The organism is Pseudomonas sp. 10-1B (assembly GCF_000935045.1).
GTDB lineage: Bacteria > Pseudomonadota > Gammaproteobacteria > Pseudomonadales > Pseudomonadaceae > Aquipseudomonas.
On record NZ_JYKS01000027.1, the window covers coordinates 1 to 113,960 of the forward strand.

The 113,960-nt window shown below is 63.7% G+C and carries 97 protein-coding genes, 1 tRNA gene and 1 pseudogene (1 of these 99 running past the window's edge); 51 read left to right on the plus strand and 48 right to left on the minus strand.

The genetic code is table 11. The features are described 5' to 3' along the window. Positions 1–199: 199 nt before the first annotated feature. Positions 200–760, minus strand: a complete 561-nt coding sequence (locus tag TZ03_RS16115) for a WYL domain-containing protein (RefSeq protein WP_051098997.1) — start codon at positions 758–760, stop codon at positions 200–202. Between the two features lie 207 nt (positions 761–967). On the opposite strand from TZ03_RS16115, the gene TZ03_RS16120 reads away from it, so the two are divergent. The 8 genes from TZ03_RS16120 (at position 968) to TZ03_RS16155 (ending at position 8,000) form a co-directional block, all read left to right on the plus strand. Further along, complete coding sequence (locus TZ03_RS16120; RefSeq protein WP_051098999.1) at positions 968–1,762, plus strand: tetratricopeptide repeat protein; 795 nt, start codon at positions 968–970, stop codon at positions 1,760–1,762. 245 nt (positions 1,763–2,007) lie between these two features. Continuing rightward, the gene (locus TZ03_RS16125; protein WP_051099006.1) at positions 2,008–2,460 is read left to right on the plus strand and encodes a MarR family winged helix-turn-helix transcriptional regulator; all 453 of its coding nucleotides are present in this window, start codon (positions 2,008–2,010) and stop codon (positions 2,458–2,460) included. Continuing rightward, positions 2,457–4,544: an FUSC family protein gene (locus TZ03_RS16130; protein WP_051099008.1), complete on the plus strand. Its 2,088-nt coding sequence runs from the start codon at positions 2,457–2,459 to the stop codon at positions 4,542–4,544. Before TZ03_RS16125 ends, TZ03_RS16130 begins: the two co-directional genes overlap by 4 nt. Beyond that, positions 4,541–4,753: a DUF1656 domain-containing protein gene (locus TZ03_RS16135; RefSeq protein WP_003255905.1), complete on the plus strand. Its 213-nt coding sequence runs from the start codon at positions 4,541–4,543 to the stop codon at positions 4,751–4,753. Before TZ03_RS16130 ends, TZ03_RS16135 begins: the two co-directional genes overlap by 4 nt. Continuing rightward, complete coding sequence (locus tag TZ03_RS16140) at positions 4,750–5,625, plus strand: HlyD family secretion protein (protein WP_013970373.1); 876 nt, start codon at positions 4,750–4,752, stop codon at positions 5,623–5,625. The genes TZ03_RS16135 and TZ03_RS16140 overlap by 4 nt, the downstream gene beginning before the upstream one ends. Then, positions 5,622–7,040, plus strand: coding sequence for an efflux transporter outer membrane subunit (locus tag TZ03_RS16145; protein WP_051099010.1), 1,419 nt, complete (start codon positions 5,622–5,624; stop codon positions 7,038–7,040). Before TZ03_RS16140 ends, TZ03_RS16145 begins: the two co-directional genes overlap by 4 nt. A gap of 436 nt (positions 7,041–7,476) precedes the next feature. Further along, positions 7,477–7,752: a hypothetical protein gene (locus TZ03_RS16150; protein WP_051099012.1), complete on the plus strand. Its 276-nt coding sequence runs from the start codon at positions 7,477–7,479 to the stop codon at positions 7,750–7,752. Further along, entirely contained in the window at positions 7,749–8,000 is a 252-nt protein-coding gene (locus tag TZ03_RS16155) for a DUF3077 domain-containing protein (protein WP_051099014.1), read from the plus strand. The genes TZ03_RS16150 and TZ03_RS16155 overlap by 4 nt, the downstream gene beginning before the upstream one ends. A gap of 318 nt (positions 8,001–8,318) precedes the next feature. On the opposite strand, the pseudogene TZ03_RS28875 reads toward TZ03_RS16155, so the two are convergent. Continuing rightward, positions 8,319–8,503 (minus strand): annotated as a pseudogene (locus TZ03_RS28875) (transposase); the annotation flags it as partial. 77 nt (positions 8,504–8,580) lie between these two features. On the opposite strand from TZ03_RS28875, the gene TZ03_RS16160 reads away from it, so the two are divergent. Next, positions 8,581–10,524 carry a cytochrome c/FTR1 family iron permease gene (locus TZ03_RS16160; protein ID WP_051099016.1) on the plus strand — a complete coding sequence of 648 codons (1,944 nt, stop codon included), beginning with the start codon at positions 8,581–8,583 and terminating at the stop codon, positions 10,522–10,524. Between the two features lie 190 nt (positions 10,525–10,714). On the opposite strand, the gene TZ03_RS16165 is transcribed toward TZ03_RS16160, so the two are convergent. Together TZ03_RS16165 and TZ03_RS16170 are read right to left on the minus strand one after the other, a co-directional pair. After that, on the minus strand, positions 10,715–10,960 hold the full coding sequence (locus TZ03_RS16165) for a TIGR02647 family protein (protein ID WP_051099019.1): 246 nt from the start codon (positions 10,958–10,960) through the stop codon (positions 10,715–10,717). Positions 10,961–11,029: 69 nt separating this feature from the next. Beyond that, positions 11,030–11,332 carry a hypothetical protein gene (locus tag TZ03_RS16170; protein ID WP_010951568.1) on the minus strand — a complete coding sequence of 101 codons (303 nt, stop codon included), beginning with the start codon at positions 11,330–11,332 and terminating at the stop codon, positions 11,030–11,032. Between the two features lie 148 nt (positions 11,333–11,480). On the opposite strand from TZ03_RS16170, the gene TZ03_RS16175 reads away from it, so the two are divergent. Continuing rightward, positions 11,481–12,143, plus strand: coding sequence for a glutathione S-transferase (locus TZ03_RS16175; protein ID WP_051099021.1), 663 nt, complete (start codon positions 11,481–11,483; stop codon positions 12,141–12,143). A 133-nt stretch (positions 12,144–12,276) separates the two neighbouring features. Here TZ03_RS16175 and argH read toward each other — a convergent pair whose 3' ends face one another. Next, the gene (argH, locus tag TZ03_RS16180; RefSeq protein WP_024087971.1) at positions 12,277–13,671 is read right to left on the minus strand and encodes an argininosuccinate lyase; all 1,395 of its coding nucleotides are present in this window, start codon (positions 13,669–13,671) and stop codon (positions 12,277–12,279) included. A 296-nt stretch (positions 13,672–13,967) separates the two neighbouring features. Here argH and TZ03_RS16185 point away from each other — a divergent pair, with 296 nt between their 5' ends. The 7 genes from TZ03_RS16185 to TZ03_RS16215 all read left to right on the plus strand — a co-directional run bounded on the left by TZ03_RS16185 (position 13,968) and on the right by TZ03_RS16215 (position 20,424). Further along, positions 13,968–14,711 (plus strand): LytR/AlgR family response regulator transcription factor, encoded by a 744-nt coding sequence (locus TZ03_RS16185; RefSeq protein WP_051099028.1) that lies wholly within the window; start codon positions 13,968–13,970, stop codon positions 14,709–14,711. Positions 14,712–14,906: 195 nt separating this feature from the next. After that, on the plus strand, positions 14,907–15,848 hold the full coding sequence (gene hemC, locus TZ03_RS16190) for a hydroxymethylbilane synthase (RefSeq protein ID WP_013970383.1): 942 nt from the start codon (positions 14,907–14,909) through the stop codon (positions 15,846–15,848). Beyond that, the gene (locus TZ03_RS16195) at positions 15,845–16,612 is read left to right on the plus strand and encodes a uroporphyrinogen-III synthase (protein WP_051099030.1); all 768 of its coding nucleotides are present in this window, start codon (positions 15,845–15,847) and stop codon (positions 16,610–16,612) included. The genes hemC and TZ03_RS16195 overlap by 4 nt, the downstream gene beginning before the upstream one ends. A 45-nt stretch (positions 16,613–16,657) precedes the next feature. Next, complete coding sequence (locus TZ03_RS16200) at positions 16,658–17,758, plus strand: uroporphyrinogen-III C-methyltransferase (RefSeq protein WP_024087972.1); 1,101 nt, start codon at positions 16,658–16,660, stop codon at positions 17,756–17,758. Continuing rightward, the gene (locus TZ03_RS16205; RefSeq protein ID WP_013970386.1) at positions 17,755–18,993 is read left to right on the plus strand and encodes a heme biosynthesis protein HemY; all 1,239 of its coding nucleotides are present in this window, start codon (positions 17,755–17,757) and stop codon (positions 18,991–18,993) included. The genes TZ03_RS16200 and TZ03_RS16205 overlap by 4 nt, the downstream gene beginning before the upstream one ends. A gap of 222 nt (positions 18,994–19,215) precedes the next feature. After that, positions 19,216–19,722: a disulfide bond formation protein B gene (locus TZ03_RS16210; RefSeq protein WP_051099031.1), complete on the plus strand. Its 507-nt coding sequence runs from the start codon at positions 19,216–19,218 to the stop codon at positions 19,720–19,722. 231 nt (positions 19,723–19,953) lie between these two features. Further along, complete coding sequence (locus TZ03_RS16215) at positions 19,954–20,424, plus strand: Rsd/AlgQ family anti-sigma factor (RefSeq protein WP_051099032.1); 471 nt, start codon at positions 19,954–19,956, stop codon at positions 20,422–20,424. A gap of 9 nt (positions 20,425–20,433) precedes the next feature. Here TZ03_RS16215 and TZ03_RS16220 read toward each other — a convergent pair whose 3' ends face one another. After that, positions 20,434–21,072, minus strand: a complete 639-nt coding sequence (locus TZ03_RS16220) for an FKBP-type peptidyl-prolyl cis-trans isomerase (RefSeq protein WP_051099033.1) — start codon at positions 21,070–21,072, stop codon at positions 20,434–20,436. A gap of 325 nt (positions 21,073–21,397) precedes the next feature. On the opposite strand from TZ03_RS16220, the gene TZ03_RS31350 reads away from it, so the two are divergent. After that, on the plus strand, positions 21,398–22,471 hold the full coding sequence (locus TZ03_RS31350) for an AlgP family protein (protein WP_082056640.1): 1,074 nt from the start codon (positions 21,398–21,400) through the stop codon (positions 22,469–22,471). Here TZ03_RS31350 and TZ03_RS16235 read toward each other — a convergent pair. Beyond that, positions 22,447–22,929: a TIGR02444 family protein gene (locus TZ03_RS16235; protein WP_051099035.1), complete on the minus strand. Its 483-nt coding sequence runs from the start codon at positions 22,927–22,929 to the stop codon at positions 22,447–22,449. The genes TZ03_RS31350 and TZ03_RS16235 overlap by 25 nt on opposite strands. A 50-nt stretch (positions 22,930–22,979) precedes the next feature. Between TZ03_RS16235 and TZ03_RS16240 the strand changes: the two genes are divergently transcribed. Together TZ03_RS16240 and TZ03_RS16245 are read left to right on the plus strand one after the other, a co-directional pair. Next, complete coding sequence (locus TZ03_RS16240; RefSeq protein ID WP_051099037.1) at positions 22,980–24,890, plus strand: ATP-binding cassette domain-containing protein; 1,911 nt, start codon at positions 22,980–22,982, stop codon at positions 24,888–24,890. Between the two features lie 133 nt (positions 24,891–25,023). Then, the gene (locus tag TZ03_RS16245; RefSeq protein WP_051099039.1) at positions 25,024–25,656 is read left to right on the plus strand and encodes a LysE family transporter; all 633 of its coding nucleotides are present in this window, start codon (positions 25,024–25,026) and stop codon (positions 25,654–25,656) included. Between the two features lie 110 nt (positions 25,657–25,766). Here TZ03_RS16245 and TZ03_RS16250 read toward each other — a convergent pair whose 3' ends face one another. Together TZ03_RS16250 and TZ03_RS16255 are read right to left on the minus strand one after the other, a co-directional pair. After that, positions 25,767–26,519 (minus strand): slipin family protein, encoded by a 753-nt coding sequence (locus TZ03_RS16250; RefSeq protein ID WP_051099041.1) that lies wholly within the window; start codon positions 26,517–26,519, stop codon positions 25,767–25,769. 2 nt (positions 26,520–26,521) lie between these two features. Then, a complete protein-coding gene (locus tag TZ03_RS16255) occupies positions 26,522–27,868 on the minus strand; it encodes an NfeD family protein (protein ID WP_051099046.1) in 1,347 nt (448 codons plus the stop codon). A gap of 99 nt (positions 27,869–27,967) precedes the next feature. Here TZ03_RS16255 and TZ03_RS16260 point away from each other — a divergent pair, with 99 nt between their 5' ends. The 3 genes from TZ03_RS16260 to TZ03_RS16270 all read left to right on the plus strand — a co-directional run bounded on the left by TZ03_RS16260 (position 27,968) and on the right by TZ03_RS16270 (position 29,438). Continuing rightward, positions 27,968–28,426, plus strand: coding sequence for an aminoacyl-tRNA deacylase (locus TZ03_RS16260; protein WP_024087979.1), 459 nt, complete (start codon positions 27,968–27,970; stop codon positions 28,424–28,426). Between the two features lie 61 nt (positions 28,427–28,487). Then, entirely contained in the window at positions 28,488–28,730 is a 243-nt protein-coding gene (locus TZ03_RS16265; RefSeq protein WP_013970398.1) for a DUF2789 domain-containing protein, read from the plus strand. A 69-nt stretch (positions 28,731–28,799) separates the two neighbouring features. Beyond that, complete coding sequence (locus TZ03_RS16270; RefSeq protein ID WP_051099048.1) at positions 28,800–29,438, plus strand: hypothetical protein; 639 nt, start codon at positions 28,800–28,802, stop codon at positions 29,436–29,438. A 6-nt stretch (positions 29,439–29,444) separates the two neighbouring features. On the opposite strand, the gene TZ03_RS16275 is transcribed toward TZ03_RS16270, so the two are convergent. The 14 genes from TZ03_RS16275 to TZ03_RS16340 form a co-directional block, all read right to left on the minus strand. After that, complete coding sequence (locus TZ03_RS16275; RefSeq protein ID WP_013970400.1) at positions 29,445–29,882, minus strand: CBS domain-containing protein; 438 nt, start codon at positions 29,880–29,882, stop codon at positions 29,445–29,447. A gap of 1,171 nt (positions 29,883–31,053) precedes the next feature. Continuing rightward, on the minus strand, positions 31,054–32,355 hold the full coding sequence (locus tag TZ03_RS16280; protein WP_051099050.1) for a VWA domain-containing protein: 1,302 nt from the start codon (positions 32,353–32,355) through the stop codon (positions 31,054–31,056). Between the two features lie 8 nt (positions 32,356–32,363). Continuing rightward, positions 32,364–33,596: a hypothetical protein gene (locus TZ03_RS16285; protein WP_051099052.1), complete on the minus strand. Its 1,233-nt coding sequence runs from the start codon at positions 33,594–33,596 to the stop codon at positions 32,364–32,366. 46 nt (positions 33,597–33,642) lie between these two features. Then, on the minus strand, positions 33,643–34,146 hold the full coding sequence (locus TZ03_RS16290) for a hypothetical protein (protein ID WP_013970405.1): 504 nt from the start codon (positions 34,144–34,146) through the stop codon (positions 33,643–33,645). A 13-nt stretch (positions 34,147–34,159) separates the two neighbouring features. Continuing rightward, positions 34,160–34,894 (minus strand): hypothetical protein, encoded by a 735-nt coding sequence (locus TZ03_RS16295; RefSeq protein ID WP_051099053.1) that lies wholly within the window; start codon positions 34,892–34,894, stop codon positions 34,160–34,162. 25 nt (positions 34,895–34,919) lie between these two features. Continuing rightward, positions 34,920–36,470, minus strand: a complete 1,551-nt coding sequence (locus TZ03_RS16300; protein WP_051099058.1) for a formylglycine-generating enzyme family protein — start codon at positions 36,468–36,470, stop codon at positions 34,920–34,922. Beyond that, a complete protein-coding gene (locus tag TZ03_RS16305; protein ID WP_013970408.1) occupies positions 36,460–37,683 on the minus strand; it encodes an ABC transporter permease in 1,224 nt (407 codons plus the stop codon). The genes TZ03_RS16300 and TZ03_RS16305 overlap by 11 nt, the downstream gene beginning before the upstream one ends. Then, a complete protein-coding gene (locus TZ03_RS16310) occupies positions 37,667–38,365 on the minus strand; it encodes an ABC transporter ATP-binding protein (protein ID WP_013970409.1) in 699 nt (232 codons plus the stop codon). Before TZ03_RS16310 ends, TZ03_RS16305 begins: the two co-directional genes overlap by 17 nt. Positions 38,366–38,371: 6 nt before the next feature. After that, positions 38,372–40,321 (minus strand): vWA domain-containing protein, encoded by a 1,950-nt coding sequence (locus TZ03_RS16315; RefSeq protein ID WP_051099059.1) that lies wholly within the window; start codon positions 40,319–40,321, stop codon positions 38,372–38,374. Beyond that, a complete protein-coding gene (locus TZ03_RS16320; protein WP_051099060.1) occupies positions 40,318–41,358 on the minus strand; it encodes a hypothetical protein in 1,041 nt (346 codons plus the stop codon). The genes TZ03_RS16315 and TZ03_RS16320 overlap by 4 nt, the downstream gene beginning before the upstream one ends. 5 nt (positions 41,359–41,363) lie before the next feature. After that, positions 41,364–44,072, minus strand: a complete 2,709-nt coding sequence (locus TZ03_RS16325) for a virulence factor SrfC family protein (RefSeq protein ID WP_013970412.1) — start codon at positions 44,070–44,072, stop codon at positions 41,364–41,366. Continuing rightward, the gene (locus TZ03_RS16330) at positions 44,069–47,146 is read right to left on the minus strand and encodes a virulence factor SrfB (RefSeq protein ID WP_051099061.1); all 3,078 of its coding nucleotides are present in this window, start codon (positions 47,144–47,146) and stop codon (positions 44,069–44,071) included. Before TZ03_RS16330 ends, TZ03_RS16325 begins: the two co-directional genes overlap by 4 nt. 20 nt (positions 47,147–47,166) lie before the next feature. Beyond that, positions 47,167–48,642, minus strand: coding sequence for an SrfA family protein (locus TZ03_RS16335; RefSeq protein ID WP_051099063.1), 1,476 nt, complete (start codon positions 48,640–48,642; stop codon positions 47,167–47,169). Positions 48,643–48,814: 172 nt separating this feature from the next. After that, a tRNA-Arg gene (locus TZ03_RS16340) sits at positions 48,815–48,891 on the minus strand. A gap of 394 nt (positions 48,892–49,285) precedes the next feature. On the opposite strand from TZ03_RS16340, the gene TZ03_RS16345 reads away from it, so the two are divergent. The 8 genes from TZ03_RS16345 to TZ03_RS16380 all read left to right on the plus strand — a co-directional run bounded on the left by TZ03_RS16345 (position 49,286) and on the right by TZ03_RS16380 (position 56,548). Continuing rightward, complete coding sequence (locus TZ03_RS16345) at positions 49,286–50,035, plus strand: GntR family transcriptional regulator (RefSeq protein ID WP_051099064.1); 750 nt, start codon at positions 49,286–49,288, stop codon at positions 50,033–50,035. Further along, on the plus strand, positions 50,032–51,807 hold the full coding sequence (locus tag TZ03_RS16350) for a fumarate reductase/succinate dehydrogenase flavoprotein subunit (RefSeq protein ID WP_051099066.1): 1,776 nt from the start codon (positions 50,032–50,034) through the stop codon (positions 51,805–51,807). Before TZ03_RS16345 ends, TZ03_RS16350 begins: the two co-directional genes overlap by 4 nt. Positions 51,808–51,889: 82 nt before the next feature. Continuing rightward, positions 51,890–52,135, plus strand: a complete 246-nt coding sequence (locus TZ03_RS16355; protein ID WP_008096634.1) for a ferredoxin family protein — start codon at positions 51,890–51,892, stop codon at positions 52,133–52,135. A gap of 120 nt (positions 52,136–52,255) precedes the next feature. Next, positions 52,256–53,662 carry an ABC transporter substrate-binding protein gene (locus TZ03_RS16360; protein ID WP_051099069.1) on the plus strand — a complete coding sequence of 469 codons (1,407 nt, stop codon included), beginning with the start codon at positions 52,256–52,258 and terminating at the stop codon, positions 53,660–53,662. A gap of 15 nt (positions 53,663–53,677) precedes the next feature. Beyond that, entirely contained in the window at positions 53,678–54,460 is a 783-nt protein-coding gene (locus TZ03_RS16365; RefSeq protein WP_051099072.1) for an ABC transporter permease, read from the plus strand. Continuing rightward, complete coding sequence (locus TZ03_RS16370) at positions 54,460–55,311, plus strand: ABC transporter ATP-binding protein (RefSeq protein WP_051099074.1); 852 nt, start codon at positions 54,460–54,462, stop codon at positions 55,309–55,311. Before TZ03_RS16365 ends, TZ03_RS16370 begins: the two co-directional genes overlap by 1 nt. Continuing rightward, the gene (locus TZ03_RS16375) at positions 55,308–56,273 is read left to right on the plus strand and encodes a HEAT repeat domain-containing protein (RefSeq protein WP_051099081.1); all 966 of its coding nucleotides are present in this window, start codon (positions 55,308–55,310) and stop codon (positions 56,271–56,273) included. The genes TZ03_RS16370 and TZ03_RS16375 overlap by 4 nt, the downstream gene beginning before the upstream one ends. After that, the gene (locus TZ03_RS16380; RefSeq protein ID WP_051099083.1) at positions 56,273–56,548 is read left to right on the plus strand and encodes a DUF971 domain-containing protein; all 276 of its coding nucleotides are present in this window, start codon (positions 56,273–56,275) and stop codon (positions 56,546–56,548) included. Before TZ03_RS16375 ends, TZ03_RS16380 begins: the two co-directional genes overlap by 1 nt. Positions 56,549–56,662: 114 nt before the next feature. Here TZ03_RS16380 and TZ03_RS16385 read toward each other — a convergent pair whose 3' ends face one another. Together TZ03_RS16385 and TZ03_RS16390 are read right to left on the minus strand one after the other, a co-directional pair. Continuing rightward, positions 56,663–57,523: an ABC transporter ATP-binding protein gene (locus TZ03_RS16385; protein WP_051099085.1), complete on the minus strand. Its 861-nt coding sequence runs from the start codon at positions 57,521–57,523 to the stop codon at positions 56,663–56,665. Then, positions 57,520–59,109 carry an ABC transporter permease gene (locus TZ03_RS16390; RefSeq protein WP_269082566.1) on the minus strand — a complete coding sequence of 530 codons (1,590 nt, stop codon included), beginning with the start codon at positions 59,107–59,109 and terminating at the stop codon, positions 57,520–57,522. The genes TZ03_RS16385 and TZ03_RS16390 overlap by 4 nt, the downstream gene beginning before the upstream one ends. 298 nt (positions 59,110–59,407) lie before the next feature. On the opposite strand from TZ03_RS16390, the gene TZ03_RS16395 reads away from it, so the two are divergent. Both TZ03_RS16395 and TZ03_RS16400 read left to right on the plus strand, forming a co-directional pair. Further along, the gene (locus TZ03_RS16395) at positions 59,408–60,445 is read left to right on the plus strand and encodes an ABC transporter substrate-binding protein (RefSeq protein ID WP_051099091.1); all 1,038 of its coding nucleotides are present in this window, start codon (positions 59,408–59,410) and stop codon (positions 60,443–60,445) included. A 37-nt stretch (positions 60,446–60,482) separates the two neighbouring features. After that, complete coding sequence (locus TZ03_RS16400) at positions 60,483–61,388, plus strand: TauD/TfdA dioxygenase family protein (RefSeq protein WP_051099093.1); 906 nt, start codon at positions 60,483–60,485, stop codon at positions 61,386–61,388. A 129-nt stretch (positions 61,389–61,517) separates the two neighbouring features. Here TZ03_RS16400 and TZ03_RS16405 read toward each other — a convergent pair whose 3' ends face one another. After that, complete coding sequence (locus tag TZ03_RS16405; RefSeq protein WP_051099095.1) at positions 61,518–62,432, minus strand: LysR family transcriptional regulator; 915 nt, start codon at positions 62,430–62,432, stop codon at positions 61,518–61,520. A gap of 192 nt (positions 62,433–62,624) precedes the next feature. On the opposite strand from TZ03_RS16405, the gene TZ03_RS16410 reads away from it, so the two are divergent. The 4 genes from TZ03_RS16410 to gabT all read left to right on the plus strand — a co-directional run bounded on the left by TZ03_RS16410 (position 62,625) and on the right by gabT (position 69,898). Beyond that, positions 62,625–64,961, plus strand: a complete 2,337-nt coding sequence (locus tag TZ03_RS16410; RefSeq protein ID WP_051099097.1) for a TonB-dependent receptor — start codon at positions 62,625–62,627, stop codon at positions 64,959–64,961. A 17-nt stretch (positions 64,962–64,978) separates the two neighbouring features. Further along, the gene (locus TZ03_RS16415; protein ID WP_051099103.1) at positions 64,979–66,655 is read left to right on the plus strand and encodes an aryl-sulfate sulfotransferase; all 1,677 of its coding nucleotides are present in this window, start codon (positions 64,979–64,981) and stop codon (positions 66,653–66,655) included. Between the two features lie 339 nt (positions 66,656–66,994). Next, complete coding sequence (gabD, locus tag TZ03_RS16420; RefSeq protein WP_024087986.1) at positions 66,995–68,437, plus strand: NADP-dependent succinate-semialdehyde dehydrogenase; 1,443 nt, start codon at positions 66,995–66,997, stop codon at positions 68,435–68,437. A 183-nt stretch (positions 68,438–68,620) separates the two neighbouring features. Then, positions 68,621–69,898: a 4-aminobutyrate--2-oxoglutarate transaminase gene (gene gabT / locus TZ03_RS16425; protein WP_051099105.1), complete on the plus strand. Its 1,278-nt coding sequence runs from the start codon at positions 68,621–68,623 to the stop codon at positions 69,896–69,898. A gap of 66 nt (positions 69,899–69,964) precedes the next feature. Here the strand turns inward: gabT and TZ03_RS16430 are convergent, their stop codons facing one another. Beyond that, positions 69,965–74,725 (minus strand): dermonecrotic toxin domain-containing protein, encoded by a 4,761-nt coding sequence (locus TZ03_RS16430; protein WP_160297746.1) that lies wholly within the window; start codon positions 74,723–74,725, stop codon positions 69,965–69,967. Positions 74,726–75,058: 333 nt separating this feature from the next. Here TZ03_RS16430 and TZ03_RS16435 point away from each other — a divergent pair, with 333 nt between their 5' ends. Beyond that, complete coding sequence (locus tag TZ03_RS16435) at positions 75,059–76,291, plus strand: response regulator (protein ID WP_051099109.1); 1,233 nt, start codon at positions 75,059–75,061, stop codon at positions 76,289–76,291. A 129-nt stretch (positions 76,292–76,420) separates the two neighbouring features. On the opposite strand, the gene TZ03_RS16440 is transcribed toward TZ03_RS16435, so the two are convergent. Further along, entirely contained in the window at positions 76,421–77,449 is a 1,029-nt protein-coding gene (locus TZ03_RS16440) for a GGDEF domain-containing protein (protein WP_051099111.1), read from the minus strand. 101 nt (positions 77,450–77,550) lie between these two features. Continuing rightward, a complete protein-coding gene (gene desA / locus TZ03_RS16445) occupies positions 77,551–78,735 on the minus strand; it encodes a delta-9 fatty acid desaturase DesA (RefSeq protein ID WP_051099112.1) in 1,185 nt (394 codons plus the stop codon). Positions 78,736–78,881: 146 nt separating this feature from the next. Here desA and dibA point away from each other — a divergent pair, with 146 nt between their 5' ends. Continuing rightward, positions 78,882–80,777, plus strand: a complete 1,896-nt coding sequence (dibA, locus tag TZ03_RS16450; protein WP_051099113.1) for a phosphodiesterase DibA — start codon at positions 78,882–78,884, stop codon at positions 80,775–80,777. A gap of 128 nt (positions 80,778–80,905) precedes the next feature. Here the strand turns inward: dibA and TZ03_RS16455 are convergent, their stop codons facing one another. From TZ03_RS16455 to tcyJ, 9 genes are all read right to left on the minus strand, one after another. After that, entirely contained in the window at positions 80,906–81,550 is a 645-nt protein-coding gene (locus TZ03_RS16455) for a methionine ABC transporter permease (protein WP_051099114.1), read from the minus strand. After that, entirely contained in the window at positions 81,540–82,649 is a 1,110-nt protein-coding gene (locus TZ03_RS16460; protein WP_051099117.1) for a methionine ABC transporter ATP-binding protein, read from the minus strand. Before TZ03_RS16460 ends, TZ03_RS16455 begins: the two co-directional genes overlap by 11 nt. Position 82,650: 1 nt before the next feature. Beyond that, the gene (locus TZ03_RS16465; protein ID WP_051099119.1) at positions 82,651–83,451 is read right to left on the minus strand and encodes a MetQ/NlpA family ABC transporter substrate-binding protein; all 801 of its coding nucleotides are present in this window, start codon (positions 83,449–83,451) and stop codon (positions 82,651–82,653) included. Beyond that, complete coding sequence (locus TZ03_RS16470; protein ID WP_051099121.1) at positions 83,444–84,835, minus strand: LLM class flavin-dependent oxidoreductase; 1,392 nt, start codon at positions 84,833–84,835, stop codon at positions 83,444–83,446. Before TZ03_RS16470 ends, TZ03_RS16465 begins: the two co-directional genes overlap by 8 nt. Then, on the minus strand, positions 84,835–86,016 hold the full coding sequence (locus TZ03_RS16475) for an SfnB family sulfur acquisition oxidoreductase (protein ID WP_051099123.1): 1,182 nt from the start codon (positions 86,014–86,016) through the stop codon (positions 84,835–84,837). Before TZ03_RS16475 ends, TZ03_RS16470 begins: the two co-directional genes overlap by 1 nt. A gap of 141 nt (positions 86,017–86,157) precedes the next feature. Beyond that, positions 86,158–87,399: an SfnB family sulfur acquisition oxidoreductase gene (locus tag TZ03_RS16480; RefSeq protein ID WP_051099124.1), complete on the minus strand. Its 1,242-nt coding sequence runs from the start codon at positions 87,397–87,399 to the stop codon at positions 86,158–86,160. Positions 87,400–87,724: 325 nt separating this feature from the next. Continuing rightward, on the minus strand, positions 87,725–88,483 hold the full coding sequence (tcyN, locus tag TZ03_RS16485) for an L-cystine ABC transporter ATP-binding protein TcyN (protein WP_051099125.1): 759 nt from the start codon (positions 88,481–88,483) through the stop codon (positions 87,725–87,727). A gap of 2 nt (positions 88,484–88,485) precedes the next feature. Further along, positions 88,486–89,154 carry a cystine ABC transporter permease gene (gene tcyL / locus TZ03_RS16490; RefSeq protein WP_051099126.1) on the minus strand — a complete coding sequence of 223 codons (669 nt, stop codon included), beginning with the start codon at positions 89,152–89,154 and terminating at the stop codon, positions 88,486–88,488. Next, on the minus strand, positions 89,151–89,945 hold the full coding sequence (gene tcyJ, locus TZ03_RS16495) for a cystine ABC transporter substrate-binding protein (RefSeq protein ID WP_051099129.1): 795 nt from the start codon (positions 89,943–89,945) through the stop codon (positions 89,151–89,153). The genes tcyL and tcyJ overlap by 4 nt, the downstream gene beginning before the upstream one ends. A gap of 391 nt (positions 89,946–90,336) precedes the next feature. Here tcyJ and epsC point away from each other — a divergent pair, with 391 nt between their 5' ends. Next, positions 90,337–91,269: a serine O-acetyltransferase EpsC gene (gene epsC / locus TZ03_RS16500; protein ID WP_051099131.1), complete on the plus strand. Its 933-nt coding sequence runs from the start codon at positions 90,337–90,339 to the stop codon at positions 91,267–91,269. Between the two features lie 270 nt (positions 91,270–91,539). Then, the gene (betT, locus tag TZ03_RS16510) at positions 91,540–93,501 is read left to right on the plus strand and encodes a choline transporter BetT (RefSeq protein WP_177328477.1); all 1,962 of its coding nucleotides are present in this window, start codon (positions 91,540–91,542) and stop codon (positions 93,499–93,501) included. Between the two features lie 125 nt (positions 93,502–93,626). Here the strand turns inward: betT and tauD are convergent, their stop codons facing one another. The 4 genes from tauD to tauA are packed head-to-tail and all read right to left on the minus strand — an operon-like array spanning position 93,627 to position 97,132. Continuing rightward, the gene (gene tauD, locus TZ03_RS16515) at positions 93,627–94,460 is read right to left on the minus strand and encodes a taurine dioxygenase (RefSeq protein WP_051099137.1); all 834 of its coding nucleotides are present in this window, start codon (positions 94,458–94,460) and stop codon (positions 93,627–93,629) included. A 48-nt stretch (positions 94,461–94,508) separates the two neighbouring features. Then, on the minus strand, positions 94,509–95,348 hold the full coding sequence (gene tauC, locus TZ03_RS16520) for a taurine ABC transporter permease TauC (RefSeq protein WP_051099140.1): 840 nt from the start codon (positions 95,346–95,348) through the stop codon (positions 94,509–94,511). Further along, a complete protein-coding gene (tauB, locus tag TZ03_RS16525) occupies positions 95,345–96,133 on the minus strand; it encodes a taurine ABC transporter ATP-binding subunit (RefSeq protein ID WP_051099142.1) in 789 nt (262 codons plus the stop codon). The genes tauC and tauB overlap by 4 nt, the downstream gene beginning before the upstream one ends. Before the next feature lie 27 nt (positions 96,134–96,160). Further along, the gene (tauA, locus tag TZ03_RS16530) at positions 96,161–97,132 is read right to left on the minus strand and encodes a taurine ABC transporter substrate-binding protein (protein ID WP_051099144.1); all 972 of its coding nucleotides are present in this window, start codon (positions 97,130–97,132) and stop codon (positions 96,161–96,163) included. Positions 97,133–97,769: 637 nt separating this feature from the next. On the opposite strand from tauA, the gene TZ03_RS16535 reads away from it, so the two are divergent. The 7 genes from TZ03_RS16535 (at position 97,770) to TZ03_RS16565 (ending at position 104,405) form a co-directional block, all read left to right on the plus strand. Beyond that, entirely contained in the window at positions 97,770–99,122 is a 1,353-nt protein-coding gene (locus TZ03_RS16535; RefSeq protein ID WP_051099147.1) for an OprD family outer membrane porin, read from the plus strand. Between the two features lie 165 nt (positions 99,123–99,287). Then, complete coding sequence (locus TZ03_RS16540) at positions 99,288–99,926, plus strand: peroxiredoxin (protein WP_051099149.1); 639 nt, start codon at positions 99,288–99,290, stop codon at positions 99,924–99,926. A gap of 428 nt (positions 99,927–100,354) precedes the next feature. Beyond that, positions 100,355–101,320, plus strand: a complete 966-nt coding sequence (locus tag TZ03_RS16545) for a sulfonate ABC transporter substrate-binding protein (RefSeq protein WP_051099151.1) — start codon at positions 100,355–100,357, stop codon at positions 101,318–101,320. A gap of 59 nt (positions 101,321–101,379) precedes the next feature. Further along, entirely contained in the window at positions 101,380–102,528 is a 1,149-nt protein-coding gene (gene ssuD / locus TZ03_RS16550) for an FMNH2-dependent alkanesulfonate monooxygenase (protein WP_051099153.1), read from the plus strand. Positions 102,529–102,538: 10 nt separating this feature from the next. Beyond that, positions 102,539–103,336 (plus strand): aliphatic sulfonate ABC transporter permease SsuC, encoded by a 798-nt coding sequence (ssuC, locus tag TZ03_RS16555; RefSeq protein WP_051099156.1) that lies wholly within the window; start codon positions 102,539–102,541, stop codon positions 103,334–103,336. Next, on the plus strand, positions 103,333–104,145 hold the full coding sequence (ssuB, locus tag TZ03_RS16560) for an aliphatic sulfonates ABC transporter ATP-binding protein (protein WP_051099159.1): 813 nt from the start codon (positions 103,333–103,335) through the stop codon (positions 104,143–104,145). The genes ssuC and ssuB overlap by 4 nt, the downstream gene beginning before the upstream one ends. 44 nt (positions 104,146–104,189) lie before the next feature. Beyond that, positions 104,190–104,405 (plus strand): TOBE domain-containing protein, encoded by a 216-nt coding sequence (locus TZ03_RS16565; protein ID WP_003255829.1) that lies wholly within the window; start codon positions 104,190–104,192, stop codon positions 104,403–104,405. A 121-nt stretch (positions 104,406–104,526) separates the two neighbouring features. Here the strand turns inward: TZ03_RS16565 and TZ03_RS16570 are convergent, their stop codons facing one another. The 4 genes from TZ03_RS16570 to TZ03_RS16585 all read right to left on the minus strand — a co-directional run bounded on the left by TZ03_RS16570 (position 104,527) and on the right by TZ03_RS16585 (position 109,730). Continuing rightward, a complete protein-coding gene (locus TZ03_RS16570; protein WP_051099161.1) occupies positions 104,527–105,159 on the minus strand; it encodes a TetR/AcrR family transcriptional regulator in 633 nt (210 codons plus the stop codon). Next, positions 105,159–106,736 carry a glutamate--cysteine ligase gene (gene gshA, locus TZ03_RS16575; protein WP_177328476.1) on the minus strand — a complete coding sequence of 526 codons (1,578 nt, stop codon included), beginning with the start codon at positions 106,734–106,736 and terminating at the stop codon, positions 105,159–105,161. The genes TZ03_RS16570 and gshA overlap by 1 nt, the downstream gene beginning before the upstream one ends. A gap of 286 nt (positions 106,737–107,022) precedes the next feature. Continuing rightward, on the minus strand, positions 107,023–107,406 hold the full coding sequence (locus tag TZ03_RS16580) for a PaaI family thioesterase (RefSeq protein WP_012270050.1): 384 nt from the start codon (positions 107,404–107,406) through the stop codon (positions 107,023–107,025). Next, a complete protein-coding gene (locus TZ03_RS16585; protein WP_051099166.1) occupies positions 107,406–109,730 on the minus strand; it encodes a Tex family protein in 2,325 nt (774 codons plus the stop codon). Before TZ03_RS16585 ends, TZ03_RS16580 begins: the two co-directional genes overlap by 1 nt. Positions 109,731–109,947: 217 nt before the next feature. On the opposite strand from TZ03_RS16585, the gene ompR reads away from it, so the two are divergent. Further along, positions 109,948–110,688 (plus strand): two-component system response regulator OmpR, encoded by a 741-nt coding sequence (ompR, locus tag TZ03_RS16590; protein ID WP_016484407.1) that lies wholly within the window; start codon positions 109,948–109,950, stop codon positions 110,686–110,688. A 13-nt stretch (positions 110,689–110,701) separates the two neighbouring features. Further along, positions 110,702–112,015, plus strand: coding sequence for an ATP-binding protein (locus TZ03_RS16595; protein ID WP_051099168.1), 1,314 nt, complete (start codon positions 110,702–110,704; stop codon positions 112,013–112,015). 98 nt (positions 112,016–112,113) lie between these two features. On the opposite strand, the gene rimK is transcribed toward TZ03_RS16595, so the two are convergent. Then, the gene (gene rimK / locus TZ03_RS16600; protein WP_051099170.1) at positions 112,114–113,019 is read right to left on the minus strand and encodes a 30S ribosomal protein S6--L-glutamate ligase; all 906 of its coding nucleotides are present in this window, start codon (positions 113,017–113,019) and stop codon (positions 112,114–112,116) included. Next, on the minus strand, positions 113,016–113,498 hold the full coding sequence (locus TZ03_RS16605; protein WP_041166351.1) for an ATP-dependent zinc protease: 483 nt from the start codon (positions 113,496–113,498) through the stop codon (positions 113,016–113,018). The genes rimK and TZ03_RS16605 overlap by 4 nt, the downstream gene beginning before the upstream one ends. Positions 113,499–113,607: 109 nt before the next feature. Between TZ03_RS16605 and TZ03_RS16610 the strand changes: the two genes are divergently transcribed. After that, on the plus strand, positions 113,608–113,960 hold the 5' portion of the coding sequence (locus TZ03_RS16610) for an RNA-binding S4 domain-containing protein (RefSeq protein ID WP_013970457.1). Its footprint extends 49 nt past the window's final position; the window shows 353 of its 402 coding nt (coding positions 1–353); it begins with the start codon at positions 113,608–113,610; its stop codon lies beyond the right edge, outside the window.

The following is a 113,960-nucleotide window of genomic DNA, read 5'->3' on the forward strand; positions in this document are numbered from 1 at the left end:
TGTATTTGCCCATAGGTCCCCCAAGGGTTGGATTTTTTGTCCAACTTCTTGGGGGCAGTCCAGCCTGTGGGAGCAACTGTCTTGTATTGCCTGTACTGGCCTCATCGCCGGCAAGCCAGCTTCCACAGGATGGCAACAAGCCTGAAGGCCTGTGGTGTACCTGTGGGAGCTGGCTTGCCGGCGATAGGGCCAGTACAGGCTACAAGTTCTGGTACTGCGCCGCGGCATTGCTTAGGATCTTGCCAATCTCCTCGCGCAATCCGCCAGGCTGCTCCACCACCACCCCATCCCCATGGCTCAACAGCCACCAGCGCAACGGCCAGCCATCGCTCACCGTAGCCCGCACCCGGTGCCCATGCTCCAACGCCGTCAGCTGCATGTCGCTGCTCAACGGCGCATCCCGTAGTTGCCGGGCGAGCGCATCGCTGATTCGCGCCACTAGCTCTATCCCTCCACCTTGAGCAGGCTGCAACGCATCCCCCCGTAGATGCGTCAGCAAGTCGAAATTGCTGCGCAACTCGCCCACGGCACTGGCCGACCAGTGCCAGCCGAACGGGATGCTCTTGTCATTGCGCTGCAGCGGAAAAATCAGCGACAGCTCATTGAGGTCGCGTTCGACGGTACGTTTGCTGACAGAAAAGCCCACATCGCGCAGGCGCCACACCAGCTCGGCGCTGGTAATCCCTGGGGAGCGACTGGGCAACTGGCGTAACAGCGCCCATTGACGGCTGACGGTGGCGCGAGTGGTGGCGAACGGCAAAAGATAACGTCCTTGTCTAGGCTTGCCGCAATAGGATGGCGGCACGCGTGGGGCATGGCAATTGGCCACAGCCTGCTCAGATCAGGGAAGTCGCATTTGGTTGCCTGGTGCCGAATCGTTCGCGACAGGTTTTGACGTGACATCACGCAGAATCACGCCTCATCACAGCCGAAGGTTGGGGTTGTGTGTCGTTCAATGAGGATGAACATGTCTGCTGCCAGCAATATCCATTCGCTGCTCGCCCGTCTTCTACCCGAGCGGGTGATTGCCCCACCGGCGCCTGTCGGGAGGCGACAGCGGCTGTTTGTCGGGGTAGGGCTGCCCAATCAGCGCTCGTTGCTGGTCAACCGCCTGGACGAAGCCAGCGACGTGCAGGCGGTGTATGTCGATCTGCGCCGCCAGGCCTTGCAAGGCAACGTGGCGGCGCTGAATGACCTCGGCTGGATCTGGCTCAACGGCAAATACTGGCGTGCTGACACCGTGCTGGCGGGCCACCTGCTGCGCATGGCGGCCATGCAGGGCAATGCCGCGGCCTGGTTCAACCTCGGGCAGCAGCATTACTTCGGCAAAGGCATCGACACCTCCTACGTGCAGGCAGCAGAGTGCTACCGGCAGGCCTTCGAGCGGGGCCTGTTGCATGCCGCCGCCGCGCTGGGCGACCTGTATGAGGAGGAGGTGTGCGATGGCGACCTGCAATGGCAGGTCGACCTGGTACAGGCCTACCAGTGGTTCCTGCGCGGGGCCGAGCGGGGTGAGGCGCGCTGTCGTTTTGAAGTGGGTTATCGGTTGATGCACGGGTTGTATGTAGAGGCCGATCTCAAGGCCGCGCTGTACTGGCTGGAGTTGGCGGCAGCGGCAGGGGTGGTGCAGGCGGCCGAAGAACTGGCGGTGCATTTCAGCAGCCGTGATGCGGTGCGCTACCAGGAGTGGCGGGACCGGGCGGTGCAGATGGGCAGCACACTGGCTTTGACCATGAAGCTGGAGGACCAGATACAGCCCTGAGCTTTCTGTTGCCTGTCCGGGCCTCTTCGCGGGCACGCCCGCTCCCACAGGTTTGGCGCTGAGCTTTGGAAATGCGCGGTCCCTGTGGGAGCGGGCGAGCCCGCGAAAGGGCCGGTACAGGCAAGGCAAAACCCCCAGCATGAACAACAATTCATCCATACCCGCCGTCGCCCCCTGTTGACGACAGGGGGAGGGCCAGGCGTATATTGATAGTTAGCAAACTATGAATATTCTTGGTTCCTTTCATGTCCCTTGATCTCCTGCGCCTGCAAGTCAGCAGCGGCATGGTGGTTGCCGCTCGCCATTGGCGGCGCATCTGCCACACCGCCCTGACTGGTTACGGCATCTCCGAGGCCTGCGCCGCGCCGCTGCTGATGATCGTGCGCCTGGGCGATGGCGTGCATCAGGTGGCCGTGGCCCAGGCTGCCGGCCTGGAAAGCCCGTCGCTGGTACGCCTGCTCGACCAACTGTGCAAGGCTGGCCTGGTATGCCGCAGCGAGGACCCGCTGGACCGCCGCGCCAAGGCCCTGAGCCTGACCGCCGAAGGCCGCACCCTGGCCGAAGCCATCGAAGCCGAGCTGGTGCGTCTGCGCCGCGATGTGCTGCACGGCATCGACAAGGCCGACCTGGAAGCCGCCTTGCGCGTGCTGCGCGCCTTCGAGGCTGCCGGCCTGGGTAGCACCGGTGGCCTGGCATGAACGGTTTCTTCAGCTCGGTCCCCCCGGCCCGCGACTGGTTCTACGGCGTGCGTACCTTCGCCGCCTCCATGATCGCCCTGTACATCGCCCTGCTCATGCAGCTGCCGCGCCCCTACTGGGCCATGGCCACGGTGTATATCGTCTCTAGCCCGTTCGTCGGCCCGACCAGCTCCAAGGCCCTGTACCGCGCCGTGGGCACGCTGCTCGGTGCCGGTGGTGCGATTTTCCTGGTACCGCCGCTGGTGCAGTCGCCGTTGCTGCTGAGCATCGCCATCGCCCTGTGGACCGGCACCTTGCTGTTCCTCTCGTTGAACCTGCGCACGGCCAACAACTACGTGTTGATGCTGGCTGGCTACACCCTGCCGATGATCGCCCTGGCGGTGGTCGACAACCCGCTGGCGGTATTCGACGTGGCCTCTTCCCGGGCCCAGGAAATCTGCCTGGGGATCGTCTGCGCGGCGGTGGTCGGTGCCATCTTCTGGCCACGCCGCCTGGCTCCGGTCGTGGTCGGTGCCACCAGTAACTGGTTCACCGAGGCGATCCGTTACAGCGACACCTATCTGGCCCGCCAGGCCAGCGCGGACCAGGTCGGTGGCAGGCGTGGGGCGATGGTCACCACCTTCAACTCGCTGGAGCTGATGATTGGCCAACTCGGCCACGAAGGCGCCGGCCCGCACACCTTGAAGAACGCCCGCGAGTTGCGCGGGCGGATGATCCACCTGCTGCCGGTGATCGACGCCCTCGACGACGCCCTGGTGGCCCTCGAAGGCCGCGCTCCGGCACAGTTCGCCCAGCTGCAGCCGCTGCTGGAGGCCGCCCGCGAATGGCTCAAGGGCACTGCCGATAGCGCCTCGGTAGCGCGCTGGGCGGCCCTGCACGAGCAGATCGAGCGCTTGCAGCCCGGCGCCGCCGCCCTCGACCAACGCGCCGAATTGCTGCTGTCCAACGCCCTTTATCGCCTGACCGAATGGGCCGACCTGTGGCAGGACTGCTGCACCCTGCAACACGCCCTGCGCACCGACGACGCCAAGCCCTGGCGCGCGGTGTACCGCCACTGGCGCCTGGGCCGCCTGACAGCGTTCTTCGACCGCGGCCTGATGCTGTACTCGGTGGCCTCCACCGTCCTGGCGATCATCGTCGCCTGCGGCTTGTGGATCGGCCTGGGCTGGAACGACGGCGCCAGTGCGGTGATTCTCGCCGCCGTGGCGTGCAGCTTCTTCGCCGCCATGGACGACCCGGCGCCGCAGATCTACAAGTTCTTCTTCTGGACGCTGTTGTCGGTCATCTTCTCCAGCCTGTACCTGTTCCTGGTGTTGCCCAACCTGCACGACTTCCCGATGCTGGTGCTGGCCTTCGCCGTGCCGTTCATCTGGGTCGGTACCCTGACCGTGCAGCCGCGCTTCTACCTGGGCACCTTGCTGACCATCGTCAACACCTCGACCTTCATCAGTATCCAGGGCGCCTACGACGCCGACTTCTTCACCTTCCTCAACTCCAACCTGGCGGGGCCCGTGGGCTTGCTGTTCGCCTTCATCTGGACCCTGGTGATGCGCCCGTTCGGCGTGGAGCTGGCGGCCAAGCGCATGACCCGCTTCGCCTGGCGCGACATCGTCGAAATGACCGAACCTGCCACCTTGGCCGAGCACCGCCAGGTGGGCGTGCAGATGCTCGACCGCCTGATGCAGCACTTGCCGCGCCTGTCGCAAACCGGCCAGGACAGCGGCGTGGCGCTACGCGACCTGCGCGTGGGGCTGAACCTGCTCGACCTGCTGGCCTACATGCCCCGCGCCGGCCAGCAGGCCCGCGGGCGGCTGCACACGGTGATCGAGGAAGTCGGCGCGCACTACGCCGCCTGCTTGCGTGCCGGCGAACGCCTGCATGCCCCGGCCGCGTTGCTGCGCAACATGGAGCGTGCGCGCCTGGCGCTGAACCTGGATGAGCTGTACGAGCGCGGCGATGCCCGCACCCACCTGCTGCATGCCCTGAGCGGCCTGCGCCTGGCCCTGCTGCCGGGTGTCGAGGTGATGCTCGAGCCAGCGGAACAACCGCAACTGCCCCCCGGCCTCGACGGAGCGCCCCTGTGATTGGTGAACTGGATATCAGCGGGGTGTTCCTGCCCACGCTGCTGGTGATGATGTTTGGCACCTACCTGCTGTTCCTGGGGGTGCACGCGGTGCTGGTGCGCCTGCATTTCTACCGCCTGGTCTGGCACCGGGCGTTGTTCAACGTTGCCCTGTATGCCGTGCTGCTTGGCGCGGTGGATCACTTTTGCCGAAACCTGATGCTGCCATGAAAAAACCTTTGCTGACCCTGGGCCGTGTGGTCCTGACCTTGCTGGTAGTGACCTTCGCCGCCGTGCTCGTATGGCAGATGGTGGTGTACTACATGTTTGCCCCCTGGACCCGCGACGGTCACATTCGCGCCGACGTGATCCAGATCGCCCCGGACGTGTCCGGGCTGATCCAGAAGGTCGAGGTACGCGACAACCAGACCGTCAAGCGCGGCGACGTGCTGTTCACCATCGACCAGGACCGTTTCACCCTGGCCCTGCGCCAAGCCAAGGCCACCCTCGGCGAGCGCCAGGAAACCCTGGCCCAGGCCTCCCGCGAAGCACAGCGCAACCGCAAGCTGGGCAACCTGGTGGCTGCCGAGCAACTGGAGGAAAGCCAGTCCCGCGAGGCCCGCGCCCGCTCGGCCGTCAGCGAGGCGCAGGTGGCGGTCGATACTGCCCAGCTCAACCTCGACCGTTCGGTGGTGCGCAGCCCGGTGGACGGTTACCTCAATGATCGCGCACCGCGTAACCACGAATTCGTCACCGCCGGCCGCCCGGTGCTGTCGGTGGTCGACAGTGCCTCGTACCACGTCGATGGCTACTTCGAAGAAACCAAGCTTGGCGGCATCCACATCGGCGATGCCGTGGATATCCGCGTAATGGGCGACAACACCCGCCTGCGCGGCCATGTGCAGAGCTTTGCCGCCGGCATCGAAGACCGCGACCGCAGCAGTGGTGCCAACCTGCTGCCCAACGTCAACCCGGCGTTCAGCTGGGTACGCCTGGCCCAGCGTATTCCGGTGCGCATCGCCTTTGACGAAGTGCCAGAGGACTTCCGCATGATCGCCGGGCGTACCGCCACGGTGTCGATCATCGAGGGCCAGCACCCATGAAACAGCTGATCCTGGCTGGCCTGTGCCTGTCGCTGGGGGCCTGCATGATGGTCGGCCCCGACTATGAGGTGCCGAAGGACGCGGCGGTGCAACGCAGCGACCTCAATGGCCCGCTGCGCCAGGATGCCGACAGCGTGGCCTCGGCGCCGGTGCCCGAGGACTGGTGGCAGCTGTATCAGGATCAACGGCTGAACGAGCTGGTGCGCCAGGCCCTGAGTGCCAATACCGAGCTGCGCGTAGCCGCGGCCAACATCGCCAAGGCCCGCGCCCAGGTCGAGGTGGCCGAGTCGCAAGGTGGCTTCAACGGTGGCGTCAAACTCGGCGCCCAGCGCTTGCAGGAGTCTGGCGAAGCCTTCCTGCTTCCCGAGAAGGTGCCGGTGGCCAACATTGGCGAGGCCATCATCAGCGCCTCGTACCAGTTCGACCTGTGGGGCACCTTCAAGCGCGGCACCGAGGCCGCCAAGGCCAATGCCGACGCGGTGCAGGCCGCCGCCGACACCGCCCGCATCACCTTGGTGGCGGACGTGGTCAAGGCCTACACCCAAGTGTGCTCGGCCAACGAGGAATACCACATCGCCCGCGAGTCGCTCGACTTGCAGGAGCAAAGCGTGAAGCTCAACCAACGCTTGCGTGATGCAGGGCGTGGCGATGAAACCCAGGTCACCCGCTCGCAGACCCAGTTCAAGTCCTTGCGGGCCGAACTGCCACGCTTCAAGGCTGAGCGCGAGACTGGCATGTACACCTTGGCTGCTTTGCTGGCCAAGCCGGTGGATCAACTGCCCGCCGGCACCGCCGATTGTGCCGAGCTGCCGCACCTGAACCAGCTGGTGCCGGTTGGCGATGGCGCGGCCCTGCTCAAACGCCGCCCCGATGTACGCCAGGCCGAACGCCAACTGGCTGCCGCCACCGCGTACATCGGCGTTGCCACAGGTGCGCTGTACCCGGACATCAGCATCGGTGCGCAGGTTGGCACCATCGGTATCCTGGAGAATCTTGGCGAGCCTGCGACCAACCGCTGGGGCTTCGGCCCGCAAATCAGCTGGACCATCCCCACCAACGGCACCCGTGCCCGCATTCGCATGGCCGAAGCCTCAACGCAAGCAGCCTTGGCGAATTTCGACGGCGTGGTGTTGAACGCCATCCGCGAGACCCAGACCCGCCTGGCGCAATACAGCGCCCTACTGGACCGGCGCGATGCGCTGGCCGAGGCGGAGAAGTCGGCCAAGGAAGCAGCGGACCAGACGCATCGCTATTACCAGGCTGGGCGTGAGTCGTTCCTGGCGGATTTGCAGGCGACGCGGACCTATACCGATATGCGTGCGCAACTGGCAGCGGCTAACAGCCAGGTGGCGTTAGGGCAGATTGGCGTGTTCCTGGCGCTCGGCGGAGGCTGGAAGGGCACCGCCAAGCCTTGAGGCCCAATCGCCGGCAAGCCAGCTTCCACAGGTGAATCACAGGTCTCGATAGCAGTGGAGTACCTGTGGGAGCTGGCTTGCCGGCGATCGAGGGCAAAGCCCTCGCCTAGGTTCTAGAGCTGTAAGACATTTCTGAACCTGCTGCCAATCGCTTCAGTTCTGAATCCATGTCGAATTATCCTACAGCCGCTGTCGAAAGGTGCTGACTTGGCTGGAATATGCTCTGGGAATAAGGTCCATGGGTCGCCTCGCAAGGCGATCGGGCGTGAGACACCCGGATTTCATTCGGTAGCACCGCTTTATGGCGGTCGTGTGCGGACAGGCTTCGGCCTGGCCGGGGTTACCGTATGTCCCGTGTCTCACACCGTGCACGACTGCCACCCAACTTCGTGAGACAAGGAGGAGAGCAGTTCAATCCACCATACGGAGTTCTGCCATGAATAAGCTCGTCCCCGATCCACCTGTTACCGATCTGCTTCTGCTCGACCCTCCCGCCCTTTCGCTAATCGACCCACTCACCCCCAAAGACTGCGAAGAGCTGATCAGCGCCCTCACCCTGACCATCGACCACACCACCACAGCCCTGCTCGACAACCCTCCTGGCGACATGCGCGATGCCATGGGCATGAATATTCGTTTGCTCTGCCGCCTGATCAATGCTGTGTGTGATCACACACATGCAACCCACCGCGATCAAGGAGCAACCCGATGAGCGATGATCCGAGAGACTCTGCAACCGCAGGGGTGGAAACCTTCGACCTGTTCCGCCTGCAGCCCAATGTGCCGTTCAGCCATGCCTTTTCGCAGCTATCGGTTTTGCTCGGCTGTATCCGCCACCTGACCACCGAAGCGGAAATGGAAAATGACCGTGTTGCCGGTAGTGCTGCGCGGATACTCAGCGAAATGGCCAAGGCGCTGATCGATGATATGGAGCGAGGAATGAGCAAGTTTCTTCAATAGCCTTCAAGAACCTGGGGCCGCTGTGCGGCCCATCGCCGGCAAGCCAGCTCCCACCTCGACCGCATTCGCCTCAGGCCCTGTGCAAGCCCTGTGGGAGCCGGCTTGCCGGCGATGAGGCCAGTGCAGGCAATACAAGACAGTTGCTTCCACAGGTACTCGACTGCCTTCGAGCACAGTGATTCACCTCTGGGGGCTGGCCTCTGTGGAAGCTGGCTTGCCAGCGATGAGGGCCCGACAGGCCAGCGCCTGATGTAAGGCTAATGAGCACCCTGTGGGAGCTGGCTTGCCGGCGATGAGGCCCTGAAAGGCAGCACTCGATCAGAGCCAGATCGCATCCCAATGTGGATACTCCCCAGCCCTCGCAACCAAGCCCGCCCGCTTCGCCCTTGATACCTGTTGATCATCATGGTGCTACGAGACTTCACCCTGCGCATCAAGCGCTTCAGGCTGGCCGGCCCAAGCTCGACCAACCAGTGGAAATGCTCAGGCATCACCACCCAGGCCGCTTCATCTAATTTGTAGCAAGATTTTTCATGAAATCTGCCCGGCACCCTTGAGAGAAGCAAAGTGGGAGTGAACAATGTTCTCTTTCGCATTCCCTTCGAGATTGGCCATGAATACCCATTCCCGTCTGCTAGCCTGGTTACCGGCGTTCTTGCTCGGCCCGGTGCTAGCGCTGTGCAGCACTCTGGCGCTGGCTGAAGCCCCCGCTGAGGCCAGCAAGGCCCTGCACCTGCTGGATTACATTGGCGCCGACTACCCGCCGACCGTGCAGGACGGCAAGGTGATCGACGCTGGCGAATACCGCGAGCAGCAGGAGTTCAGTGCGGTGTTGGCCGATCTGGTCAAAGGCCTGCCTGCGCATGCCGAACAAGCGGCTTTGCAACAGGGCGTGCAGGCGCTGCGCCAGGCCATCGACCAGCGTCAGGAAGGCACGGCTGTTGCCAAGCAGGCCCGCCAGCTGGGCGCACGCCTGGCAGTGGCCTACGAGGTCAGCCAGGCCCCGGTGATCACCCCGGACCCGGTCCGCGGCGCTACGCTGTATGCGCAAAACTGCTCTATCTGCCACGGCGACAGCGGTGCTGGCGATGGCCCGGCGGGCATCGGCCTGGAGCCTGCACCCGCCAACCTGCGCGATGTCTCGCGCCTTGACCAGTTGAGCCTGTTCGACCTCTACAACACCTTGGCCCTGGGCATCGACGGCACCGAGATGCCGTCCTTTGCCGACCAGCTGGACGACCGCCAGCGTTGGGATGTGGCTGCGTACATCGCCAGTTTTACCGTCAATCCGCAGGCCGCCAAAAGCGACAAGACCTGGAACATCGCCGACCTGGCCCGTCAGACCCCGGCCGAAGTCGCCGCCAACGAAGGCACCGCGGCCGTGGAAGCATTCCGCGCCCAGCGTGCCCAGCCGCCGCAGGTCAAGCGTGGCCCGGCGCAATTGCTCGAATACACCGCCAGCACTTTGGACAAGAGCCTGGCGGCCTACCGCTCAGGTGACCACGACCAAGCCTATGACCTGTCGGTGGCGGCCTACCTGGAAGGCTTCGAACTGGTGGAAAGCTCGCTGGACAACATCGATACCCAGGCGCGCAAGGACACCGAAAAATCCCTTATGGCCTACCGCCAGTCACTGCAGGACGGCCTGCCGGTAGCCCAGGCCGAGCAACGCCTGGCCGAAGCCAAGGCCAAGCTCGAGCAAGCCGCCAAGCTGCTGGGCAGCGATGGCCTGAGCTGGTCGCTGAGCTATATCTCCGGTTTGTTGATCCTGCTGCGCGAAGGCCTCGAAGCGATTCTGGTACTGGCCGCGATCCTGGCGTTCCTGCGTAACACTGGCCAGCAATCGGCGGTACGCAGCGTCAATATCGGCTGGGCGCTGGCGCTGGTCGCAGGTTTCGCCACCTGGGCCCTGGCGGCCTATGTAATCGACGTGGGCGGTGCCCAGCGCGAACTGTTGGAAGGCTGTACGGCGTTGTTCGCCGCAGTGATGGTGCTGTGGCTCGGTGTATGGATGCACGACCGCCGCCACGCGGCCGCCTGGCAGGACTACATCAAGAGCAGCCTGGTCAGTGGCGGCGGGCGCTTCGGCTTTGCCATGCTGGCGTTCTTCTCGGTGTACCGCGAGCTGTTCGAAGTGATTCTGTTCTACGAAACCCTGTGGCTGCAGGCAGGCCCTGCCGGGCACCAGGCAGTGCTGGCAGGTGGCGCCACGGCGCTGGTGCTGCTGGTGGGGTTGGCCTGGGTGATCCTGCGGGGCTCGGCCAAGCTACCGCTGTCGCTGTTCTTCAGCATCAACGCCGCGCTGCTGTGCGCACTGTCGGTGGTATTCGCCGGGCATGGCGTGAAGGCGCTGCAAGAAGCCGGGGTGCTTGGCACGCGGCCGGTGGCGTTCTTCGAGTTCGACTGGCTGGGAATTCATGCTGACGCCTACTCGCTGTCGGCGCAGGCGATGGCCTTGCTGGCGATCGTGTTCCTCTACGGTCGTTCGCGTCTGGCGGAAAAGCGCAGGGCTACGGCCAACTGACCGGGGGCCGCGCTGCGGCCCATCGCCGCGGTTCGTCGCCACGACAAGCCAGCTCCCACACCGACCGCATCGGTTTCAAGCCATGTGCAGTACCAATGGGAGCTGGCCACATCGGTTTCAGGGCATGCGAGTACCTGTGGGAGCTGGCTTGCCGGCGATGGGCTGCATGGCAGCCCCTTGCAATCTCGGATCAGGCCGGTTGTGGCGCCTTGAGAATGTTCTGCAGCAGTTGAACACTTTCGACGGCGTCATGACCCAGGCTGGTCAGGTAGCCGCCATCAGGTTGATCCGTCAGCCCCTTTTCATGCAGGCGTTGCGCAGCAGCGATCAGGGTAGGGGAAGCGTGGCTGCTTATCTTGATGCCTTCCTGGCTGCTGTCGTGTTTGAACAGTGCGAGTACTTCCAGTTCAGCGATCAGATCGGGGGTAAAGGACATGGCGACTCCTGACTTCCAGACAAGGATGGCGGCACCGTCAGCGGTGCCTGACCTAGGAGTGTAGCCGGGTTATTCGTCGTCGCCTTGATCCATCTCAGGTGGCAACTCGGGCAGTGCACGCAGGGCGTTCTCATACCACTCGCCGTTGAACGCACGGTCTTCCACCAGCATGTTGTCAATCTCGAAGGCCAGCACATGGGCCATCAGGTTGAGAATGTCTTCACGCTCGTAACCGACCAGGGTCAGCTTGTTGAAGGTGGCCTTGGCCGCCGGTGGCTCGCCGCTTTCGATCTGGTTTTCGATGGCCTGGGTCAGCGTTGCCTCGGCGAAGGCTTCGTCGTCGTCATTGTCGATGTCGGTGGGCTCGCTCATTGGCGGTACTCCTGTGGTGGGATGCACAGTGTGCCACGCCTGTGGCGGCAATGCCCGGGCATTGACGAGGCGCATGACGCTGGTCAGGGGCAGGCGTACGGTCTATAAAAGCCGGGCCAACCCCTTACGGCCTGGAGGCTGTCACCTCATGCTCAAGCTTCATGGATTCTCGGTCAGCAACTACTACAACATGGTCAAGCTGGCCCTGCTGGAAAAAGGCCTGCCCTTCGAGGAAGTCACCTTCTATGGCGGCCAGGCGCCACAGGCGCTGGAAGTGAGCCCCCGGGGCAAGGTGCCGGTACTGCAGACCGAGCACGGCTTCCTCAGCGAAACCAGTGTGATTCTCGACTATATCGAGCAGACCCAGGGTGGCAAGGCCCTGCTGCCGACTGACCCGTTCGGGCAGGCCAAGGTGCGTGAACTGCTCAAGGAAATCGAGCTGTACATTGAGCTGCCGGCACGTACCTGCTACGCCGAGTCGTTCTTTGGCATGTCGGTGGAACCGCTGATCAAGGAGAAGGCCCGGGCCGATCTGCTGGCCGGGTTTGCCACCCTCAAGCGCAACGGGCGTTTCGCACCCTATGTTGCGGGTGAGCAACTGACGCTGGCCGACCTGATGTTCTGCTTCTCGGTCGACCTGGCCTATGCCGTGGGCAAGAAGGTGCTGAACATCGACTTCCTGGCGGATTTCCCGCAGGCCAAGGCGTTGCTGCAGCTGATGGGCGAGAACCCGCACATGGCGCGGATAGCGGCGGACAAGGAGGCGGCGATGCCGGCCTTCATGGAGATGATTCGTAGCGGTAAGCGCTAAAAGTCTGGGGCTGCTTCGCAGCCCATCGCCGGCAAGCCAGCTCCCACACCGACCGCATCGGTTTCAAACCATGTGCAGTACCTGTGGGAGCGGGCGTGCCCGCGAACGAGGGCGAAGCCCTCGCCTTGGGGGCTTAGCGAGACGCCAACAGGGCTTTGCCACGAACGACGGCAGCACGCACCTGCGCCGGCGCCGTACCACCAATGTGGTCACGCGCATTCACCGAACCTTCCAGGGTCAGCACGGCAAACACGTCCTGCTCGATCTGGTCGCTGAACTGGCGCAGTTCGTCCAGGCTCATCTCGGCCAGGTCCTTGCCCGTGTCCACACCATACTTCACCGCGTGGCCAACGATCTCGTGGCAGTCACGGAACGGCAGGCCACGGCGTACCAGGTAGTCGGCCAGGTCGGTAGCGGTGGAGAAACCACGCAGGGCCGCTTCACGCATGATGGCGTGCTTGGGCTTGATCGCCGGAATCATGTCGGCAAAGGCGCGCAGCGAATCGCGCAGGGTGTCGGCAGCGTCGAACAGCGGTTCCTTGTCTTCCTGGTTGTCCTTGTTGTAGGCCAGCGGCTGGCCTTTCATCAGGGTCAGCAGGCCGGTCAGGGCGCCGAACACACGGCCGGTCTTGCCACGTACCAGCTCTGGCACGTCGGGGTTCTTTTTCTGCGGCATGATCGAGCTGCCGGTGCAGAAGCGGTCAGGCAGGTCGATGAACTGGAACTGCGCACTGGTCCACAGCACCAGCTCTTCGGAGAAGCGCGACAGGTGCATCATCGCCACGCTGGCCGCCGCGCAGAATTCGATGGCGAAGTCACGGTCCGACACGCCGTCCAGCGAGTTGCCGGCCACGGCCTCGAAGCCCAGCAGCTTGCAGGTCAGTTCGCGGTCGATCGGGTAGGTGGTACCGGCCAGCGCGGCGCTGCCCAGGGGCATGCGGTTGGTGCGCTTGCGGCAGTCGACCAGGCGCTCGTAGTCGCGGCTGAGCATTTCGAACCAGGCCAGCAGGTGGTGGCCGAAGGTAACCGGCTGCGCCGTCTGCAAATGGGTGAAGCCGGGCATGATGGTTTCGGCTTCACGCTCGGCCTGCTCCAGCAGGCCCTGCTGCAGGCGGGTGATTTCGGCCAGGATCAGGTCGATCTCGTCGCGCAGCCACAGGCGGATATCGGTGGCCACCTGGTCGTTGCGGCTACGGCCGGTGTGCAGCTTCTTGCCGGTGATACCGATACGGTCGGTCAGGCGTGCCTCGATGTTCATGTGCACGTCTTCGAGGTCGACACGCCAGTCGAAGTTACCCGCCTCGATCTCGCCCTGGATGGTCTTCAGGCCATCGATGATGGTGTCGCGCTCGGCATCGCTGAGCACGCCGACCTGCGCCAGCATGGTGGCATGGGCGATCGAACCCATGATGTCGTGGCGGTACAGGCGCTTGTCGAAATCGACCGAGGCGGTGAAACGGGCGACGAAGGCGTCGACGGGCTCACTGAAGCGGCCGCCCCAGGACTGATTGGTCTTGTCGGTGCTCATGGATTCACTCATTGCAGGCGTGAACGAAAAAGTGGCACCGATGATAGCAGGGTTGGGCTGGCTGCCGCAGGGCGCCGGTCGAGAGAAATGCCCGGAAAACGGCAGAGAAGGATTTCAAGGAATGAACGGCAGTGTTCCACGGACCGTCTACAGTTGGACAGAGGACTGGCAGTGAATCTGCCGGCCGAGTGAATCTTTGGCCATCGCACCGGTCTAGAGCGTGACCGCAGTGTCGCTCGAACCACACCTGTCTACGCTATACCTGTGCGAGACTCATTCAGGAATCCAGCGCAATTATGAATGTCCTGATCGTTGATGACGAACCCCAAGGCCGTGACCGCCTCAGCCGGCTGCTCGGCGAACTGGAGGGTTATACCGTGCTGGAGCCTAGCGCCACCAACGGCGAGGAGGCCCTGACGCTGATCGAAAGCCTCAAGCCCGATGTGGTCCTGCTGGACATCGGCATGCCAGGCCTGGATGGCCTGCAGGTGGCCGCTCGCCTGTGCGAGCGCGAGGCACCGCCGGCGGTAGTGTTTTGCACCGGCGACGATGAATACGGTGCCGAGGCGTTCAAGGACAGCACCCTCAGCCATGTGACCAAACCCTTCCACGCCCAGGCGCTGCGCGATGCCTTGCGCAAGGCCGAAAAACCCAACCGTGCCCAGTTGGCGGCGCTCACCCGGCCGGCCAATGAAGGTGGCGGCCCACGCAGCCACATCAGTGCCCGCACGCGCAAAGGCATCGAGCTGATCCCTTTGCCCCAGGTGATTTACTTCATTGCCGACCACAAGTACGTGACCTTGCGCCACGAGGCCGGGGAAGTGCTGCTCGACGAGCCGCTCAAGGCCCTGGAAGACGAGTTTGGCGAACGCTTCGTGCGTATCCACCGCAACGCGCTGGTTGCCCGTGAACGTATCGAACGCCTGCAGCGCACCCCGCTGGGGCATTTTCAGCTGTACCTGAAGGGCCTGGACGGTGATGCCTTGACCGTTAGCCGGCGCCATGTGGCCGGTGTGCGCAAGATGATGCAGACCCTCTGAACCTGTATCGGCCCAATCGCCGGCAAGCCAGCTCCCACAGGTACAGCGCCAACCTGAACCGTGCAGGGTTCCTGTGGGAGCTGGCTTGCCGGCGATTAGGCCGGTACAGGCAAGCACAGGATCCTGATCCACATCTGCAAGCGATACCGGCGATGCTGTTATCATCGGCGGCATTTCTCTGGATCGGGGCGTTCCATGTCCACTCGCGAAATCCGCATTGCCACCCGTAAAAGTGCCTTGGCCCTGTGGCAGGCCGAATACGTCAAAGCCCGCCTCGAGCAGGCGCACCCCGGTTTGCTGGTGACCCTGGTGCCCATGGTCAGCCGTGGCGACAAGCTGCTCGACGCGCCGCTGGCGAAAATCGGCGGCAAGGGCCTGTTCGTCAAGGAACTGGAAACCGCCCTGCTGGACAATGAAGCCGACATCGCCGTGCACTCGATGAAGGACGTGCCCATGGACTTCCCCGAGGGCCTGGGCTTGTACTGTATCTGCGAACGCGAAGACCCGCGCGATGCCTTCGTGTCCAACCGCTTCGCCAGCCTCGACGCGCTGCCGGCCGGCAGTATCGTCGGCACCTCCAGCCTGCGCCGCCAGGCCCAGCTGCTGGCGCGCCGCCCGGACCTGCAAATCCGCTTCCTGCGTGGCAACGTCAACACCCGCCTGGCCAAGCTGGATGCCGGTGAGTACGACGCCATCATCCTGGCCGCCGCCGGCCTGATCCGCCTGGGCTTCGAAGACCGCATCACCTCCACCATCAGCGTCGATGACAGCCTGCCGGCTGGCGGCCAGGGTGCGGTGGGCATCGAGTGCCGCAGCGCCGATCAACAGATCCACGCACTGCTGGCGCCGCTGCACCATGCCGACACCGCCGACCGGGTGGTGGCCGAACGCGCCCTGAACAAGCGCCTGAATGGCGGCTGCCAGGTGCCGATTGCCTGCTACGCGGTACTTGAAGGTGACCAGCTGTGGCTGCGCGGCCTGGTCGGCCAGCCCAGCGGCGGTACCCTGTTGCTGGCCGATGCGCGCGCGCCCCGCGCGGCAGCGGAGACCTTGGGTGTACAGGTGGCCGAGGACCTGCTTGGCCAGGGCGCCGAGGCCATTCTCAAGGAAGTCTACGGCGAGGCCGGCCACCCGTGAGCCAATGGCGCCTGCTGCTGACCCGGCCTGCCGAGGACTGCGCGGCATTGGCGCAAAGCCTGGCGGTGGCAGGGGTGGGCAGCAGTTGCCTGCCGCTGCTGGCGATAGAGCCCGTCGCCTTGGGCGATCGGCAACGCCCATTGCTGAAGGGCCTGCCTGGCTTCCAGGCGATCATCGTGGTCAGCAAGCCAGCCGCCAGGTTGTTGCTTGAACACCTTGCCCAGGCCAGCTTGCAGCCGCCACGGCAAGGCTGGTTCACCGTTGGCGAGGCCACTGCAGCGGTGCTGCAGGGCGCGGGCCTGGAGGTGAGCTTCCCGCCGCGTGGTGATGACAGCGAAGCTTTGCTGGCGCTGCCGGCCCTGCGGCAGGCGGTTGCCGTGCCTGCGCCGCGTATCTTGATCGTGCGTGGCGTCGGAGGTCGCGAACTGCTGGCAGAGCGTCTTGCAGAGCAAGGTGCTAGTGTCGATTATCTGGAACTGTATCGACGCTGCCTGCCGGCTTACCCGGCGGGCACCCTGATGCGCCGCATCGAAGCGGAACGCCTCAATGGCCTGGTGGTCAGCAGTGGGCAGGGTTTCGAACATTTGCAGCAGATGGCCGGTGCCGATTGGCCCCTGGTGGCGCGTCTGCCGCTGTTCGTGCCCAGCCCGCGGGTCGCCGATCAGGCCCGGGCCGCCGGGGCCCAACAGGTTTTGGATTGCCGTGGCGCCAGTGCCGCGGCCTTGCTGGCAGCCGTGCAGCGCAGCGCTGCACCTGCCTCTTAAGGCGCTAAGCTGAACGCGATGCGCCCCCATGCAAAGGATGGATACGTGAGCGAGACTGTCTTGTCCAACAACGATCAACCGTCGGCACAGGCGCCGGTGGATCCCGTCACCGCCCCACCTGCCAAGCGCTCCGGCAGTGGCCTGGCAGCGCTGGCCCTGCTGTTGGGCGCGGCCGGGGTGGCAGTAGGTGGCTGGGGTGTCTGGCAGGTGCGTCAACTGCAAGGCAACGAGTTCAACCAGGGCCAGCACATCGAGGCGCTGAACCAGCGCGCCGAAGCCCTGCAGCAGCGCGAACAGCAGATCAGCGCGCAATTGGCCAGCCTGCCGGCTGCCAGCGAGCTGGAAGACCGCCGCCGCCTGGTGGCGCAGCTGCAAGGCGACCAGCAACGCCTCAGCCAGCGTCTGGAAACCGTGCTCGGCGAAAGCCGCAAGGAGTGGCGCCTGGCCGAAGCCGAGCACCTGCTGCGCCTGGCCACCCTGCGCCTGTCGGCCTTGCAGGACATCACCAGTGCCAAGGCCCTGGTCGAAGGTGCCGACGAAATCCTGCGCGAGCAGAGCGACCCGGGGGCCTTCGCTGCCCGCGAGCAACTGGCGCGCAGCCTGGCGACCCTCAGCAGCACCCAGCAACCGGACCGTACCGGCCTGTTCCTGCAACTGGCCGCGCAACGTGAGCTGGTGCAGCAGCTAAGCGCCCAGTCACCCGAATTCGACAGCAACGCCGATGCCCTTGGTGCGCTGACCGCCGACGGCGATGGCGCTAGCCGCCTGTCGCAGTGGTGGGCGGAGATCTCCAAGTACTTCCAGATCGACTTCAATGCCGATGACAACGTACGCCCCTTGCTCGCCGGGCAGCAACTGAACCAGCTGCGTCTGGCCCTGAGCCTGACCATCGAGCAGGCGCAGTGGGCGGCGCTCAATGGCGAGGCCAAGGTCTATACCCAGGCGCTGGACGATGCCCGCAGTGTGCTGTTGGCCAACTTCAACGCCGACAACCCGCAAAGCAAGGCCATGCTAGACAGCCTCAATGCCCTGGCCGAGCAGCCGGTGTCGGTGGTCACCCCCGACCTGAGCGAAAGCCTGGCAGCAGTGCAGGCCTACATCCAGCGCCGTCACCTGCCGGCCGAGGCTGAAGGGGGCAAGCCATGAAGCGTGTCTACCTGCTGGCCGTGCTGGCGATCGTGATCGCCGCGGCGCTGGGTATCGCTGTCGCCAAGCACAGTGGCTACGTGCTGATCTCCTATGGCGGCTTCCGCTACCAGTCGGGGCTGTGGGCGGCGCTGGCCGGGTTGCTGGCGATCGTCGTGCTGCTGTGGCTGTTGCGCTATCTGGTCGGCCTGATGCTGACGTCCAGCGGTGTGGTCAACCCGTGGTCGCGGCGTAACCGCAGCCGGCGTATTCGCGTGGCCATCGAGCAGGGCCAGTTGGACCTCGCCGAGGGCCGCTGGGCCAGTGCCCAGCGCCACCTGCATCGTGCCGCCGAGGCTGAGCGCCAGCCGCTGCTGTACTACCTCGGTGCCGCGCGTGCCGCCAACGAGCAAGGCCGTATTGAAGACAGCGACAACCTGCTGGAGCGTGCCCTGGAGCGCCAGCCGCAAGCGGAGCTGGCCATTGCCCTGACCCATGCCCAGTTGCAGATGGACCGTGGCGAAAGCGATGGGGCCCTGGAAACCCTGCTGGCCATGCACGAGCGCCACCCGCACAGCAGCCAGGTGCTGCGCCTGTTGCAGCGTGTGCATCTGGAGCGCGGTGACTGGTCGGCGCTGATCCGTCTGCTACCAGACCTGCGCAAGGGTAAGGTGCTGCCGGCCGCCGAGCTGGCCGCCCTGGAGCAACGTGCCTGGGGCCAGAACCTGAGCCTGGCCACGGCCCGTGGCGAGGACGCGCAAACTGCGCGTCAGGCCTTGGAGCGCGCCTGGCAGCAATTGACCGCAGCCCAGCGTCAGGAGCCTCAACTGGTGCTGGCCTATGCCGAGCAGTTGCGCCAGGTGGGTGCCCAGAGCGAAGCCGAGCAGGTACTGCGCACGGCCCTCAAGCGAGGCTACGAAAGCCACCTGGCGCGCCTGTACGGCCTGGTGCGCGGCGATGACCCGGCGCGCCAGTTGCAGGCCGCCGAAGGTTGGCTCAAGGACCACCCGCAAGACGCCAGCCTGCTGCTGACCCTGGGCCGCCTGAGCCTGCAGAACCGCCTGTGGGGCAAGGCGCGTGACTACCTGGAAAGCAGCCTGCGCATGGAACGCAACCCCGAGGCCTGTGCCGAGCTGGCTCGCCTGCTCGCCGGCCTTGGCGAGACCGAACGCAGCAACCAGCTGTTCCAGGAGGGCCTCGGTCTGCTGGACGAGCGCCTGCTGGCCCTGCCTTTGCCAGAAGGCGTACGCGCCTGACCTATCCCTGGGCCCGCGCAAAGGTGCGGGCCCAGGGGGCGGGTGACTTATCTATCGATGTAAGTTACATCTGCAGTCCATTTCTTCAGACGCTTCCTACTGCGTGGTTGGAAATTTCCTTCGCGATTCAGCGACTTGTCATTGCTGTCGCGCCTTGAAACATCCTGCGTTTTTCCTCTACCGTTTCAAGCCACTTCATCACCCCCGGGACCTTCACCGCCCATGCTGCCGGCCCGTTTGCGCACCTTTTTTCTTCCTGCCTGCCTGGCCGCACTGGCGGTATTGGTCGCGTCCTTCCACCTGGAAAACGTCCTGGGGCTGGTGCCGTGCCCATTGTGTTTCAGCCAGCGGCTGCTGCTTGGCGTGTACGCCTCGCTGTGCCTGGCGGCAGTGGTGCAGGCTCCAGGAACGCTGGGCATACGCCGTTACGAAAGGGCGATGCTGGGCTGCTCGCTGGCCGGGGCATCGTTGGCGGCGCGGCATGTCTGGTTGCAGGGGGCCGAGGGTGCTAGCCATGTATGCCCGATGCCGATCTGGCGTGTGTTCGAGCAATCCTGGGGCGAGGCCGCGCGGCAACTTTTGCTCGGCGGCCCGGATTGCAACTCGCTGACCTGGAGCTTTCTCGACCTGACGCTACCTGAATGGAGCCTGCTGGCCTTCCTGCTATTGGCGGCGCTGCCCTTGAGTTACCTGCTGGCGTATCGTTTCCGCACCCTGGCAATACCTTGACCTGACGCAAGGCTTGGCCATTAGCGCGACCAATGGCGATGTAACGGGGTATTAAACACTTGTATGAACTTTGTCCGCTGCGTACCTTGATGGTCAGCACGCGCGGGAATAATCTCCCAGCACGCATACCGAAAACACAACTGCTCGATGCCGTCCTGCTGATGTCACCTTTGTGCCGCGCGGTCGTGGTGCGAGGTGCAGCGGCATCTACCCAGAAGGGAAGAGATCGCCATGCTCGATAGTTGTCAGAACGCCCAGGAACGCTGGGGTGGGGTTCACGATCTGATCGACCGTTGGCTGAAGGAGCGCCAGGAACTGGTGCAGGCTTTCCGCGCGCTGCGCGATGTAAAGCTGGCCTTTGCCGACAAAGACACGAACGGGGATTTTTGCGGCCTGCTTGTCGACTACTGTTCGGCGTGGCATTTCGAGGTCTGCGAGCAGTTGGTCAGTGAGGCCAAGGCTTTCGATGACGAAAAAGCGCTGAAACTGGCCGAAGAGATCAACCCGCGGATCAACGACATCACCCAGATCGCGCTGGCCTTCAATGACCATTGTGCGAAAGGCGAGTGCAAGGACACCGAACGCTTCGCCGAAAAGCTGGCCAAGCTGGGTGGCCTGCTGCATGAGCGCTTCGAACTTGAAGACTGCCTGATCGAAGTGCTGCACAACGCGCACAAGGAAGAGGGCGCCGTCGAAGCCTGAGGGTTGGCGTCAGTCGCCAACCGCCAGCAGTTCGATCTCGAACACCAAGGGTGTATAGGGTGCGATCAGGTCACCCGCGCCCTCGGCGCCATAGGCTTGTGCTGACGGAATCACCAGGCGCCATTTGGCGCCGGTGTGCATCTGCGGCAAGGCCACTTGCCAACCTTCAATCACCGAATCCAGGCTGAACCACTGCGGTGTCTGGTTCTGGTCGAATACCGAGCCATCCGGCAATTTGCCCACGTAGCGCACCTGTACCTTGCCGCCGGCTTTCGGCTGCGCGCCTGTGCCTGCCTGCAGTTCGCTGTAGAGCACGCCTTCTGGTAATTCATGCACGCCATAACGCCCGCGTTCATTGGCCATGAAGCGTTTTTCTGCAGCTTGCTGCTTCTGCGCTTCGGCATCACCTTCTTGCTCCTCATGCTGCTGCAGCACGGCCTGCATGCGGGCCTTGTCCAGCTTTAGCGGTTGCCCTTGGTAGGACTGGCGCAAGCCTTCGACCAGCGCATCCAACTGCAGGCCTGGCATGTCCTGGCGCAGGCGTTCACCCAGGCTGGCGCCGAGGCTGTAGGCAAGGTCGTGTTCGTCGCTGTCGGCCAGGGCGATGGGCGCCAGCAGGCATAAACCTAAGACAAGATATCGAGGCATGGTCAGTTCCTGCGCCAATGAGCGAGGAAGTATGCCAGCGTTCAATACTTGTATTTGCCTTTTCGCGCGTGCCCTGTAGGAGCGGGTTTACCCGCGAACACGGGCAAAGCCCGTGCCATCCACCGCGGTGCCCGCTTCGCGGGTAAACCCGCTCCTACACCGATCGCGCAATGATTTATTCAGCAACTACACTTGCACGGAGCTGCAAGATAACAACTTTGCCCAGGCATGCAACGCGGCGTAAACATTACTGTCAACATGCCCTAGCGGCGGTAGCAGCAGAAGCATAGTATGAGCCGCAATCTCGTCAGCCAGGAGGTAAACCATGTCGGCCAAGAAGAAGCCAGTAAGTACGCCGTTACACCTGCTCCAGCAACTTTCGAGCAGCCTGCTCGAACACTTGGAAGAGGCCTGCTCGCAAGCGCTGGCTGATGCGGAAAAACTGTTGGCCAAGTTGGAAAAGCAGCGTGGCAAGGCTCAGGAAAAACTGCACAACGGTCGCCTGAAACTGCAAGACGCAGCCAAGGCCGGTAAAGCCAAGGCGCAAACCAAGGCGCAAAAAGCCATCGGCGAACTTGAAGAACTGCTCGATTCCCTCAAGGAACGTCAAACCCAGACGCGCGCTTATATTCAACAACTCAAGCGTGATGCCCAGGACAGCCTCAAGCTGGCCCAGGGTGTAGGCAAGGTTCGCGAAGCTGCCGTCAAGGCCCTTGATCTGCGTGCGGCCAAAACCACCAAGCCGGCTGCTGCCAGACTTGCTGCCAAGCCAGCTGCCAAAGCCACCGCAGCTGCAAAACCTGCGGCCAAGCCAGCTGCCAGAGCTACCGCTGCTGCAAAACCTGCAGTCAAGCCAGCTGCCAAAGCCACCGCAGCTGCAAAACCTGCAGCCAAGCCAGCTGCCAGAGCTACCGCTGCTGCAAAACCTGCAGCCAAGCCAGCAGCCAGAGCTACCGCTGCCGCGAAACCTGCAGCCAAGCCAGCAGCCAAAGCTACCGCTGCCGCGAAACCTGCAGCCAAGCCAGCTGCCAAAGCCACCGCAGCTGCGAAACCCGCAGCCAAGCCAGCAGCCAAAGCTACCGCTGCTGCGAAACCTGCAGCCAAGCCAGCAGCCAAAGCCACCGCTGCTGCGAAACCCGCAGCCAAGCCAGCTGCCAAAGCCCCAGCCAAAGCCGCTGCTGCCAAGCCAGCCGCGAAACCAGCTGCCGCCAAGGCGCCAGCACGTGCGACCAGAAAACCAGCTGCCAAGCCTGCAGTCAGCAAGCCAGCCGAAGCCAAACCGGCTACACCTGCTGCCAGCACCCCGGCCGCTGCGACCAACTCGGCCACCCCGGCCGCTGCGGTAGCACCATCGGCACCCGCCAGCACCCCGGCTCAGGCGCCTTCTTCGGCGTCCTGAAGCGCTGCCGCCGCGACGCGCAACTGATTCAGTGCGTCGTGGTGTCGGGCCGGGTCCGGCGCCAGCCGGGCCAGCCAGTCGTCCGTGGGCTCATGGGAGCCTGCGGGCCACTGTCGCGAACGCTCCTGCAAGCGTTCCAGCAAGGCCCTCTCGGCCTGCAGTTCCAACCCCTTCAGCTGTTCACGCAACGCCGCCAGCTGCGCATCCCCCTGCGCTGCCATACGCCACTGTTGGCGCAGGCTGCGTAACGGGCTGACCACGTCCCGCTGCCAGGGCTCGGCAACGTCTCGCAACGCCTGTGCGCGCTCGTTCAGCACCGCCACGCCACGCGCCTGCAGCCAGGTTGCGCACAGCAGCAGGCAGACGTCGCCACCTTGTGCCTGCAGGTCCAGGCAGGCCGCTTCCACACCAGGCCTGGCATACAGGGCCAGGGCGTGATTCCACAGGTCGGTGTACATGGTTCCACTCGCGCTATGGGTCGAGGAAGCTGGTAGACTCCGCGACCATCATGATCAGACTATCCAACCTCACTTTACAGCGTGGTCCGCAGCGCTTGCTAGAAGGCGCCGAGATGACCCTGCACGCCGGTCACAAGGCCGGCCTGATCGGCGCCAACGGCGCCGGAAAATCCAGCCTGTTCGCCTTGCTGCGCGGTGAGCTGTCGCCCGATGCCGGCGATTGCCAGCTGCCCGGTGACTGGCGCATCGCCCACATGCGCCAGGAGGTCGACACCCTCGACCGCCTGGCCGTGGACTATGTGCTCGATGGCGACGCGCGCCTGCGCAAGGTCCAGGCCGAACTGGCCGCGGCCGAGCAGGCTCACGACGGCACCGCCCTGGCGCGCCTGCACAGTGAGCTGGAAAGCGCCGACGGCTACACCGCCGACGCCCGTGCGCGCAAGTTGCTGGCCGGCCTGGGCTTCACCAACGAGCAGATGGACCGCCGCGTCGGCGACTTCTCCGGTGGCTGGCGGATGCGCCTGAACCTGGCCCAGGCACTGATGTGCCCGTCCGACCTGCTGCTGCTCGACGAGCCCACCAACCACTTGGACCTGGATGCGATTCTGTGGCTGGAGGACTGGCTCAAGGGCTACCCTGGCACCCTGTTGCTGATTTCCCACGACCGTGACTTCCTCGATGCCGTGGTCGACCATGTGCTGCATGTCGAGCAGCGCAAGCTGAACCTGTACAAAGGTGGCTACACCGCCTTCGAGCGCACTCGTGCCGAGCGCCTGGCGCAGCAGCAACAGGCCTACGAGAAGCAACAGGCCCAGCGCGCGCACATGGAAAAGTACATCGCCCGCTTCAAGGCCCAGGCCACCAAGGCCCGCCAGGCGCAGAGCCGGATCAAGGCCCTGGAGCGCATGGAAGAATTGTCGGCGGCGCATGTCGATTCGCCGTTCGACTTCGTCTTCCGCGAGTCGCAGAAAATCTCCAGCCCATTGCTGAACATGTCCGAAGGCCGCCTGGGGTATGGCGACAAGGCCATCCTCGACAAGGTCAAGCTGCAGCTCACCCCAGGTGCGCGTATTGGCCTGCTCGGCCCCAACGGTGCCGGCAAGTCGACCCTGATAAAGAACCTCGCCGGTGAACTGGAGCCGCTGTCGGGCCGCCTGGTGCGTGGCGAGAACCTCGCCGTAGGCTACTTCGCCCAGCACCAGCTGGATTCGCTGGACGACAAGGCCAGCCCGCTGCTGCACCTGCAGCGCATTGCCCCCACCGAACGCGAGCAGACCCTGCGCGACTTCCTTGGCGGCTTCGATTTCCATGGCGCTCGCTGCGACGAGCCGGTGGTGAACTTCTCCGGTGGCGAAAAGGCCCGCCTGGCGCTGGCGCTGATTGCCTGGGAGCGGCCGAACCTGCTGCTGCTCGACGAACCGACCAACCACCTCGATCTGGAAATGCGCCTGGCGCTGACCATGGCGTTGCAGGAGTTTGCCGGAGCCGTGGTGGTGGTGTCTCACGACCGTCACCTGCTCAAGAGCACTACCGACGACTTCCTGTTGGTGGCCGACGGCAAGGTCGATACCTTCGATGGCGACCTCGACGATTACAGCCGCTGGCTGGTCGAGTACCGCCAGCGCAGCGCGCCGGCCAGCAGTGCTCCGGTCAACCCGGACAAGACCGACAAGAAGGCCCAGCGCCAGGCGGCCGCAGCCTTGCGCCAGCAGTTGGCACCGCACAAGAAGGCCGCCGACAAGCTGGAAACCGAGCTCAACCAGGTGCACGCGCAATTGACCGAGATCGAAACCGCGCTGGGTGACGGTGGCCTCTATGACGCGGCGCGCAAGGACGAACTGCGTGACCTGCTGGCGCGCCAGAGCAAGTTCAAGCAGCGCGAAGGTGAGCTGGAAGAAGCCTGGATGGAAGCGCTGGAAACCCTCGAAAGCATGCAGGCCGAGCTTGAGGCGTTGTCGTGAGCAAGGGTTGAGATGGTGTTGGGGGAGGACATTCTCCCCAACACAACCAATTCAAAGCGCCAAAAAACACTGGTTATTTTTTCACCAACACCTTAGCTTAACGTTTTGCAACATATGTCGAGCGAGGTGTGTGATGTCGATGGAAGTGTGGTTGGGCTTCTTTGCCGCCTGTTGGGTGATCAGCCTTTCACCCGGCGCCGGGGCGATCGCCTCGATGTCCAGCGGCCTGCAATACGGCTTCTGGCGTGGTTACTGGAACGCCCTGGGCCTGCAACTGGGCCTGATCGTGCAGATCGCCATCATCGCCGCCGGTGTCGGTGCCATCCTGGCCGCCTCGGCCACGGCCTTCCAGGTCATCAAGTGGTTCGGCGTCGCCTATCTCGTCTACCTGGCCTACAAGCAGTGGCGCGCCTTGCCGATGGACATGACCGATGAATCCGGCGTGCGCCCAATTGGCAAACCGCTGAGCCTGGTGTTCCGTGGCTTCCTGGTCAACGTCAGCAACCCCAAGGCGTTGGTGTTCATGCTGGCGGTGCTGCCGCAGTTCATCAACCCGCATGCACCACTGTTGCCGCAGTACGTGGCGATCACCGTGACCATGATCACTGTCGACATGCTGGTGATGGCGGGGTACACCGGGTTGGCTGCGCGGGTATTGCGTTTGCTGCGTACGCCCAAGCAGCAGAAGCGTTTGAACCGGACCTTTGCCGGGCTGTTCATCGGCGCGGCCACGTTCCTGGCTACCTTGCGCCGGGCGCCAATCTGATAGACCGCATCTCGGCCATTCGCGGGCTTGCCCGCTCCCACAGGTGATGTGCCGCCCCTGAGACCGGCGCAGTACCTGTGGGAGCGGGCGAGCCCGCGAATGGGCCAACGCTACTTCTGCTTGTCCACCAACCCCTTGAGCAAGTCCACCGGCAGCGGAAAGACGATAGTCGAGCTCTTGTCCCCGGCAATCGTCCCCAGCGTCTGCATATAGCGCAACTGCATCGCCCCCGGCTCCTTGCTCAGCATCTGCGCCGCCTGCATCAGCTTCTCCGACGCCTGCAACTCACCCTCGGCATGGATCACCTTGGCCCGCCGTTCGCGTTCGGCCTCGGCCTGGCGAGCGATGGCGCGTACCATCGATTCGTTGAGGTCGACGTGCTTGATCTCGACATTGGCCACCTTGATGCCCCAGGCATCGGTCTGTGCATCCAGCACCTGGCGGATGTCCGAGTTCAACTGCTCGCGTTCGGCCAACAGCTCATCCAGTTCGTGCTTGCCGAGCACCGCGCGCAGCGTGGTCTGGGCCAGCTGGCTGGTCGCCACGAGGAAATCCTCGACCTGGATGATCGCCTTCTGCGGGTCGAGCACGCGGAAGTACACCACGGCATTGACCTTGACCGAGACGTTGTCGCGGGTGATCACATCCTGCGGCGGCACATCCAGCACCACCGTGCGCAGGTCGACCCGCACCATTTGCTGGATCACCGGGATCAACAGGATCAGCCCCGGCCCCTTCACCTGCCAGAAGCGTCCCAGCTGGAACACCACGGCGCGTTCATATTCGCGCAGGATGCGGAACGCCGACAGCAACAGCATCGCCAGCACCAGCAGCACGGCGCCAAAACCAAATTGCATGAACATGGTCATTCTCCTTGCGCCGCGGGCGCAGCGGCGGTCACTTCCAGCATGACGCCATGGCGCGCGGTCACCCGCACGTTCTGGCCAGCCTGCAGCGGCGTTGCGCACTGCACCTGCCATTGCTCGCCCTGGGCCAGCACAACGCCACAGAACGGGTTGCCTGCCATTACCTGGGTGACAGTGACCAGGCTGCCGACCAGGCCGGCGTCACCGCTGACCAGCGCCCGGCTGCGGGCCTTGAGGGCCATGCCCAGCACTCCTCCGATCAATAGCGCCGAGAGCAGCGCCAGGGTGCCGATCAAGGCCAGTGGGATACCGAAACCGGGGGCATCTGTGTCGATCAGGATCACCGCGCCGATCACGAAGGCGACGATGCCGCCAAAACCGATCACGCCGAAGCTGGGCACGAAGGCTTCGGCGATCATGAAGGCGATGCCGAGCAGAATCAGCGCCACACCGGCGAAACTCACCGGCAACAGTTGCAAGGCATACAGCGCCAGCAGCAGGCAGATGCCGCCGACCACGCCACCCACCGTCGAGCCGGGGTTCATGAATTCGAACAGCAGGCCGTACACGCCGATCATGATCAGGATCAGCGCCACGCTGGGGTTGGTAATCACCGCCAGCACCCGTGTGCGCCAGTCCGGCAGGTGCTCGACCAGGCTGGCATTGGCGGTCTGCAGCTGGCGGGGCTGACCGGCGACATCGAGCGTCTTGCCATCGAGCTTGCGCAACAGATCGGGCAGGTCATCGGCCACGTGGTCGATCACGTTCAGCTGCAAGGCCTCGCTGGCCGACAGGCTGACCGCTTCGCGCACGGCTTTCTCGGCCCAGTCGGCATTGCGTCCGCGCAGTTGCGCCAGGCCACGGATGTAGGCCGCAGCATCGTTGACCTGTTTGCGCGCAAGGGTGTCTTCATCGCTGCCTTTGGCCTTGTCGTCCTTGGCCGCGCCTGGCGGGCCGCCGATCTGCACGGGCGTGGCGGCGCCCAGGTTGGTCCCGGGCGCCATGGCCGCGACATGGCTGGCGTAAAGGATATAGGTGCCGGCGCTGGCGGCGCGGGCCCCGCTGGGGGCGACGTAGGTGGCAACCGGCACGGGGCTGGCGAGAATCGCCTTGATCATCTGGCGCATGGCGCTGTCCAGCCCGCCCGGGGTGTCCATGCGGATAACCACCAGCTGCGCCCCCTGCTCCTGGGCCTGGCCGAGACTGCGTACCAGGTAGTCGGCGCTGGCCGGGCCGATGGCGTCATCGATGCCCAGCACCCACACCGCGCCGGGCGCTGCTTGCCCGCCTGGCGTGATGCCAAGCAGCAACAGCAGCAATAGCCAGCGCCAGCAGCGGGTGAGCACCTGTCGTCACCTCGTTCGCCTCTATTTGCACAAGTTTAGCCCTGCCTGCCGATGGCAGGCCTAAAATTGGAGATTGGGGGGCGAAACCGGAGGTGCATCATGCGTATGGCAAAGACCCTGCAGGATCGCCTGGACAAGGCCAACTGCGATTACGACATCATTCCCCATCCACATTCGGCCACCAGCCTGGAGTCGGCCCGCACGGCCGGCGTGCCCGCCGAGCGGGTCGCCAAGTCGGTGATGCTCGATGACCGTCATGGCAACTACATCATGGCCGTGCTACCGGCCAACCGGCATCTGGACATGAGCAAGGTGCGTATGTCCGGCGCCTGGCAACTGACCCGTGAAAGCGGCCTGCCGAGCCTGTTCGGCGACTGCGAGCGCGGCGCCGTGCCAGCGCTTGGCGATGCCTACCAGATAAAAATGCTGCTCGACCCGAGCCTTACCCGCCAAGGTGATGTCTACCTTGAGGCGGGTGACCACGATCACCTGATCCACATGAGCATGGAGCAGTACATGAAACTGGTGCCGCACGCCGAAGTGCGCGAGCTTTGCTGATGTTTTCAAACCAATGCCAGGCGGGCGTCGTGGACGGCTTGCCTGGCTCTCAGGAGGAACCATGGAAGCGCCGATCCATCCCTTTGCAGACTTGTTCAAACAACTGGGGCTGGCTGACGATGCGGTGAGCATCGATCAGTTCATCGCCAGCCACTCGCCATTGAAGAACGACATCAAGCTGGTGGATGCGCCGTTCTGGACCGATGCCCAGCGTAGTTTCCTCAAGGACAGCATCATTGAAGATGCCGATTGGGCGGTGCCGTTCGATCAACTCAACGAAGCATTGCGCCGCCCTCGAAAATAAAGCGCCGAGCGGCACCTGACGAGTGATTGGCCGTTGCTATGCTCAGGAAAACAATAAGGGGATAGCGCGATGAAAGATCCCTACGCACCAGGTTTCTGGTGCTCCGTGACGATCCTGGGCACCCTGACGGCCAGTTACTTCTACGGCATCAGGCACACGCAACAGATGACTCAGGCGGTGCATTTCCTGTATGCCGCCGCGGCTGTCACTGTGGCGGCTGCGCTGGTGGCGCTGGCCTGGATCGCCTGGCAGCAGTTGCACCTGAACAAGCGCGAAGTGGTGCAGGGGCGAACGTTGCTGGCCATCTGGAACACCAAGGTCGCGCTGCGCCGCGTCGAGACGGTGTTCGACCGTTATTTCTGGGGCAGCTACTGGCATTCGGGGCGTACCTTCGAAGAGGTCATGGGTGAGCTCAGGGGCACGCCGCTGGAGCAGAGCCTGGATGCCCTGAAGCGCCAGTGCCGGTTGCTCGACCGTGAAGTTCATGACCACCATCATCACTGGCTGGCCAATGCCCGCGACCTGTCCAGCGTGGCCCAAGCCATGGCCCGCGAACGCTACCAGCTGGATTTGGGCGAGCCAAGCAGCAGCGGGCATGGCAATACCGCCGTGCTCAACCGTGACCTGGAAGTGCTGGTGTATACCTGGTCGGCGCGCCTGCGCAGCTTCGACCATCAGCTGGACGAGCTGGAGCGCGCCTACCATTGAGGCGCTTCATTCGCCGCGGATGTATTGCTCCAGTTGCAGGATCAGGCTGGCTTGTTCGGCAATGGTTTCCTTGACCAGGTCGCCGATCGACAGCAGGCCGAGCAGCTCGCCGTTGTTGACCACCGGCAGGTGGCGCAGGTGGCGGTTGGTCATCAGGTTCATGCAGTACTCGAGGTTCTGCTTCGGCTCCACGGTGACCACCGGTGCACTCATGATTTCGCGCACCGGGGTAGCGGCGGAAGAGCGGCCCTTGAGTACCAGTTTGCGCGCATAGTCCCGTTCACTGACGATACCCACCACCTGGTTGCCCTCGACCACGGGCAGCGCACCGACGTTTTTCTCCGCCAGCAGTTTCAGGGCGTCGAGTACCGAGTCATCCGGGCCGATGGTGTACACGGTCTGGTGCTGGGACTTGGTCTTGAGGATTTGTTCGACGTTCTTCATACGGGCCTCTGCGGGTGGAAAAAGCGATTCTCTGAGTAAATAAAGCATCCGGCACGGCGCTCTGCACGGCAATGCAGGAAACGGCATGGAGTCGATTGAAAAACGTCATCGGTGGTTGCCGTGCCGGGTTCGGGCGCACGCTATCCCTGTGGGAGCGGCTTTAGCCGCGAACACCGGCGCAGCCGGTGCCCTCCACCGCGCTGGATTCTTCGCGGGCAAGCCCGCTTCTACAGGTGCTGTGCAGGTTTCGGGCGCACGCCGTCCCTGTGGGAGCGGGCATGCCCGCGAACACCGGCAAAGCCGGTGCCATGCACCGCGCTGGATTCTTCGCGGGCGAGCCCGCTCCCACAGGTGCTGTGCAGGTTTCGGGCGCACGCCATCCCTGTGGGAGCAGGCATGCCCGCGAACACCGGCGCAGCCGGTGCCATGCACCGCGCTGGATGCTTCGCGGGCAAGCCCGCTTCTACAGGTGCTGTGCAGGTTTCGGGCGCACGCCGTCCCTGTGGGAGCGGGCATGCCCGCGAACACCGGCAAAGCCGGTGCCATGCACTGCGCTGGATGCTTCGCGGGCGAGCCCGCTCCCACAGGTACTGTGCAGGTTTCGGGCGCACGCCGTCCCTGTGGGAGCGGGCATGCCCGCGAACACCGGCAAAGCCGGTGCCATGCACTGCGCTGGATGCTTCGCGGGCAAGCCCGCTCCCACAGGTACTGTGCAGGTTTCGGGCGCACGCCGTCCCTGTGGGAGCGGGCATGCCCGCGAACACCGGCGCAGCCGGTGCCATGCACCGCGCTGGATGCTTCGCGGGCGAGCCCGCTCCCACAGGTACTGTGCCGGGTTCGGGCGCACGCTATCCCTGTGGGAGCGGCTTTAGCCGCGAACACCGGCACAGCCGGTGCCATGCACCGCGCTGGATGCTTCGCGGGCGAGCCCGCTCCCACAGGTACTGTGCAGGTTTCGGGCGCACGCCGTCCCTGTGGGAGCGGGCATGCCCGCGAACACCGGCGCAGCCGGTGCCATGCACCGCGCTGGATGCTTCGCGGGCGAGCCCGCTCCCACAGGTACTGTGCCGGGTTCGGGCGCACGCTATCCCTGTGGGAGCGGCTTTAGCCGCGAACACCGGCGCAGCCGGTGCCATGCACCGCGCTGGATTCTTCGCGGGCAAGCCCGTGTCTACAGGCAACCGCTCGCCGCCACCTCTTGGCTCGCTTCCTTGAGCGCTGCGGCAACGGCGGCGGCATCATTGGCGGTGTACACCCGCCCGCCGGTGTTGCTGGCTGCGCAGTTCGAGCCGGTGCTGGCGCTGATGTTGACCACATTGATCCGCAGCCGTGGCTGGCTTCTGGCTATTTGTTCCGACACGTTGCACACGCTGGTGCCGCAACTGTCCCGGCCATCCACGAACATCACGATCACCCCATCCCGGTCGCGCCCGTTCATCTTGCTGGCTGCCGCTTGCAGGCTGATGCCCAGGCCTGTCCCGCCCCGTGCATTCAGGTCGGCTACACGCTTGATGAGGTCGGCGCGCTGGCCTTGCCCGAAGACACCGTGATCGACCGGGCTGCGGCAACCATCGAAGGTGACCAGGCGCATGTCCACATCCTTGTCCAGGTCGCCGATCACCGAGGTCAGCGAGCTTTTGGCCACATCCATGCGGGTGAGCCGTTGTGGCTGGTTGTTGGCCAGCAGCTCATCGACGTAAGGAATGCGGGCCAGCAAGGCGATATACCAAGGGTCATCCTCCTTTTTCACCCTGATGCGCTGGTCCATGGAGCCGGAGGTGTCCAGCACCACTGCAAACTCCGACGCCTGGAAGGCACCGCCTGGCGTACAGATTGCAGTCTGCGGGTAGCTTTGCCAGCGCTGGTACAGTACTGGCCAGCTGCTATATAGCCAGTAGAGCAGGAGCAATAGCAGGCCAAACAGCAACCAGGGCCACAGGCGCAGGGGGCGGCGTTCGACCATCACTGCGGTTCGCGTTGCCACGGGTTTTGGCGTTGGCGCGGGCTTTGGCTTGGCCGACGCTAGCTTTGGCGGTGGCGGTGGCGGTGGCGGTGGCGGTGGCGGTGGCGGTGGCGTGACAGGTGTCGGTTGCCCCCAGCGAATCACCAGCGGTTCCCCGTTGATGCTGTACAGGTTGGCCAGATCCGGTGGCCCGACCAGCGTGCGCAAAGCCTCTGCTGCAGGCGCCTGGCCGCGCTTTTGCAGCTCGTCCGCCAGCTGGACGACAGCTGCCTGGCGCTCTTCGTAGCGTTTCAGCAGGGCCGCCTGCTGTTCTCGTCCGAGCGTGGCATACAGATGTGGTTGCCCCTCCAGCTCGGACCACCATTCCAGTATGCCGTCGCGGCCCTGCCTGGGTATTGCATACAGGTTGGCGATACCCGGTGGAAAATGCTGGCGAATCAGGGCCACCCTCTGTTCGAGGGCGTTGGCAGCATCCTGGCTGGCATCGGTGTCGCGGTTTACCCTTTGCATGGTTCTTCCTAGTCGCAATCAGCCGTGCTGGAGACTTCCTGGCTGGCATCCTTGAGGGCTGCGGCTATCTGCTCGGCGTCGTTGGCGGAATAGATTCGGCCACCCGTGTTCTCGGCGACGCAGCTGGCCAGGTTGCTGTTGCTGATGTTGATCAGGTTGACGCGCAGGCGTGGCTGCTCGCGGGCAATTCGTTGCGCCACGGCACAAACGTCCTGCTCACAACCGTCCGCGCCGTCGATGAACATCAGAATCATGCCGTCGCGGTCGCGGCCGTTCATGGTTCTGGCCGTCATGTCCAGGCTGGCTGCCAGGGCGGTTCCATCGTTGGGTACCAGTGCCTGGATACCTTCGATCAGGGCCGGGCGCTGGGCAAGCTTGAACACGCCATGGTCCAGCGGCGCACGGCAGCCATCGAAAGTCACCACACGCATGTCGACCGCCGGGTGCAGGTCGTTGATCAGGTGGGTCAGGCTGCTCTTGGCCACGTCCATGCGTATGGGGGCCTGGGTAAGTTGCGCAACACGTTGCTGATCGATGTTCGGATCATCATTGATGTGCTGGAAGAACCATTTTTCGTCTTCCGGGGTAGCGGCGACGTTGAGCAGCATCGAGCCCGAGGTATCGAGCACCACGGAAAATTCCGGCGGCTGTATCCGCGTGTCCTTCACGCAGGCGAACGGCGTTGTGTCGCGGCTGGCAAGCCAGTGCTGCAGGTGCGGCCAGCCGAACCACCAGGCCAGGGCCAGCAACAGCAGGCCAAGCAGCGGCAGCAGAAACCACGGTAGCCATATCCAGCGCCGGCGGGCCACCGGCGCAGGTGGCGGTACGGGCACCGGCGCGGGCTTGACCGGTGCCGGCTCGACCCAGCGTACGACGAGTGGTTGCCCGTTGACGCTGTACAGGTTGTCCAGGTTGGCAGGCCCGATCAGCTTGCGCAACAGGGCCGCCTCGTTGGCCTGGCCCAGGCCTTCCAGCTTGCCGACCAGTTGGCGTACTGCTTCCTGGCGTTCGTCGTACAGGCGCAGCAAGGCTGTCTGCTGCTCGGCGCCCAGGTCGTGGTAACGGTGCGGTTGACCTTGCAGGTCCGACCACCATTCGCGCAGGCCGTCCTTGCCATTGCGCGGTGTGGCAAACAGGTGGGCAATACTTGGGGGAAAGTGCCTGACGATGATCGCCATAGCCTCTTCGAGTGCCCGCAGGTCGTCCTTGGCCGGGCTGGTGTCGCGGGTAACCCGCTGCATGTGGATATCCTGAAAAGATTCGGCAGCCGAAGCTGCCGAAAAGGTTTTACTCGTAACCCAGGCTTAGCTGAAGGCGGCTGACCTGCTGTTGCAGGTCCTTGAGTTTCTGCTTGCGAGCTTCGATCTGGGCGCTGCTGGCGTTTTGCGAGGGCGCAGCCTGGTTGGCCTTGAGCTGCTGCTCCAGGGCGGCGATCTGCTTTTGCACATCGCTCTTGTTGCCATGGCGGGCCTTGAGGGTACTCAGCAGGCCATTCAACGATTTCTCCAGGCTGGCCTGCTGGCGCTGCTGGCTTTGCAGGTCCTGGCGGGTCGAGGCCTGCAGTGCACTCAACTGTGCGTAGACCTCGTTGAACTGGCGGTTCTGCTCTTGGGCACTCAGCAGGCTCTGCTCGCTGTTGCGTACGCCTTCGGCATAGCCTCCGCCATAGTCACAGTTGAGTTTGCCAATCAGGCTGGTGTCGCTGTCAGAGGCATTGCACTGCGAAGCAGTGGTCGCACACCCCGCAAGGCTGGCCAGCAGGGCCAGGCATAGGCAGTTACGCAGGAACATGGCGTGCTCTCCCTCAGCCCAAGGTGATAGCCGAACGCTGGTTGTAGAGACCGTCGACCTCTTGCTGCAGCGACGCGACCTTGGTGTTCATCTTGGCGATTTCGGCTTCCACCTTCTGCACCTCGGCTGGGCTGGCGCCGCCGTCACGTTCGAGCTTGGCCACCTGCTGGTACTCGGTAACGCGGGTTTTCATGTTGTTCAGGTCTTTGCGCATCAAGCTGATGTTCTGGTCGATGTTGGCGATGTCCTGCTGGGCCTTGGCCTTGTCTATGGTCTTGGCTTTGATGCTGTTCTGGATGCTGGCAATCTGTTCTTTGTCGTCATTGATGACGCGTTGCAGGGTGTTGGTACGCTCGGCCACCTTGGCGGTTTCACCCTGTACTTCGGTGGTCATCGCGTTCAGGCGTTCAGTGGTATCGGCATACTTGGCCCGGCGCTGGTCCAGGTAGTAGTTGGCGCCCATTGCCACGCCGCATGCCGCGACACCGGCGATGATCGAGCAAGCCGCCTTGTTACCCGAGTTGGACAGCATGCAGGCAAGGATGCCGCCGCCAGCGGCAAGGGCGCAGGCCTGGAAGCCCGAGTTGCTGAAGAACTTCGCATCATTGCCAGTGGTCAGGCGCGGGTCGGCGCTGCCGCCGCCACCGGTCAGCGAACTACCGGTGCTGGCGCACCCGGTGAAAACCAGGCACGCGGCCATCAGCAAGCTGAGCCAAGGGTTGATACGGCTGGATGGGGTGGTGTTCATGTTGCGGCTCCTGGATGTCCTTGGGTCAGTGTGCGACGGTCTTGCACTTGTTCAGCCAAGCGGTGGCGTCAATTTTCTGGGTCTTCAGGAACGACACCTGGTTGGCCCAGTGGGTTTGCAGGTACGGCGACAGTTCCTTGAGGTTCTTGTTGGCCTTGAACGAGCCGTCCAGCACCGGGACCTGGGCTTCGATCAAGTCTTTGCCGTACAGCGAGCCGGACTCCACAAGGGAGCTGGCGTAGTAACGGCTGAGTTTGTGCAAGCGTTGCTCTTGCTCTTCGAGCTTGACCTTGCGCACGCCACAGGTCGGGTCTTCTTCGCCGGCCTTGCAGTTGCTGGCGTAATTTTTCTGCAGGAAGTCCAGGTACTGGCCATCGTCGAGCATCTTGGTACACAGGAAGGCACCCAGGTTGAGACTGGCGCGGATTGCCTGGTCGCGGGCTTCCTGCTGTTGCTGGTTGCTGGCGCGCAATTGGTTTTCGACCGTTTTCAGCTGGGTCTTGAGGGCTTCGTCTTCGACATTGGAGGCAAGCTCTTCCAGCGCCTTGACGGTGCCTTTCTGTTTGCTCTCGGTGGCCGGTTGATCGCTACCCAGGTTGCTCCAGCTTTTCTCGATGCTCTTTACCCGGTCCCGAGAAGTAAGGGTGGGTGAAACCATGGCCAGGCGCAGGCCGTTGGTTTTCTTGGCCACGGCGCCTTCGGCGTTGTAATACGGCTCTTCCTGGCGCAGCGAAGTGCGCAGGTCGCCCTCACTGGTCAGGTAGTTGCCACCGCGCACCACGTAGCCACCGGCCTGGCCATGCTGGCGGTCGAGCTTGTTCAGGCGGAACGGCTCGAACATCATCTCGCTGGCATTGCCGAGCATGTCGTGCAGGCCCAGCGGGTTCGGCTTGAGCAGGCCGCTCAGCTGCAACTGGCCGTTGGCGGACTGGGCACCGGCGAACCATTCGTAGGCATTCAGGCCTTCGGGCATGGGGTAGCGGCCATCGCGGAATTCGGCTGTGCTGACTTGCAAGCCACCGCGCGCGGCGAACTCCCATTCCACCTCGGTCGGCAAGCGCAGGAACCCCTGGGCGCCATCTTCGCGGGGCAGCTTGTCTGGCGCATTGGCGCGCAACCAGCGGTTGTACTTGTCGGCGGCCTGCAGGGCATCCAGCCAGGAAACCGACACAACCGGCAGGCGTTGCTTGTTGGCGGCGGTCGGGCAGGTCTCGTCCATCAACGCCTTGTACTGCAACTGGCTCATCTCGTACTTGGCCAGCAGGTAATAACGCGACTTCTCGCCTTTGGCGCTGGTGAAGCTACCGGCAATGAAGGCGGGTCGGGTCTGCTCGACATAGCCCCATTCGGCGCTGTCCTGGCCGATGTTGATCGGGTAGTCGTCCAGCGGCCCGGCCACCGGGATCATCACCTTGCGAAACACCATGGCTCCGTCGCAGGGCATGGGCAGCACCACGTCGTCGGCATCGGGTATCGGGTTGTAGTACTTCTCGTCCCAGCTTGCCGCTGCTGCCTGCAGCGCGAAGCCGAGACCGAGTGGCGCCAGAAGCAGGCGGCTATAGGCTTTAGAGTTCACGCAGGCTCTCCGCAGGTTGTATCCGTATGGCACGCAAGGCGCCGATCAGGGCGACCAGGCCGGCGACCAGGAAGGCCAGCAGCAGGGCGACCAGGCCATGCCAGACGGTGATGTGACAGATGAAGGCGCCGGTTGCCTGGCTGCTGACCAGTAGCCGGTCGAACAGCAGGCTGCCCAGGTAGTAGCTGCCAAGCCCGCCCAGGTAGCCTGCCAGGCTCAGCACCAGTGCTTGCAGTACCACGTAGGCGGACACTGCGGCACTGCTGAAGCCCAGCAGGCGCAGCACTGCCAGGTGGCGGCGCTTGCGGTCGATGTTGGCCAGGAAGGCGCCGACCAGCGAGGCGATGCAGCCGATCAGTGCGGCCCCGGCAATAACGCCGAAAATAAGCCCCAGCACGTGGTTGATCGCTTTGACGTTATCGATCTCTGCCAAGCGGCTGGTGGTCTCGATACGCTGTTCATTGAGCCAGTGCTCCAGCGGCGCCACGCTGTCGATGTCTCGCGCATAGACCCGCGCCCGGGCGTAACCGACTTTCAAGGCGTCCAGGGCCTGGCCGCTGCTGGCCCCCAGGCTGGTGACCAGGTAGCCATCGCGGTAGTGCTCCAGCTCCATCAGCAGCTCGGGGCTGACGAAAGCAGCCGGCCGGGCGAAGCGCACCGAGCCGACGATGGCGCGTACCTGCAGGGCACGCTCGCCACGCTCGTTGACCTCGTTCAGGCGCCGGGCGACGCGCAAGCGCAGGGTGTCCCCAACCTTGGCGTCAAGGCGCTCGGCGGCCCGTTCGCTGAGGATCAGCTGGTTGGGCGCCAGCTCGCTCAGGTCTGTCGCCAGCAACGGGTCGCCGGCCCGGGTAGGAATGACTTCGACATTGTCGGCAAAGCGGCCATGTGCCCCGAGCAGGTCGGCCTGGGTGTTAAGCGAACGGGTCTGGCCAATGGCGAAGCCTACTTCCGGGCGTGCCTGCAGGCGCTGCAACCAAGCCTGGTCGTAGTGCCCACTGCTGAGCATCTTGACTTCGAGGTTGCGCGGGTCGCTGAGCAGTTCCTGCTGCAACTGGCTGACCACTCCGTGCTTGAGGCCGAACAGCAGCAGCAGGGGGGCGATGACGGCCACCAGCGAGGCCGCCATGCACAGGGAAACGTTGCGGTCGTGCCACAGGTCGGCCAGGGACAACCTGACCAGTAGCAGCAGGCGTTTATGCCACGGGTTCAAAGCGTGTTTCCCCTTGACCGTTGATGGCGCCCAGCCGTGGCAGGCCGAAGCGTTCGACCAGCGCCCAGTCGTGTGACACGACCAAGGCACTCAGCCCCAGCTCGGCCACCAGATTCAGCAGCAGCTCGAATAGCCGCTCGGCGTTGTGTGGGTCCAGTGCGGCAGTTGGCTCGTCGGCCAACAGCACCTTTGGCTCGTGGGCGATGGCGCGCACGCAGGCCACCCGCTGGCGCTCGCCAATGGACAGCGCCTGGGGCAGCTTGCTCAGCAGCGGTGCCAGGCGCAGTGCTTCGACGGCCTTGTCCACCGCTGCGCTGGCAGGTGCCAGGCCGAGCAGGCGGCGCGGCAGCAGGATGTTGTCACGCACACTGAGGAAGGGCAGCAGCCCGCCGTTCTGCAGCACGAAGCCAAGTTCGCGTGAGCGCAATGCCGCCAGCGCCGGTTGCTGGTCGGTGGCCAGCAGGCTGGCCACATCCTGGCGTTGCGGGCCAAGCCGGTAATGCGTCAGTTGTTCAGGCTTGAGCAGCAGGCCGATGGCTTCCAGCAGGGTGCTCTTGCCGCAGCCGCTTTCGCCGGTAATGGCGCGAATCTCGCCGGCCTGCAGGCACAGCGCGTCCAGCCGTATCCGGTGAGCCTGCGATCCTTCGCCTCGAACAACCCGTAATCCCTTGATCTCGAGCATGTGGGGTCAGGGCATCATTTCCAGTGGTACCGGGTAGACGTTGTCACGGCTGTCACTGCCCGGAGCCAGAGCGACCCAGCGGTCGACGTCAGCGTTGTAGCGCTGGTAATGGCGAAGCTTGGTGCTCAGGCTGCGGATGAATTTCTCCTGAGCCAGGCCGTCCCAGCCTTTCCAGGTTTCTTCGTCGAGGTTCAGCACTTCGCTCTGGTAGGGCAGGTCTTGCAGGTATTCGCCCAGTACGCCGAGGTCAGCCACACGGGTGGTTGAGCCCTGCTTCAGCTGGTTCGGGTCGGCGCCCATGGTTGCCGCAACCGAGCGCAGGCGGGTGAACATTTCGTCAGGCGAAATCATGCCTTCGTTGGCGGCATCGAGGATCTGCTTGAGCACATCGCTCAGGTCGCTGAGCTGGGCCTTGGTCAACAAGACGCGCACATCGGTGGTCGGCACATTCTGCTTGATCAGGTCGCGGTCGCTGATCCAGGCCTGGAACACCGGCGGCACCTGGCTGCCGGTGGCCTTGCCAAGGTACGCCAGCTGCATGGCGTGGCCAATCAGCGCGGCATCTTCGAGCATTTTCTTCTCGGCGGGGTCGGCCTTGGCGTTGGTGGCGCTGCCAATGGCGGCCTCGCCCATGTAGGCGGCTCGCACTTGCTGGGTGATGGCCGCAGCCAGCCCGTCGACCTTGCGCCCAAAGGCTTGCACATCACCGGCATTGACCGGGTAGTACAGCGAGGTATTGGTACCCGGGTAGTTCGACAGCGTGCGGTACTGTGCCTCGGCGCTACTGTGGTTCTTCGCCCCGCTCGGGGTTTTCAGGTGCAGGGTATACAGCGCAACGCCCGGGTTGCTGGCTTCGATCCTGACCTGCTCGGCGCCAAGGCCGGTGCTGGACAGCTTGTCACCCCCGTCGATGGCACCAGCATCGGTGATCAGCACCACATAGCGTGCGCCGAACTGGCTCCAGTCGATCTGGTCCACGGCCGACATCACGCCGGCGTAGGCATCTTCGTTGAACTCACTGCTGGAGACCTTGGCCTGCTTGAGGTCGGCAACCTTGGCCATGAAGTCGGCACCGTCCTTCACCGTGTTGGGGTCGGCGTACATCTTGCTGACGTACTCCAGGCCCGGTACGGCCTTGGTGCTGGAACGGTAGGCAACCAGGCCGAACTTGACCTGTTTGCCGAGGTTTTCCTTTTCGATCTGCGCATACACGCGCTTGATCGCCTCACGGGTGCGGTCGATGTACGGGTCCATCGAGATGGTCGAGTCGATGACGAACACCACCGCGGCACTGAACGCCTTCAACTGCTGGTTGGCGGCGGCCTGGCTGGGTGCAGACGAAGCCGCTGCGGCACTATCGGCCTTGCTGACCGAAGCCACGTTGAGGATGCGGGTACGGAAGCCTTCTTCCGTCATCACTTCTTCGCCGCTGAGCACTGGCAGCAGGTAAAAGTTCTTTTGCAGGTCGACGAAGTACTCGGGCTCTTCGGCCAGTACCCCTGGCGCCTCGGTGCCATGCTTGAGCTTGGCGCGTAGCGGCGCCACATGGCTGACCGGGTCGGGGGCATTGAGGATGCCTTCGAGCTGGTTACGTTCCTTGAAGAACATCAGCCGGTCGCGGTTGGCCGGGTTGGTGAAGGCCAGGGTCAGTTGCATTTTCCATTCGACGGTGCAGTCCGCAGGCAGCCAGCCAATGCTCTTGCCCTGGGTGTCGGGCCCCACCCGCAGCCACTCGCGGGCGTCGGCCTGGGCACGTTCATACACATAGAAGCGGCTGAAAGTCGGCTGCGCGGCACCAGGGGCGGCACCGGCGCTATCGCTGAGCTTGCAGCCTGGGGTGGTCAGCACGCGTTGGAACAGGGTTTTCTTGCCATCCTGCAGCAGGGGCTTGTCGGCTGCCTGCAGGGCAGGGCTGAGCGACAAGGCCAGCAATGCGGCGCCAATACGCAGCTTCATGGCTTGAGCTCCTCATAGCGCTGCTTGGCTTCGGCGTTGTTTTCATCGAAGCTGAGGATGGTCTCGTACCAGGAGGCTGCCGTGGCGCTTTCCGGGGCCTTGAAGCAGTTGCTTGGCTGGTGGTACTTGGGGTCGTATTCGTGGGCGTAGGCCGTGGCGATCTGGATATCACCGGCATTGGCACGGTTGGCATACAGGCGCTGGGCTACGTCGCACTGGTCGTTGGCCTTGGCCAGGTTGATCACCTCAAGCAGCGCGGCGCTGTCCGGCTTGCTCTGGATGCAAGACTGCAGGAATGCCAGCGATGTCTGACCTTTCATGCTTTCCAGCGAGCACGGTTTGGCCGTTTCGGTTTGGGCGACGGGCTGATCTTCAGGCGGCACGGGTGCAGGTGCTTCGGCGGCGTTGCGATTGAACCACCACCAGCCGCCCCCGGCGGCAAGCGCCAGCAGGATCAGGATCAACAGGGGCAGCAGCCACTTGTTGCCTTGTTTGGTCGCCACCGTCGGCGGCGCAGCGACTGGCGCTGGCTGAGGGGCTGGCGCGGGCTCGGGCTCGGGGTCTGCAGCCACTGCAGGAGCAGGCTCCGGCGTGCTCGCCGCCGGTGGCTCGATAACCACCGACGCGCTCTGCAACGGTGCCGGTGGCGGCGACTTCTCCAGCGCCGGCCCCGACTCGACGGAGGCCACGATGGCATTGTTGATGCGCACCATGCCCAGGTCGCTGTGCCCGGTCTGCGGGTTGCTGACCTCGATGCGGAACGTAGCGGTGCCGCTGGCCTGCAACAACGGGTTGATCAGGTTGGGGCCGATCCGCGTCTCGATGGCTGGCGCGCCTGCAACGGCAATCAGGTTATCCAGGCGGAACCAGTGGGCGACGTTGCCCCAGTGCCCGCCTTCATGCAGGAACTCATGGGACTGGCTGCTTTGCAGGGAGCATTGCAGCCCTTCGCTGGCGCCCTCCCAGCCGGTGATCCGCAGCAGGCCCTGGCCCGGCGTGTTCACTTCCAGTGGCAGCACATCAACTCTGATACCCATTGCAATCAACTCGCTTGAAAGGTGTTCAGCAGCACCGCCAACTGGCGTCGCTGCTCGGTGGTGATTTCCGGGTCGGCGCCGCTCTTGGCGTTTTCCTGGGTCAGCCAGGCGAGGCCCGACAGCCAGTCGACCAGGAAGCGTTGTTCATGGTGCGGCGGTTGCTCCGGCAGTACCGGCAGCTCGCCCTGGGGCACGCTCTGGTAGAAGTTGAACACCGGCTCGCGCGAACCCAGCAGGCTGTTTGGGCGTTCATCGGCGGGCTTCTCCAGCAAGCCGAACCAGGAAAGGAAGTCGCGCATGGCCAACTGCACCGTCAGCACCTGGCGCTGGACCATCTGGTCGCGGCGCATGCCGTTGAGCACCCGGCGCATGACGGCGGTGTCCAGTTGCTCGATGAACAGCGGGCGACGTACCGCGCTGACCAGCTCTTCGACCAGGGCCTCGACCACTTCACGGCTGATGCGCAGGCTGCTCAGGCGCATGGGTTGCGTGCCCAGGTCGCGCATGTGCTTGATCCACGCCTTCAACGCCGCGCGGACAAAGCGCTGCTCAGAGGTGAGGCGCTTGGCCAGCGGCTTGGCAGCCGGTGCTGGTGCGGCGGCAGGAGTGTTGGCGAACAGGTTGCCAAAGCTGATGGCCGGGGCCTTGTTGGCCGGGGCTTTGGCGGCTTGTTCCGGCTCTTCAGCGGCGTCGCCGTCAATGCCATCGATGTCGTACACGCCGCCCAGGTAAAGGTCGCGCAGCTGTTCGACAGGCACTTGCAAGGCATGGATCAGTTCGCTGATCGCATCCGGGTCGGCACCCAGGTTGTCGAGCAGGTACTGGGTCTTTTCCCGCTTCTTGTTCAGCAGCTGTTCGAAGTCTTCCTCGCGCCAGGTATTCAGGCCGTGCTCCAGCAGGTCGGTGCGGCACTGTTCCAGTTGCTCTTCGATACGGGTGAGCTTGAAGTCGATGTTGCTGATGCCCTGGAAGCTGCCACTGAAGCGGCTGATACCACCGTCATTGAGTTCGAGCATCGCGGCCCAGGCGTCGGCCGGGTCCTTGATATGACGCAGCACCGACGGGCTTTGCGCAAAGCACTGTTGCAACTGCACAAGGCGCGGTGCATGGCGTTCGTTCAGGCAGGTTTCTTCGCCGTTGCCGGTGTCGCGTTCGATGAACGCGGTATCCAGGCGTGGCTTGCGCACCAGGTAGGTGTTATTGAACGGTACACCGGACCAGTCTTTCATCCACTCTTGGCTGCCAAAACGCTCGATCATGGTCAGCTTCATCATGTTCTCGCAGCCTTCGGGTAGTTGACCCTCGCTCAGGCTGAGGGTGTTGCCGATGAAGCCATCGAGCATGGTCAGCGCCCAGATCAGGCCGGGGGTGCGCTGGCTGCGCTCCTTGGGCGTGGCGCCTTGGGTCTTGTGGATCCAGCGGGTCAGCACCGGCCCGACGCTGACCACTTCGCTTTGCTTGAACGAACTGGTGCACAACACCAGGCCGTTCATCTGCTGGGCGTCGGTATAGCGCTCGAACAGATAGGCGACCTTGCCACGCAGGATCAGGCTGGCGGCCGGGTTGACCTCCTCGACTACGTCGGGGCTTGCTGCATCTTCGATACGCAGCAGCTTCTGGCGAGTGCGGTAACCGGGGAAGTCGAGCAGGTCGACTTCCTCTACTACCGGGTCCTTGGGGCTGTTGGTCAGGCGGAAGGTCATTTCGGCAGTCAGTGCCGCCAGTTGCGCGACCGACAGTGAAACGCTGCCCTGGACCTTGTCACCGTGCAGCGGCAGGACGTTCACTGGCAGGTCGCGGCCAGTGCCCAGGCGGCCGAGAATATCGACGTTCATGATGCTGTTGGCCTGGGTGTAGGCGCCGTTCTCTTCCTTCACCAGTACGCTCAAGGGGGCGTAGACGGTGTCGGGGAACCCCAGCTTCTGCAAGCCGCCGACCAACAGTTCATAGATTTCGGTGAGGGCGTCCTGTTCACCCCACAGTACCGAAAACAGTTTGGCGCGCTGACGCGGGTTCAGGCGTGGCGCCAGCTTGATCACCCGTGGCCAGTAAAGCTCGTTGAGCTTGCGCACCGACTTTTCGTAGTTGCCTTTCAGGTAGTCCCACAAGGCAACCACGTCATCCCCGTTGACGCCCGGTTGCAGGCCTTTGTTCTCGCCGCCCTCGAAGCTGGCCAGCAGGGCCTGGATACGTTCGTCGGTATAGGTGTAATCCAGTTTTTCCTGGTCGAAATCCTCGAACCAGGCATTGGACAGGATCTTGGCCACTTCGATTTCGCTGAACAGCTTCAGCTCGACCGGATGGTTGGCATCCGGGCTGGGCTTGGCGCGCCGGCTGAAGCGAGTGACCAGGCCGGTGGCTTCCTTGCCCAGGCCGGTCGGGTTCACATGTTCGATGAAATCCAGGGTGCGGCCACCGAAATCGGTTTCCAGGCGACCGCTGCGGTCGGCGGCCAATGCCGAGATCAGGTACGACTTGCCCGCCTGGGACAGGCCGAAGAAGCCGATCACCATGGGCGTGGAGGCGGCACGCTGCAGGTCCTTGGCCCGGTTGCGGGCCTGGCGCAGGCGCAGGTTGAGGCCATCGGCCTCGGCCTCGACACTGGCGGCATTGCCACGCACCTGCTCGATCCAGTCCAGGGCCTCGCCGGCGCCTTTGTGAATGGCGCCCCAGGCACCCATCAACTGCTGTTGCTTTGGCGTAAGGTCGCTCATTTTCCTTTGACGTTCCCGCTGTCGAGCCAATAGTCGCTGTCACTCAAACTCATGGTGGGCATGGTGTTGAGTGAGAGTTCAAGATCCCGGTCGAAATCGAAGTCGGCGTCCAGGATGTTCGATTCCAGCTTCTGGATGACCAGCTTGTCGCTGATCAGCCCCTGGTCACGTTCTTCCTGGTCGAACTGCTCGATTTCCAGGCGAATGCGCAGCACAGGAGCCTCGCCGTTCTTGCCCACCGCGCGGGAAAACGCTGCGCTGCCCGAGGGGGTGAAGCGCAGGGTGTACAGCGGTGAGGCCGACCAGCGCTCGGCGGCCAGTTGGCGGTAACCCAGGTGCATGTCGCCGCGCATTTCCAGCCAGGGCGTACCGCGCTCCTCACCCTCGCCGACGATCGGCAACTCGATCAGCCCCTTGTCGGACTTGAGGTCGTGGTAGAGCACGTCGGCGTGCTTGATGGTGCCGGCATTGTCGATCTGGCCGAAGTGTTTGATGACCGAATACGGCTTGAGCGCGGCAGTGCGGAAGTAGAAGTTCGGCACGCTGTGCTTGGAGCACAGCAGGCAGATCATCGCACCCACCGAGGCGGTGCTTTTCGGGTCGTCGATCAGGCCATTGCGGTGGAACGGGTACCACCCGCCAGTGCGGTAGTTCTGCATCGGCAGGATGCGCCCTGGCGGCAGCGGCAGGCGCTGGCGAATGAAGGCCTGGATACCGGGCAGACGCGAAGGGCGGCCAGTCAGCAGGAGCATGTCGCAGGGGTAGTTGAACACCACTTCGCACAGTTCGCCGAGCACCTTGGTGATGTTGATCTGGCCACCCATGAAGGCGGCGTGGACCTGCTCGAGGTCGAAGACAATGGGCGTCTGCAGCAGGTCCAGGGCACCGTCGCGGCCGACTTCGCGGCGCACGGCGGCGTTGACGAACGCCAGTACGCTGTCATTGACCCTGGCCTCGCCCAGTACCTGCTGCCAGGTCTGCTCCACGGCAGCCTGCGGTTGCGCCGGGTCGAATTGCTCATAGGCCTTGAGCAGGGCCAGGCCCAGCGGCACGAACACTTGCAGGTTCAATTGCTGGCGCAGCAGGCGCTCCTGGGCCGTGGCATCGCCATTGCCGCACAGGCGCGACATCAGCGCATCGGGTGCCGGAACGCCGGCAGTGCGCAGTGCATTGGCGAAGGACGGCAGGATGAACTCCTGGATCACGTCCAGCAGGATGTCATCACCGGCAATCTTGAAGCCATCACGGAAGCGCTGGGTCGGCACGATGTGCACGTTGGCGCCGGCACCACCACCTGCGCCACGGTCCAGGCGGTAATCGGTGATCACCAGGTCGGTGGTGCCACCGCCAATGTCGATGGTCGCCAGGCTGATCTGTTCGTGTTCCTGTTTGTCCGGGCGCGCCAGGGCGACGAAGAATTCTTCCGGGTGGCCGGCAAAGTTTTCGTTGACCTCGTTGTACAGGTAAACCAGCTGGCCGCAGCTGGCTTCGTCCCACTCCACACGCACGCTGGGGAACGGGGTACGGGTCTTGATGTCCTTGCCCTTGAACGGGTTGCTCTCGTCCTGGTGCCAGCCCAGGCTTTTCCAGACCAGGCCGATGGCTTCGTACAGGCGGTTGCTGAGCAGGCTGCGTTCGGCCTGGGGCATGCCGGGCGGCACGGTCAGGGTAATGCTGTTGAGCTGGCGCGGCACCCGCGCATGGCCCTGGCGCGAACGCTGGGCCGGGCTGTTGATCTGGCTCAGCGCCTGGGTCACCACTTCGGCCAGCATGAAAGTCATCAGGCTGCTGCGCGAATAGCGTGGGTTGAACACCGGCATGTCGAAGGGTTTGAGGTACAGCGGCTGGCCACGGTCGTTGATCAGGTTGGCAAATGGCGCGGCAACGGCCATGGGCTCCTTGTCGGTCTTGACGTAGGCGGTGTTGAAGCGCCAGCCATGGCCGTAGGCCTTTTCGTCCCACAGGTAGCGTTTGGGGCTGGAGAGGCCGGTCGAGCCTTCGGTGCCGCGGTTGCGGCTGGCCAGGCGGCTGGCTTCGCCGCCGACCCGGGCAATGGTCGGCCACTGGAAGGCATTGTGCCGGCCGCTCTTGATCGACAGGTGGTCTTTGCCGAAGGCCGCATGGGTGAATTCGACCCGGCTCTCGAAGGCTTGGTTGTAGACCTTTTCCGGCTCGCTCAGGTCGCGCAGCGCCAGCACGTAGTTGTGGCGCATGCCCGAACCCGCCTGGCCATGGTCCTCGATGAGGATGCCGCAGGTGCGCGAGTTGCCTACGTCCAGCACCAGGTCCACCGGGATCGGTTTGACGATGCCATTGGCCTCGTTGGCGATCACCTTGATTTCCGGGATCTCGACCTTTGGTTTTTCGCCGCTCTGCTCGGCCGGCACCGGGCGGCGCAACAGGCTCAGCAGGTTCAGGTAGTGGCCAAGGTGGCGGTTACCCTGCAGGTCACGTTCCAGGCGTTCGCGCGTCCACTCTGCGCGGGCCTCTGTGTACACCTCGGTCAGCCAGTCGCGGATCCAGGTGTGGGTCAGGAACCAGCCATATTCGCGGGCACTGCAAGCCAGCTTGAACGCCACGCCCGCGCGCACGTCGTCTTCGTTGGGTGCCAGGTACGGTGCACCGGCTACCAGCGGCATGGTGCGGCTGTCGAAACCGAGGGTAAGGCGGTGGGTGTTGCCGTCGAGGTCAGGCTCGGCGAGCTTGACCAGGCGCATGCGCGCCCAGTTGTTCGGGCCTTCATCAAAGCGATAGGGGGGCGTGAAGCGCAGGAACGGGATGGGCAACCATACCCCGTCCAGCAGCTTCAGGCTGTCTTCCATGGGCAGGCGGAAGTGGCTTTCTTCGCTGGTGTCGAACTCCACCTGTACCACTTTGTCCGGCTCGGGCTCGTAGAAGTCCTTGTATTCCTTGGACCACAGCAGGCGTGTAGGCACCATGCCGTTGTTGAGCTGGACGAATTTGCCGGTCTGCTCGCCATCCGGGCCGAGACGCAGGGCGAAATCCATGAATTGAATTCCGGTATCGCTGACCAGCGTGACCGTTTCTTCGAACTGGGTGATTTCGGGCAACATCTTCTGCGTTTCTCGTGTGATTAGCCGGCTTTGTTCATCAGCATCGGGAAGCCTTGGGCACCGTAGTTGCCGGTGCAGTCAGCCGCGCCGTTGGCGTTGGGTATGCAATCCACCTGCGGCAGCTCGTAGCTGCTGCCGTCGGCGCAGGCAGCCTGGCCTGCACTGTTGATCGACAACTGTCCGCCCTGCATGGCGGCGGTAACGGGTGCCTGGCATTGCACGCCGTCGGAGCGGCTGACGGTGGCCTGGCCCTTGCCGTCCTGGAAGTCGTATTTCAGGCGTAGCGGTTTGCCTGTACCTACCTCCTGGATGCCAGCGCCGGCCCAGTTGCCGTTGAGGAAGTCGGCAGTGCCGTCCGCCGCATCTGGCGGGATGCTCAACGGGTTTGGCGCGGCTGGTGCTGTTGTGGTTGGCGGTTGCTCGTCGGCCAACTGTGGTGGCGCTGGCGGGGTGTTGTCGCCGGAGGAGGCGGGGGCCTGAGTGCCAGCCGTTTCCTCTGCTGCTGGCTGCTCGTCCGGAACTGGCGTCGCTTCTGGTGTACCTTCTGCTTGGTTGCCGGCCTGTGGCGGTTCATCGCCCGCATCGGTCTGGCCGGTAGGCGCGGGAACCGGAGCAACCACTGCCCCCGGGGTGCCGGAGGTCGGCACCTGGACATTGCCGTTCGGTGCGCCAACAACGGACGGCGAACCGCTTGCCAGGGTAGCGATGTCGTTGGCCTGGGTAGCGCTATTACGGCCCAGATCCGGCATGCCTGGACCGGAAAGATCGACCCCCGGGATGCAGCCACGCAGCCCGAACAGCAGCAGGGGCAGGAGTGCCAAAAGCAACAGCAAAGGCAGCAGCCAGCGCCAATTGCGCCACCACGGCAAGCGTGCGACCGCAGCCGCTGGTGCTAGAACTGGTGCTGCCGGGGCCATGGGGGCAGCAGCAGGTGCCAACGGCGCAGCCACGGGCTCGGCGATGGGCGTGGTGCGTGGATAAAGGCAGTGCAGGGGCTGCCGGCTGCGCTCGGCACCGGCATGGATGAAGCCCCAGAAGGTCAGTACCGGGCGGCCATCGACCAGGTAGACGAAGTTCTCGTCGGGGAAGGGCACCACGCAGGTCAGCAGCTTGCCGAACACCGCGTTGTCGCCCTGGGCGGCTTTCTTGCTGGTGGCCGTAGGCTGGCCATTGGTATCCAGGCCCAACAAGGTGTTGCTCAGGGCGTTGATCTTGCTCTGCAACACTTCAAGCTGCACCCGTGCTGGCGCACGCTCTTCCTCGGTGGCGCTGCTCCAGGGGATCACATCGCCGGGGCGGTCGCTGTACCAGTCGATGGTGCTGCCCTGTTCATCGCTCTGGGGGATGGCCAGGTGCTCGATCAGCTCTGGGTGCTCTGGGTACTTGCGGCGAATCGCTTCGCGGATCTGCAAAGCAGCGCGATAGACGGGCTGGCCAGTCTCGCCCAATGCTGTGAAGTGCTCACTTCTACCGCTGCGTAGTAATACTCCGCGCATCCTTGAGACCTACCTAGTCTATTAGCCGAATCCGTTCGGTATCCATTATTCAATACCGAAAAACCGAGCAACACTAATGGCAAAGTGCTTTTTTCGTCAATTCATCTTGATGGCTTTTTGACGTCAAGGAGAAACGAAAAAGCCCCGGGAGATCTCCCAGGGCTTTTTGATATGGCGCACTCGGCGGGATTCGAACCCACGACCCCTGCCTTCGGAGGGCAGTACTCTATCCAGCTGAGCTACGAGTGCAACGCGCACGCATGATACCCATCTGCGCCGGTCGCGTCCATCGCCTTGATCTGTGGCCTTTTTTCCTTCGTGGCCTGTGCCGGCCCCTTCGCGGCTAAAGCCGCTCCCACCTCGAACGCACAGGCCTCAAGCCCTGTGCAGTACCAGTGGGAGCCGGCTTGCCGGCGATGAGGCCAGTCCAGGCAATACAAGACAGTTGCTCCCACAGGTATGGACACAGGGCTTGAGGCCTGTGCGTTCGAGGTGGGAGCGGCTTTAGCCGCGAAAGGGCCGGCACAAGCCAATGCAAATCTATCTATCCATATTCGATATCAGTATTTCCTTACCTATTCTTATAGCCACTACTCTCTGGTCACAACTTGTTATAACAAGTCATCGATCAGCGAAGAGACCCATGGCCGAACTGCTCCCCCTGTCCCCGGTACCGCTCTACACCCAGCTCAAGGAATTGCTGCGCGAGCGCATCCTCGACGGCACTTATCCGGCGCATAGCCGCATGCCCTCGGAAAGCGAACTGGGCAAGGCCTTCGACGTCAGCCGCATCACCGTCCGCCAGGCGCTGGGCGACCTGCAGAAGGAAGGCCTGATTTTCAAGATTCACGGCAAGGGCACCTTCGTCGCCAAGCCCAAGGCGTTCCAGAACGTCAGTACCCTGCAGGGCCTGGGCGAGTCGATGACGCAGATGGGCTACGAAGTGCTCAACCGCCTGCGCAGCTTTCGCCATGTGCCGGCCAACGCCTTGGTGGCCGCGCGGCTACAGGTCGAGGAGGGTAGCCTGGTCACCGAAATCCGCCGGGTGCGGCTGATCAACCGCGAGCCGGTATCGCTGGAGCTGACCTGGCTGCCCAAGGCCGTCGGCGAAAAACTGGAAAAGGCCGACCTGGTCACCCGCGACATTTTCCTGCTGCTGGAAAACGACTGCGGCATCGCCCTTGGCCACGCCGACCTGGCCATCGATGCGGTGCTGGCCGACAGCGACCTGACCCAGGCGCTGGGGGTGGAGGAGGGCGCGCCGATCATGCGCATCGAGCGCCTGACCCACGCCGCCGACGGTACGCCGCTGGACTTCGAACACCTGTACTACCGCGGCGATGCTTTCCAGTACCGCCTGCGCATCGACCGCCAGAAGGGGAGCAAGGCATGAGCATCCACACCCAGGACTACGACATCATCGTCATCGGTGGCGGCACCGCCGGGCCGATGGCGGCGATCAAGGCCAAGGAGCAGGACAAAAGCCTGCGCGTGCTGTTGCTGGACAAGGCCAACGTCAAGCGCAGCGGTGCCATCAGCATGGGCATGGATGGCCTGAACAACGCCATCATCCCCGGCCACGCCACGCCCGAGCAGTACACCAAGGAAATCACCGTGGCCAATGACGGCATCGTCAACCAGGCCACCGTGCATGCCTACGCTACCCACAGTTTCGAGACCATCGAGCAACTCGACCGCTGGGGCGTGAAGTTCGAGAAGGACGAGACGGGCGACTACGCGGTGAAGAAGGTTCACCACATGGGCGCCTACGTGCTGCCCATGCCCGAAGGCCACGACATCAAGAAAGTCCTGTATCGCCAGCTCAAGCGTGCCCGGGTCGAGATCAGCAACCGCATGGTCTGCACCCGTGTGCTGCTCGATGGCGAAGGCGCCGCTGCCGGTGTACTGGGCTTCGATTGCCGCAGCGGCGAGTTTCGCGTGGTACGGGCCAAGGCGGTGATCCTCGCCTGCGGTGCTGCCGGGCGCCTTGGCCTGCCGTCGTCGGGCTATTTGATGGGCACCTACGAGAACCCGACCAACGCCGGTGATGGCTACGCCATGGCCTACCATGCAGGCGCCGAACTGGCCAACCTCGAGTGCTTCCAGATCAACCCGCTGATCAAGGACTACAACGGCCCGGCCTGCGCCTACGTCACCGGCCCACTGGGCGGCTACACCGCCAACAGCAAGGGTGAGCGCTTCATCGAGTGCGACTACTGGAGCGGGCAGATGATGTGGGAGTTCCACCAGGAACTCGAAGGCGGCAATGGCCCGGTGTTTCTCAAGCTCGATCACCTGGCCGAGGAGACCATCCAGAATATCGAAGAGATCCTGCACAGCAACGAACGCCCCAGCCGCGGCCAGTTCCACGCCGGGCGTGGCACCGATTATCGCCAGCACATGGTCGAGATGCACATCTCCGAAATCGGCTTCTGTTCCGGGCATTCGGCGTCGGGCGTGTGGGTCAATGAAAAGGCCGAGACCAGCGTCAAGGGTTTGTATGCCGCCGGTGACATGGCCGCGGTGCCGCACAACTACATGCTCGGCGCCTTCACCTACGGCTGGTTTGCCGGGGTGAACGCTGCTCGGTACGTGGCCGGGCGCGAACTCGCCGAGGTCGATGCCGCGCAGGTAGAGCGCGAGCGCGCGCGGGTGTTTGCGCCGCTGCAGCGTGAGCATGGCCTGCCGCCAGCCCAGGTCGAGTACAAGCTCAGGCGCATGGTCAACGATTACCTGCAGCCGCCGAAGGTGACCAAGAAGATGGAAATCGGCCTGGCGCGCTTTGCCGAGATCGAGCGTGACCTGGAGCAGATGAAAGCCAGCAACCCGCATGAACTGATGCGTGCGATGGAAGTGTCGGTGATCCGCGATTGCGCCGAGATGGCCGCACGGGCCTCGCTGTTCCGCGAGGAAAGTCGTTGGGGGCTGTACCACCACCGGGTGGACTTCCCTGAGCGCAACGATGGCGAGTGGTTTTGCCACTGCCACCTGAAAAAGGGCGAGCACGGCGAGATGACCAGTTTCAAGAAGGCCGTAGAGCCTTACCTGATCCCGCTGGATGCCGAAGAGCAGGCCGCTTACGACCGCTTGAGAGTGAAAGCCGATGTGGGAGCGGGCATGCCCGCGAACACCGGCAAAGCCGGTGCCAGTCACTGCATTGCCTGATTCGCGGGCATGCCCGCTCCCACGATGAAAGTGCAAACCACACGATAAAGGGTGCCCATGAAGGCCCCAAGGACTCCGTGAAATGGCCTACCAGCCGCAAGAAATCTTCTTCCGCAGCAGCGCCCCGGTCACCATCGACGAAGACAAGTGCATCGCCGAAAAAGGCTGCACCGTGTGCGTCGAGGTCTGCCCCATGGACCTGCTGGCGATCAATCCGGCCACGCAGAAGGCCTATATGGCCTTCGATGAATGCTGGTACTGCATGCCCTGCGAGAAGGACTGCCCCACCGGTGCGGTGAAAGTCGACATTCCGTACCTGCTGCGCTGAAGCACCCCAGCCATCCGGCGAACCACCGGACGCCCTCTTGCAATGCCCCTCGTTTCCCACCACCCAAGCCCGGTGGCGGAGACGACTCCATAAATCAAAACGATTCGAGGGGAAATACCCATGCGCCTTGTTGCAACCGTGGCCGGCCTAGCGCTGGCGCTCACTGGCCTGAATGCCAGCGCCGAAACCATCCGCATCGCCATCGGCACCCAGGACACCACCATCAACTGCGCCACCGGTGGCCTGCTGATACGTGAACTGGGCCTGCTGGACAAGTACCTGCCGCATGACGGCAAATACAAAGATGCCAAGTACCAGGTCGAGTGGAAAAACTTCACCAGCGGCGCGCCGCTGACCAACGAAATGGTCGCCGGCAAACTCGACTTCGGCGCCATGGCCGACTTCCCTGGGTCGTTCAACGGCGTCGCGCACCTGGATGCCGGCAAGCGCAGCCTGTTCATCAGCGTGCTGTCGGGCAGTGTGCATGGCAGCGGCAACGGCATCGTCGTACCGGCGGCGTCCAGCGTGCAGTCGCTTGGCGAGCTCAAGGGCAAGACCATTTCCGTGCCGTTCGCCTCCACCGCCCACGGCATGTTGCTGCGCGCCGTCGCAGCCCAGGGCTGGGACCCGCAGAAGGATGTGCGGATCATCGCCCAGGCACCGGAGATCGCCGGCTCCGCCCTGCGCAGCAACCGCATCGAAGCGCATGCCGACTTCGTGCCGTTTGCCGAGCTGTTCCCCAACCGCGGCTTCGCCCGCAAGATTTACGACGGCGCCCAGGCCAACGCGCCGACCTTCCATGGCGCCCTGGTCGATGCCGACTATGCGAAGAAGTACCCGGAAGTGGTCACCGCCTACCTGCGTGCCAGCCTGGAAGCCGACCGCCTGATCGCCGCCGAGCCGGAGAAGTACAGCGAGTTGATCGAAAAGGTCACCGGCATTGAAGCGGAGGTCAATTACCTGTTCCACGGCCCGCTCGGCCTGCAGACCCGCGACCTGACCTGGAAGCCTGAATACCGCCAGGCAGTCGCTACGTCCATCGATACGCTCAAGCTGCTGAAAAAGACCGACCGTGGCCTCGACACCGACAAGTTCATCGACGACCAGTACATCCGTGCGGCCTTCAAGCAGGCTGGCCTGGACTACGACAAGGCGCTGAAAGACTACGAGCCGCTGCCACTCAAGGCCAATGACGCGCTGACCGGCAAACCGATCACTGACTTCAGCCGCCTGGCGCAGATCTGGGTGCGCGGTGAAGACAAAGTCCGCCACTACGCTTCGCCGGAGGCCGCCCTCGGCGCCTTGGCCCAGTTGGAGCAGGAGGGCAAGGACATCCGCGCGATCTACGCCCAGGCCGCCGACAGCGGCATCAAGTTGCTGGCCAACCAGGCCTGGTTCGTGCGCAACACCAAGGGCGAACTGACAGCGTTCCTGCTCAAGGACCAGGCCGAGAAATATGCCCAGGCCCATGGCGGTGAAGCGCTGGACTTCGTCAGCGCCAACCAGAAGCTGGTCGCCCAGCGCTGACCGGGAGGTACCGACATGACCTGCAACCTCACGCGTTGGCCGGTGCGCCTGGCTTCGCTGCTGGGCTGCCTGCTGTTCTGGCAGTTGGCGGCAAGCGTCAAGCTGGACCTCGGTCTGCTGACGTTCACCTATGTCCCCACGCCGAAGGCGGTGCTGGAAGCCGCATGGCAGTTGCTGACCTCCAGCACCCTGCTGGCGCACCTGGGCAGCAGCCTGTCGCGGGTGTTTGCCGGTTATGCCGCCGCGGCGTTGCTGGGCGTGGCCTTGGGGGTGCTGATCGGCCGCTGGAAATGGGCCGAAGACACCCTGCTGCCGCCGCTCGAAGTGCTGCGGCCGATCCCGGCGGTGGCGTGGATCCCGCTGGCGATCCTGATGTTCCCATCGTCGGAGCTGTCGATGGTGTTCATCACCTTCACCGGCGCGTTGTTCCCCATCCTGCTCAACACCGTGCACGGCGTCGAGGCCGTCGACCCTCGGCTGGTGGCGTCGGCGCGCAGCCTCGGTGCCGGGCGCTGGGCGATCCTGGGCGAAGTGGTGCTGCCTGGCGCACTGCCAAGCATCATTACCGGCCTGGCCATCGGCATGGGTACCTCATGGTTCTGCCTGGTCACCGCCGAGATGATTTCCGGGCAGTTCGGTATCGGCTACTACACCTGGGAGTCGTACACCTTGCAAAACTACCCGGACATCATCGTCGGCATGCTGCTGATCGGCGTGCTGGGCATGGGCAGCAGCGCCCTGGTCAAGCGACTCGGGGAGCTGGCCACGCCCTGGTACCGCACGCGGAGGGCCAGCTGATGAACAGCTATCAACAGCTGCCAGGGCGTATCGAAGGCCGTAACCTGTCGATACGCCTGGGGCACGGCAGCGAAGCGTTCGAGGCGGTACAGCGAGTGGACTTCGCCGTAGAGCCCGGCGAGTTCGTCTGCATCCTCGGCCCCTCCGGTTGTGGCAAGTCGACGTTGCTCGGCGCCCTGGCCGGGCATCTGCTGCCCAGCAGCGGCCAGTTGAGCATGGACGGCCAGGCTGTTGCCGGGCCGTCACCGCAGCGTGGCATGGTGTTCCAGCACCACACCTTGCTGCCCTGGCATAGCGTGCTCGACAACGTGGCTTTCGGCCTGAAGATGCAAGGCCTGGGCCGCGTCGAACGTCGCCAGCAGGCTCACGATATCCTGCAACTGGTGGGGCTGGCCGACTTTGCCGGACGCTGGCCCAGCCAGCTGTCTGGCGGCATGCAGCAACGGGCCGAGATCGCCCGGGTGCTGATCAACCGGCCGCGGCTATTGCTGATGGACGAACCCTTCGGTGCCCTCGATGCGCAAACCCGTTCACGCATGCAGGAGCTGTTGCTGGACATCTGGGCAGGCATCCGTACCACCGTGGTGTTCGTCACCCACGATATCGACGAGGCGCTGTTCCTGGCCGACCGTATCCTGGTGATGAGCCCGCGCCCCGGCCGCTTTATCGAGGACCTGCGCCTGGACTTTCCGCGCCCACGCCGCACCAGCCTGCTGACCAGCCCTGAATTCACTCACTTGAAGCGCCATTGCCTGGCCTTGCTACGCCATGAAGAAGGCCGCGAACTTCCGCGCCTGACGCCACTTGGCCTGCCAGCCAGCGACCACCCGCCGCTACGGATTGCCCTATGACTGAACGACACATCGACAACCCCGACATTCTCGAACTGCTGCTACGTCTCGACGCGGCCGACGCAGGCGTGCGGCGCATCGCCTTGATCGAACTGGCCGACCTGGAAGATCCGCAAGCCTTGCCATGGCTGACCGATGCCCTGCTGGTCGATGGTGCCGATGAGGTGCGCGCCGAGGCCGCACGCTTGCTGGAAGCCTGGGAAGAGCCGGAAGTGGTACAGGCGCTGTGTGCCGCGTTGGCCGACAGCGCCGAAACGGTGCGTCTTGCCGCCGCGCAGAGCCTCAGCGAGCTGAAGAGCCAAGAGACCGGGCAGTTGATCCTGCCATGGGTCGGCCATGCCGATGCCTTCGTCCGTGCCAGTGCGTTGCGTGCCCTGCGCGAGCTGCGCCTTGAGGATGCCGCCAGGCCGGCGCTGTTGGCACTGCAGGACCAGGACTCCGCTGTACGGCGCGAAGCCGTGGGTATCCTGGGCTGGCTCAAGCATGAGCCGGCGCTGCCCGCGCTGGCGAAACTGGCCGAGCATGAGCCCGACACTGAGGTACGTCGCGCGGCAATTGGCGCCCTGGGCCTTGCTCGCCACAGCAGCGTGTTGCCGGCTTTGATTGGTGCATTGCATGACCCTGCCTGGCAGGTGCGCGAAGAGGCCGCGACGACCCTGGGCAAGGTTGGTCATGCCCAGGCCGGTCAGGCATTGGTCGACGCGTTGGACGATGACTTCTGGCAGGTTCGCTTGCGCGCCGCCCGCTCGTTGGGCCGCCTGCGCCATGCCGAGGCACTGGGGGCGCTGGCTGGGTTGCTCGGCCACGGCATCGCCAACCTGCGCAAGGAAGCCGCGCTGGCGCTTGGCGAACTGGGCCAGCCCCGCGCCTTGCCGCTGCTGCAGGCGGCCGAGGCCGACGGTGACCCGGAAGTGCGCAAGGCAGTGCGCATTGCCTTGGCGCAGTTGCGCGGGGCCGTGTGATGAACAACCCGGGCGCGATACATAACCAGCGCGAGGCGAGGCAGTTGACTGTGCAATGGCAGGAGGCCGAGCAGGTCGTCAGCCACGCTCGCCTGCGTGGCGCATGCCCCTGCTCGCAATGCCGGGCGGCGCGGTTGCAGGGGCGGGTTTCGCTGGTAAGGGATGATGTGCGTGTAGAGCGTGTGGTGGCGCAGGGGTATGGGGTGCAGTTGATATTCAGCGATGGCCACGAGCGTGGTATCTACCCTTGGGCCTATCTGCGCCAGCTTGGTTGACAGGCCCGGCCCATCGCCGGCAAGCCAGCTCCCACAGGTACTGCACAGGCCTTGAGCGCGATGCGGTCGAGGTGGGAGCCGGCTTGCCGGCGATGAGGCCAGTGCAGGCGGGCGTTACAAAGCGATCAGTTCGGGCCTCAAACCCTCTACCCGTCGTACCGGCGGTGGCAAGCCGCCGTCACCGGTAATCTGGTGCAGCACCTTCTCGCGCAGGCCATGCAGCGCCACACCGCTGCGCAAACGTGGGTGCGGCAGGTCGATTTCCACCACCGACTTGATCCGCCCGGGGCGCGGCTCCAGCACCACTACCCGATCAGCCAGGTAGGTGGCCTCTTCGGCGTCATGGGTTACCAGCAGGGTGGTGATACCGGCCCGCTCGCGAATGGCCAGCAGCTCGTCCTGCAGTTGCTGGCGGGTCAGCGCATCCAGCGCGCCGAACGGCTCGTCGAGTAGCAGGATGCGCGGGCTGGCCACCAGGCCGCGGGCGATCGCCACGCGTTGGGCCATGCCGCCGGACAGCTGGTGCGGGTAGGCCGACTCGAAGCCAGCCAGGCCCACCAGTTGCACGAATTCATGCACTCGCCGGGCACGCTCGCCCTGGGTGAGCGGTTCGTTGACCAAGCCCAGCGCGATGTTCTGCTCGACGCTCAGCCAGGGGAACAGCCGGTGTTCCTGGAACACGATGCCGCGCTCGCCACCGATGCCGCTGACGGCCTGGCCATCGACACGGATGCTGCCGCTGTAGTCGGTATCCAGGCCCACCAGCAAGCGCAGCAATGTGGATTTGCCGCAACCGGAGGCACCGACAATGGCAATGAACTCGCCTTCGTTGATCGCCAGGTTGAAGTTGCGGATGGCCTCGAACGGTTGGCCGTCCACGCTGAAGACCTTGCCGACCCCCTCGAAGCTGACCAAGGGCGGGGTGGTGTCGGGCTGGTTGGCCGCGTGCAGGTGCGAAGTGTTGAAGGCGTTCATGCGGTTCTCCAGCGCGTGGCGCGCGATTCGAGGCGTTGTCCAAGGCTGCCGAGCAGGGCGCCGACCAGGCCGATCAGGACCATGGCGGCCATCACCTGGTCCATGCGGAACAGTTGCTGGGCACCGATCATCAGGCTGGCGATGCCGCCGTCCGAGGGCATGAAGTACTCGGCGCCGATGGTGCCCAGCCAGGCATAGATCAGCGACAGGCGCAGGCCGGCGAAAATGGCCGGGGCCGCGCCGGGCAGCACCAGCAGGCGCAGGCGTTGCCACAGGTTCAGGCGCAAGCTACGGGCCGCTTCGCCCAGCTGCGGCGAGAGGCTGGCAATACCGCGTTGGGTGGCGATCAGCAGCGGGAAGAATGCGGCCAGGCTGACGAACACGTGCTTGGCCCCTTCACCCAGGCCGAACCAGGCGGTGAGCAGTGGCACCCAGGCGAACAGCGCCACCTGACGCAAGGCCGACAGACTTGGCCCGAAGATACGTTCGGCAGGGCTGGACAGCCCCAGCAACAAACCGGCCAGCAGGCCTGCGCCGCCGCCCAGCAGCAGGCCGGTCAGGGTGCGCTGCAGGCTCAGCAGCAAGGCCTGCGGCAACGAACCATCGGCCAGGCCGACCAGCAGGGTGCGCAGTACCTCCAGTGGCGAGGTCAGGATGTTCGGGTCGACCCAGGCAAAGCTGCTGCTGGCCTGCCACAACGCCAGCAGCGCCAGTGGCAGCAGCAGGCTTTGCCAGCCACTTGGCAGCGGTCCGCGCTGCTGCTCGCCGGTAGCCGGTTGTGGCCAGTACAGCAGGCGTTTCTCCACGGCAGAGAAGCCGCGTTCCAGCACGGCGCCAACCAGGCCGATCATCAGGATGCACAGCAGCACCAGGTCGAGCATGAACAACTGCCGCCCCCATACCATCAGGTAGCCGATGCCTTCGCTGGAAGCCAGCAACTCGACCGCCAGCAGCGAAGTCCAGCCGGTGGCCAGGGCCAGGCGCACGCCGGTGAGGAAGGCAGGTAGGGCCGCTGGCAGCAACAGGCGCAGGAATAGCAGGTGGCGAGACAGACGCAACGCCGCAGCCGCCTCACGCAGCTTGGGTTGGGCATCGCGCACGCCTACCAGCGTGTGCAAGGTAACCGGGACCACCACGGCTTTTACCAGCACCACCAGCTTGAGCAGCTCGCCGATGCCGAAGAACAGCATGAACAACGGGATCCAGGCCAGGGTAGGGATCTGTGCCAGCGCCACGAAGGTTGGCAGCACCAGCGTCTGCGCCCGCCGCGAAGCACCCAGCCACACGCCCAGCAGCAAGCCACTGCCGATGCCGAGCGCCAACCCCCAGCACAGTCGCTGCAGGCTTATCCACAAGTGCCCCCACAGCTCGCCGGAGCCAAACTCCAGCGCGCTCTGCCACACCAGTGCCGGTGCCGGCAGGATCTGCTCGCTCATCCACTGCTGCCGGCTGGCCACCACCCACAGCACCGCAACCAGCACAGGCAACAAGTACGGCAGGATGCTGTGGGAGCGGCCTTGTGTCGCGAAAGGGCCGCGCAGCGGCCCCCGAAGCCAACCCCGACCTCTGCTCAGAACTCCATTCATCGGCCATCTCTCAAGGACGTTGTTAGGCTATTCACTTATGGAATTAAAAATTATCAAAAGTGAATTTCAAGAGATAAGAACATGCGCCCCATGCATCCGGAAGCCCCTATCCGTTGCGTTTTCCTCATATTTTCCATGCGTTTTCCGCAAGCCCGCCGCAGGCCCGCATAGCGCCTGATTTATGCCTTCCAGTTACTAAAAAATGAAGTTTTGATCTTTGTAGGTTCTAACCAGACCTGCCTAGCTTCTGAGCAAAGCGCCGGCCATCGCCGGTGGCAGCCTGCCAAGGAGCCTTGCCATGAAAACCCCATTGCGCCACCTGATCACCGCTCTTGGGCTGGCCTTCACCCTCAGCGCCCATGCCGCCGAGCCAGCCAAGCCAGCGAGCATCCGCATCGCCGTGCCCGACCTCAGCGCGGGCAGCAAGCCCAGCGCCGGCGGCGTGGTCGATGTGCTGCGTGACCAGCAGTTGCTGGAGAAGGAATTCGCCAAGGATGGCATCCGCATCGACTGGCACTTCTTCAAGGGTGCCGGGCCGGTGGTGAACGAGGCGTTGGCCAACGGCCAGGCCGACTTCGCCTACCTGGGCGACCTGGCCGCGATCGTCGGCAAGGCCAATGGCCTGGATACCCGCGTGCTGTCGGCGGGCGTGCGCGGGGTCAAGAGCTACCTGGGCGTGGTGCCTGGCTCTGGCATCAAGACCTTGCACGACCTCAAGGGCAAGCGCGTGGCAGTGTTCCGCGGCACCGCCAACCAGTTGTCGTTTGCCAGCGCCCTGGCCAGCCAAGGGCTTACCGAGCGCGAACTGAAGGTGATCAACCTGGACTTCAACGCCGCCAACGCCGCGCTGGCCGCCAAACAGATCGATGCCACCTGGGGTTTGTCGAGCCTGCTGTCGCTGCGTGAGCGCGGGCTGGTCGAGCTGCCGGTCAATTCTCGTGACCTCGAAGGCGCCGGCAGCACCCAGGCGGTGTTACTGGGCACCGGCGACTTCATCCGCAAGTACCCCGAGCTGGTCCAGCGGCTGGTCAACGCCCAGGAGCGGGCCAGTACCTGGCTACGCGATGAACACAACCGCGAGGCTTATGTCGACCTGGTGGCCAGCAATGCCAACTGGCCGCGCAGCATCCTGCGCGATGACCTGGCCAAGGAAGACCTCGCCCACTACTTCGACCCACGGCTGGACGCCGAATTCGTCGGCCAACTGCAGCAGGGTGTCGACCTGGCTGCCAAAGAGCGCCTGATCCGCCGTGGCTTCCAGGTAGCCGACTGGATCGAACCGCGTTTCCTCGATGCTGCCCTGCAACAGGAACAGGCCGTGCAGGCCACCCGCTGAACCTTCAAACCCGACAATGACTGCAAGGACCATGACCATGAGCAATGCCGCCCTGGCCACCGCGCCACAAGCCCTCGAACTCGACATTCACTCGGTTGCCGGCCGTATCGGCGCCGAGATCCGCGGGGTGAAACTGTCTGCCGACCTGGACGCCGCTACCCTCGAGGCCATCCAGGCCGCACTGGTGAAGCACAAGGTGATCTTCTTCCGTGGCCAGACCCACCTCGATGACCAGAGCCAGGAGGCCTTCGCCAAGCTGCTCGGCGAGCCGATCGCCCACCCCACCGTGCCGGTGGTCGATGGCACCAGCTACCTGTTGCAGCTCGATGGTGCCGAAGGCCAGCGGGCCAACTCCTGGCACACCGACGTGACCTTCGTCGACGCCTACCCCAAGGCCTCGATCCTGCGCAGCGTGGTGGCGCCGGCAGCTGGTGGCGATACCGTTTGGGCCAACACCGCTGCAGCGTACCAGGAGCTGCCCGAGCCGCTGCGTGAGCTGGCCGACAAGTTGTGGGCGGTGCACAGCAATGAATACGACTACGCCAGCATCAAGCCCGACGTCGACCCGGCCAAGCTAGAGCATTATCGCAAGGTGTTCACCTCCACCGTGTACGAGACCGAGCACCCGGTGGTGCGTGTGCACCCGATCAGTGGCGAGCGGGTGTTGCAACTGGGGCATTTCGTGAAGCGCATCAAAGGCTATTCGCTGGCCGATTCGCAGCACCTGTTCGCGGTGCTGCAAGGGCATGTGACGCGCCTGGAGAACACTGTGCGCTGGCGCTGGCAGGCGGGGGACGTGGCGATCTGGGATAACCGCGCGACGCAGCATTATGCGGTGGATGACTATGGCACCCAGCCGCGGGTGGTGCGCCGGGTGACTTTGGCCGGTGAGGTGCCAGTGGGTGTCGATGGGCAGTTGAGCCGGACTACCCGCAAAGGTTGAGAACCCGGGGCCGCTTTGCGGCCCTTTCGCCGGCAAGCCAGCTCCCACAGGTACTGCACATGTCTTGAGGCCCATGCGGTCGAGGTGGGAGCTGGCTTGCCGGCGATTCGGGGGCAAAGCCCCCGCCAGCTACACCTCGGTATCACAGGCAATCAGTTGCCTGACCAACCCCTGAGCCAACGGCGATAGCCCATAGCCCACCCGGCTCACCACCCCATAGCGGGTGTAGAACGACTCTTCTTGCTCCGGCGAAAGGCCTGCCAGCTGTAACGCCACCAGCCCCCCGTCACGCTGATACGGCCGCAAGTTGGCATTGCAGGCAATGCCGATGGTGTCCGAATGCATCACCACATTCAGCAGCGCATAGCCATGCTCGCACTCCACCGACGGCAGAAAATCCTGGCGCCCACTGAGGTCACTGAGAATCTTGCGGATGTTCGGCGGGCGGAAGGTGGTGGCCAGTGGGTAGTCGAACAGGTCCCGCGCCTGCACGGTTTCCCGTTGGGTCAGCGGGTGCCCGGCGCGGCAGCAGAAATGCCAGCGCTGCGGCGCCAGCTTGTGCACGTGGTAATCCGGGTCGGACTCGAACTGGCGGGTATCGGCAACGAAGAACTCGATCTCTTCGGCAACCAGCTTGCGGTTCAGCGCTTGCCAGTTATCCACCTGAAAACAGGTGCGCGCCGCCGGGTACTCGGCCACGAAACGGGCCACCGCCCGCGGCACCAGGCCGCCGGCTGGCGCAGGGCCGGAGCCGAAGCGCACCACCCCGGTGGTGGCACCGTTGAACTGATGGATCTCGTTGACCAGGTTGTGCGCCCCATGCACCAGCCGCCGCGAATGCTCCAGCACCAGCAAGCCCTGGCGGGTCGGCGCGAGCTCTTTGCTGGCGCGGTCCACCAGGCGGCAGCCGATGTTGTGCTCCAGGGTCTGGATGCTACGGCTGAACGCCGATTGCGACAGGTTTACCGCGGCCGCCGCGGCGACGAAGCTGCGATGCTCGACAAGGGCAATGTAGTGGCGCAACTGACGCAGATCGATATGCATTTTCTACATTGAAACCTTCGGTCAAATGCAATTGCTGACAAGGATGAGTCCCCTTATAAAGGGAGTCACTTATTCCACAAAATATGAATTACAAATATTTATATCTCTTAAAAGAATATAAGCCCGACTGACCGCGATTCGGTTCCGCCAACGGAAATGCTCGCCAGGGCCCATGCCTCAAGGAGCATTTGCATGTCCGGAGTTTCCCGTTGGCCTGCGCGCGCGTCGCGTTTCACCTTGCAACCCTTGGCCGCTGGCGTGCTGCTGGCGGCGTCCTCTGCCAGCTTCGCCGAAGAACCCGTCAGCGCCACCGCGGCGGTGGAGCAGGAGGCCAAGCTCGGCACTGTCACAGTCAATGCCCGCCGCCGCGAAGAAACCGCGCAAAGCGTGCCCACGCCGATCAGCGTGCTGAGCAGCGAAACCCTGGAAACCCAGCGCATCTACCGTGTGCAGGATTTGCAGCAACTGGTGCCCAGCACCAACGTCGCCTACGTACATGCCCGCCAGTCGAGCATCTCGATCCGTGGCCTGGGCAACAACCCCGCCAGCGACGGCCTGGAGGGCAGCGTCGGTATCTATCTGGACAACGTCTACCTCGGCCGCCCCGGCATGGCGGTGTTCGACCTGCTGGACGTGGAGCAACTGGAAGTGCTGCGCGGCCCGCAAGGCACGCTGTTCGGCAAGAACACCACCGCCGGGGTACTGAACATCACCACGCGCAAGCCCACCTTTCATCGTGAGGGCAGCATCCAGCAGTCGATTGGCGAAGACGGCTACCTGCAGACCCAGGGCAGCTTTTCGGGGCCGATAAGCGAGACCCTGGCCGGACGCATCAGCGCCTACCGCACCGAAGACGACGGCTACGTGAAGAACATTCACAACGGCGACGATCTCAACGGCGGCAAGCGCCAGGGCTTTCGCACCCAGCTGCTGTTCCAGCCCAGCGACACCTTCAACCTGCGCTGGATCGGCGAATACAACGAAGAAGACTCCAACAACGGCATCCTCAGCCTGTACAGCACCGGCCCCACCATCAATGGCGTCAACCGCTACGAGAGCCTGGCCGCCCAGGCAGGCGCGACACTGGTGTCGGGCAAGCACCGCAAGGTCAATTTCGATGCCGACCAGCAGGTGACGGTATTCCAGGGCGGCACCTCGGTGGAGGCCAACTGGACCCTGCCCAACGACTTCACCCTGACCTCGATCACCGCCTACCGCTGGTGGGACTTTACCCCACGCAACGACGACGGCCTCAACGTGCCAGTGTTCTACAGCGCCGGTGTATCGGTGCGCGACAAGCAGTATTCGCAGGAAATCCGCCTGGCCTCACCCACCGGTGGCGTCTTCGACTACGTGCTGGGTGCCTACTACTTCAAACAGGACCTGGACAACAAGTCCTTCACCTATTACGGCCCGCAGGCTGATGTCTGGAACCTCACCCCGGCCGGTGCGCTGAACAACGTCAACACCATCGGTGACGGGCATATCGATACCGACAGCTATGCGCTGTTCGCCCAGGGTACCTGGCACGTTACCGAGCGCCTGGACTTCACCGTCGGCATCCGTGGCACTTATGAAGAGAAGAGCGCCTGGGTGACCCGCGATGCGCCCACCGGCGGCACGGCAGTGACCGGCGCTGCTGCCACCGCGCGGCAGGCGCGGGTAGGGGCCTACGATTCCGGCGACCTCAACCAGTACAGCTTCAGCCCCTCCGGCCTGCTGGGCCTGAGCTACCGCTTCAACGAGCAGCTGCTGGGCTACGCCACCCTGACCCATGGCGAGAAATCTGGCGGTATCAACCTTACCGTTGGCGCCGCGCCACGGCTGGGCACCGACTCGCTGCTGGTCGGCACCGAGCGGGTCAACAACGCCGAAGTGGGCTTGAAAAGCACGCTGTTCGACGACCGCCTGCAGCTCAACGCCAACCTGTTCTGGGCCGAGGTGCATGGCTACCAGGCCAACGTCTACGACCAGATCAACCGCGTGCAGTACCTGGCCAACGCCGGCCGCGTGCGCTCGCGCGGCCTGGAGTTCGAAGCCACGGCATTGCCGCTGCGCGGCCTCACGGTCAACTTCAACGGCTCGTGGAACGATGTGCGCTACACCGAGTACGACGACGCCCCATGCCCGCCAGAGATGAGCCTGGCCAATGCCACCGCCACCTGCGACCTGTCCGGCCACCAGGTGGTCGGCGCCTCCAAGTACATCGCCAACCTCAACACCCAGTACAAGTGGCAGGCCGGCGAGCATGTCGAGCCATATGTCACCGCCAGCTACGCCTTCCGCTCCAAGGCGGTGGGCACCATCGACGATTCCGATTTCGGCCAGATCCCCAGCTATGCGCTGGTCAACCTTTCCGCCGGTGTGCGCCTGGACCAGGGCGATGGCGTGGTCGACCTGTCGCTGTGGGTGAAAAACGCCGGCGACAAAACCTACTTCACCAGCCTGTGGAACTCCGCCAACGGTGGCTATGCCGGCGTGCTCGGCACCCCGCGCACCTTCGGCGCCACCGCCCGTTACGACTTCTGAGCACAAGGAGCTATGCCATGAATGCCAAGACTGAAACCCCCGCCTTGCCTGAAGGCGCCTGCCTGACCGCCAAGGTGCCCGCGCACGACGAAGCGCTGCTCGGCGACGTGGTGGTCAACCCATACCGCCTGGCGCCGCTGACCGCGATCATCCGCGACGGCGGGCGCAGCCTGAGTGCCGCGCATGTGCGCGTGCTGGGGCGTGGCGAGCGCGGCGTGGACATCACCTACGAGGTGTCCGACCGTTCACTGTGGACCTACGGCGGCATCCCCGTATTCGGGCTATACCCGGACCACGTCAACCAGGTGGAAGTGACCTACAAGCTCGATGGCGAGCGCATCCGCGAGCAGTACCAGATCTACGCCCCGGCCGTGCGCCTGCCGGTGGTGGCGAAGCAGACCGCAGCCTTGCCGGAAGTGGAGCCGGTCAAGGTGGCGCCAGGCTTTGAAAAGCGCCTGTACCTGTTCAATCACCTGCTGGGCGACATTCCGGGCGGGCGCGCCTTCAAGTGGAACGCCCTGGGCGGCGCGGCGGAATGGGACCAGGTGGGCAACAACTGGATCGCCGACAGCAATGGCGACGTGCGCTGGTACCTGGATATCGAGCAGATCCATGACTCCAACCGGCGTGATGGCCTGGGCGGCACCATGGGCTTCCAGCAGACCCGCGACGGCAAGCTGATCTGGGGCCAGGGCCAGACCTATTCCAAGTACGACCTGCTGGGCCGACGCATCTGGCAGCGCAGCCTGCCCGACAAGTTCGCCGATTTTTCCCACGAAATCCGCGAGACCGCCAACGGCACCTATCTACTGCGGGTTGGCACCAGCGACTACCGCCGGCCCGACGGCAAGCGGGTGCGTTCGATCCGCGACCACATCATCGAGGTCAACGAGGCTGGCGATGTCCTGGACTTCTGGGACCTCAACCAGATCCTCGACCCGTACCGTGGCGACCTGCTGGAAACCCTGGGCAAGGCGGCGATCCAGTTGCCGGATGGGGTACAGAAGCAGGACGAGCGGTTGACCAACGAGCTGGCTGAAGGTGACTTGCCCTTTGGTGACACGCCGGGTGTGGGTACCGGGCGCAACTGGGCGCACGTCAATGCCATCGACTACGACGCCGATGACGACAGCATCATCGTTTCAGCACGGCACCAGGGCGTGGTGAAGATCGGCCGTGACAAGCAGGTGAAATGGATTCTCGCCTCGCCACAAGGCTGGCCGCAGCATCTGCGCGAGAAGGTGCTGACACCGGTCGAAAGTGAAGGCTTCGACTGGTCATGGACCCAGCACACCGCCTGGCTGACTGGCAAAGGTACGCTGACCGTGTTCGACAACGGCTGGGGACGCGACTTTGCCCCGACCAAGCTCAGCGGCAACTACAGCCGGGCGGTGGAGTACCGCATCGACGAGGCCAAGGGCACGGTCGAGCAGGTGTGGGAGTACGGCAAGGAGCGCGGCGACGAGTGGTACAGCCCGGTGACCTCGGTGGTGGCCTACCGGCCGGAGACCGATACCCAGTTCATCTACTCGGCTTCGGTGAATTTCCTGACCCCGCAGAAACTCACCACCACGGTGCTCAACGAAGTTCGGCGCGGGACCCAGGAGGTGCTGGTGGAGCTGAAGGTGCACAGCCGGCAACCGGGTTCGGTGGGTTATCGGGCGCTGGTGATCGACTTGGCCAAGGCTTTTTGATTCATCCCTTCCGGGAGGGCCGTCGGTCCTCCCATCACATTTCCTTCAGCTCGTTCGTCTAACCTGTAATGGCCTCTTCGCGGGCAAGCCCGCTCCTACAAGAGCCCCGCCGAATTCCAGGCTGGCGGGGCTCTTGTAGGAGCGGGCTTGCCCGCGAAGAGGCCAGTTGCCACAGCACAGAATTGTGAATTTTCCGCCAGGCTGTTCAACCATTCGTTCTTTTTTTCGAACAGCCTATTGTCCAACACCCCAGCAGCCGCTTAGCATTCGTTTGAGATTTCAAACGCTCGATGCCCTGCCTTGGGCGCTTTTCAACAATCAACAATTCGGGAAGCCGACATGCAGCTCAAAGACGCTCAGTTGTTCCGCCAGCAAGCCTACATCAATGGTGAGTGGCTGGATGCGGACAATGGCCAGACCATCAAGGTGACCAACCCGGCCACCGGTGAAGTCATCGGTACCGTGCCGAAGATGGGCACCGCGGAAACCCGCCGCGCCATCGAAGCCGCCGACAAGGCCCTGCCGGCCTGGCGTGCACTGACCGCCAAAGAGCGTTCGGCCAAGCTGCGTCGCTGGTTCGAACTGATGATCGAGAACCAGGACGACCTGGCTCGCCTGATGACCACCGAACAAGGCAAGCCACTGGCCGAAGCCAAGGGCGAAATCGCCTATGCTGCCTCGTTCATCGAGTGGTTCGCCGAAGAAGCCAAGCGCGTCTACGGTGACACCATCCCTGGCCATCAGCCAGACAAGCGCCTGATCGTCATCAAGCAGCCAATCGGCGTTACCGCGGCCATCACCCCGTGGAACTTCCCGGCCGCCATGATCACCCGTAAAGCTGGCCCGGCCCTGGCCGCTGGCTGCACCATGGTGCTCAAGCCTGCTTCGCAGACCCCGTACTCCGCCCTGGCCCTGGTCGAGCTGGCCCACCGCGCCGGCATCCCGGCTGGCGTGCTGAGCGTGGTTACCGGCAGCGCTGGCGAAGTCGGCGGCGAGCTGACCGGCAACTCCCTGGTACGCAAGCTGTCCTTCACCGGCTCGACCGAAATCGGTCGCCAGCTGATGGAAGAATGCGCCAAGGACATCAAGAAGGTTTCCCTGGAGCTGGGTGGCAACGCCCCGTTCATCGTGTTCGACGACGCCGACCTGGACAAGGCGGTCGAGGGCGCGATCATCTCCAAGTACCGCAACAACGGCCAGACATGCGTCTGCGCCAACCGTATCTACGTACAGGACGGCGTCTACGACGCGTTTGCCGAGAAGCTGGCCGCCGCAGTTGCCAAGCTGAAGATCGGTAACGGCCTGGAAGACGGCACCACCACCGGTCCGCTGATCGATGGCAAGGCTGTCGCCAAGGTCCAGGAACACATCGAAGATGCCGTTGGCAAAGGCGCCAAGGTGCTGGCCGGTGGCAAGATCATCGAAGGCAACTTCTTCGAGCCGACCATCCTGGTCGACGTGCCGAAGACCGCAGCCGTCGCCAAGGAAGAGACCTTCGGCCCCCTGGCGCCGCTGTTCCGCTTCAAGGACGAAGCCGAAGTCATCGCCATGTCCAACGACACCGAGTTCGGCCTGGCCTCGTACTTCTACGCCCGCGACATGAGCCGTGTGTTCCGTGTTGCCGAAGCCCTGGAATACGGCATGGTGGGTATCAACACCGGCCTGATCTCCAACGAAGTGGCACCTTTCGGCGGCATCAAGGCTTCGGGCCTGGGCCGTGAAGGTTCCAAGTACGGTATCGAGGACTACCTCGAAATCAAATACCTGTGCATCAGCGTCTGATCGCACGGTAACGGCTTTACCTCTGCCAGCGGGGCGCGAGAGCGACGTCTCGCTGGCCTTTTTGACATCGCAGTACCTGGTGGTCAGGGCGTTCACGGCAGTCGATCAACGAATACTGTTCGCGGGCACACCCAGCCACCCCCGAATAAAAGCGCCACTCCAAACCGGCGCAATGAGGGCATTATGAGCAAGACCAACGAATCCTTGATGCAACGTCGTGTAGCTGCCGTCCCACGTGGCGTTGGCCAGATCCACCCGATCTTCGTCGACACCGCGAAGAACTCGACCGTGATCGACGTTGAAGGCCGCGAACTGATCGACTTCGCCGGCGGCATCGCAGTACTGAACACCGGCCACCTGCACCCGAAAGTGGTTGCTGCCGTGCAAGATCAGCTGACCAAGGTCAGCCACACCTGCTTCCAGGTGCTGGCCTACGAACCCTACGTAGAGCTGTGCGAAAAGATCAACAAGCTGGTACCAGGCGACTTCGACAAGAAGACCCTGCTGGTCACCACCGGCTCCGAAGCCGTTGAAAACGCCGTCAAGATCGCCCGTGCCGCCACTGGCCGTGCTGGCGTCATCGCCTTCACCGGCGGCTACCACGGCCGTACCATGATGACCCTGGGCCTGACCGGCAAGGTCGTGCCGTACTCCGCTGGCATGGGCCTGATGCCAGGCGGCATCTTCCGCGCCCTGTTCCCGAGCGAACTGCACGGTATCAGCGTTGACGACGCCATCGCCTCGGTCGAGCGCATCTTCAAGAACGACGCCGAGCCGCGCGATATCGCCGCGATCATCCTCGAGCCGGTACAAGGCGAAGGCGGCTTCCTGCCAGCGCCGAAAGAGCTGATGCAGCGCCTGCGCGCCCTGTGCGACCAGCACGGCATCCTGCTGATCGCCGACGAAGTGCAGACTGGCGCTGGCCGTACCGGCACCTTCTTCGCCATGGAGCAGATGGGCGTTGCGCCTGACCTGACCACCTTCGCCAAGTCCATCGCTGGCGGCTTCCCGCTGGCCGGTGTGTGCGGCAAGGCCGAGTACATGGACGCCATCGCCCCGGGCGGCCTGGGCGGTACCTACGCCGGCTCGCCGATCGCTTGCGCCGCGGCCCTGGCCGTGATCGAAGTGTTCGAAGAAGAAAAACTGCTGGACCGCAGCAAGGCTGTGGGTGAGCGCCTGACCACTGGCCTGCGCGAAATCCAGAAGAAGTACCCGATCATCGGCGACGTCCGTGGTCTGGGCTCGATGATTGCCGTCGAAGTGTTCGAGAAAGGCACTCACACCCCGAACGCTGCTGCTGTTGGCCAGGTTGTGGCCAAGGCACGTGAGAAGGGTCTGATCCTGCTGTCTTGCGGCACCTACGGCAACGTCCTGCGTATCCTGGTTCCGCTGACCGCCGAAGACGCACTGCTGGACAAAGGCCTGGCCATCATCGAAGAGTGCTTCGCCGAACTGGCGTGATCGCTGATTCGCCTCAGTAAGAAAACCGCCCAGGCAATGCCTGGGCGGTTTTTTTTCGCCTGGTGTTCAGGTGTCGGAGGATGCCCAGACTGCGCTTGGGAAGAAGCGCTCGACCAAGTCGTCGTTTTTCAGCATCGCGGCATACTCGTCGCGCTTGAAGGGGTTGCCTGTGCGCAGATCGAATACGGGGTGTTCCACAGGAACCTCGTCCGGGACTTCCTTGAGCTTCACATTGACGAAACGGAAATCGTCACCAACCACTTCGCCGATGTCATCGATCTGGAAGCGGCATCCCGGCGGGAACAGCGTTTCCGCTTCTGTGCTGGACCATGACAGCGGCGCAATGGGGGCGCCGCTGTGGTACTGACCGGCAGGCAGCTCAAAGACCACCGATGTATTGTCGAACCTGCCCGTTATGTTGTCCGCCGATGCGAGCTTATCGGTGGCGAAATCGCGTACGACGTAAGGGTTTTCCGTAAAGGAAGCCAGGTCCGAGTTGACCAGCACATCGCCCTTCTTGAGCTTGCCTTTGCGAAAATGTTCGCCTGAGGTGCTCCTTGAACCATGTCCACCCCGATACAGGGGAACCTTGTTGTCCTTGGGCAGGGCTTCCAGCGAGTCGACAAGCTTGTCGACGAAGGTGTCCGAGTCGCAAAACCGGAACTCATGCACGCCGCGGCGCAGGTAGCTGTTGATCTGTGCGTTTTCGTCAGTGTATTGGCCGATCAGGAAGTTCTTGTAGTTGTCGCCTTCGTTATAGGTATAGGTGATGCCCTCCTCGGTTTCTAGATGCTCGAACTGATCCTCGTCCATCAGCGGTTCCTCGCCTTCGTTCAGGCGAGCGACATCGGCATCGTCCAGCAGAGCGCGGTGGCGGTCCTCGGCCTGGTTCGCGAGCCGCTCACTTTGCGTCTTGTCCGGTTTCATGCAGGTATCCCAGAAGCTCGAACGGTCGCTGCGCAGGGGTACAGCAGTGTCGCCACCTGCCGCGGCGGGCGTTTCGGTTTCGGGCGTGGTCGGGTGCTTGGGCGTGGTGACCTGGCCGTTGTCGCCAGGGTTTCCGCCAAGCAGCCCCCCGGCGTCGGCACGCTTCCAGGTGCCGTCGGCCTGGCGCACCACTGGCTGGCGTCCGAAGAAGGCGAAGGGGTTGGCCGGGTCGATGATCGCCCATTGGCTGGTGTAGGGGTCGAACTGTACCTGGAACACCCGGTTGTCGATCTTCACATACGGGCGGTCATTGACCAGGGTGATGCCTTGCGCGTGTGCATTTCCGGCCGGGGTACCACTTTCCAGCGAGATGTTGACGGCGTACCTCTCGGGCGCTGCTGTAGCCGATGCACTGCCGATGCTTTCCACCGGCGTCCAGTCGCCAAGCTTGTCCTGCAGGGCATAATGTCCGGTATCGATCAGTTCACCGCTTTCGCTGCGCCGGGCTACCCGCGCCAATCCTTTTGGGGAAGGGGTGCCGACCAGCAGGGGTTGGCCGTTGAGCTCCACGGTCTTGAGTTCGCGCTCGGTGAGCCCGCGCAATGCCTTTTTCGTCTCTGCCCAGCGTCGCGGTTGGCTGGGGAGTCGCTCGGCATTGCGCAGCAGACCGCCGAAGCCTTTCAGGCCATGCGTCAGGTCGCCATAGGCACCGGTGCCATTGAGCAGGGAAGACAACAGATACAGGCTTGCGCTGCCAGCATCCCGGTTGATGAAAGTGCTCAGCGCTGCCACGTAATCGCGCAGGGCAAGGACGGCCCCCACCGCGAACGCAGCAGGAGGCAGGGGCAGCGTCACGACCTGGACAACCGTTTCCAGCGTGTTCCAGACAATGCGTGCGATCATGTCGGCCCGGCCCTTGCTGACATCGCGCACATCGACGATACGTTGTTGCAGCGGCTCGTTGTAGCACAACGTGCGTAGGTCGTCCGCCGGCGCTTCAGGCAAGGTCGGTACCAGGCTCGGGCCGCCCTCGCTAAGGTCCCTGAACAGGAAACTCAGCAGTTGCCCGGCTTGCCTGCGGCTGCGGTCCTTGTAGTAGTCGATCATGCCAGGGGTCTTGAGCGACTGTACAAAGTTGCTGAAAGGTCGGAAGGCGATACCATCGGCCGCCGCGGGGGTATAGAGCAGCGTCTGCGCGTCTTGCCCTCCAGGCGGTTTGAGCAAGTAGCAGCCGTGGATGACTTCTTCACGATAGGGCGGCGTCTTGCCCATGATCCGATACAGTTCGTTGAACAACTTGCCGACTATCGGCTCGTTGGCCAGGAACTCATTGTCGATACGCACCACCAATCGATAGAACGCATGACGTTCCCGATCCGCGCTAGTGGTGCGGTGCATGCTGTGGATGCTCGCCAGCACCCAGGCGTACTGGTCCGCATCCAGGTGCCCTTGCAACAGGCTGCGCAGCGCCGCCTGCTGCATCTGCAGCTGTACGATCAGCACGCTGTGCCGACGGCGCCAAGCGTAGCCAGTATGTAACGGCGACAGCAGGGTTTCCTCGATCAGGTTGACGTAGCGGTCGGATACCCACAGGCCGCGTATCGAACTTGTGACCGACTGCGGCGTCAACGCCGAGAGGTCGACTCCGGCAGGGCCTTCGAAGGTTGCCGTAGTGTCGGCGGTGGGGTTGAGCAGGCCGAGGCTGTCGTCATAGCCGTTGCGTACCAATTGGGTATAGGTCAGGGTTTCCCTGGGTGACTTGATGACCACGGTGTCAGGGTCGACGCTGACATCGCCATCCCCGAGCAACTGTTCGAGCCGTTCCTTGGCCTGGGCATGGACATACGCCTCGAAATCGGGCAGCTGGGTGTGTTCAGCCTCGGCATACTGCGAAACGGCAGCCAGGATTTGCTCCTCCAGCCGTGTCAGTTGGCCGCGCTGGGAGGCACTGGCCGTTGCCAGCCAGGTGGACGTATGCGTGGCGGTGTTGGTCTCGGCTACGTCGATGCGGTTGCGTGTCAGCGCCTTGATCCCTTCCTGGCCGGTGAAACGCACCAGCGTCATGAACTGTTCGTAGGGCTTTGTCAGGCTCGGGATCTGCTGGCGCTGCCGGTGGAAGTCGAGGTACCAGCTGTCCCAATTTTGCGTTTCGGTGCTGGCAGGCTGCTGATGTTCGTTCGGGGATGGTTTGTCGGCGATATTCTTTATCAAGGTTGCGAATGTGGAGCGCTGCTGGGTGGCTACGTTCGTCAGCAGGTAGTCTTGTGTCTTCTTATGGGCGAACCAGCCCACTACTTCGATGAGCAACTGCCGTTCGTTGTCGAAACCCATTACAGGTTTTTTGGGGTGATGCGGGCAGCAGAGCAGTAGGCGCTGCAGGGCACCGTCGGCGCTTTCCTGGCGAACCAGCAGGGCATCGCTCAGCAGGTACTGGTCTGCCAATAGCAGGTTGGCGCTGGACAACCTGTCGTATCCTGTTCCGCTTCCGGCAACGAAGGTCGCAAGGGTCTGTTGGTCTTCGGGCTTGATCTGGCCCTGCAGGCGTGCGCACCAGGCTTGGGCAGCGATCTGCCGCAACAGGGTGGCGTTCATCTGCGCTCGGGCATTCTCATGCTTGTGCGCGGCTTTCTGGGCAGAGGCAAACTTGCCGTGCAGCGCCAGCGTTTCGACCAGCTTGGCGATATAGGCGGGGGTGAGCGTGGCATACGAGTCTGGCAGGGGCTTGCCCTGCCGTTCGAGGCGCGTGCCGATCATGAAGCTCGACATCGGCTGCGCGTCGCCGTCGTGTAGACCTTGCAGCGCAAGCTTCACAAGGCTGCGCCGGGTTTCGTAGGGGGCCAGGGTTTCAGGTAACGTACGCTGGGTCACCAACACGATCTGCTGCGGGTCGACCGCCAGGCCCAGGTCATTGGCGATTTTGCTGCGCAGGTGCTTCACCGCGAAGCTTTCGCTGCTGTCGCACCCATCCAGCACACTGAGCAAGGCAGCGCGGCTGTGGTCATACTCCATGAGTGCATTCAGGCACTGATCGGCCTGGTCCGCAGGCGCGTACCGCAACCAGTGGGGCGCCTTGGGCGACGGCGTGAGGGCTTCGTTCAGGATGGCTTCCAGGCTGCTGCCTGGGCCGAGTAGCAGAGGCAGGCGAAGGGCATCTTCGATCCGCCCCGAGCGGGACTCGTCGGTAACTGGCGAGGGCTGCAAAGCGAGCTTGATATCGCTCAGTTGCAGGGCGCGCAGTTGATGGTGCAGTTCGGCGAATGCGTTGCGGTGAATGGGTTCGATCACCCAGTGGCGTTGTTCGTAGGTTTGCACTGCCGAGGCCTGCGTCATCGCGAGGCGCTGTGCACCGGTCAGGGTATCGGTGATGCTGGCCCGTGCTACTGGCTTGTTCATCAGCGCGGTCAGTGCCGCAAGAGCCAACGCAGGGGTGGCGAACGCGGCCCATTGCCGGCCCGCCAGCCACAGCAGGGTCGGGCCGCTGTCCAGGCTGAACATCAGGCAGCCATGCAGCGTGGCGGTGTGGTTTGCTGCGATCTTCAAGCCCAAGGTGTTGATTTTCAAGTCGTGCTGAACGAGCGAGGCGGGCAGGCAGGCCGCGTACATCGAGTGGATCGTGCCGGCAGTGACCTGGACCTCGAGCAATTGACGCAGAGTGGCTTCGATATCCTTTATATGGCACTGGCGCCGAACCAGATCGGTCTTTTCGACCGACTCCCAATAGGCGTGCGTGGCATTCCTGATCGTAAGCAGGGCGCTTGTCGCTTCACTCGCCGTGAGTGCCCGGTCCAGGTTGGCCAGCCCCATGCTGTCCAGCGAGGGGTGCTGCGCAAGGCGCTGGTCGATGCCAGCTCTCAGGGTCGAGAGCGCTTGTCGAGTTGCAGATGAAAGGGTACGCGTCATGGGGCTCCTCTGGCCGTGTCTGCGATACGGCTTTGTCATGTGGAGCACCACTGAAACGGATCATGTTGTGAGCCAGGCGGTAGTTAATGCTCATAGCGGCGCGGTGGCGAACATGAACAAACTGTGAACTGCCCGCTATTGCGGTAATGCTGTTCACTTAAATGTGATGTCACACTGATTGGGGCCGCAGAGCGGCCCCAATTGCTTAAGTGAACAGCATTACGCCATTGCGGGATTTTTGTGCCAATTCGCTGCAGGGGGCGCTATCGTTAACCGACGGATATGTTTGGAAGCTGCGATGGATCGTGTGCCAGGATCATTCAGGAGTCGCCCATGAGCGCTGCAGACCCCCACCCTCCCCGCGTTCTGATCGTCGAAGGCGATCCTTGGGTGCGTGACATGCTCCGTGAAATGCTGCTCAGCGTGCGCTGCGATGCCCGGCTGGAGGTCTGTGCCGACGGCACCCAGGCCATGACCGCGCTGTCGAGCAAGCCCGACCTGATCATCGCCGCCCGTGAGCTGTCCGGTGTCGATGGCCTCGATCTGCTACGCAAGGTGCGCGCCAAGCGAGACAACCCCGGCCTGCCGTTCATCCTCATGAGCGAGCGCAGTGATAGCTCCAGTGTGCGAGAAGCGTTGCCCCTGCACCCCACGGCCTACCTGAGCAAGCCGCTGAACCTCGACAACCTGCGCAAGCGCCTGGAAGAGCTGCTGCTGGCCGTTGGCGAACAAGTCGCCTGCCCGGTGCCGTCCTTGCAGCCTGGTGTCAGCCTGCCTGCTTTTCTTGAACAGCGCCGCGCCATCGCTGACGGCGGGCCGCTGTTTGCCGACGTGCAGGTCGCGATCAAACGCGCACTCAACCCCCAGGGCCTTAACCTCAAGGTGTTAGAAGAGGAAGTGGGTAGTGACCCACAGATCACCGCGGTGCTGATTGCCGCTGCCAACAGTGCGGCCATGCACCGCGACGCGCCTGTGCAAACATTGCTACAGGCCTTGAACAAGCTTGGCAGCACCCAGAGCATGAACCTGATCCTGGGCATGACCCTCAAGCGCAGCGCGCGGCTCAGCGACCCGCTGCTGACGCAGCATGCGGCCTATTACTGGGGCCTTTCGCTGCACACTGCCGAATATGGCCGGACCTTGGCGCGCATGTTCGAGCTGGACGAGGGGCGCTGCTATTGCGCGGGGTTGCTGCATTGCCTGGGCGACCTGGCGGTGTTGCGCTGCCTGCAGGAATGGCGGCAGGCCGGGGGCGAGCTGGACGAGGACAAGGTACAGCTGTCGCTCAACGAGTTCGGTGCAGCGTTTGGCTCGGCGTTGCGTACCCGTTGGCGGTTGCCGCTGGCATTGCGCGAGTTGGTCGCGGCCATCTACCAGCTGGGTGGTGGCGTGTATTCACGGGAGATCCTGGCCATGAACCTGGCCGGGCAGCTGTCGCGGCTGCCGCCCGAGCAGGGGCTGGAGAGGCTGGCCAGTGGCAAGACCGCGCGGTTGCTCAAAGTCGGTCTGCCGGAGTTGAGCCGGCTGCGCAAGGTGGAGAGCGCCGAAACCAAGCCGACAGCCTAAGTCGTTGACCTCGACCGCACAGGCCTCAAGCCCTGTGCAGTACCTGTGGGAGCCGGCTTGCCGGCGATGAGGCCGGCCCAGGCAATGGAAGACAGTTGCTCCCACAGGGATCGCGACGGTCTTTAAGTGTCACCCGCGGACGATCTGGTTCTTGCCCTGCCGCTTGGCCCGGTACATCGCCGCATCGGCCCGGGCATACAGGCTGTCCAGTGCCACATCCTCGTCAGTCAGCCCGGTCAGCCCCTGGCTCACAGTCACCCCGTATGTCTGCTGCCCATGGCTGAAGCTCAAGTGCTGAATCTGCCGCTGCAGGCGCTCGGCAATCTGCTCCGCCATCTGCGCATTGCAGCCCGGGAACACCGCTGCAAACTCCTCGCCGCCAATGCGCCCGAACAGGTCGCCGCGGCGTAGCACGGCCTTGCCGCTGTCGGCGATGCGCTGCAGCACCTGGTCGCCTTCCTGGTGACCATAGCTGTCGTTGACGTGCTTGAAATCGTCGATGTCCAGCAGCAGGAAGGCCAGCGGCGTGCCATTTTCGCGGGCGCTGTCGAAGGCTTGCTGGGCGCACTCGAAGAAGTGCCGACGGTTGCTGCTCTGGGTCAGCACGTCGGTAGTGGCCAGGCGCTGCAATTCACCTTCGAGCTGCTTCTTCTCGGTGATGTCCTCGGCGATGCCTACGATGATCACCCGCTCATCATCGCGTTGTTGGTTGATGTAGCACTTGTCGCTCAGCCAGCGCAGCTGGCCGTCGGCGGTGAGGATGCGGTACTCGCGGTCTTCCACCGAGCCCTTGAGCAGCACCTGGGCCAAGCTGCGCTCGGCGAACTCCAGGTCGTCGGGGTAGATGCTGTCGCGCCATTCGTTGTAGTCGGCCATCACCAGGCTGGCCGGGCGGCCGAAAATGCGCTCGTAGGCAGGGCTTACGTACAGCACCTGGCGGGTTTCCCAGTCGAAGGCCCAGAGCACTGCATTGACGCTGTCGAGCAACGAGCTGAACAGCTGCTCGCGCTCGCTCAGGCGGGCAACTTCGCCCTGGGCGTGGAGCAGCGAAAGAAGGGTCTGGGCGGCCTCGGGAGGGGGTGTGCCGGGCAGTATCGTTGGAATGTTCTTAGCCATGTGCACGGAGCAGGTCTCGACAGGAATGCGTGCGGCCAGCATCCGGCCCGCCACGCGGGGCGATGTGCCGGATTTGAGTGGCAACCAGGGGGTGAAGTTCCGGGCGGCACGCCCCGCCAAGGGGGCATGCCGATCAACGGCGGTCAGGCGCCGGTCGGGCGCAGGGAGTAGGTCTTGAGCTGTGTCGCGAAGTCGCGCAGAGCGTGAATGCCGCTGCTTTCGGCCTCGTGTACCCAGTCCTTCATGGCGGCCAGCATGTCGTGGCCGTTGGCGCTGGTGCGCGCCCAGATCTGCTGCAGGGCCAGGCGCTTTTCGTAGATGGTCTTGAGTGCCTGGCTGTGCGCGAGCATGGACTCGATGCGCACATGGTGGCGGTCTTCCAGCAGGCTGGTTTCGCGCGACAGCAGGCGCTTGGCACGGCGGAAGTGGTGGCGCACCGAGGCATCGACCCGCGCCAGCTCCTGCTTGACCAGCGGGCCGATCACCAGCTTGCGGTACTGGGCCATGATCTGGAAGCGGTTGTTGAGAATGGCCATGGCGGTGTCCATGTCCAGGCTGGCCTTGCCCGCCACCCGGTGGGCGATGGGTGCCACGCGCTGTACCTTGGCCAGGCGCAGCAGGCAGAACAGGCGGATCCACGCCCAGCCCATGTCGAACTCCCAGCGCTTGACCGACAGCTTGGCCGAGTTGGGGTAGGTGTGGTGGTTGTTGTGCAGCTCTTCGCCACCGATGACGATGCCCCACGGCACCAGGTTAGTGGCGGCGTCGCGGCATTCGAAGTTGCGGTAGCCGAGGGCGTGGCCCAGGCCGTTGACCACGCCGGCCGCCCAGAACGGAATCCACATCATCTGCACCGCCCAGATGGTGATGCCGATGGTGCCGAACAGCAGCAGGTCGATCACCGCCATCAGCGCGATGCCGCCCAGCTTGTAACGTGAGTAGAGGTTGCGCTCGATCCAGTCATCCGGGCAGTTCTTGCCGTAGATACGCAGGGTTTCGGGGTTGCGCGCCTCTTCCCGGTACAGCTCGGCGCCCTTGCGCAGCACCGTGCCCAGGCCTTTGTAAAGCGGGCTGTGCGGGTCGTCCGGGGTTTCGCACTTGGCGTGGTGCTTGCGGTGGACGGCTGTCCATTCGCGTGTGTTCTGCGCCGTGGTCAGCCACAGCCAGAAACGGAAGAAGTGCTTGAGCGCGCCATTGAGCTCCAGGGCCCGGTGCGCGGAATAGCGATGCAGGTAGACCGTGACGCTGACAATGGTCACGTGGGTCATCAGCAAGGTGATGCCGACCAGTTGCCAGGCCGACAAGTCGAGCAGGCCGTTGTACCACATAGGTATGAAAACCCTCGGAAAGCAGGAGGAGGGGCTGATTATCCCTTGGCCGGGAAATAAAAACAGTCACCCGTTCAGATAGGAAGTCACGACATGTTTCAGCCTTTATAATGCCCCCTCCTTTTTGATGGGCAATTGCACCCGACATGTCTGTTTCCGTTCGCGACGCCTTGCGCATGGCTGCGCTGTATGTGGTGCTCTCGATCCTCTGGCTGGCGCTGGCCGAGGTGATGCTGCACGGCATGACTGACGACCCCTTGGCATTGACCGTTGGGCGGCAGATCAACGTGGTGGTCTGGGTGCTGCTCAGCGCCTTGCTGATTTACCTGTCGCGGGTGCGCCTGCTCAACTTCATTGGCGTCGGCGCGCGCTTGCGTTGCGAAGACCGTGAGCGGCTGCGCATGGCTGCCGCGGTGTTCGACAGTACCCTCGAAGGCGTGTTGGTGACCGACCGCCAAGGCCTGATCGTGCACGTCAACCGCGCGTTCATGCGCATCACCGGCTACCAGCAGGACGAGGTCATCGGCCAGCGCCCGAACAAGTTCAAGTCGGGTCGCCATGGCCTGACGTTCTACCAGCAGATCTTTGCCACCTTGGCCGAAAAGGGCGAGTGGAGCGGGGAAATCTGGAACCGGCGCAAGAGCGGTGAAATCTACCCGCAATGGCAGACCATTTGCGCCATACGTGATGACCAAGGTGAGCTCAGCCATTACGTGGCGGTGTTCAGTGACATCAGCGCGATCAAGCATTCGGAGCAGGAACTGGCCTACCTGGCCCACCACGACCCGCTGACCGGCCTGCCCAACCGCCTGCTGTTCACCGACCGGGTCGGGCAGGCGCTGGCCGCAGCCCAGGCCAACAAGCGCGGTTGTGCCCTGCTGCTGCTGGACCTGGACCACTTCCAGAGCATCAACGACGGCCTTGGCCACACCATCGGCGACCAGTTGCTGAAACTGGTGGGCGAGCGCCTGGGGGAGGTGCTGGGCGCCGGCGTGACCCTGGCGCGGCTGGGCGGCGACGAGTTCGGCGTGCTGGCCGAGAACTGTCAGCAGGTTGGCCAGGCGGGCAAGCTGGCGCAGTGCATCATCGAGCGCATGCGCGAGCCGTTCCTGTTCGATGGCCATCGCCTGTTCATCAGTGTCAGCGCGGGCATCAGCCTGTTCCCCAGCGATGCCTTGAGTGCCGAACAGTTGCTGCGCAACGCCGACTCGGCCTTGTACAAGGCCAAGAGCAACGGGCGGGCCTGCTATGCGCTGTACACCGAGGAGCTGACCGCCCACGCCCAGCACCGGGTCGAGACTGCCGGCGAGCTGCGCCGGGCCCTGGAGCAGAACGAGCTGCGGGTGTTCTACCAGCCGGTGCATGACCTGGCGAGCGGCAGCCAGGTCGGGGTCGAGGCGTTGGTGCGCTGGCAGCACCCTCAGCGTGGCCTGGTGCCGCCGGGCGAGTTCATCCCGATTGCCGAGCGCACCGGGCTGATTGCCGAGATCGATACCTGGGTGTTGCGCCAGGCGTGCCGGCAGATGGTGCAATGGCAGGAACAAGGCCGGCAGCTGGCATTCGTGGCGGTGAATATTTCCAGCCGCCTGTTTGGCCAGCACGAGCTGTACCGACAGGTTGCCGAAGTGCTGCACGACACCGGCCTGGCTCCGGCTCTGCTGGAGCTGGAAGTGACCGAAAGCGCGGTGATGGAAGACCCGGAAGTGGCGCTGGAGCAATTGCACCGTTTGCGTGAATTGGGCGTGACCTTGGCCATCGATGACTTTGGCACCGGCTATTCATCGTTGCTGCGGCTCAAGCGCTTGCCGGTACAGAAACTGAAGATCGATCAGGGCTTCGTCGCCGGGTTGCCACTGGATGAGGATGATGCGGCGATCGTGCGGGTGATCATTGCCCTGGCCCGCAGCATGGGCATGCAGGTGCATGCCGAGGGGATCGAACAGGCGGAGCAGGCCAGTTTCCTGCTGCAGGAGCTGTGTCAGCTGGGGCAGGGTTACTGGTTTGGGCGGCCAGTGCCGGCTGCGGATTTGCGTTGGGGTTGAGATTGCGGGGCCGCTTTGCGGCCCATCGCCGGCAAGCCAGCTCCCACAGCGGTTGCACAAGCCTTGAGGCCTGCGCGGTACCTGTGGGAGCTGGCTTGCCGGCGATGGGGCGCGCAGCGGCCCCCTGTTTATCGTTTGTTCAAGCTCTTCGCCAAGCGATCCCCACCCAGCTGGATCAAAGCCACCAGCGCCACCAGCATGGCGATCACGGTCAGCATGATCTGGCTGTCGAAGCGCTGGTAGCCATAGCGGTAGGCGATATCCCCCAAGCCCCCGGCGCCGATCGCCCCGGCCATGGCCGAGGAGTTGATCAGGGTCACCAGGGTAATGGTGAAGCCGCCGACGATCCCCGGCAGCGCTTCAGGCAACAGCACGTGCCAGACAATGTGCCAGCGCCGGCAACCCATGGCCTGTGCGGCTTCCACCAGGCCATGGTCGACTTCGCGCAGGCTCACCTCGGCAATCCGCGCGAAGAACGGCGTGGCGGCGATGGTCAGTGGAACCACCGCCGCCCACACGCCATAGGTGGTGCCCACCACCAGGCGGGTGAAGGGGATCAGCGCGACCATCAGGATCAGGAACGGGATCGAGCGGAACAGGTTGACGAAGGCGCCCAGTACCCGGTTCAACAGCGGTGCCTCGAAGATCCCGCCCTTGTCGCTGGTGACCAACAGTACCGCCATCGGAACCCCCACCAGCAGGGCGATCAGCGACGACACGCCGACCATCAGCAGGGTATCGAGCAAACCTTCCAGCAGGCGATCAAACCACATGGCCCAGTACCTCCACGTCCTCGGCCCAGCGGCGGGCACGCTCCAGCAATTGGTGGCTGTCGTGCGGCGAGTGCTGCACCGACAGGATCAGCCGCCCCAGGGCATGCTCGCCGATGGTTTCCACACCGCCCTGAAGCAGGCGTACACGGCCACCCAGGTCATTGAACAGGGCAGACAGCTCTGGCTCGCCGAGCAGTGTCAGTTTCAGCACCACAGCGCTGTCGCGGCTCGCCGGGCTGGCCTGCAGGCTGGCTTGCAGCGCTGCCGGCAGCCTGGCTTGCAACGGTGCCAGCAGGGTACGGGTGACCTCGTGGCGTGGTGAGCCGAACACCCGCCAGACCTCGCCCTGTTCGACCACTTCACCGCGCTCCAGCACCACTACCCGGTGGCAGATATCGCGGATCACCGCCATCTCGTGGGTGATCAGCACGATGGTCAGGCCCAGGCGCTGGTTGATGTCACGCAGCAGCTCGAGGATCGAGGCGGTGGTTTCCGGGTCCAGCGCCGAGGTGGCTTCATCGCACAGCAGGATCTCGGGGTCGTGCACCAGCGCTCGGGCAATGCCCACCCGCTGCTTCTGCCCGCCAGACAATTGCGCCGGGTATACGTGGTGCTTTTCCTGCAGGCCGACCAGCTCCAGCAGCTCGCGCACCTTGCGCTGGCGTTCGGCCTTGGCCACGCCTGCCACCTTCAACGGCAGCTCGACGTTTTGCCATACGGTCTTGGCCGACATCAGGTTGAAGTGCTGGAAGATCATGCCGATGCGCCGGCGCAGGGCCACCAGCTGGTCCTCGTCGAAGGGCGCGATGTCCACCTGGTCGATCAGCACCCGGCCCTGGCTGGGTTGCTCCAGGCGATTGATGGTGCGCAGCAGCGATGACTTGCCGGCACCGCTGCGGCCGATGATGCCGAAGATCTCGCCATGGCGGATATTCAGGTCGATGCCTTGCAGTGCCGGTTGCGCCTGGCCCGGGTAGGTCTTGCCCAGGCCGATGAAGCGTACGTGGGCTTCATTGACCTCCGGGCGCAGGGCCTGCTCCCGGGCCGTTGGCGGCAGTGGTTGTACGGTGGGCGCCCTGAGCGCGCTGGCCTGGCTCATGTCAGCCCTCCCAACCGGCCTGGTAGAGCTTGCCGTGGGCTTTGTCCAGGGCCGCACGGACCGCTGGCGAGTGCTGATAGATGTCGACGAACCTGGCCAGGCGTGGGTCGTCCTTGCTTTGTGGGCGGATGACGAACTGGATCACGTATTCCTTGTTTTCCAGGCCGTCGAACAGCAGCGCGGAACCTGCATCGAAACTGTTGGCCAGGCGAATGTAGGCGGGGTAACCCTGCACCAGGTCGGCGTCGTCATAGGCACGTACCAGTTGCACCGCCTCTACTTGCAGGATCTTCAGCTTTTTCGGGTTGGCGACGATGTCGTCCTCGGTGGCCTTGTAGCCGACACTTGGCTTGAGGGTGATAAGCCCAGCCTTGGCCAGTAGCTGCAAACCACGGCCGCTGTTGATCGGGTCGTTGGCGATGGCCACGCTGGCGCCTTCCGGCAGGTCGGCGAAGCTTTTGTACTTTTTCGAGTACAGGCCAACGTTGTTGATGATGCCCGGGGCATAGGGCACCAGGTTGAAGCCTGCGGCAGCCTTGGCGTTTTCCAGGAACGGGATGTGCTGGAAGTAGTTCACGTCGATGTCGCCGCTGTTGAGGCTGACATTCGGCGCGATCCAGTCGCTGAACTCGATCAGCTTCACTTCCAGGCCTTGCTTGTGCGCCTCTTCCACCGCGGCCTCCAGGGGGATGGCGAAGGCGGAGGTGGTGCCGATCTTCAAGGGCTCGGCGGCCAGTGCGCCGGTGGCCAGGCCGAGGGTGAGGGCAATGGCCGCGACGGGCCGGAACAGTTTCTCAAGCATGGTGCAGGGCTCCAGTCGGTGCAGGGCTAGTGGCAAAGCGGTAAGCCGAACCAGGGTGGTCGGCGGGCAGGTGTGGGTGGTCGGCCTGGAACAGCTTCTCGCGCAGGGTGCCTTCGGCGTAGGCGGTCTTGTAGCGGCCACGCTGTTGCAACTGCGGGATGACCAGGTCGATGAAGTCTTCGAAACTTTCCGGGGTGACGGTGCGGGTCAGGTTGAAACCGTCCAGGCCGGTCTCGTCGAGCCAGGCGATCAGTTGCTCGGCAACCTGCTCGGGTGCGCCGACCAGGGTCACATAGCGGCCACCCAGGGCGTGTTGCTGCAGCAGGCGCCGGCGGGTCCAGGCGTTGTCCTGCAGCTGGCGCGTGGCGGACTGGATGGCGTTGCCCTGGTTGAAGGCAATCGGCTCGTCCAGGCCGTAGGCGGCGAAGTCGATACCGGTGGAGGCGGCGAAGTGCGCGACCCCGGCCTCGGCGCTGGCATGGCGCAGGTACTCGGCGTGCTTGGCCTGGGCCTGTTGCTCGGTCGCAGCGACGATAACCGTGATGCCCATGAACACCTTGACCGCCTGCGGATCGCGGCCTGCGGCCTGGGCGGCGGCGCGCACCTTGTCGACCTGGGCGCGGGTGGCGGCCTTGTCCTGGCCACTGATGAACACGCATTCGGCATGGTTGCCGGCGAACGCCAGGCCCCGCTGCGAGCTGCCGGCCTGGAACAGTACCGGCGTGCGCTGCGGCGAGGGTTCGCACAGGTGGTAACCGTCGACCTTGTAGAACTCGCCATGGTGCTGGACCTTGCGCACCTTGTCGGGCCGGGCGTAGACGCGCTGCTCGCGGTCGGCGACCACGGCATCGTTGGCCCAGCTGCCTTCCAGCAGCTTGTACAGCACCTGCAGGTATTCGTCGGCCTGGTCGTAGCGGCGGTCATGCTCTGGTTGCTGTTCCAGGCCCATGGCCCGGGCGGCGCTGTCGAGATAGCCGGTGACGATGTTCCAGCCCACCCGGCCATTGCTCAGGTGGTCCAGGGTGGAAAGGCGCCGGGCGAACAGGTACGGCGCCTCGTAGGTGAGGTTGGCGGTAAGGCCGAAGCCCAGGTTGCGGGTGGCCGCGGCCATGGCCGAGACCAGCAGCAACGGATCGTTGACTGGCAACTGGATCGACTCTTTCAGGGTGAGGTCCAGCGACTGGCCGTAGATGTCGTAGGTGCCGACGATGTCGGCGATGAACAGCCCGTCGAACAGGCCGCGCTCCAGCAGGCGCGCCAGGTTGGTCCAGTAGTCCAGGGACTTGTACTGGGTCGAGGTGTCCCGTGGGTGGGTCCACAGGCCATGGTTGATGTGCCCGACGCAGTTCATGTTGAAGGCATTGAGCAAAATCTGCTTGGCCATCAGATGGTCCCCCTGCGTGGCGGGTTGGCATCGTTGAGGTAGTAGTTGCCGATGGCGTGGTACTTCCAGCGCACCGGGTCGTGCAGGGTGTGCACGCGGGCGTTGCGCCAGTGGCGGTCGAGGTTGTGCTCGGCCAGGGTGGCCTGGCTGCCGCCCAGCTCGAACAGGGCAGTGCCGGCAGCAAGGGCGATCTCGGTGCTGATGGCGCGTGCTTCGGCCACGGCGATGGAGGCCGCGGCAACGTTGTCGGCGCTGCTGTCGTCGCGGGCGCGGTCGAGGTATTCGCCGGCGCGCTCCAGCAGGGCCTCGGCGGCATGCAGGCGGATTGCCAGGTGGCCGAAGCTCTTCAGCGTCAGCGGGTCGTCCGTGGCCTTGTCCTGGCCGGAGTCGACCCAGGGGCGGCTGCGGGTGCGCACGAAGTGCAGGGCATCTTCATAGGCGGCGCGGGCGATGCCGGTGTCGATGGCGGCATGGAGGATCTGCGCCAGCGGGCCGACCGGGGTGGGGCGCTCGAAGGCGCTCTGGAATGGCAGCACATCGGCGGCGCTGACGAACACGTTGTCGAACACTACCGAGCCGCTGCCGGTGGTGCGCTGGCCGAAGCCGCTCCAGTCGTCGATCACCTGCAGGCCCTGGCTGTCGGCCGGGACGAAGGCCAGGTGCTGCACACCCTGTTCATCGATGACCGAGGTGGGTATGCGCTGGGCGTAGATGGCGCCGGTGGAGTAGAACTTGCGGCCGTTGATGCGAAAACCGTCGCCCTCGCGGGTCAGGCGCGTGTTGCGTTCGTTGGCGGTCTTGGTGCCCAGTTCGGCCAGGGCGTTGCCGAAACGGCGGCCGGCCAGTACTTCGGCATACAGGCGCTGTTGCTGTTCGGCGGTGCCGTTTACCCGCAGCACTTCCAGTGCGTAGAAATGGTTTTGCGGGATCTGCCCGAGCGAGCCATCGGCCTGGGCGATGCGGGCGATGACCTTGGCCAGGGTGACGTTGGACACGCCGGCTCCGCCGAAGGCCTTGGGCACGCTGATGGCCCACAGGCCGGAGCGGGTGAACAGCTCCAGCTCGGCGTGCGGCAGGCGGCGCTCGCGGTCGCGCAGGGCGCTGTCGCGGCGCAGTTGTTGGGCGATGTCTTCGGCGACAGCCAGGGCTTCGGTGTCGCTGGTGATGATAGCGATTGTCATGAGGTTCTCCGGGGGCCGCTTCGCGGCCCTTCGCGGGCACGCCCGCTCCCACAGGTAAAGTGATGCCCGTTCAGGCGGTGATAATCCTGTGGGAGCGGGCATGCCCGCGAAGGGCTGCGTAGCAGCCCCAAAATCAGCAAATCAGATCCAGGAATGCCGCGCAGGCAAGGTGCCGTTAAGGTGGTAGGCACCCACCGCGTGATACTTCCAGCGCACCGGGTCATGCAGGGTGTGCACCCGCGCATTGCGCCAGTGGCGGTCGAGGTTGAACTCGGCGAGGGTGGCGCGGCTGCCGGCCAGCTCGAACAGCTTTTCGCTGGCCTGCAGGGCGACCTCGGTGGTCAGCACCTTGGCTTCGGCCACCGCGATCGAAGCCCGCGCCGCACTTGCCGCGTCGATCGGCGCGGCATTGACCTCGTCGAGTACCCGCGCGGCCTTGCGCAGCAGCGCTTCGGCAGCGTGCAGTTCGAGTTTCAGGCGGCCGATGTCGGCGATCACGTAGGGGTCGTCACTGGCGCGGTCGACATTGGCCTCGATCCACGGCCGGGATTTTTCACGCACGAAACTGATCGCATCTGCGATCGCCGCTTCGGCGATGCCGGCGTCGATTGCCGCCTGGATCAGCTGCGAGGCAGCGCCCTGGATATTCGGAACATCACGCTGGCGCCAGTTGTCGATCACCAGCTCCGCATCCACCGGCACCTGGTCGAGCAGCACGGTGCCGCTGGCAGTGGTGCGCTGGCCGAACCCGGACCAGTCATCGACGATACGCAGCCCCGGGCTGCCACGGCGCACGAACGCCAGGCGCTGGCGGCCTTCTTCGTCCAGCGCCTTCACCGCCACCCAGTGGGCGAACAGGGCGCCGGTGGAATAGAACTTCTCGCCACTGATGCGATAGCTGTCGCCTACGCGGGTGATCCTGGCCTTGAGGGTGAGGGTGTCCTTGGTGCCGCGCTCTGGGCCAGCGTTGCCGATGCGCCAGCCGTCCAGCACGCTGCGGAAGATCACTGCCTGTTGCGCCTCGTTGGCGGTCAGGCGCAGCAGTTGCAACATGCCGAACTGGTTCTGCGGGATCTGCCCCAGGGCCGGGTCGGCGGCGCTGATCAGGCGGAACACTTCGGCTACGGTTTCGAACGAGACATCGGGGCCGCCGTGGGCCTTGGGTACGCTGATGCTGCCCAGGCCGCTGCGGGTGAACAGCTCGATTTCGGCCCATGGCAGTTTGCGTTGCTGGTCGCGGCGCGCGGCCTGCACGCGGGCGACCTCGGCCAGTTCGCGGGCCGCTTGCAGGGCTTCGGCGTCATTGCGCAGTACCTTGGCCGGCAGCAGCAGGGGCGAGCTGTCGAGATCGCTGTGGAGTTGGGTATTGGCTTGGCTGGACATCAGTACCGCTCCTTGGCTGCACTCAATGCCCTGGCGTTCCGCACTGGGGTGATTGTGATCCTGACCATTCCTGACCTCACAAAATAGTTATGCCGCTACAGCTGGTCGCGACAGATGTGTGCTGGTCCGGTGGTCCGGTTTATATACCCTAATGCTTTATAAAAAGTTTATGAACTAACTCTTTGGAATATGTATAGAAGGGGGATTTGCTGTGGATGTTCCGGCCCTATCGCCGGCAAGCCAGCTCCCACACGGACACCACAGACCTTGAGTGCTGTGGTGACCTTGTGGGAGCTGGCTTGCCGGCGATAGGGTCGGAGCAGGTTTACTCGGAGGCAGCAGTACCGAGGAACTTGCGCAGGAACTGCCGGGTACGCTCTTCCTTCGGCGCCGCGAACAGCGCCTTGGCCTCACCCTGCTCAACGATCACGCCCTTGTCGAAGAAGATCACCCGGTTCGCCACATCGCGGGCAAAGCTCATCTCGTGGGTGACGATGATCATGGTGCGCTGTTCCTCGGCCAGGCCGCGGATGGTCGCCAGCACTTCACCCACCAGTTCCGGGTCCAGCGCCGAGGTCGGTTCGTCGAACAGGATCACCTCCGGCTCCATGGCCAGGGCGCGGGCGATGGCCACTCGTTGCTGCTGGCCACCGGACAGGCGCCGTGGGTAGGCGTCTTCCTTGCCCGCCAGGCCGACCTTGGCCAGCAGGCGCCGGCCCAGCTCGATGGCCTGTTCGCGGGGTGTCTTCTTGACGATCACCGGCCCCTCGATCACGTTCTCCAGGGCGGTGCGGTGCGGGAACAGGTTGAAGTTCTGGAACACGAACCCGGCCTGCTGGCGCAAACGGCGGATCGCACTTTGCTGCCCGCCCAGCGGGCGGTTGGCATCGATGCTGATATCACCGATCTGGATCTGCCCGGCATCGGGGGTTTCCAGCAGGTTGAGGCAGCGCAGGAAGGTGGTCTTGCCCGAGCCGCTGGGGCCGATGATGGCCACCACTTCGCCGGGTTGCACGGTCAGGTCGATACCGTCGAGCACGGTCTGGCCCTTGAACCGCTTGGTCAGGCCTTTGACTTCAATCATGCTCAGTGCTCCTGGTCATGCTGGTTGACTCGCGCTTCCATGCGGTTCTGGAAGTGCGCGAGGATGCTGCACAGCACCCAGTAGATGACCGCGACCGCCACGTACATGGTGAACACTTCGAAGGTGCGCGCGGTAATCAGCTGGGCCTGGCGGAACAGCTCGGGCACCTGGATGGTCGCCGCCAGGGCGGTGTCCTTGACCAGCGAGATGAAGCTGTTGCCCAACGGTGGCAGGGCAGTGCGCAAGGCCTGTGGCAGGATCGCCCGGCGCATGGCCTGGACGCGGGTCATGCCGATGCTGGCGGCGGCTTCCCACTGGCCACGGTCGATCGACGAGATCGCCGCGCGCAGGATTTCGCAGATGTAGGCTGCCATGTTCAGCGACAGGCCGATCAGCGAGGCAGGGATCGGGTCGAGTTCGATGCCGATCTGCGGCATGCCGAAGTAGATCACGAACAGCTGCACCAGCAGCGGCGTGCCGCGGAAGAACGACACGTAGACCCGCGCCAGCCAGTTCAGCGGCAGAATCTTCGACAGCCGCATCAGCGCCAGGGCAAAGCCCAGCACCAGGCCGAAGAACATGCCGCCAACGCTGAGCAGCACCGTATAACCCGCGCCCTTCAGCAGGAAGGGCGTGGAGTCGACAACGAGTTGCAGGCTTTCAGCGATCATTTGGTGACATCGGCACCGAAGTATTTCTCGGACAGCTTGGCCAGCGTGCCGTCAGCCTTGAGCTTGTCCAGTGCCTTGTTGATCGCCTCAAGCAGCTCTGGCTCGCCCTTGCGCAGGGCCACGCCGCTTTCCAGGCGCGAGAAGGCATCGCCGGCAAGTTCGGTGTCCTTGGCTTTTTGCGCGTATTCCAGCGCGGCCAGGCGGTCGATCAGGATGGCATCGATACGGCCGTTGCGCAGGTCGGCGAACTTGCTCGGGTCGTCTTCATAGGTGCGTACATCGGCTTGCGGCACGTCCTGCTTCACCCACTGCTCATAGTTGGTGCCCAGGCCCACGCCGACCTTCTTGCCGGCCAGGTCGGCAGCCTTGTGGATATTCAACTGCTCGGCCTTTTTCTTCAGGATCAGCGCCTGGATGCCGGAGATGGTGTAGGGCTCGGAGAAGTCGTACTTCTTCTTGCGCTCTTCGGAAATGGTCACCTGGTTGATCACCACGTCCAGGCGCTTGGACTCCAGCGCGGCAAGAATGCCGTCCCACTTGGTCGGCTGCACCTTGGCCTTGACCCCCAGCTCCTTGGCCAGCAGTTCGGACAGCTCTACTTCGAAGCCGGTCAGCTTGCCGTTTTCGTCCTGGAAACTGAACGGTGGATAGGTGCCTTCCAGGCCGACGTTGATCACGCCTTTTTCCTGGATGGTCTTCAGCTGCTCGCCAGCGAAGGCCTGGCCGAGCAGGCCGGCACCCAGCAGGAAAGCCAGGCTGGCGTTGAGTAGCGGTTTGGCGAATTTCGACATGTCAGAGCCCCGCGCTTGTTGTGTAAGTAGTGGGTGGCGACTATAGGGTTGGCTGCTTAGGCCAGGAAATACTAAAAAATTATTTTGTTATTTCCTTTTTGATTTGTGCCAGGTGCTGGCTGCTTTGAGGGTAGGCGAGGATGCCTACTCCGTCATCGCTGCTTATGCCTGACTTAGCGCAGGATGGAATAAAGCGTTGTTTTTTCCAAGCCTTGGATTTGCCGTAAAGTGGATTGCATGTAGGCAGGTCTGGCCCTTTCGCGGGTGAACCCGCTCCCACAGGTACACCACAAGGCTCAGGATCTGTGGGTCCTTGTGGGAGCGGGTTTACCCGCGAAGAGGCCAAGCCTGCCGATAAAAATAGTTTGGCCTACTCAGGCAGGAGAAAACCGTGAGCGAACAACCTTCATCCGGGCACTGGCAGTTGCAGAGCATCGTCACCGGCTTGCGCGGTGCCCGTGAGCAATGGCGCACCCGCAATGGCCGCAGCAGCGGCGAGCAGGGCGGGCGTGAGCTGCCTTCGCGCGAGGCGATGCAGCAGATTCTGGAACAACTGTGTGGCGCGCTGTTCCCCATGCGCCTCGGCCCGGTCGACCTGCGTGAAGAAAGCGAGGACTTCTATGTCGGCCATACCCTGGATGCCGCGCTGACCGCCTTGCTGGCCCAGGCCCGTCTGGAGCTGCGCTACGCCGCACGGCAAAGCAAGGCTGAACCGGCCGGCGTCGATGCCCATGCGTTGAGCCTGGTCCAAGGTTTCGCTGCTGCCCTGCCAGAGCTGCGTGTGCTGCTCGACACCGACGTGCTGGCCGCCTACCACGGTGACCCGGCGGCGCGCAGCGTCGATGAAGTACTGCTGTGCTACCCGGGCATCCTGGCGATCATCCACCACCGCCTGGCGCATCACCTGTACCAGGCCGGCTTGCCGCTGCTGGCGCGGATCAGCTCGGAGCTGGCGCATTCGGCCACTGGTATCGACATTCACCCGGGGGCGCAGATTGGCCCGAGCTTCTTCATCGACCACGGTACCGGCGTGGTGATCGGCGAAACCGCGATCATCGGTGAGCGTGTGCGTATCTACCAGGCGGTGACGCTTGGCGCCAAGCGCTTCCCCAGCGATGAGTCGGGCACTCTGCACAAAGGCCTGCCGCGCCACCCCATCGTCGAGGACGATGTGGTGATCTATGCCGGGGCCACGGTACTGGGCCGGATTACCATCGGCAAAGGTTCGACCATTGGCGGCAATGTGTGGCTGACCCGCAGCGTGCCGGCCGAGAGCAACATTACCCAGGCCAACCTGCAGCTGGATTGCCAGGACAAGAACTGATCTGGCATTTCTTTAGCCTGTAATGGCCTCTTCGCGGGCAAGCCCGCGAAGAGGCCGGCACAGGAGTGCACCAATCAGCGCCCCAATTCGCATTGAAATCCGATCCATGTTTAACTTGAACGCTTGTTCAATGAAAAACGCTGGTCCGCTGCCGGTGTTCAACAGGAGGATTCCTTTGCTGAACCCGTTCATTCCGAGCCTTACGTCATTCGACGAGGTGCACGCCCGATGAGTGCACCGACCCCTTCCCTTGCCAATGGCAAGATCCGCATGAACCCCCCGGTGTTCTACTTTGCGGCAAGTTTCATCCTCATCTTCGGCCTGGTGGTCATCACCAATCCGCAAACCGCAGGCGACTGGTTGCTGGCGGCGCAGAACTGGGCGGCCAACACGGTCGGCTGGTACTACATGCTGGCGATGACGCTGTACCTGGTCTTCGTGGTGGTCACCGCCTTGTCCGGCTACGGCAAGATCAAGCTCGGTGCCGACCACGACGAACCCGAGTTCAGCTACCTGTCGTGGGCCGGCATGCTGTTCGCCGCCGGCATCAGCATCACCTTGTTCTTCTTCTGCGTTTCCGAACCCCTGACCCACATGCTGCAGCCGCCCCAGGGCGAAGCGGGCACGGCCGAGGCCGGGCGCCAGGCGATGCAGGTGCTGTTCCTGCACTGGGGCCTGCATGGCTGGGGGGTGTTCGCCTTCGTCGGCATGGCCCTGGCCTATTTCGCCTACCGCCATAACCTGCCACTGGCGCTGCGTTCGGCGCTGTACCCGCTGATCGGCAAGCGCATCAACGGGCCGATTGGCTATGCAGTGGATGGCTTCGGCATCATCGCCACGGTATTCGGCCTGGGCGCCGACATGGGCTTTGGCGTGCTGCACCTGAACGCCGGCCTCGACTACCTGTTCGGCATCAGCCACAGCCAGTGGGTGCAGGTAATCCTCATCACCCTGATGATGGGCGCAGCGGTGGCCGTGGCGGTCGCCGGGGTGGAGAAGGGCGTGCGGGTGATGAGCGACATCAACCTGTTCCTGGCCTGCGCGCTGCTGTTGTTCGTGCTGTTCGCCGGGCCTACCCAGCACCTGTTCAACACCCTGATCCAGAACCTGGGTGACTACCTGGGGGCCTTGCCGCGCAAGAGTTTCGACGTGTATGCCTACGGCGAGAACCGTGGCTGGCTGGGCAGTTGGACGGTGTTCTACTGGGCCTGGTGGATTGCCTGGGCGCCGTTCGTGGGCTTGTTCATCGCCCGCATCTCCCGTGGCCGCACCATCCGCGAGTTCGTCTTTGGCGTGCTGCTGATCCCGTTGGGCTTCACCCTGGCGTGGATGTCGATCTTCGGCAACAGTGCCCTGGACCAGGTCATCAACCACGGCATGACCGCGCTTGGCCAGTCGGCCTTGGATAACCCGGCGATGAGCCTGTACCTGCTGCTGGAGACCTACCCCTGGAGCAAGGTGGTGATCGCCATGACGGTGTTCATCAGCTTCGTGTTCTTCGTTACCTCGGCCGACTCGGGCACCGTGGTGCTGTCGACCTTGTCGGCCAAGGGCGGTGCAGCCGATGAGGACGGGCCGAACTGGCTGCGCATCTTCTGGGGCGCGATGACCGCGCTGATCACCAGCGCGCTGTTGTTCGCCGGCAGCATCGATTCGCTGAAGTCGGCGGTGGTGCTGACCTCGCTGCCGTTCTCGCTGATTCTGCTGTGCATGATGTGGGGGCTGCACAAGGCCTTCTACCTGGAGTCGCAGCGGCAGATTGCGCAGATGCATTCGTTGGCACCGTTCGCCCAGTCACGCCGTGGCCGGGGTGGCTGGCGCCAGCGCCTGAGCCAGGCGGTGCACTTTCCGTCGCGGGATGAGGTGTACCGCTTCATGGACGACGTGGTGCGCCCGGCGATTGCCGATGTACGTGAAGTGTTCGAGCAGAAGGGCCTGGTGCTGATCACCCAGGACGACCCGAGCCACGACAACGTCAGCTTGAAGATTGGCCATGGCGAGGAGCAGCCGTTCATTTACCAGGTGCAGATGCGCGGCTACTTCACGCCATCGTTCGCCCTGGGTGGGCTGGGTACGCAGGAGTTGAAGAACCGCCGCTATTACCGGGCCGAGGTGCACCTGAGCGAAGGCAGCCAGAACTATGACCTGGTGGGCTACAGCAAGGAGCAGATCATCAACGACATCCTCGACCAGTACGAGCGGCACATGCAGTTCCTGCATCTGGTCCGCTGACCAGGCTTTCCTGTCCTGGCCTCTTCGCGGGCTCGCCCGCTCCCACAGGTACATCACAGGTTTCGAAACCTGTGCCGGACCTGTGGGAGCGGGCGAGCCCGCGAAGAGGCCGGCACAGGCAACAACTAAAAGGGCACATCCCCGAGGATGGTCGCCCGATGCATCACCCGCCGGTTCGGCCGATAATCATCCACCGCAAAATGCTGGGTCACGCGGTTGTCCCAGAACGCCACGTCATGCTCCTGCCACCGCCAGCGAATGCTGAACTCCGGCCGTGTCGCATGGGCGAACAGCAGCTTCAGCAGCGCCTCGCTTTCCAGTTCGCTCAGTTCATTGATGCGCGTGGTGAACCCCTCATTGACGAACAACGCCTTGCGCCCGCTCACCGGATGCGTGCGCACCACCGGGTGCGACAGTGGTGGGTTGTTGCGCCGCGTGGCTTCCCAGCGCGCCAGGTCTTCCGGCGTAGTGCCAAAGCGCTCCAGCGGGAACGACTTGGTGAAGTCGTGGGTGGCGGTCAGCCCAGCGAGCATTTCCCGCAGCGGCGCCGACAAGGCCTCGAAGGCCGCGATGCCGCTGGCCCACAGGGTGTCGCCACCATAGGCCGGTAGCTGCTTGGCGCTGAGCACCGCACCCAGTGCCGGGGTCGGCAAAAAGGTCACGTCGGTGTGCCACACGGCGTTGTCGCGCACATCGGTGACCGCCGTGTCGAGGATCAGCACCTGCGGGGTTTCCGGCACGTTGGGGTAGATCGGGTGGATGTGCAGGTCGCCGAAGCGGGCGGCGAAGCGCGCCTGTTGCTCCGGGGTGATCGGCTGGTCGCGGAAGAACAGCACCTGGTGCTGGAGCAGCGCCTGCTCGATGGCGTCGCGCTCTTGGGCGGTGATGTCGCGGCTGATGTCCACGCCGCTGATCTGGGCGCCGAGTGCCGGGCTGAGAGGGGTAACGGTCAGGCTCATGTCTTTTCTCGTTCTAGGCGCCGGGTTGCCGGCGTGGTCAGTCAGCAATCAGTGGCTTTGCCCGTGCCATGGCACCAGTTTGCGTTGCAGGGCGCGCAGGCTCATTTCCAGGGCGAAGGCGATCAGGGCGATCAGCAGGATGCCCAGCACCACCACATCGGTGACCAGGAACTGCGCCGCCGACTGCACCATGAAGCCCAGGCCGCTGGTGGCGGCGATCAGCTCGGCGGCCACCAGGGTCGACCAGCCGACGCCCAGGCCGATGCGGATGCCGGTGAGGATGTCGGGCAACGCGCTAGGCAGGATCACATGGCGGATCAGCTGGGCCTTGGTCGCGCCCAGCGATTGCGCCGCGCGCAGCTTGGCCGGGTCGACGGTGCGTACACCGGTGGCGGTGGCAATGGCGATCGGGGCGAAGATCGCCAGGAAGATCAGCAGCACCTTCGACAACTCGCCGATGCCGCACCAGATGACGATCAATGGCAGGTAGGCCAGCGGCGGGATCGGCCGGTAGAACTCGATCAGCGGGTCGAGAATGCCGCGCGCCACTCGGTTGTAGCCGATGGCGATGCCCACCGGGATGGCTGTCAGGGTGGCGGCCAGCAGGGCAACGCCGATACGCCCGAGGCTGGCGCCCAGGTGTTGCCACAGGCTGGCGTCCATGTAGCCCTGGGACAGCAGGGTCCAGGCCTTGGCCAGGATGTCGGCGGGCGAGGGCAGGAACAGTGGCTCGATCCAGCCGGCCGCGGTCACCAGCCACCAAGCCAGCAGCAGGCTGCCCAGGGTCAGGGTGCTGATCCAGCGGGTGGACAGAGGGCGGCGCAGCTTGGCGGCTGGCTGCGGTTGGGCATTGCGTTTGCCGGCGACCGGCAGGTCCAGGCTGCTCATGCGCGCTCCTGCAGGTTTTGGCGTTGGGAGAACACGCGGGCCAGAACATGCTCGCGGGTTTCGATGAAACGTGGATCGGACTTGATCGCCCGGGCCGGTTCGCCAGCGGCATAGCGCTGGCCGAAGTCCAGTTGCAGGCGTTCCACCACGCGCCCCGGGTTGGGCGCCAGCAGTACCAGCTCGCTGGCGAGGAACACCGCTTCTTCGATGTCATGGGTAATCAGGAACACCGGTTTGGCAGTGCGTTGCCACACCTGCAACAGAAGCTCCTGCATCTGCTCGCGGGTAAACGCGTCGAGTGCGCCGAACGGCTCGTCCATCAGCAGCACCCGAGGGTCGGCCGCCAGCGCCCGGGCCAGGCCCACGCGCTGTTTCTGGCCACCGGACAATTGCCAGATACGCCGTTCGCCAAAGCCGTCGAGGTCGACCAGGACCAGCATCTCGCGGGCTTTGGCTTCACGCTCGGCGCGCGGCACGCCGGCCAGTTCCAGGCCGAAGGCGACATTGCCCAGCACGTTCTGCCAGGGCAGCAGCGCATCGTCCTGGAACACCACGCCGCGCTCGGCACTCGGGCCTTGAACAGGCACGCCGTCGAGGGTGATGCGCCCGCCGCTGGGGGCGACGAAGCCGGCGATCAGGTTGAGCAGCGAGGTCTTGCCGCTGCCCGAAGGCCCCAGGGCCACCAGCAACTGGCGTGGCCCCAGGCTCAGGTTGATGTCGGCCAGTACCGGGGTGGCGGCACCGGGGTACTGTGCGCTGATGCGCTCCAGTTCGAGCAAGGCCATGGCAGGCTCCGGTCGGTTGCTACAGGCTTAGTTGGGGAGATACTGGGCGCTGACGTACGGCGAGTAGTCCGGCAGCACTGCATCGACCTTGCCTTGCTGCTTGAGGAAGGTGGCCGTGTCGGTGAGTGCCTGAGTGGTCGGCGCGCCCAGTGCGTTGGCCTGGTCGGCAGCCAGCGGGTAGACGTTGCCCTGCAGCAGCACCGGGATGTCGGCGGGCTTGGCCCCGGACAGCTTGGCCAGCTTGGTCACGTTGTCGGGGTTGGCCAGCCAGGCCTTCGGGTCGTTGCGGTAGTCGGCGTAGGCGTCGAGGGTGACTTTGGCGAAGGCCTTGACCACCTCTGGGTGCTTGCTGGCGAAGTCCTTGCGCACGATCCATGCGTCGAAGGTTGGCGCGCCTTTTTCAGCCAGTTCGCCGGAGGTGATCAGCACCTTGCCGTTTTCCTTGGCCACGCCCAGGGCCGGGTCCCAGACGTAGGTGGCATCGATGTCGCCGCGCTTCCACGCGGCAATGATGGCTGGTGGTGCCAGGTTGAGGATCTGCACCTTGGACGGGTCGATGTTCCAGCTTTTCAGTGCCGCCAGCAGGCTGTAGTGGCCGGTGGAGACGAACGGCACGGCGACTTTCTTGCCGACCAGGTCTTGCGGGGTTTTGATGCTGTCGCGGGCGACCAGTGCTTCACCGGCGCCAATCTGCGTGGCGATGAGGAAGGTCTCGACCGGCAGCTTGCGGGTGGCGGCGGCAGCCAGCGGGCTGGAACCGAGGTAGCCGATCTGTACGTCGCCGCTGGCCACGGCGGTGATCACGTCGGCACCGTTGTCGAATTTGCGCCAGTCGATGCTGGCCTTGCTGGCTTTTTCATAGTCGCCATCGACCTGCGCCACTTTGGCCGGGTCGACTGTGGTCTGGTAGGCCACGGTCAGGTCGGCAGCCTGAGCCAACCAGCTGGCACTGGCGAGGGCCAGGGCGGCGAACAGGCGCAGCGGAGCGTGCGGGATCATGGTGAACCTCTCGTCAGGCAATCGGGTGTGATGGATGGCGAGAAGGCTAAATGATCTAAGAAATTTAAAATAAATAACTTTTTTGCATTAGCTTAGGAGGCAAATGCCTTAAGCCCAGGAGAGCTGCTGCGATCAATGTGGGAGCGGCCGCATAGGTCTCAGGCCCTGTGCAGTACCTGTGGGAGCTGGCTTGCCGGCGATGAGGCCAGTCCAGGCAATACAAGGCAGTCCCACATTGATCGCATAGGCCGCACGGTGGGTGACCATTGCTCAATGGCGAAACCAAAGGCGCCTGCTACGCTTTTTGGTCCTTATAGAACGAGACGGAATTAGGTTATGAGCAAACGTTTGCAAATAACCAACGGTTATTAAAGGTGAGGCCGCTACAACGAGTGGTAGTAAAGGTTTCATCCATATTCCGTAAAAATCTTACAAATTCATAAAACAGTCATTTTGGATTTATAGGATTGTCATTATCCTGTAGCGCAGGTGGCGTTCTTAGACCAAAGTCGCGAAACGTTTAGAAACGATTGACTTCATGGTCACGCTTTGGGACTAAATCGCCAATCCACGGTGAGCGGGGCAGCAGATCCCGCCGCCAGAGATACACAAAAATTAGAACGTAGAGGAGCAACACATGTACAAGTCCAGCCTGGCCGTGGCCGTGGCACTGGGGGTTTTCGCCCAAACAGCAGGTGCTGCCGGTTTCGTTGAAGACAGCAAACTGTCGCTCAGCTCGCGCACCATGTACTTCAATGACGATAACCGTGAGATCAACCTTCCTGACTCCGCCCGTGGTCGTGGTGGTGACAACCGTGAAGTCGGTCAAGGCTTCAAGTTGGATTATCTTTCGGGCTTCACTGAAGGCACTGTAGGCTTTGGCGTTGACGTACAAGCTCTGTGGGGGATTCATCTCGACGGCGGCCGCGGCAAGCATCCGAATAGCAGCACCTTCTTCCCGAGCGACACCGATGGCTCCGCGGTGAGCCAGTGGGCTCGTATCGGTGGTAATGCCAAGGCCCGCTTCTCCAAAACTGAAGCTCACTTCGGTAGCGCGCTGGCACCGAACCTGCCGATTCTGGTCTCCAACGATGGTCGTTTGCTGCCGCAAACCTTTGAAGGTGGCACCATCCAGTCGAAAGAAATCGACAACCTGACCATCAATGCCGGCCAGCTGACCCATGCCATGGGTCGTGCTTCGAGCAACCGCACTGGCCTGTCGGTCAACGGTGCAACTGCCGACAGCAACAAGTTCATCTACGGCGGTCTGGACTACAAGCTCACTCCTGACCTGACATTGCAGTACTACTACTCGAATCTGAAAGACTTCTACAAACAGCACTTCCTGGGTGCTACCCATGTCTTCAAGATTTCCGATGACCAATCGTTCAAAACTGACCTGCGCTACTTCGACAGCAGCAGCGATGGCAAGAATGGCCCTGGCGAATACAGCTTCAACAACAACGGTGGCTATCGCAAGAACAATGGCGAGGTCGACAACAAGACTTGGTCCGCCATGTTCACCTACACCCTGGGCGGCCATGCGTTGATGCTGGGTCATCAGCAGGTTAGTGATGACGGTGGTTTCGTCTGGCTGAACCAAGGTTCGGTAACTGATGGTAATGACCGTCCAGAAGGTGCTGGTGGCGCAAGCTTCTACCTGTTCACCGATAGTATGATCAACCAGTTCGCCCGTGCTGGTACCAATACCACCTTCGGTCAGTACAGCTATGATTTCGCCCAGGCTGGCGTGCCTGGCCTGAAGGCTTCGGTCGCTTACCTGCGCGGTACGGACATTCGTAACTTCTCTGGTAATGGTACTTACCACGAGTGGGAACGTGACGCCCGCATCGACTATGTAATCCAGGAAGGTACCCTCAAGGGCCTGGGTGCTAGCCTGCGTCATGGTATCTACCGTGGTGAGGGTGAAGCTCCGGTCGACAAGGATCAAACTCGCTTCATCGTGAACTACACTTACAACTTCCTGTAAGCCGTAGCCACAGAGAAAGCCTCGCCTAGTGCGAGGCTTTTTTGTGCCTGCCATTCCGTATGCATTATGGTTATAAATAAATCAGTATTTATTCTTTTTATTTTTAATCGAATGCAGGCACATTGAACCCATACGGTACAGAACCCAGCATAGGAGCCGCAGCCCATGAGCCTCAAACTCGGCGATATCGCCCCCGATTTCGAACAGGATTCCAGCGAAGGCAAGATCCGCTTCCACGAGTGGCTGGGTAACAGCTGGGGGGTGTTGTTCTCCCATCCGGCCGACTTCACCCCGGTGTGCACCACCGAGCTGGGGCTGACCGCCAAGCTCAAGGAGGACTTCACCCAACGTGGGGTCAAGGCCATCGCCCTGTCGGTGGACCCGGTCGACTCGCACCACCGCTGGATCGAGGACATCAACGAGACCCAGAACACCGTGGTCAACTTCCCGATCATCGCCGATGCCGATCGCAAGGTGTCCGACCTGTACGACCTGATTCACCCGAACGCCAGCGACACCCTGACCGTGCGCTCGCTGTTCGTCATCGACCCGAACAAGAAGGTGCGCCTGACCATCACCTACCCGGCCAGTACCGGGCGCAACTTCAACGAAATCCTGCGGGTGATCGACTCGCTGCAGCTGACCGACAATCACAAGGTCGCCACGCCAGGCAACTGGCAGGACGGTGACGAAGTGGTGATCGTGCCTTCGCTCAAGGATGAGGAAGAGATCAAGCAGCGCTTCCCCAAAGGTTACCGCGCGGTCAAACCCTATCTGCGGTTGACCCCTCAGCCTAATCGTTAACGGATTCCTCGTTGCATTGCTCTTAGCCAAGCAGGGATTTTCGGGCCGTTTCGACGGCCCTTTTTTATGCCTGTGGAAATCGCGTTGGCTTCTTCGCGGGCTTGCCCGCTCCCACAGGTTTCGCGCAAGGCCGAGGCCTGCACTGTTTCTGTGGGAGCGGGCGAGCCCGCGAACAGGGCCTGGAAATGATTATCTAAAATGGAATAAACAAATGAAAAAATATGATTTCTAGATATATGCAGTGACTGTTAATGTCTCTCCCAGCAGGACACAAGGAAGCGCTGCAATGCTGGTCGTCTCAAACGCCTGATCAGTGCTCGCTGGAGCATCTGACCCGGTACAACGCTTTATCGCGTCATCCACACCTTACTCGCCCGACAACGAGGCAAGCAGGTGCAACCCGAACCTCATTCGCACAGGAGAGCGCCATGCGCACAGTCTTCTTGCGTCGTGGTCTGGTCGCCCTGTTTGCGGCGGCTGTGTCCTTCGGCGCCATTACCCAAGCCCAGGCCGAGAGCCTGCGTATCGGTTATCAGAAATACGGCACCCTGGTGCTGCTCAAGGCCAAGGGCACGTTGGAAAAGCGCCTGGCCGAGCAGGGCGTGCAGGTGCAGTGGACCGAATTCCCCGGTGGCCCGCAGCTGCTTGAAGGGCTGAACGTCGGCTCCATCGACTTCGGCGTGACGGGCGAAACCCCACCGGTATTCGCCCAGGCCGCCGGTGCCGACCTGCTCTACGTCGCCTACGAGCCGCCTGCGCCGCACAGCGAGGCGATCCTGGTGCCGAAGGGCTCGCCGATCCAGTCGGTGAAAGAACTCAAGGGCAAGAAAGTCGCCCTCAACAAAGGCTCCAACGTCCACTACCTGTTGGTGCGTGCCCTGGAAGATGCGGGCCTGAAGTACAGCGACATCCAACCGGTCTACCTGCCCCCCTCTGACGCCCGGGCCGCTTTCGAGCGCGGCAGCGTGGATGCCTGGGTGATCTGGGACCCGTATCAGGCTGCCGCCGAGCAACAACTGCAGGCTCGTACCCTGCGCGACGGCAAGGACCTGGTCGACAACCACCAGTTCTACCTGGCTACCCGCAACTACGCGACGCAGCACCCGGCGGTGATCAACACCCTGATCGAAGAAGTGCGCGCTGTGGGCGAGTGGTCCCAGGCCAACCCGCAGGAGGTCACCGACCAGGTCGCACCACTGCTCGGCTTGCCCGCTGACATCACCCTGACCTCGGTCAAGCGCCAGGGCTACGGCGCCGCACCGCTCACCGCGGAAGTGGTGGCCGCGCAACAGAAGATCGCCGACACGTTCCAGGCGCTGAAGCTTATCCCCAAGCCGCTGAGCATCAAGGACGTGATCTGGACACCCCCGGCCAAGGTCGCTAGCGCGCCTTGATTGATTCGCCTGTGCCGGGGCGCCGTCTGGCCCCCGCCACCCTTGAGGAGACAACTCCAATGAGCCTTAACATTTTCTGGTTCCTCCCTACCCACGGTGACGGCAAGTACCTGGGCACTTCCGACGGCGCCCGTGCGGTCGACCACGGCTACCTGCAGCAGATCGCCCAGGCCGCCGACCGCCTTGGTTTTGGCGGGGTGCTGATTCCTACCGGGCGCTCCTGCGAGGACTCCTGGCTGGTGGCAGCGTCGCTGATCCCGGTGACCCAGCGTCTGAAGTTCCTGGTTGCCCTGCGCCCAGGCATCATTTCGCCGACCGTCGCGGCGCGCCAGGCTGCAACCCTGGACCGCCTGTCCAACGGCCGCGCGCTGTTCAACCTGGTGACCGGTGGCGACCCGGACGAGCTGGCCGGTGACGGCCTGCACCTGAGCCATGAAGAGCGCTACGAAGCCTCGGTCGAGTTCACCCGTATCTGGCGCAAGGTGCTGGAAGGTGAAAACGTCGACTACCAAGGCAAGCACATTCAGGTGAAGGGCGCCAAGCTGCTCTATCCGCCAATTCAGCAACCCCGTCCGCCGCTGTACTTTGGCGGTTCGTCCGAAGCCGCCCAGGACTTGGCCGCCGAGCAGGTCGAGCTGTACCTGACCTGGGGCGAGCCACCTGCCGCCGTTGCCGAGAAGATCGCCCAGGTGCGCGAAAAGGCTGCCGCTCAAGGCCGTGAGGTACGCTTCGGTATCCGCTTGCATGTGATCGTGCGTGAAACCAACGAAGAAGCCTGGGCCGCCGCCGACCGCCTGATCTCGCACCTGGACGATGACACCATCGCCCGTGCCCAGGCCTCGCTGGCGCGCTTCGATTCGGTGGGCCAGCAGCGCATGGCTGCCCTGCACGGCGGCAACCGTGACAACCTGGAAGTCAGCCCCAACCTGTGGGCGGGGGTCGGCCTGGTACGTGGCGGCGCCGGTACCGCACTGGTCGGCGATGGCCCGACCGTGGCGGCTCGGGTCAAGGAATACGCTGAGCTGGGCATCGATACCTTCATCTTCTCGGGTTACCCACATCTGGAAGAGTCCTACCGTGTCGCCGAGCTGCTGTTCCCGCACCTTGACGTGCAGCGCCCGGAGCAGCCGAAAGCGGGTGGTTACGTAAGCCCGTTCGGCGAGATGGTGGCCAACGATATCCTGCCCAAGTCCGTCGCGCAGAGCTGAGGGCCAGGCCATGAGTCGTGCAACTTCCAACAACCTGGCCCAGCGCCTGGCGCCATGGGCGCTGCCGGTGCTGCTGCTGGCCGTCTGGCAGTTGGCGGTCAGCGCTGGCTGGCTGTCGACGCGCATCCTGCCAGCGCCCAGCGCCGTGGTCAGTGCGGGCGTCGAGCTGGTGCGCAGCGGCGAAATCTGGACCCACCTGGCCATCAGTGGCTGGCGTGCCGGGCTGGGCTTCGTCATCGGTGGCAGCATCGGCCTGGTGCTGGGCTTCATCACCGGCCTGTCGAACTGGGGCGAACGCCTGCTCGACAGCTCGGTGCAGATGATCCGCAACGTGCCGCACCTGGCACTGATCCCGCTGGTGATCCTGTGGTTCGGTATCGACGAGTCGGCAAAGATCTTCCTGGTCGCGCTGGGTACGCTGTTCCCGATCTACCTGAATACCTACCACGGCATTCGCAACGTCGACCCGGCGCTGGTGGAGATGGCCCGCAGCTATGGCCTGTCCGGCTTCAGCCTGTTCCGCCAGGTGATCCTGCCGGGGGCGCTGCCATCGATCCTGGTGGGCGTGCGCTTTGCCCTGGGCTTCATGTGGCTGACCCTGATCGTGGCGGAAACCATTTCGGCCAACGCCGGCATCGGCTACCTGGCGATGAACGCCCGTGAATTCCTGCAGACCGACGTGGTGGTGTTGGCCATCGTCCTGTACGCCGTGCTCGGCAAGCTCGCCGACCTTGCCGCTCGTGGCCTGGAACGTGTTTGGCTGCGTTGGCATCCAGCCTATCAAGTGGCCAGGAAGGAGGGCGTATGACCGTGCTCAAGGAACAGCCGCCACGCCTGTTGCGTGGTATCCCGCTGGCATCCAGCGGCCTGCGCAAGACCTTTGGCCAGCGCGAAGTGTTGAAGGGCATCGACCTGCACATCCCGGCCGGCCAGTTCGTCGCCATCGTCGGCCGCAGCGGTTGCGGCAAGAGCACCTTGCTGCGCCTGCTGGCCGGGCTCGACCAACCCACCGCAGGCCAACTGCTGGCCGGTGCCGCGCCGCTGGAAGAGGCCCGTGAAGAAACCCGCCTGATGTTCCAGGACGCCCGCCTGCTGCCGTGGAAGAAGGTGATCGACAACGTTGGCCTGGGCCTGTCTGGCGACTGGCGCCCGCGTGCGTTGGAGGCCTTGGAAGCGGTTGGCCTGGCCGACCGCGCCCATGAATGGCCGGCGGCACTCTCGGGTGGCCAGAAGCAGCGTGTGGCCTTGGCCCGCGCGCTGATCCACCAGCCGCGCCTGTTGCTGCTGGACGAGCCGCTGGGTGCGCTGGATGCATTGACCCGTATCGAGATGCAGCAATTGATCGAGCGCCTGTGGCGTCAGCACGGCTTCACCGTGCTGCTGGTCACCCATGACGTCAGCGAGGCGGTTGCCGTGGCTGACCGGGTGATCCTGATCGAGGACGGCGAGGTCGGGCTCGACCTCACTGTCGACCTGGTACGGCCCAGGGCGCGTGGTTCGCACCGCCTGGCCGCGCTGGAAAGCGAAGTGCTCAACCGTGTTCTGTCGGCCCCGGGCGCTGCGCCCGAGCCGGATCCTGTAGCCCCTCTGCCCACGCAGCTGCGTTGGGCGCACTGAATGACTCACTCACCAGACTGAAGCCATAGAGAAGGAATCAAATCATGACCATCAAAGCCATCAACGTACGCAACCAGTTCAAAGGTACCGTGAAAGAAATCCTCGAAGGCCCGGTGCTGTCGGAAATCGACGTGCAGACTGCTTCGGGTATCGTCACCTCGGTCATTACCACCCGCTCCGTGCGTGAGCTGGAGCTGCAGGTGGGTAGTGAGGTGATTGCCTTTGTGAAGTCGACTGAAGTGTCTATCGCCAAGTTGTGATGTTGCTGTTCGATATTGGGGCTGCTTTGCAGCCCTTCGCGGGCAAGCCCGCTCCTACAATGGATAAGCAATCCCAATGTAGGGCTTGCCCGCGAAGGGCCGCGACGCGGCCCCAAAAATCTCAGTTTGAACGCTTGGCCAGGAAAGGCGGCAGATACAACCCCAGATACGCCTCGAACACCCGCTTGCCTTCCTCGGCCATGCGCGGTGTGATCGCCTCATGCAACTGCACCGACCGCGCATATACCCGGTCGCTCAGTTCCATGGCCAGGGCAAACACATCCACATCCAGCGGCATCACCGGTAGATGAAAATGCTGGTCGAACAACTTGTGCATCAAGTCGCCCAGTTCCATGTCGTGCTGCCGGTCAGCCTGTACCACTTCGCTCAGGCCATGCTGGGCCAGGATCAGCTGCCGAGCCGCTGCATCTTCGTTGTAGATATCCAGCATGCGCTGCTCGATCAGCCGTGACAGTTCGTGCCAGGTGCTGAATGCGCTGCTGTCGATCGGCGCGCTCAGCGCTTCGCGAAAGGCCCGGTGCACGTCGGCAGTCAGAGCCTCCAGCAAGGCGGGTACGCTGGCGAAGAAGTGATACACCGACGACGGTGGAATCTGTGCCCGCTCGGCCACGCTGTAGATCGACAGTGCTGCCACCCCTTGTTCGGCCAGCAGCTCACGCGCCGCTGCCAAGATCGCTTCGATCCTGGCCTGGCTGCTGGCGCGCGGCTTGCGCGGGCTGGCGGTGCGGTTCATCAGTTGCTGATCGCCAGGATGCTGGCCTGGTAGGCACCGACGAACAGGTCGAAGTCACCGACCTCTTCCTGTTCCAGCTCGGACTGTTTGGCGAGGGACTCACGCGCCAGGGTTTCGAAGGCCTGTTGCTGTTCGTTGCTCAGCGGCTGCTCGCGGAACGTCTCGGCGTGGATGCGGCTTTGGCGCAGCGAGAACTGGACGAAGCTCTCGTCGTGTTCGGTCATGCGTGCCAGCACCTGGGCCGACGGCGTCAGCGACGGGTCATCGACCTTGGCCTGCTGGGCATCCAGGGCCTTGGCGTGCTCCCCGCCGCCTTGCGCCTGGTCGAGCAGGTCGGCCAGTGGCCGAATGCGTTCGATCAGCTCGCTGGCCCAGTCTTTCAAGGCTATCGGCTGGCCATTGCGGTGTAGCTCCAGGCCCGGGCGACGGCCTTCCTTGACCACGCTCAGGAAGTTGCTGGTGCACTGGCCGCATTCGCCGTTGTCCAGCTGCGGGCTATCTTCCAGCGCACAGAACAGCAGGAATGCGTCGAGGAAGCGCGCTTCGGTCAGGTCGATACCTACCGGCAGGAACGGGTTGATGTCCAGGCAACGCACTTCCACATACTGCACACCGCGCGAAGTCAGGGCCTGGATCGGCCGTTCGCCGGTGTAGGTGACCCGCTTGGGGCGGATGTTCGAGTAATACTCGTTTTCGATCTGCAGGATGTTGGTGTTCAGCTGCACCCACTCGCCGTCCACGTGCGTGCCGACTTCGACGTAAGGCGGGTAGGGCGTGCCCACCGCCTTGCGCAGGCTGTCGGTGTAGCTGGCGAGGTTGTTGTAGCACGGCGTGAGGCCGGCCTGGGCGTTGCTCTGGTAGCCCAGGTCACTCATGCGCAGGCTGGTGGCGTAGGGCAGGAACAGGGTTTCGGCGTCCAGCTCTTCGAGTTGGTGCGGGCGGCCCCGCAGGAAGCCTTTGTCCAGGGCCGGCGAGGCGCCGAACAGGTACATCAGCAGCCAGCTGTAGCGGCGGAAGTTGCGGATCAGCGCGATGTAGGCCGACGACTGGTAGTCGCGGTCGTTCTCGCTGCCGCCTTCGGCGGCGCGCAGCAACGGCCACAGCGCTTCCGGCAGCGAGAAGTTGTAATGGATGCCGGCGATGCACTGCATGGTGCGGCCGTAGCGCAGGGCCAGGCCCTTGCGGTAGACGTGCTTGAGCTTGCCGATGTTCGAGGTGCCGTACTCGGCGATCGGGATGTCCTCCTCGGCCGGTAGCGTGCAGGGCATCGACGGGCTCCACAGGTATTCGTCGCCCAGCTTGCTGTAGACGAAACGGTGGGTCTGTTCGAGGCTTTCGAGCACCTTGGCCGGGTCGGCCAGCGCTGGGGTGATGAACTCCAGCAGCGATTCGGAATAATCGGTGGTGATCTGCTCGTTGGTCAGCGCCGATCCCAGTGCTTCCGGATGCGGGGTCTGGGCCAGGCGACCTTCGTCGGTCACGCGCAGGCATTCGCGCTCAATACCGTGCAGGCACTGCTCGAGCAGGGGGAGATTGGCGCCGAGCAGGCTCAGGCGGCGGTTGAGGAGGTCGCTCAAGATGTATTCCTTCACGCGTCAGTCGCCCCAATATGGGGGTAGGAAAGACGGTCTACAAGGGTAGTTGGAAAAGGAACTGGCGTTGTCGCCTGGTTTACGCGGTTCCGGCATTGCGCAGCGCCGACTGCAGGGGCCGCTGCGCGCCCCATCGCTGGCAAGCCAGGCTCCCACAGGTCACCACAATATTCAGGCTTGTGGATTACCTGTGGGAGCCCGGCTTGCCGGCGATGGGCTGCGCAGCAGCCCCCGGCTGTTGCCAAAAATACCGCAGATACTGCTTGGTGAGCTAGAGAACCGCGAAGGTTCCTTGCGCTTTTGCCACCAGCTTGTCGCCCTGGACTACGTCGGCGTCGACCACCAGGGTACGCCGCCCGGCGTGCAGTACGCGGGCGGTGCACAGCACTTCACCGTCACTGACGGCGCGCATGTAGTTGATCTTGCACTCGATGGTGACGCTCTGCTGGTCAAAGCCATGGCTGGCCGAGCAGGCCAGGCCCATGGCGATGTCCACCAGGCTGAAGATCGCCCCGCCATGCAGCTTCTGGCCACGGTTGCGCAGGTGTGGTTCGAGCGCCAGGGCTACCTCGGCAACACCTGTGTCCAGGCGTTGCAGGCGGCAGCCGAGGAGCTGGCTGAAGGCGCTTTCGACGTATTCGCGTGGAACGTCCATCACTTCTTCTTCAACTGCTTGGCGTTGGCGAACAGGGCGGCCATGGCGTTGTTGGCCGGCGCGGCAGTGGCGGTTTCACGCTGGCGCGGGGCCTGTTGCTGACGGTTGCCGCCATTGCCACGGTTGCCGCCGCGGTTGCCTTCGACCTTCTCGCCCGGGGTGTCGCTCATGCGCATGGACAGGCCGACGCGCTTGCGCGGGATGTCCACTTCCATGACCTTGACCTTGACCACGTCGCCGGCCTTGACCGCTTCACGTGGGTCCTTGACGAACTTCTCCGACAGCGCCGAGATGTGCACCAGGCCGTCCTGGTGCACGCCGATGTCGACGAAGGCACCGAAGTTGGTGACGTTGGTCACCACGCCTTCGAGGATCATGCCCGGCTCCAGGTCCTTGAGGTCTTCGACGCCGTCCTGGAAGGTGGCGGTCTTGAACTCGGGGCGTGGGTCGCGGCCGGGCTTGTCCAGCTCTTGCAGGATGTCGGTGACGGTCGGCAGGCCGAAGGTTTCGTCGGTGAACTTTTTCGGGTCCAGGCGCTTGAGGAAGCTGCTGTCACCGATCAGCGAGCGAATGTCGCGGTCGGTGCCGGCGGCGATGCGCTGCACCAGCGGGTAGGCCTCCGGGTGCACGGCGGAGGCGTCCAGCGGGTTGTCGCCGTTCATCACACGCAGGAAGCCGGCGGCCTGTTCGAAGGTTTTTTCACCCAGGCGGCTGACCTTTTTCAGCGCCGCACGAGTGGCGAACGGGCCATTGGCATCACGGTGGGCGACGATGTTCTGCGCCAGGGTGGCGTTAAGGCCGGAAATACGCGTCAGCAGCGCCACCGAAGCGGTGTTCACATCGACGCCCACGGCGTTCACGCAGTCCTCGACCACGGCGTCCAGGCCACGCGCCAGTTTCAGTTGGGACACGTCATGCTGGTACTGGCCGACACCGATGGATTTCGGGTCGATCTTCACCAGCTCGGCCAACGGGTCCTGCAGGCGGCGGGCAATCGACACGGCGCCACGGATCGACACGTCCAGGTCGGGGAATTCGCGGGCGGCCAGCTCCGAGGCCGAGTACACCGAAGCACCCGCTTCGGAGACCATGACCTTGGTGATCTTCAGTGCTGGATACTTTTTGACCAGCTCGGCCACCAGTTTGTCGCTCTCGCGGCTGGCGGTGCCGTTGCCGATGGCGATCAGCTCCACCGAATGCTTGGCGCACAGCGCGGCCATGATGGAAATGGTGCGGTCCCAGTCGTTCTTCGGTGCGTGCGGGTACACCGTGGTGTGGTCCAGCAGCTTGCCGGTGGCGTCGACCACGGCGATCTTGCAGCCGGTGCGCAGGCCCGGGTCAAAGCCCAGGGTGGCGCGCGGGCCGGCCGGCGCGGCCAGCAGCAGGTCGTGCAGGTTGTGGGCGAACACGTTGATCGCCTCGCCTTCGGCGTTGTCGCGCAGTTCGCCGAACAGGTCGGTTTCCAGGTGGCTGTACAGCTTGACCTTCCAGGTCCAGCGCACCACCTCGCCCAGCCACTTGTCAGCCGGGCGGCTGCGGTTCTCGATGCCGACGTGGTTGCCGATCATCAGCTCGCACGGGTGCAGGGTGCCGGGCAGTTCTTCGCCGACCTTCAGCGAGGCGCTCAGCACGCCTTCGTTGCGCCCGCGGAAAATCGCCAGGGCGCGGTGCGACGGGGCATTGCGCAGCAGTTCGTCATGGGCGAAGTAGTCGCGGAACTTGGCGCCTTCTTCTTCCTTGCCGGCCACCACGCGGGCGCTGAGCACCGCTTCCTGCTTGAGGAAGCTGCGCAGCTTGTCGAGCAGGGCGGCGTCTTCGGCGAAGCGCTCCATGAGGATGTACTTGGCGCCTTCCAGTGCCGCCTTGACGTCGGCCACGCCTTTTTCAGCGTCGACGAAGCGCGCGGCTTCGCTTTCCGGAACCAGGTTGGGGTCGTTGAACAGGCCGTCGGCCAGTTCGCCGAGGCCGGCCTCCAGGGCGATCTGGCCCTTGGTGCGGCGCTTCTGCTTGTACGGCAGGTACAAGTCTTCGAGGCGGGTCTTGGTGTCGGCCAGCTTGATCTCACGGGCCAGTTCCGGGGTCAGCTTGCCCTGTTCTTCGATGCTGGCCAGGATGCTGGCGCGGCGCTCGTCGAGTTCGCGCAGATAGCGCAGGCGCTCTTCCAGATGGCGCAGCTGGGTATCGTCCAGGCTACCGGTCACTTCCTTGCGGTAACGGGCGATGAAGGGCACGGTCGAGCCTTCGTCCAACAGGCCCACGGCCGCCTCGACCTGCTGGGGGCGTACGCCCAGTTCCTCGGCGATACGGCTGTTGATGCTGTCCATGTAAACCACCTGACATTTGTGAATACGGGGGTCGCCTGTGGGCATTTCGCCCGGCGGCGCTGGATGAAAGCCGCGCATTATACCCATCGCAAACGGCTTGCGGTGATGGCGCCCGGCCAGCCGGAACTGGCGCCGAGGGAAAAATCTGCTAACAATGCTCACGCAACGTGCAGCAATGGCTAAGCCATAATGCGCGGCGATATCAGAGGAGTTATTCATGACCGGCACCGCAAACACCGCTGAAGGTGACAAGATTCTCATCGTCGACGACGATCCGGGGCTGAGCAGCCTGCTGGAACGTTTCTTCACCAGCAAGGGCTACCGCGCCCGCGCGGTGCCCAACACCGAGCAGATGGACCGCCTGCTGCAGCGCGAGGTGTTCAACCTGGTGGTGCTCGACCTGATGCTGCCGGGCGAAGACGGCCTGTCCGCATGCAAGCGCCTGCGCCAGCAGAACAACCAGATCCCGATCATCATGCTCACCGCCAAGGGCGACGAGCTCAGCCGTATCAAGGGCCTGGAGCTGGGTGCCGACGACTACCTGGGCAAACCGTTCAACCCGGATGAGCTGATGGCCCGGGTCAAGGCCGTGCTGCGCCGCCAGGCCCCGGCCGTACCAGGGGCACCGGGTAGCGAGGACGAATCGGTCACCTTCGGTGACTACGAGCTGTCGCTGGCTACCCGCGAACTCAAGCGGGGCGACGAAGTGCACATGCTCACCACCGGTGAATTCGCCGTGCTCAAGGCCCTGGTGATGCACGCCCGCGAACCGCTGACCCGCGACAAGCTGATGAACCTGGCCCGTGGCCGCGAGTGGGATGCGCTGGAGCGCTCCATCGACGTGCAGATCTCGCGCCTGCGCCGCATGATCGAGCCGGACCCGTCCAAGCCACGCTATATCCAGACCGTCTGGGGCGTGGGCTACGTGTTCGTACCGGACGGAAATGCCGGCAAATGATGCCTAGTCGTCGATGAAAACACCGCTCTGGTTTCCGCAAAGTTTCTTCGCCCGCACCCTGTGGCTGGTGTTGATCGTCGTCCTGTTCTCCAAGGCCCTGACCCTGGTCTACCTGCTGATGAACGAGGACGTGCTGGTCGACCGTCAGTACAGCCACGGCGTGGCGCTGACCTTGCGCGCCTATTGGGCTGCAGACGAAGAAAACCGCGACAAGATCGCCGAGGCAGCCGGCCTTATCCGCGTGACTGGTTCGGGTGTGCCCGAAGGTGAGCAGCACTGGCCCTACAGCGAAATCTACCAACGGCAGATGCAGGCCGAGCTGGGTGAGGACACCGAGGTGCGGCTGCGCATCCATGCGCCACCGGCGTTGTGGGTCAATGCGCCAAGCCTGGGCCCGGGCTGGCTGAAGGTACCGTTGTACCCGCACCCGCTGCGTGGGCAGAAAATCTGGAACGTGCTGGGCTGGTTCCTGGCCATCGGCCTGTTGTCCACCGCCTCGGCATGGATCTTCGTGCGCCAGTTGAACCAGCCGCTCAAGCGCCTGGTGTTTGCCGCTCGCCAGCTGGGCCAGGGGCGCAGCGTGCGTCTGCCGATCAGCGATACGCCCAGCGAGATGGCCGAGGTGTACAGGGCCTTCAACCAGATGGCCGAGGATGTCGAGCAGGCCGGGCGCGAGCGCGAGCTGATGCTGGCCGGGGTTTCCCACGATCTGCGCACACCGCTGACGCGCCTGCGCCTGTCGCTGTCGTTGTTGAACAGCGACAACGAACTGAGTGACGACATGGTCCGCGATATCGAGGACATGGATGCGATTCTGGACCAGTTCCTCGCCTTCATCCGCGATGGCCGTGACGAGCCGGTGGAAGAGGTCGACCTGGCCGACCTGGTGCGCGAGGTGGTGGCCCCGTACAACCAGCCGCAAGAGCGCGTGCGCCTGTGTCTGGAGCCGATTCCACCGTTCCCGCTGCGTCGGGTGTCGCTCAAGCGCATGCTGGGCAACCTGATCGGCAACGCCCTGCACCACGCCGGCAAGGGGGTCGAGGTGGCCGCCTATGTGTCGGGTGACGAGAGTGCACCCTATGTGGTGCTGAGCGTGCTGGACCGCGGGGCCGGGATCGACGAGTCGGAGCTGGAGACCATCTTCAACCCGTTCATTCGTGGGGACCGGGCGCGGGGCGGCAAGGGCACCGGGCTGGGGTTGGCGATCGTCAAGCGGATCGCGGCGCAGCATGGCGGCAATGTCGAGCTGCGCAATCGTTCCGGTGGCGGGATCGAGGCGCGGGTAAGGTTGCCGCTGGGGCTATTGCTGCCGCGCAATGCTGTGTGAGCTTCACTGGCCTCTTCGCGGGCAAGCCCGCTCCTACAGGGCTTGCGCCATCCATGTAGGAGCGGGCTTGCCCGCGAAGAGGCCGGTACAGGCGTTAATCAGCCTTTACCCTTGGTCCGGGTCTGGTTAGGCCCGCCATTCTTCTCCAGGTGCTCGATGATCATCGCGGCCACGTTCTTGCCGGTGGTCACTTCGATCCCCTCCAGCCCAGGCGACGAGTTCACCTCCATCACCAACGGCCCATGGTTGGAGCGCAGGATATCCACCCCCGCCACACTCAAGCCCATCACCTTGGCCGCGCGAATGGCCGTCATGCGCTCTTCCGGGGTGATCTTGATCAAGCTGGCCACTCCGCCGCGGTGCAGGTTGGAGCGGAACTCCCCAGGCTTGGCCTGGCGCTTCATCGAGGCGATGACCTTGTCACCCACCACGAAGCAGCGAATATCCGCACCACCGGCTTCCTTGATGTACTCCTGAACCATGATGTTCTGCTTCAGGCCCATGAACGCCTCGATCACCGATTCGGCGGCCTTGGTGGTTTCGCACAGCACCACGCCGATGCCCTGGGTACCTTCCAGCACCTTGATCACCAACGGGGCGCCGTTGACCATCTGGATCAGGTCGGGGATGTCATCCGGCGAGTGGGCGAAGCCGGTGACCGGCAGGCCGATGCCGCGCCGAGACAACAGCTGCAGCGAGCGCAACTTGTCGCGCGAGCGGGCAATCGCCACCGACTCGTTGAGCGGGTACACGCCCATCATCTCGAACTGGCGCAATACCGCGCAGCCATAGAACGTCACCGACGCGCCAATGCGCGGGATCACCGCATCGAAGCCTTCCAGCGGCTTGCCACGGTAGTGGATCTGCGGCTTGTGGCTGGCGATGTTCATGTAGGCCCGCAGGGTATCGATCACTACCATTTCGTGGCCACGCTGGGTACCGGCCTCGACCAGGCGGCGGGTGGAATACAGACGCGGATTGCGCGACAGCACAGCGATCTTCATGCAGCACCTGTGACAGGAGAAAGGGTGGCCGGGAAGGCCGGTTTGTCTTGTACGTATTTCAGGCCCGGGTTGACCACCAGTTGGCCATGGATCAGGGCCTTGGAACCAAGCAGCAGGCGGTAACGCATGTTCTTGCGGCAGGCCAGGGTGAATTCCACTTCCCACACACCATCGCCCAGGGCCAGTGACGTGCGGATGACATAGCGAGTCTGGGCCTGGCCGTTGGAGCTCTTGATGGTCTTCATGGTTACCAGCGGTGCCTCGCAACGGCGGTGACGCAGCTGCACCACCGAGCCCAGGTGTGCGGTGAAGCGAACCCAGGGCTGGCCGTCGCGCTCGAACGGCTCCACTTCGGTGGCGTGCAGGCTGGAGGTGCTGGCGCCGGTGTCGATCTTGGCGCGCAGCCCGGCCACGCCAAGGTCGGGCAGGGCGACCCACTCGCGCAGGCCGATCACAGTCAAATGGTCAAATGTCTTCACGAAGCGCACCCTGCGAATGAGGTGGTGAACTGTAAGCACGGCGGGGATTTTTTGCATCCGATCGTTACGGTAGTACAGTTCGATGAAACACAGTATTCGAGGTAACGAGATGGCACAAAAAGCCGAAGACGACGACAAGGTTCGCCTGGACAAGTGGCTGTGGGCGGCGCGCTTCTACAAGACCCGCGCCCTGGCCAAGGCGGCGATCGAGAGTGGCAAGGTGCATTGCCGGGGCGAGCGTTGCAAGCCGGGCAAGGAACCGCGGGTGGGCGACGAGTTCGTGTTGCGCACTGGGTTCGATGAACGCACGGTGGTGGTGAAGGCGCTGTCGGTGGTGCGGCGTGGGGCGCCAGAGGCGCAGACCTTGTATGAGGAAACCGAGGACAGCGTGCGTCGCCGTGAACAGGCGGCCGAGTTGCGCAAGGCGGGGGCGATGGGTGTGACCACCGATGGCCGGCCGAC

What these genes read in the sequence shown, in the direction of transcription:
- TZ03_RS16120 (WP_051098999.1), top strand. Translation starts at nt 968, where the DNA reads ATGTCTGCTGCCAGCAATATCCATTCGCTGCTCGCCCGTCTTCTACCC.
- TZ03_RS16125 (WP_051099006.1), top strand. Translation starts at nt 2,008, where the DNA reads ATGTCCCTTGATCTCCTGCGCCTGCAAGTCAGCAGCGGCATGGTGGTT.
- TZ03_RS16130 (WP_051099008.1), top strand. Translation starts at nt 2,457, where the DNA reads ATGAACGGTTTCTTCAGCTCGGTCCCCCCGGCCCGCGACTGGTTCTAC.
- TZ03_RS16140 (WP_013970373.1), top strand. Translation starts at nt 4,750, where the DNA reads ATGAAAAAACCTTTGCTGACCCTGGGCCGTGTGGTCCTGACCTTGCTG.
- TZ03_RS16145 (WP_051099010.1), top strand. Translation starts at nt 5,622, where the DNA reads ATGAAACAGCTGATCCTGGCTGGCCTGTGCCTGTCGCTGGGGGCCTGC.
- TZ03_RS16150 (WP_051099012.1), top strand. Translation starts at nt 7,477, where the DNA reads ATGAATAAGCTCGTCCCCGATCCACCTGTTACCGATCTGCTTCTGCTC.
- TZ03_RS16155 (WP_051099014.1), top strand. Translation starts at nt 7,749, where the DNA reads ATGAGCGATGATCCGAGAGACTCTGCAACCGCAGGGGTGGAAACCTTC.
- TZ03_RS16160 (WP_051099016.1), top strand. Translation starts at nt 8,581, where the DNA reads ATGTTCTCTTTCGCATTCCCTTCGAGATTGGCCATGAATACCCATTCC.
- TZ03_RS16165 (WP_051099019.1), bottom strand. Translation starts at nt 10,960, where the DNA reads ATGTCCTTTACCCCCGATCTGATCGCTGAACTGGAAGTACTCGCACTG.
- TZ03_RS16170 (WP_010951568.1), bottom strand. Translation starts at nt 11,332, where the DNA reads ATGAGCGAGCCCACCGACATCGACAATGACGACGACGAAGCCTTCGCC.
- TZ03_RS16175 (WP_051099021.1), top strand. Translation starts at nt 11,481, where the DNA reads ATGCTCAAGCTTCATGGATTCTCGGTCAGCAACTACTACAACATGGTC.
- argH (WP_024087971.1), bottom strand. Translation starts at nt 13,671, where the DNA reads ATGAGCACCGACAAGACCAATCAGTCCTGGGGCGGCCGCTTCAGTGAG.
- TZ03_RS16185 (WP_051099028.1), top strand. Translation starts at nt 13,968, where the DNA reads ATGAATGTCCTGATCGTTGATGACGAACCCCAAGGCCGTGACCGCCTC.
- hemC (WP_013970383.1), top strand. Translation starts at nt 14,907, where the DNA reads ATGTCCACTCGCGAAATCCGCATTGCCACCCGTAAAAGTGCCTTGGCC.
- TZ03_RS16205 (WP_013970386.1), top strand. Translation starts at nt 17,755, where the DNA reads ATGAAGCGTGTCTACCTGCTGGCCGTGCTGGCGATCGTGATCGCCGCG.
- TZ03_RS16210 (WP_051099031.1), top strand. Translation starts at nt 19,216, where the DNA reads ATGCTGCCGGCCCGTTTGCGCACCTTTTTTCTTCCTGCCTGCCTGGCC.
- TZ03_RS16215 (WP_051099032.1), top strand. Translation starts at nt 19,954, where the DNA reads ATGCTCGATAGTTGTCAGAACGCCCAGGAACGCTGGGGTGGGGTTCAC.
- TZ03_RS16220 (WP_051099033.1), bottom strand. Translation starts at nt 21,072, where the DNA reads ATGCCTCGATATCTTGTCTTAGGTTTATGCCTGCTGGCGCCCATCGCC.
- TZ03_RS31350 (WP_082056640.1), top strand. Translation starts at nt 21,398, where the DNA reads ATGTCGGCCAAGAAGAAGCCAGTAAGTACGCCGTTACACCTGCTCCAG.
- TZ03_RS16235 (WP_051099035.1), bottom strand. Translation starts at nt 22,929, where the DNA reads ATGTACACCGACCTGTGGAATCACGCCCTGGCCCTGTATGCCAGGCCT.
- TZ03_RS16240 (WP_051099037.1), top strand. Translation starts at nt 22,980, where the DNA reads ATGATCAGACTATCCAACCTCACTTTACAGCGTGGTCCGCAGCGCTTG.
- TZ03_RS16245 (WP_051099039.1), top strand. Translation starts at nt 25,024, where the DNA reads ATGTCGATGGAAGTGTGGTTGGGCTTCTTTGCCGCCTGTTGGGTGATC.
- TZ03_RS16250 (WP_051099041.1), bottom strand. Translation starts at nt 26,519, where the DNA reads ATGTTCATGCAATTTGGTTTTGGCGCCGTGCTGCTGGTGCTGGCGATG.
- TZ03_RS16260 (WP_024087979.1), top strand. Translation starts at nt 27,968, where the DNA reads ATGCGTATGGCAAAGACCCTGCAGGATCGCCTGGACAAGGCCAACTGC.
- TZ03_RS16265 (WP_013970398.1), top strand. Translation starts at nt 28,488, where the DNA reads ATGGAAGCGCCGATCCATCCCTTTGCAGACTTGTTCAAACAACTGGGG.
- TZ03_RS16270 (WP_051099048.1), top strand. Translation starts at nt 28,800, where the DNA reads ATGAAAGATCCCTACGCACCAGGTTTCTGGTGCTCCGTGACGATCCTG.
- TZ03_RS16275 (WP_013970400.1), bottom strand. Translation starts at nt 29,882, where the DNA reads ATGAAGAACGTCGAACAAATCCTCAAGACCAAGTCCCAGCACCAGACC.
- TZ03_RS16280 (WP_051099050.1), bottom strand. Translation starts at nt 32,355, where the DNA reads ATGCAAAGGGTAAACCGCGACACCGATGCCAGCCAGGATGCTGCCAAC.
- TZ03_RS16285 (WP_051099052.1), bottom strand. Translation starts at nt 33,596, where the DNA reads ATGCAGCGGGTTACCCGCGACACCAGCCCGGCCAAGGACGACCTGCGG.
- TZ03_RS16290 (WP_013970405.1), bottom strand. Translation starts at nt 34,146, where the DNA reads ATGTTCCTGCGTAACTGCCTATGCCTGGCCCTGCTGGCCAGCCTTGCG.
- TZ03_RS16295 (WP_051099053.1), bottom strand. Translation starts at nt 34,894, where the DNA reads ATGAACACCACCCCATCCAGCCGTATCAACCCTTGGCTCAGCTTGCTG.
- TZ03_RS16310 (WP_013970409.1), bottom strand. Translation starts at nt 38,365, where the DNA reads ATGCTCGAGATCAAGGGATTACGGGTTGTTCGAGGCGAAGGATCGCAG.
- TZ03_RS16315 (WP_051099059.1), bottom strand. Translation starts at nt 40,321, where the DNA reads ATGAAGCTGCGTATTGGCGCCGCATTGCTGGCCTTGTCGCTCAGCCCT.
- TZ03_RS16320 (WP_051099060.1), bottom strand. Translation starts at nt 41,358, where the DNA reads ATGGGTATCAGAGTTGATGTGCTGCCACTGGAAGTGAACACGCCGGGC.
- TZ03_RS16325 (WP_013970412.1), bottom strand. Translation starts at nt 44,072, where the DNA reads ATGAGCGACCTTACGCCAAAGCAACAGCAGTTGATGGGTGCCTGGGGC.
- TZ03_RS16330 (WP_051099061.1), bottom strand. Translation starts at nt 47,146, where the DNA reads ATGTTGCCCGAAATCACCCAGTTCGAAGAAACGGTCACGCTGGTCAGC.
- TZ03_RS16335 (WP_051099063.1), bottom strand. Translation starts at nt 48,642, where the DNA reads ATGCGCGGAGTATTACTACGCAGCGGTAGAAGTGAGCACTTCACAGCA.
- TZ03_RS16345 (WP_051099064.1), top strand. Translation starts at nt 49,286, where the DNA reads ATGGCCGAACTGCTCCCCCTGTCCCCGGTACCGCTCTACACCCAGCTC.
- TZ03_RS16350 (WP_051099066.1), top strand. Translation starts at nt 50,032, where the DNA reads ATGAGCATCCACACCCAGGACTACGACATCATCGTCATCGGTGGCGGC.
- TZ03_RS16355 (WP_008096634.1), top strand. Translation starts at nt 51,890, where the DNA reads ATGGCCTACCAGCCGCAAGAAATCTTCTTCCGCAGCAGCGCCCCGGTC.
- TZ03_RS16360 (WP_051099069.1), top strand. Translation starts at nt 52,256, where the DNA reads ATGCGCCTTGTTGCAACCGTGGCCGGCCTAGCGCTGGCGCTCACTGGC.
- TZ03_RS16365 (WP_051099072.1), top strand. Translation starts at nt 53,678, where the DNA reads ATGACCTGCAACCTCACGCGTTGGCCGGTGCGCCTGGCTTCGCTGCTG.
- TZ03_RS16370 (WP_051099074.1), top strand. Translation starts at nt 54,460, where the DNA reads ATGAACAGCTATCAACAGCTGCCAGGGCGTATCGAAGGCCGTAACCTG.
- TZ03_RS16375 (WP_051099081.1), top strand. Translation starts at nt 55,308, where the DNA reads ATGACTGAACGACACATCGACAACCCCGACATTCTCGAACTGCTGCTA.
- TZ03_RS16380 (WP_051099083.1), top strand. Translation starts at nt 56,273, where the DNA reads ATGAACAACCCGGGCGCGATACATAACCAGCGCGAGGCGAGGCAGTTG.
- TZ03_RS16385 (WP_051099085.1), bottom strand. Translation starts at nt 57,523, where the DNA reads ATGAACGCCTTCAACACTTCGCACCTGCACGCGGCCAACCAGCCCGAC.
- TZ03_RS16390 (WP_269082566.1), bottom strand. Translation starts at nt 59,109, where the DNA reads ATGAATGGAGTTCTGAGCAGAGGTCGGGGTTGGCTTCGGGGGCCGCTG.
- TZ03_RS16395 (WP_051099091.1), top strand. Translation starts at nt 59,408, where the DNA reads ATGAAAACCCCATTGCGCCACCTGATCACCGCTCTTGGGCTGGCCTTC.
- TZ03_RS16400 (WP_051099093.1), top strand. Translation starts at nt 60,483, where the DNA reads ATGAGCAATGCCGCCCTGGCCACCGCGCCACAAGCCCTCGAACTCGAC.
- TZ03_RS16405 (WP_051099095.1), bottom strand. Translation starts at nt 62,432, where the DNA reads ATGCATATCGATCTGCGTCAGTTGCGCCACTACATTGCCCTTGTCGAG.
- TZ03_RS16410 (WP_051099097.1), top strand. Translation starts at nt 62,625, where the DNA reads ATGTCCGGAGTTTCCCGTTGGCCTGCGCGCGCGTCGCGTTTCACCTTG.
- TZ03_RS16415 (WP_051099103.1), top strand. Translation starts at nt 64,979, where the DNA reads ATGAATGCCAAGACTGAAACCCCCGCCTTGCCTGAAGGCGCCTGCCTG.
- gabD (WP_024087986.1), top strand. Translation starts at nt 66,995, where the DNA reads ATGCAGCTCAAAGACGCTCAGTTGTTCCGCCAGCAAGCCTACATCAAT.
- gabT (WP_051099105.1), top strand. Translation starts at nt 68,621, where the DNA reads ATGAGCAAGACCAACGAATCCTTGATGCAACGTCGTGTAGCTGCCGTC.
- TZ03_RS16430 (WP_160297746.1), bottom strand. Translation starts at nt 74,725, where the DNA reads ATGACGCGTACCCTTTCATCTGCAACTCGACAAGCGCTCTCGACCCTG.
- TZ03_RS16435 (WP_051099109.1), top strand. Translation starts at nt 75,059, where the DNA reads ATGAGCGCTGCAGACCCCCACCCTCCCCGCGTTCTGATCGTCGAAGGC.
- TZ03_RS16440 (WP_051099111.1), bottom strand. Translation starts at nt 77,449, where the DNA reads ATGCTGGCCGCACGCATTCCTGTCGAGACCTGCTCCGTGCACATGGCT.
- desA (WP_051099112.1), bottom strand. Translation starts at nt 78,735, where the DNA reads ATGTGGTACAACGGCCTGCTCGACTTGTCGGCCTGGCAACTGGTCGGC.
- dibA (WP_051099113.1), top strand. Translation starts at nt 78,882, where the DNA reads ATGTCTGTTTCCGTTCGCGACGCCTTGCGCATGGCTGCGCTGTATGTG.
- TZ03_RS16455 (WP_051099114.1), bottom strand. Translation starts at nt 81,550, where the DNA reads ATGTGGTTTGATCGCCTGCTGGAAGGTTTGCTCGATACCCTGCTGATG.
- TZ03_RS16460 (WP_051099117.1), bottom strand. Translation starts at nt 82,649, where the DNA reads ATGAGCCAGGCCAGCGCGCTCAGGGCGCCCACCGTACAACCACTGCCG.
- TZ03_RS16465 (WP_051099119.1), bottom strand. Translation starts at nt 83,451, where the DNA reads ATGCTTGAGAAACTGTTCCGGCCCGTCGCGGCCATTGCCCTCACCCTC.
- TZ03_RS16470 (WP_051099121.1), bottom strand. Translation starts at nt 84,835, where the DNA reads ATGGCCAAGCAGATTTTGCTCAATGCCTTCAACATGAACTGCGTCGGG.
- TZ03_RS16475 (WP_051099123.1), bottom strand. Translation starts at nt 86,016, where the DNA reads ATGACAATCGCTATCATCACCAGCGACACCGAAGCCCTGGCTGTCGCC.
- TZ03_RS16480 (WP_051099124.1), bottom strand. Translation starts at nt 87,399, where the DNA reads ATGTCCAGCCAAGCCAATACCCAACTCCACAGCGATCTCGACAGCTCG.
- tcyN (WP_051099125.1), bottom strand. Translation starts at nt 88,483, where the DNA reads ATGATTGAAGTCAAAGGCCTGACCAAGCGGTTCAAGGGCCAGACCGTG.
- tcyL (WP_051099126.1), bottom strand. Translation starts at nt 89,154, where the DNA reads ATGATCGCTGAAAGCCTGCAACTCGTTGTCGACTCCACGCCCTTCCTG.
- tcyJ (WP_051099129.1), bottom strand. Translation starts at nt 89,945, where the DNA reads ATGTCGAAATTCGCCAAACCGCTACTCAACGCCAGCCTGGCTTTCCTG.
- betT (WP_177328477.1), top strand. Translation starts at nt 91,540, where the DNA reads ATGAACCCCCCGGTGTTCTACTTTGCGGCAAGTTTCATCCTCATCTTC.
- tauD (WP_051099137.1), bottom strand. Translation starts at nt 94,460, where the DNA reads ATGAGCCTGACCGTTACCCCTCTCAGCCCGGCACTCGGCGCCCAGATC.
- tauC (WP_051099140.1), bottom strand. Translation starts at nt 95,348, where the DNA reads ATGAGCAGCCTGGACCTGCCGGTCGCCGGCAAACGCAATGCCCAACCG.
- tauB (WP_051099142.1), bottom strand. Translation starts at nt 96,133, where the DNA reads ATGGCCTTGCTCGAACTGGAGCGCATCAGCGCACAGTACCCCGGTGCC.
- tauA (WP_051099144.1), bottom strand. Translation starts at nt 97,132, where the DNA reads ATGATCCCGCACGCTCCGCTGCGCCTGTTCGCCGCCCTGGCCCTCGCC.
- TZ03_RS16535 (WP_051099147.1), top strand. Translation starts at nt 97,770, where the DNA reads ATGTACAAGTCCAGCCTGGCCGTGGCCGTGGCACTGGGGGTTTTCGCC.
- TZ03_RS16540 (WP_051099149.1), top strand. Translation starts at nt 99,288, where the DNA reads ATGAGCCTCAAACTCGGCGATATCGCCCCCGATTTCGAACAGGATTCC.
- TZ03_RS16545 (WP_051099151.1), top strand. Translation starts at nt 100,355, where the DNA reads ATGCGCACAGTCTTCTTGCGTCGTGGTCTGGTCGCCCTGTTTGCGGCG.
- ssuD (WP_051099153.1), top strand. Translation starts at nt 101,380, where the DNA reads ATGAGCCTTAACATTTTCTGGTTCCTCCCTACCCACGGTGACGGCAAG.
- ssuC (WP_051099156.1), top strand. Translation starts at nt 102,539, where the DNA reads ATGAGTCGTGCAACTTCCAACAACCTGGCCCAGCGCCTGGCGCCATGG.
- ssuB (WP_051099159.1), top strand. Translation starts at nt 103,333, where the DNA reads ATGACCGTGCTCAAGGAACAGCCGCCACGCCTGTTGCGTGGTATCCCG.
- TZ03_RS16565 (WP_003255829.1), top strand. Translation starts at nt 104,190, where the DNA reads ATGACCATCAAAGCCATCAACGTACGCAACCAGTTCAAAGGTACCGTG.
- TZ03_RS16570 (WP_051099161.1), bottom strand. Translation starts at nt 105,159, where the DNA reads ATGAACCGCACCGCCAGCCCGCGCAAGCCGCGCGCCAGCAGCCAGGCC.
- TZ03_RS16580 (WP_012270050.1), bottom strand. Translation starts at nt 107,406, where the DNA reads ATGGACGTTCCACGCGAATACGTCGAAAGCGCCTTCAGCCAGCTCCTC.
- TZ03_RS16585 (WP_051099166.1), bottom strand. Translation starts at nt 109,730, where the DNA reads ATGGACAGCATCAACAGCCGTATCGCCGAGGAACTGGGCGTACGCCCC.
- ompR (WP_016484407.1), top strand. Translation starts at nt 109,948, where the DNA reads ATGACCGGCACCGCAAACACCGCTGAAGGTGACAAGATTCTCATCGTC.
- TZ03_RS16595 (WP_051099168.1), top strand. Translation starts at nt 110,702, where the DNA reads ATGAAAACACCGCTCTGGTTTCCGCAAAGTTTCTTCGCCCGCACCCTG.
- rimK (WP_051099170.1), bottom strand. Translation starts at nt 113,019, where the DNA reads ATGAAGATCGCTGTGCTGTCGCGCAATCCGCGTCTGTATTCCACCCGC.